Genomic DNA, 114978 nt, shown 5'->3' on the forward strand with positions numbered 1-114978 from the left:
CGGTCCAGGGTGGCGATGTGCGCGTCCAGCAGGTCGATGTCCGCGAGGATGACCGGCATCTCCCGCTCGATGGCGTCCAGCTCGGCATCCGTCGGCTCGTTCCAGTCGGCGAACGCGGTAACAGCTTCCTGAACAGTGACGATGTCGCTCATTGGGTCGTGTTCCTCTCAAGGGGTGAACGGCCCGAACAGCGGCCCCGGGTCTAGCCACCCGGGGCCGCGCGCCGTTGGAGACAGAACTTCCGGCTCCCCTCAGCGCTGCTCGTACGAGGACGAGCAGCGGAGGCAACCGGCCGCAGCAGTAGGACTGCGGAGGGATTGGGGATGCAGGTGCGCGGTCTTGCAGCCGCGCGGCCGTCACTTCAGGGGAGACGGCTCAGAAACCCACGTATTCGCGATGTCAAGGAACGACCAGCGCGGGGCTCGCGGCGTGCGGCCGAGGCCGCCTTCCGGCCGAGCTGTCCCGAACTGACCGGCCCGGAAGCAGCCCAAAGAAGGCCCCTTCCGTCTCGCTGTCCTAGGACTGCGAGCGGCCTGAGATGAAGATGACACGTAGTCCTAGGACTGTCAACAGTCCTAGGACTGTGCTTCACTTGTTCAGGTCGAGAGGAGTTCTGCGTGGCACCGAAGTGGCGCGAGCTGGCGGACAGGTTCGCGGAGCAGATCAAGGGCGGTCAGTACCCGCCGGGCGCCCAGTTGCCCCAGATCAGAGAGCTAGTCGAGGCCGGGGAAGGCTCCAAGGAGACTGTCCACAAGGCTTACAAGGCCCTGGAGGCTGAAGGCCTCGTGACGTCGACACGCGGACACGGCACCGTGGTGCGTCCGCGTGCTGCGCTCAAGCGGCTGGGCATCGCCCGGTACGACAAGGCGAAGTGGCGCGACGGTGACGAAGTCGCGTTCATCGCTGACCGCGTCGCTTCGGGACGCGCGTACAAGCGCAACGAGCAGACGCAGACCGTGAGCCGTGTCGAGGCAGACAGCCTCGTTGCGGAGGGGCTGGGTGTCCCAGTCGGCTCCGAGGTGTACGCACGCGCCCGCCTCGTGAAAGAAGGCGTGCAGCCGACTCACACCCTGACCAGCTACTACAAGCCGGAGCACGTCGAGGGGACACGCATCGTCGACCCCACCCCGGGCCCTGCCGGCCGCGGCGGCGGATACCGAGTCCTCTACGACGCCGGATACGAGATCGACCACATGAGAGAAGCCCTGTTCGCCCGCATCCCGACGGCGGACGAAGTACAGCTCCTACAACTCCCCGCCGGCGAGCCCGTAGTCGAGCTGCATCGGACCACGTACACGGCAGATGGCACGGTGGTTGAGTTCGCCGTGGGCGTCCATGCGGCTTCTCGCTTCGCGTGGGAGTACGACTTCAAGGTTCCCGACTCGGCAGAGGACAGGAAGGGGCAGGAATGATCTCGGCACAGGCATGGGCGGATGCTCGACTCCTGTGGGACTACCACTTCATGCACCACGACCCACGGCCGTGTTCAGTGGCCGTGGGGCTGGGCAGCCACGACCTCGGCGTGGCCGACGTGACAGCGGAGCTGTACCACCAGGGCATGGCGCCGGTCATCGTCTTCACGGGAGCCACCAGCCCCACGACCCGGGCACGCATGCCGCGCGGTGAGGCTGTCCACTACCGAGAGCGGGCATTGCAACTAGGGGTGCCCGATTCCGCCGTACTCCTGGAACCCCGTGCCACGAACACTGGCGAGAACATCAAGTTCACGAAGGCGGTGTTGGCGGAGGCCGACGTCAAGGTCTCGTCCGTCCTGCTCGTGAGCAAGCCGTACGAAGAGCGGCGCTCGTACGCCATGATGCGGAAGCTCTGGCCCGAGGTCGAAGTGATCTGCGCGTCCACACCGATGGGCTTGGAGGAGTACGCCGACTCCATCGGAGACGTTCGCATGGTGATCGACATGATCGTGGGCGCCCTGCAACGAGTGCTCGTCTTCCCGAGGCTGGGTCTGGCCATCGAGCAGGACGTACCAGACACCGTCGTAGCCGCCTTTGAGCGGCTGTGCGTCGAGGGCTTCACTAGCCGACTCATGCCGGCGGATGTTGCACCGCGTCCGACGGGTAGCGGTCTCGCGGACAAAGCCACAGGTCCGGGGTCTGGTGGCTGACATCAACAGGTGACATCAACACGGCGTACAACCGCGTACGGCAGCACACTCGCCACTCGACTGGGAGGCTCGTCAACCTGCTCCGTAGGCGAGCAGGCCCCACGAGCGGTGCACGCGCCCACGGATCAAAAGGTTGCAGGTTCGAATCCAGCCGAGTGCACAGCAGACCAGAGGCCCTGTGGAGCAATCCACAAGGCCTCTGGATTTGCCTTTACGGCAGCATTTGACGGCAACCGTTCGGAGGGCGGATTACTGTACGCGACCCCCGTCACCTCGATGGCTCCGAGGCATCCCAGTCCTTAGCGCGGCCTAGAAGAGCGGTTCACTTCCACGAATGGCCTATCGAAACCTCGCAAGAATCTTCCACAACGGCCAGGGTAGTCATATGGCGAGCGAATCAGCAGACCAAGGAAACACCCAGGGGAATGCCATGGAGGGCCCCCAACACTCCCTCCCCCAGAGTCGACTCCCTCGGTCACTCAAAACAATAGGCCTTTGTCTAGGCTTCCTGTTGAGCACAACAATTGGGGCAGTAATTGGAGCTGCAGTAGATTTTTTCGGACCACGTACAGTTGAGAAGATAATCAGCTCTAAGCCGGTATCGTTTTCAGCCGCGAGCACCGACCAGCGCGAAGGTTGGACCGCAGCCCTTCCCGGTCAGCCAGATATGCAGAATGCGCCGGGAGCCGGATCTAACTGTACTGAAACTTACGACTGGGCAAAGCGGCAAGGCGCAGCCGATGTCAATCAGTCAGAACTCCTGCTTGCCGCTCAAGGGCAGCGTAGTCGCGCTATAGCCATAACAAACATGCGCGCGAAAATAGTTCGCAAATACCCAATCCCGAAGGGAACCAGAGTTATGCGCCCTTCCGCCGGAGAGGGAGACGTCATAGCGATTGGGCTTGACCTGGATTCTCAAAACCCGATTGCTCAATCCATTGGAGACTCCGGCAACTTCCAGGGAGCATACTTCAACAAGAATTATGTCACTCTCGCCGAATATGAAATTGCCACTTTCAGAATCATTGCCAAGGCTCAAAAATACTGCTACGAATGGGAGCTTGTCGTCGACGTACTGGAGGACGGAAAAGAGGCAACGGTGATTGTCCGCGATGGGGCTCAACCATTCCGGACGACTGGACCATCCAACTCCTACAACAAGTACTACGAATGGGCATGGTACGCGACGCCACCCAATCTCATTACCACGTCTCCAGACTCCTAGACGAAGCCGATATTATCACCGTACACGCTAGCGGGGAGAGGGCAAGGTAGGACCACCCCCAGCGCGCGGAGGGCAGAGCGTCCTGCTCGTGGTCCTGTGTCTCATGCCGCTGTCGGCGGTGACCATGGCAAGTGTGCCGACTATGAAGGCCAATAACGAGGGGGCCTTATCGAGTTCCCTATGGGCCATGTGCGGGACGGTCCCGCGATAAGCAGAGGATGACCACGCCTGTGCAGGTCATACGAGGTTCGGACCCCGGCGCGCCGGTCTTGAAACCGTCGTGGCGCTGCATTCAGGAGACCGGCGCCTCACCGTTAGGTGGGTCTTCGCCTTGCGGCTGCTCGGAGTCAATCGGTAGGAGGACATCGAGCGATTCGAGAAGACGATCCGCATAACATTTGGCTGCAGATTCAACCCACCTAGAATTGACGGCTTTCCACCAGAAGGCGCTAAGAAACAGGCTGACCACGGAGACGAGAACGAATCCCACTTTCCATACAACTAGGGCATAAAATGATGCGATTGCAGCCCCTGCGGTTCCGAGAAAAACAGTCACGGATACGGTCAAGCCTATCTTCCGCATCCCAAGCATGTTCCGCCTGAATCCGTAGTGGCAATTTTCGAGATATACCAACCGGAATATATTAGTGTCGCGCGTGCGTGAGATCAAATACCTGACAGCTGTCTCATATGCCTCATCGGCTTTCTGAGGATTTCGGGATTCTTGCCTTCTGCTCGGCATCGGCACACCCAGCAACGAAGCGAGCTTCCCGTGCTGCCGAGCTAGCAATATCGAATTCGTCGAGCCATTATGCCGCAAAGCCTGGGTGGCAGGCGGTCCGCCCCAGGAGTGCCAGAGTGCCGGCTGTATTGCGCGGCCCTTATCCCTCACGAGCTGATCGATAAGAATCAATGTCCCGCCGGCGACCGCTAGCAGCCAAAGCCTGTTCCAATTGGCCAGCGACGGCACCAATACTACGCATAGCAGCGTGACGGGAAGAGCTGTTATGAAGGCAGGGGCTACGCGCGCGCGACGGCTATATCCGTCGAATAGTTGACCGAGGCCGGGTCCGGAAGTAGGCATCTTTATGCCTCACACTTCAATCGTCGCAATGCGATTTCCGGAATGATCGGAGATCCAAATATCCCCGTCGTCCCAAATCTTAACCTTGATTGAGCCGTTGTAGCGAGTCGATAGCACTCGATTCGCCACCCGCGCGTACTCATCCGATGCATCTGTTGAGGGCTTCTTCCCTACTGAACAGATAACGGTGTCAGGGCCCATGGCGCTGACTGCCTCCTCGTGATATCCGCTCATCCGTCCGTGGTGGGAAGCCTTCAACACATCACACAGCAAATCCTCCTTGGTGTAACGTGCCAGAATGGAGTTCCATGTCGCTTTCTCGGCATCACCTGGAAGGATGACGCTTCTGCCAGCGTGATCAAACTTCAGAACGTACGAGCAGTCGTTGTACTCCTCGCGTTCATTGCATGCAGAGATCAACTCCGGAGTCGGAGACAGTACCGAAATTCCATCCTCATCCCAATAGGATGCACTGTCACCCCGCTCCGCTTTGATAACTTTATGTTCTTGCGGGTCGCCGTTTGGCTTATCTGGGCCTACGCCAAGCCGTAGGCAGCTATATACCGCCCAATCTATGTATGCATATTTTCCGTGGTCGAAACTATCCTCAGTCAGTTCTTTAGTATGAGCCGTATCCCAGAAGTTGACGATATTTACGCGTTCTTGCCAGAAGAACCTATGAAGGCCACTCATGTGGTCCATGTCGGGGTGGGTCTGCACATAGCGGAATACGGACCTGCCAGGGAAATTCTCTTTATAGTAGTCGTATGGGTCTACCAAGAGTGACTGATAATGCTGTTCCCATGAACGGGTTCCTAGAGAAGCGAAATGTTTAAATGCGTATGTCGAGAGCCCCTTGTCTTCAGCGAGAGCCTCAACATCGCTTTCGGGTAGCGACTTGCTGTTGTTGATGTCTACCATCATGAGGCGTCCGCTGGGCAACTCGATGAACGTGCAGTCGCCGTGGCCTACGTTTAGGAAATGAAAAACTAGCGGCACAGAGCCCCCCCGGGTTTTGCGATCACTGCCGATTTTGATCTGAAACCAGACTGAGCATGTCGAAGGCCGACCGGTGGGGGGCTGCGGCCTTCGATCTCAGTACATATTGAGTCATGGTTACGACGTTGGGGAGTTCTTTGCACAACTTTCCCCGCATCGTGCGGTGGAAGCGGTGGCTCAACGTGGCTGTGGTCTCCGCGGCAGGGCCGCGAAGGTCGTCTCAAGGAAGTGCCCCCGCTGGGCGCTCCGTCCCCCAGGCCCCCGGCAGCAGGTCCTTCAAGCAAGCTCGCAGGTCACATACAGGGTGGGGAACCCGCCGTAAATCTGCCGTGCCGCATGAGACTGGCCGTCTCTGGGCCGTCGAAGGTCACCGGGTGCGTCGAGGTTGGTCAGGCTACGTCGATGCCCAGTTCACTGTCTGGTGGCAGAAGGTGCAGGGCTTGACGTTCGGGTCCGTGAGCGAGACACGCGCGTCGTGCTCGCTGATCCGATGGGGGTGCGCCCTCGATCAACGTGCAGTCGCCGACGTGGATGATGGCTGGCTCGGGCCCTTGGGGCGTGCGCTTCTGCTGGACGACGAACTGAGGTCGGGGCACGAGCTGCGCCACAGGGCCGAGGCCGGCGCCCCCCTGGGGAAGGCGCGGCCGCCGTGGGCGTGGAGCTTCCGCTCTGGCGAGCGCGGCATGGCGGCGTCGCGCTGGAGACGGAGGTAGATCGCCACTGCCTCGTTTTCCGCGATCTCCTTGTCCAGGTGCGTCAGGATCGCGCGGAGGCGCAGGAGACCCGATCGCAACTCGTTCGCACGTTCGACACTAGGCCTGCCTCGGCCCTCATGATCGACCGCGACAGTTTGTCCTGTGCCGACAGAGATTGATCATTGTCACCGAAGGTTGCTGATCTGTAGATGTCCGAGCCAAGGGGAGAGCTGGTGCATCCACGTTGACAGTGGGACCATCGCGAACCATGGCGGATGGGGCTTACCGGCGGTTGTTGGTGTCCACCCCCCTGGGGGTGTCTTACGAATGCGCGGAGGTGCCACACAGCGCTACGGCTGAGGAAGTTGGGGAGGCCGTCCTAGCGAAGGTGAATGGCGGGCCGAGCCTCATCCGGCCCAGCACGCCCATCGACCTGCGTGAAGAGGATGGGTCGGTCAGGAGGCTTCAACTCGGTGTCCCGCTCAGTGAGCAGGGTGTGCCAGACGGTGCAACATTGATACTGGTTACCCGTTCGGCGGCGGCCGGGGGCGGCTCCATCGAACTGGTGCTAGGGGCAATTCTCGGGGGTGCACTTGTCCCGTTTGTGCAGGCGATCAGTACCAAGGCCGGCGAGGACGCCTATGCTGCGGTGCGTCGACTGCTAGGACGGCGCGCTGGGGACCCTGCCGTGGGCGACGAGGACATCGTGCTAGGAGACCGTCAAAGGAGAGTTGTACTGCGAGTTCCCGCAGAAACCTTGCGCTTGCCACCCCCGGAAGTGGATCCTCCGCCTGTTGCGGACAGCTCGAACGGCCCATGGCTGGTCGTCACCTGGAATCCGACGACTCATCGGTGGCTTGAAGAGCGCGTCGATGCTGCGCCGCCTGGCACGGTTTTCGTCCAGCGGAGATGGTGGCGCCGTCTTCGTTCCTCGCGCACTGGTAGGTGATCAAGTTCGTGGGGCATGCCCTCCGGGCCAACTCGATCAAAGCCTGATGGCGCAAGGTTCGGTGGCACAGAACACTGTTGTCCACTAATGGCGAAGCATGAGCCCGTGCCATCGAGACGATGCGACGGTGACTTTCTGTGCCATGCCCCAGCAGCATGCGGAGGGCACAACGAGGGCACAACGACTTCACGCGTGCTCAACGGCAACCAACGCCAGCAAACGCCATTTAGCCTGGTCAGCGACGTAGCTTGACAGCCTCCGCAGATGATGCATGAAAGGGCGGCACCCCCGCACAGGGTGCCGCCCTTCTTGGTGCACCGGAACCGCCGCCCATCGGTACTGAGGGTCGGGGACGGACGACGGCTCCGGAGTCAGAGGGAGGTCAGCGGTGGTCGCTGCCCTCCGACTGCGAGGCCGCGCGCCCCGCCTCCAGCCGCGCCACCGGGATCCGGAACGGCGAGCAGGAGACGTAGTCCAGGCCGACCTCGTGGAAGAAGTGGACCGACTCCGGGTCGCCGCCGTGCTCACCGCAGACGCCGAGCTTGAGGTCGGGACGGGTCTTGCGGCCCGCCTCCGCGGCCAGCTTCACGAGGGAGCCGACGCCGTCCTTGTCGATCGTCTCGAACGGGGAGACACCGAAGATGCCCTTCTCCAGGTACGCCGTGAAGAACGAGGCCTCCACGTCGTCCCGGCTGAAGCCCCACACCGTCTGGGTGAGGTCGTTCGTGCCGAAGGAGAAGAACTCCGCCGCCTCGGCGATCTGACCGGCCGTGAGGGCAGCGCGCGGCAGCTCGATCATCGTGCCGATCGACAGCTTCAGCTGCACGCCCGTCGCCGCCTCGACCTCCGCGACGACCTGGTCGGCCTCCTCGCGGACGATCTCCAGCTCCTGGACCGTGCCGACGAGCGGGATCATGATCTCGGCGCGCGGGTCGCCCTTGGCGTTCTTGCGCTCGGCGGCGGCCTCGGCGATCGCGCGGACCTGCATCGTGAACAGGCCGGGGATGACGAGGCCCAGGCGCACGCCTCGCAGGCCCAGCATCGGGTTCTGCTCGTGCAGCCGGTGCACGGCCTGGAGCAGCCGCAGCTCGTTCTCGTGCGGCTCCTGACGGGACTCCGCCAGGGCGACACGGACCGACAGCTCGGTGATGTCGGGGAGGAACTCGTGCAGCGGCGGGTCGAGGAGACGGATCGTCACCGGCAGGCCGTCCATCGCCGAGAACAGCTCCACGAAGTCCTGCTTCTGCAGCGGGAGCAGCTCCTTGAGGGACTCCTCGCGCTCGGCCTCCGTGTCGGCCAGGATCAGGCGCTCGACCAGCTCACGGCGGTCGCCGAGGAACATGTGCTCGGTACGGCACAGCCCGATGCCCTGGGCGCCGAAGCGACGGGCGCGCAGCGCGTCCTCGGCGTTGTCCGCGTTGGCGCGCACCCGCAGGCGCCGCTTGCGGTCGGCGAACGCCATGATCCGGTGCACGGCCTCGACCAGCTCGTCGGCGTCGTTGGCGCCCGCGTGCATCCGGCCCTCGAAGTACTCCACGACGGGGGACGGGACGACGGGCACCTCGCCGAGGTACACCTTGCCGCTGGAGCCGTCGATGGAGATGAGGTCCCCCTCCTCCACCACATGCCCGCCGGGCACGGTCATCCGGCGCCGCTTGGTGTCGACCTCCAGCTCCTCGGCGCCGCACACACAGGTCTTGCCCATGCCGCGCGCGACCACAGCGGCGTGCGAGGTCTTGCCGCCACGCGACGTCAGGATGCCCTCGGCGGCGATCATGCCGTCCAGGTCGTCGGGGTTGGTCTCCCGGCGGACCAGGATGACCTTCTCACCGGAACGCGACCACTTCACGGCGGTGTACGAGTCGAAGACCGCCTTGCCGACCGCCGCACCCGGCGACGCCGCGATGCCCCGGCCGACCTGCTCGACCTTCGCGTGCTCGTCGAAGCGGGGGAACATCAGCTGGGCGAGCTGGGCGCCGTTGACGCGCTGGAGCGCCTCCGCCTCGTCGATCAGGCCCTGGTCCACCAGCTGGGTCGCGATCCGGAAGGCGGCGCCCGCCGTGCGCTTGCCGACGCGGGTCTGGAGCATCCACAGCTGACCGCGCTCGATGGTGAACTCGATGTCGCAGAGGTCCTTGTAGTGGTTCTCCAGCGTCTCCATGATCTGCATCAGCTGGTCGTACGACTTCTTGTCGATCGTCTCCAGCTCCGCCAGCGGGACGGTGTTGCGGATGCCCGCCACCACGTCCTCGCCCTGGGCGTTCTGGAGGTAGTCGCCGTACACGCCCTGGTGGCCGGAGGCGGGGTCACGGGTGAAGGCGACGCCGGTGCCGGAGTCCGGGCCGAGGTTGCCGAAGACCATGGAACAGATGTTGACGGCCGTGCCGAGGTCGCCCGGGATGCGCTCCTGGCGGCGGTACAGCTTGGCGCGGTCGCCGTTCCAGGAGTCGAAGACCGCCTTGATGGCGAGGTCCATCTGCTCGCGCGGGTCCTGCGGGAAGTCCCGGCCGGCCTCCTTCTTGACGATCTTCTTGAAGGCGGTGACCAGCTTCTTCAGGTCGGCGGCCTCGAGGTCGGTGTCGACCGTGACCTTCTTGGCCTCCTTGGCCTTGTCGAGGGCGTCCTCGAACAGCTCGCCGTCGACGCCGAGGACGGTCTTGCCGAACATCTGGATGAGGCGGCGGTAGGAGTCCCACGCGAAGCGGTCGTCGCCGGCCTGCTTGGCGAGGCCCTGCACGGACTTGTCGGAGAGCCCGATGTTCAGGACCGTGTCCATCATTCCGGGCATCGAGAACTTGGCGCCGGAACGGACCGAGACCAGCAGAGGGTTGTCGGCCTGGCCGAGCTTCTTGCCCATCTTCGTCTCGAGGGCGTCGAGGTGCGCACTCACCTCGTCACGCAGTGCCGCGGGCTCCTCGCCACTGTCGAGGTAGACCTTGCAGGCTTCCGTCGTGATCGTGAAGCCGGGGGGAACGGGGAGTCCCAGGTTGGTCATCTCGGCGAGGTTCGCGCCCTTGCCACCCAGGAGGTCCTTGAGGTCCTTGTTTCCCTCGGTGAAGTCGTAAACGAACTTCGCTACGTGGGGTTCTTTGTTTTCCGACACGGTCTCGACTCCCTCGAGGACGCGGTGGCTGCCCTGACGGCGAGGAACATACCCAGATCGAAGGCGCCTGGGTATGTCTACTCACGCGTCATGCGCCTGTAACCACCCGTCCGCCAGTGGATCGAAAGTCAAAGCTTGGCAAGCCGTAACGGGCGGATGTTTTCACTTCTTGAACGCAAGCGCGCCCACGGGTGCGGGTTTCCGCTCAGATGAGCGGCCATACCGCACGTCTGATTTCGATCGATGAACGATCAAGGGGTGGCACCGAGTGCCACCCCTTGGAGAAGTGCAGCCTCTCAAGATCCGCTCATCTGAGCGCAACCCTTATCAAGGGTGGCGAGAATCACGCTGCCACAGCCGACGGGATTTCACCATGCGGACGTGCGTCCGGGACGGAAACGTGCCCGTCACACAGCCGGTGCGAACGGCCCTCACACACCCAGCGCGACCAGCCGTTCCTCCACCCTCTCGGGCGCGTACAGATGCTCCACGACCAGCGCCCCGGCCCCCACCAGCCCGGCCCGCTCCCCCAGCCGCGAGGTCACGACGTCCAGATGAGCGGTGGAGCGCGGCAGCGCCCGCTGGTACAGCAACTCCCGTACGCCGGTGAGGAAGGGCGTCCCGGCCAGATCCCCGGCGATCATCAGCACCCCGGGGTTGAGCAGCGTCACGACGGTCGCCAGCACGTCCCCGACCTGCCGCCCGGCCTCCCGTGCCAGCGCGGCCGCCCCCGGATGCCCGGCCGCCAGCAAGTCCCGCACATCTGAGCCCGACGCCGCGGGAACCCCGGTCTCGGCCAGCCGCCGGGCCACGGCACCACCACTGGCGACGGCGGCCAGACAGCCGTACGAACCACACCGGCACAGCGCGTCGGCGCCCACCCGGATGTGCCCGAGGTCGCCCGCGCCGCCGTCGATGCCGCGATACACCGAGCCGTCCACCACGACCCCCGCACCGATCCCGGTCGATACCTTGACCAGCACGAACGCCGAGCAGCCCGGGTATCCGGTGCGCTGTTCGCCATACGCCATGAGGTTGGCGTCGTTGTCGACGAGGACCGGTACCGGCCCGGCCCCCGTGTGCTCGCCGAAGGCTCTGGCCAGGCGGCCCCGTATGTCGTAGCCGTCCCAGCCCGGCATGATCGGCGGCTGGACGACCCGGCCGGTCTCGCTGTCCACCGGCCCCGGCACCGCGAGCCCGATGCCGCCCACCTCGTCGGCCCGGCGCCCCGCCTTCTCCAGCAGCTCGGCGAACCAGCGCCCGAGCTCGCCCAGCACCGCGTCCGGCCCGTCCTCGATGACCAGTGTGCCGCCGTGCTCGGCGAGGATCTCGCCGGTCAGGGACAGCACGGCGGCGCGCGCGTGCCGGGTGTCCAGGTCGGCGGCGAGGACGACCGCGTGCTCGTCGTCGAACTCCAGGGTGATGGAGGGTCGTCCGCCCAGCGGGGAGCCCACGGGACCACCGGCGCCTTCCCGCAGCCAGCCCGCGCGGAAGAGACGGTCGAGGCGCTGGCCGACCGTGGCACGGGAGAGGCCGGTTGCCTGCTGGAGGGCGCCGCGCGTGGTGGCACGCCCACTGCGCACGAGTTCGAGCAGATCCCCCGCGCCGGCCTGACCGCCGCTCTTCGTCGTCGTGCCCGTACGTCCCGGCCGCCCAGTCATGCGCACCCCCTTGTGTTTCTCAACCCTGCATTACATATTGAGTTTTGCGTGTTAAATAGACGTAACCCTACGGTAGCCACGACCGAACCGGTCGGCCGGACGTCTTTCGGGGAGCCCCGAGTGGATCGCACTGCCCAGCTCACAGCCCGTCGCGCCGAGCGTGACATTGCATACGATCCGCCCCCCGTGGCGGATTCGCTGCACATCAGGGCCGCCCGGGTACTGGAGGCCAACTGGACCGGCACCTCGACGGTCCCCTCGCGCGGCCTGTATCCGCACCAGTGGTCCTGGGACTCGGCGTTCATCGCGATCGGCCTGCGGCACCTGTCACCGCTGCGGGCGCAGACGGAGCTGGAGACGCTGCTCGACGCCCAGTGGGGTGACGGGCGTATCCCGCACATCGTCTTCAACCCCTCCGTACCGCTCGACGCCTACTTCCCGAGCCCCGACTTCTGGCGCTCCTCGACCGCGGGGCGCGCTGCGGGCGCCCCGCGCACCGTACAGACCTCCGGCATCGTGCAGCCACCGGTGCACGCGCTGGCGGCCTGGCTGGTGCACCGCGCCGACCCGGGGCTGTCCCGGGCGCGCGGCTTCCTCACCCGGATGTATCCCCGCCTGGCCGCCTGGCACCGCTATCTGCTGCACCGGCGGGACCTGGGCGGGGGCGGCCTCGCGTCCGTCGTACACCCCTGGGAACAGGGTATGGACAACAGCCCCTGCTGGGACGCCCCGCTCGCCCGCATCAGCCCGGCCCCGGCCCGCTCCTTCCGGCGCGCCGACCTCGACCACGGGGCGGCCGAGGACCGGCCGACGGATCTGGACTACGGGCGGTATGTGCGGCTGGCGACGGAGTACCGGGACGGCGGGTACGCCGACGGTTGCGGTGACTTCGCGGTCGAGGACCCGGCGTTCAACGCCCTGCTCATCGCTTCCGAGCACGCGCTGGCCGAGATCGCCCGGGAGCTGGGCGCGACGGGCACGGCCCGGCACGCGCGCGCCGAGCGGCTGACGGCGGCGCTGATCGAGCGGATGTGGGACCCGGCGGAGGGGATGTTCTTCTGCCGTGACGTGCGGGGCGCAGGGCTGATCCCGGAACGCAGCGTCTCCGGCCTCATCCCCCTCCTCCTGCCCACCCTCCCGCCCGACATCGCCGCCACCCTGGTCCGCACGGCACACGGCCCGCACTTCGGCCTCGGCGACACGACCCGCCTCGCCCCGTCGTACGACCTCCTCGGCGAAGCCTTCGACCCGCACCGCTACTGGCGGGGCCCGGCCTGGTTCAACACGAACTGGCTGCTGGAGCGGGGGCTGCGCACACACGGCGAGCGGGAGCGGGCCGACGCCCTGCGCACGGCGGTGCTGGACCTCGCGGCCGGCTCCGACTTCGCCGAGTACGTCGACCCGTACACCGGCGAGGCCTGCGGTGCCACCGGCTTCGGCTGGACGGCCGCGCTCGCGCTCGACCTGCTGCACGACGAGCCCGCACGGGACGAGCCCCCCTGGGACGCACCCGCGCGGGACCCGCACGACACCACGAAATTCGCAGTCAATGAGCTCAAGGGAGGGGACCGGGGATGACGGACCGGCATCATCTGCTCGTGTACGGGGGGACGTTCGCCGCCGTGGGCGACGGCGGGGACATCAGCGGCGTGCGGGGCGTCGGCTCCCCGGACGGGTTATTCGTACGCGACGCCCGGCACCTGAGCCGCTGGCAGCTCACCGTCGACGGGGCGGTGCCCGAGGCGCTCACCCCGGTGGCCGACGGCGACACCACCCGCTGTGTCCTGGTCCCACGGGGCGGCCGCAACGAGCCTCCCGCCCACACCCTCTTCCGTGAACAGGCGGTCGGGGACGGCTCGTTCATCGAGTCCCTGCGTGTGACCAGCAACCGCCCGGTGCCGACGACGATCCGTCTGGCGGTCACCGCGGACGCCGACTTCACCGACCAGTTCGAGCTGCGCTCCGACCACCGCACGTACGCCAAGACCGGCGCCACCCGCTCGCGCCAAGTCCTCGACCACGGTGTGGAGTTCACGTACCAGCGAGGTGAATGGCGCTCGATCACGACCGTGACGGCCGACCCCGCCCCCGACGCCGTCGAGGAGACGGGAACCGGGGCCCGCCGCCTGGTCTGGACCCTGGAGCTCGACCCGTACGCCACGGCCGAGCTGACCCTCCGGGTGATGGCACGCCCGCACGGCGACAAACGCCCCCTGCGCGTACCCCGCTCCCCTGCCGCCCTGTCCGACCAACTCCTCTCCCTGGAGGGCGAGTTCGTGGAGGGCGTGGCCTTCCCCACCGGCTGGCCCGAGCTGGCCGCCGCCTGCGCCCGCGGCCTCGCCGACCTGGCCTCGCTCCAGGTCCCGGCCACGGGCCCCGACGGCGAGGAACTGCGCGTCCCGGCGGCCGGAGCCCCCTGGTTCCTGACCCTCCTGGGCCGAGACGCCCTCCTCACCTCCCTCTTCGCCCTCCCCTACCGCCCCCAACTGGCCGCAGCCACCCTCCCCGCGCTGGCCGCGACCCAGGCGACGGAGACCGGCATCGACGCGGTCTCCCAGCCCGGCAAGATCGTGCACGAGGTACGGCACGGCGAGCTGGCGCACTTCGGGCAGGTGCCGTACGGCCGTTACTACGGCTCGGTGGACGCCACGCCCCTGTTCCTGATCCTGCTGGGCGCATACGTCGAGCACACGGCCGACACGGCCCTGGCCCGCCGCCTCGAACCCCACGCCCGCGCGGCGATCGCCTGGATGCTGGACCACGGCGGCCTCACCTCCCGCGGCTACCTGGTCTACCGCGCCGACCAGGGCGGCCTCGCCAACCAGAACTGGAAGGACTCCCCCGGCGCCATCTGCTCGGCCGACGGTACCCGCCCCGCCGGGCCGGTGATGGCGGCGGGCGCCCAGGGCTACGCGTACGACGCCCTGCGCCGCACGGCATGGCTGTCCCGCACGGTGTGGCGGGACGAGACCTACGCGGCGCTCCTGGAACAGGCGGCGGCCGACCTCCGCGACCGCTTCCAACAGGACTTCTGGATGCCGGAGCACTCGTTCCCCGCCCTGGCGCTGGACGGCGAGGGCCGCCAGGTGGACGCCCTCGCCTCGGACGCGGGGCATCTGCTCTGGTCCGGCCTGCTGGACAAGGAGTACGGCGAACTGGTGGGCCGTCGCCTCCTCGAACCCGACTTCTTCTCGGGCTGGGGCGTACGCACCCTGGCCTCCGGCCAACCGGCCTACCACCCCCTCTCCTACCACCGGGGCTCGGTCTGGCCGCACGACAACGCCCTGATCACCCTGGGCCTGGCCCGCTACGGCCTGCACGACGAGGCCCGCACGGTGGCCCACGCCCTGGTCGACGCGGCGACGACAACCGGCCACCGCCTGCCGGAGGTCCTCGCCGGGTACGGCCGCGACACACACACGGAACCGGTGCCGTACCCGCACGCGTGCGTACGCGAATCCCGTTCGGCGGCGGCCCCGTTGGCGCTGCTGACCGCGGTGGGGGGCGCGTAGCGGGGCGGCTGAGGGGAGCTGTGGGGCAGTTGGCCTGGCGTTTGCCGAGCGTTTGCCGAGCGCTGGGGCGGTGGGGCTGAACACGGGCTGAGGGCCGGCCGTACGGATGGACGGCGGGCCCCCAGCCTCCCCAGCGAGGCCCGCCAACACCACTCCACCAGGGGCCTCGCACGGAAGGACCTTCGGGTGCCTGTCTTCACACGTCTACGTCAACAGCCCGGCAAGAACGACGACTTGGCCGACGAGACACCCGTGAGCGAGGACTCCACGGAGACACCGCCCACCACCCGCCCCGCGCTCCTCGCCCGCCTCCGCGCTTGGCGCACCGGACACCCCATCGCCACCCGCAACCTCCGCTGGACCCTCACCGCCCTCGCCGCCGTCCTCATCTACGTCTGCCTGCAGCTGCCGAACACCCTCGGCAACCTCAAGGCCAGGGAGTTCACCCGCCTCCCCGCGGAGGCCATCATCGGCGCCGCCGTACTGCTCAGCCTCCCCCGCCGCCCCCGGGTGATCGTCGCGGCGACATCCGGCGCCGCCCTGGGCGCCCTGACCGCCCTGAACGTCCTCGACATGGGCTACAACGAATTCCTGGGCCGGCACTTCAACATCGTCCTGGACTGGGAACTCCTCGACGACGCCCAGTCGTACCTGAAGGACTCCCTGGGCGGTACGACCACCACCCTCCTCACGATCGGCGTCATCCTCCTCGTCCTCGCCCTGATCGCCCTGGTGGCCCTGGCCACCGTCCGCATCGCCAACCTCCTGGCCCGCTACAAGACACCCGCGTCCAAGGGCGCCCTGATAGCCGGCACCGTCTGGATCACCTGCACGGCGTTCGGCCTCCAGATCGCCGGCGTACCGATCGCCGCGGACCACACCGCCGGCGTCATCAAGGTCCACGCACACCGGGCGATGGACACCCTCCGCGACGAGGCGGCCTTCGCGAGGGACGCGAAGTCCGACACGTTCGGCAACACACCACCCGCCCAGCTGGTACCGGATCTGCGCGGCAAGGACGTCCTGTTCACCTTCATCGAGAGCTACGGCCGCAGCGCACTGGAGGACCCGCAGATCGCCCCAGGCGTCACGAGCACCCTCGACACCAGCACCAGGGCCCTCGCCGAGGCCGGTTACCACGCGAAAAGCGGCTGGCTGACGTCGGCGACGTACGGCGGCAGCAGCTGGCTGGGCCACTCCACCACCCTCTCCGGCCTGTGGATCGACAACCAGCAGCGCTACCGCACCGTCATGGCCAGCGACCACCTCAGCCTCACCAAGGCCTTCCAGAAGACCGGCGACTGGGACACGGTCGGCGTCATGCCCGGCGTACAAAAAGCCTGGCCGGAACAGAAGTACTACGGCCTCGACAAGGTCTACAACGCCTTCCAACTCGGCTACAAAGGCCCGAAGTTCAGCTGGTCGACCATGCCGGACCAGTACGCCCTCGAAGCCTTCCAGCGCCAGGTCCACAGCAAAAAGCGCGACAAGCCGCTGATGGCGGAGATCATCCTGACCTCCAGCCACCAGCCCTGGGCACCGATCCCGAAGATGGTCGACTGGGACGCCCTGGGCGACGGCTCGCTCTTCAAGCCCATCCAGAAGTCCGGCACGAAGCCGTCGGACATCATCTCCGACTCCACCCGTTCCAAGCAGGAGTACGGCAAGTCGATCTCGTACTCCGTCACCAGCCTGACCCAATGGCTGGAGCGCTACGGCACGGACGACACGGTCCTCGTCTTCCTGGGCGACCACCAGCCCATGTCCCGCGTGAGCGGCACCAAGGCCAGCCGCGACGTGCCGATCTCGATCGTCGCCAAGGACCCGAAGATGCTGGACAAGATCGCCGCGTGGAACTGGACGGACGGCCTCCGGCCTGCCCCCAAGGCCCCCGTCTGGAAAATGAGCGCATTCCGGGACCGCTTCCTGACGGCATACGGCTCAACACCCAGCCCGTCGAGCTAGCCCCCAGCAGGCCCTCGCCCCCGCCGCCCCTACCCTTCCCGTCCCTGGGGGCTACCGCCCCCAGACCCCCGCTTCGGCCCTGAAGGGGCCTCGTCCTCAAACGCCGGACAGGCTGGATGATGCTGGCCGGCGCTGAGAGGTGAAGCCCCAGAAACTCAGCCCCTCCGGCGTTTGAGGAGCGGGGGTCCAGGGGGCAGAGCCCCCTGGCGGGGTCGAAGGGGCGGAGCCCCTTCAAGGACGGGAAGGGTAGGGGCGGCGGGGGCGAAAACCCCCTGTGGCACCCCCACTCAGCCCCCGGACGTATCCAGCTCCGCATCCTCACTCACACCCGCACAGTCGTACGGATCCTTCAGCCACCCGTCCGGCAGCACCACCCGGTTGTTGCCGGACGTACGGCCACGCGGCCCGTCCGCCCCGACGGGCCACGGCTGGTCGAGGTCCAACTCATCGAGGCCGGAACGGAGTTCCTCCAGCGACGACGTGATCGCCAGCCGCTTCCGCATCTCCGAGCCGACCGCGAAGCCCTTCAGATACCAGGCGACATGCTTACGGAAGTCGATGACGCCACGCGCCTCGTCCCCGATCCACTCACCGAGCAGCGCGGCATGCCGGACCATGACGTCGGCGACTTCACGCAGCGCAGGCCGCGCGATGTCGGCATGCCGCCCCTCGAAAGCAGCCACGAGGTCCGAGAACAGCCACGGCCGCCCCAGGCACCCCCGCCCGACGACCACCCCGTCGCACCCGGTCTCCCGCACCATCCGCACCGCGTCCTCGGCCGACCAGATGTCACCGTTGCCGAGCACGGGGATCTCCGGCACATGCTCCTTCAGCCGCGCGATGGCGTCCCAGTCGGCCGTGCCGCCGTAGTGCTGGGCGGCGGTACGGCCGTGCAGCGCGATGGCCGTGACACCCTCCTCGACGGCGATCCGACCCGCGTCGAGGTAGGTGATGTGATCGTCGTCGATGCCCTTGCGCATCTTCATCGTGACCGGCAGGTCACCCGCCCCGCTGACCGCCTCCCGCAGAATCGCGCGCAGCAGATTCCGCTTGAACGGCAGCGCGGACCCCCCACCCTTCCGGGTCACCTTCGGCACCGGACACCCGAAGTTCAGGTCGATGTGATCGGCCAGCCCCTCCTCCGCGATCATGCGGACGGCCTTGCCGACGGTGGCCGGGTCGACCCCGTACAGCTGGATCGAGCGCGGCTTCTCGGTCGCGTCGAAGTGGATCAGCTGCATGGTCTTCTCGTTGCGCTCGACCAGCGCCCGCGTTGTGATCATCTCGCTGACGAACAGCCCCTTGCCGCCACTGAACTCACGGCACAGCGTGCGGAAGGGCGCGTTGGTGATCCCGGCCATCGGGGCCAGGACGACGGGCGGCTGGACGGTGTGCGGGCCGATCTCCAGGGGAGCGGCGACGGGCGAGGCGGTCATGGGCATTCCCCCATTCTCACGTACCGGACGGACGGCGGCGAAATTCATTAGTTAGGCGTACTATTCAAGGATGCCGGAGCTCAGCCCTCGCCGCCGCCTGCTGGTCCTCGCGATCTGCTGCATGAGCCTGCTGATCGTGAGCCTCGACAACACGGTGCTCAACGTCGCCCTGCCCGCCCTCCAGCGCGACCTCGACGCGAGCACGTCGGGCCTGCAGTGGACCATCGACGCGTACACCCTCGTCCTCGCCTCGCTGCTGATGCTGGCCGGCTCCACCGCGGACCGTATCGGCCGCAAGCGCGTCTTCATGGCGGGCCTGGTCGTCTTCACCATCGGCTCGGCCCTGTGCTCCCTCGCACCCAACCTCGACGCCCTGATCGCGTTCCGGATGGTGCAGGCGGTGGGCGGCTCGATGCTCAACCCGGTCGCGATGTCGATCATCACCAACACCTTCACGGACCCGCGTGAGCGGGCTCGGGCGATCGGGGTGTGGGGCGCGGTGGTCGGCATCTCCATGGCGGCGGGGCCGCTGGTCGGCGGGCTGCTGGTGGAGTCGGTCGGCTGGCGGTCGATCTTCTGGATCAACCTGCCGGTCGGCCTCGCCGCCCTCCTCCTGACCCTCCGCCACGTCCCCGAGTCCCGCGCCGCGAAGCCACGCCGCCCCGACCCCGTAGGTCAGGTCCTGGTCATCGCCCTGTTCGGCTCGCTGACGTACGCGATCATCGAGGCGCCCACCGCACCGGCCGCCGAGCTCCTCCTCTTCGGCGGCATCGCCCTGGCCGCCCTCATCGCCCTCCTCGCCTACGAGCCCCGCCGCGCCGAGCCCCTCATCGACCTGCGGTTCTTCCATTCGGCGCCGTTCAGTGGGGCCACAGTGGTCGCCGTCAGCGCGTTCGCGGCACTCGGCGGCTTCCTCTTCCTGTCGACGCTGTATCTGCAGAACGTACGCGGGCTGGACGCGCTGCACGCCGGACTGTGGATGCTGCCGATGGCCGCCCTGTGCTTCGTCTGCGCGCCGGTCGCGGGACGGGTGGTCGGCAACCGCGGGCCTCGACTGCCGTTGCTGATCGCGGGGGTCTCGATGACGGCTTCCGGCACGCTGTTCGCGGCCGTTGAGGCGGAGACCCACAACGTCACCCTGGTCCTCGGTTACGCCCTCTTCGGCCTCGGCTTCGGCTTCGTCAACGCCCCGATCACCAACACGGCGGTCTCCGGCATGCCCCGCGCCCAGGCCGGCGTCGCCGCCGCCGTCGCCTCCACCAGCCGCCAACTGGGGCAGACCCTGGGCGTGGCGGTCGTCGGCGCGGTGCTGGCCTCGGGCGTGGGGGCGTCGTCGTACCGGACCGCGTTCGTCGCCGCCGCCCGCCCGGCGTGGTGGATCGTCGCCGCGTGCGGGTTGGCGGTGCTGGTCGTGGGGCTGGTGACCAGCGGGGCGTGGGCACGACGGACGGCTGAGCGGACGTCCGAGCGGCTGGAGTCGGCCGAGGTGCGCGACGCGCCGAGAGTCAGCGCGTAGGGCCTGGTCGGCAATGCCCCAGGTCGCCCTGCCCCAGCCGTCCTCGTCCCTGGTCGCCCTGGCTCCCTAGTCGTCCTCGTCCTCGAAACTCCACCGGAGGTCGACCTGCGCGGCGGGAGCAACGGCACGCACAGTGTCATGAGACGCCTGCTCGATCTTGTCGGCCCACGCGCCGAAGCGGGTCACGATGATCGGGTACTCGCTCCAGGCGGAGACCTGCCCCGGCCCCTCCACTCCCACCGTCACATCGCTCTCAAGATCGTGCTTGATGACGAACTCGGTCAGCGCCTGGGCGACACGCGCCGTCTCCTCGCCCGGCTGCAGACCGGAGACGTCGAGACTGAGGCCAACAGATATAGACATGCGCCCAAGCTATCGCCCGCCACTGACATCCCGGCCACAGTGCATCTCCGGGTCCGTCGGGTCCGTCGGATCAGGCCATCTCCCTCGCCAGCGCGGTTTCGTGAAGTCGCCTCAGCTTCTCCTTCGACTCCTCGTCCGCCGGGACATACGTCACCATCCGCGGCCCCACCTCCGGGCTCAGCCACAGATCCGTGTGGTCGACCACGACGCGCCCCACATGCCGGTTGAGGAACTCCTTGCGCTTGCTGCGGTGAGCCACCACCTCATGGCGGTCCCACGCCTCGCAGAACTCGGGGGACTCCGCACGCAGGCGCTTGAGGAGCATCTTCCAGGCAGGCTCGGCAAGGTGACCGGCCATGGCGGCGCGGAGGCGGGCGGCCATCAGGCGCTGGGTCTCCTCCAGGTGCACGATCGACGAACGCCACTCGTCGTGCGTGTACGAAAGGACCATGCAGTTGCGGTCCTCCGGCGGCACCGCGTCCAGGTCGCACAGCAGCAGCCCGTAGGTGCGGTTGTAGGCGAGGATGTCGTACCGGCTGTTCTGCAAGCAGGCCGGGTACGGCTCCAGTTGCTCCAGGACGGCACGCATCGCGGGCGTCACCGAAGGGCAGGTCGTCGCCGGTGTCGGATCGACCGCGCCGGCCAGCTGGAAGAGATGGGAACGCTCGCTGGGGTCGAGCATCAGCGTGCGGGCGAGGGCGTCGAGGACCTGGACGGAGACCTGGATGTCCCTGGCCTGCTCGAGCCACGTGTACCAGGTGACCCCGACCGCGGCGAGCTGGGCGACCTCCTCGCGGCGCAGGCCCGGTGTGCGGCGTCGGCGGCCGCGGGGCAGGCCGACCTGCTCGGGGGCGATGTGCTCGCGGCGGTGGCGCAGGAAGGCGGCGAGTTCGTGGCGCCGGATCTCCGACGCGGCTTGGGCGCGCGGCGCTGCGGTGACCGTCTCCTGGGCCATGGTCGTCATGCCTCCAGCCTGCCCCCGCCCGGACCCTGTTTCCAGGTGGTTCTTCTACCAGGATAAGAACACTCTGGTACCACTCTCCGAACCGCCGCAGTCTCATAACCGTGACCGAAACCATCACTGCGCACAAGGCCCGGACGACCGCGGCACCACCCACGCTCGGCGCCCTCGGCCTCTTCACCGTGCTGCTCGCCGCGGCACTCCCCCTCATCGACTTCTTCATCGTCAACGTCGCCCTGCCCACCATCGGCCACGACCTCGCGGCGAGCGAGACCACGCTCGAACTCGTCGTCGCCGGCTACGGGTTGGCGTACGCCGTCCTCCTCGTCCTCGGCGGGCGGCTCGGTGACCTGTTCGGGCGGCGTCGGCTCTTCCTGGGCGGTATGGCGGCGTTCGGGCTGACCTCGCTGGCGTGCGGCCTCGCGCCCAGCGCGTGGACCCTCGTCGTGGCGCGGGTCGCGCAGGGCGCGGCGTCGGCGGCGATGCTGCCGCAGGTGCTGGCCACCATTCAGGCGGCGACCAGCGGTCAGCGCCGGGCGAAGGCCATGGGGCTGTACGGCGCGACGGCAGGGCTGTCCATGGTGGCCGGGCAGATCCTCGGCGGAGTCCTGGTCGCGGCGGACATTGCCGGCACCGGCTGGCGCTCGGTGTTCCTGGTGAACGTGCCCGTCGTCCTCGTCGGCCTCTTCCTGGCCGCCCGGGCCGTCCCGGAGACCCGCTCCCAGCATCCCGAGCCGGTCGACGGACCCGGCACGGTCCTGCTCGCCGTCTCCCTCCTGACGCTCCTGGCCCCGCTCACCGAGGGCCGGGCGGCGGGCTGGCCGCTGTGGACGTGGCTGTCGCTGGCGGCGTTCCCGTTCGTGGCGGGGGCGTTCTACGCGGTGGAGCGCAGGGCGGACCGTCAGGGCCGTACGCCGCTGGTGCCGCCGAGCCTGTTCGAGCTCACCTCTCTGCGGCGCGGCCTGGTGATGATCGTGCCGTTCTCGATCGGGTTCAGCGGATTCATGTTCGTGATCGCGGTGGCGTTGCAGCAGGGCGCGGGCCGGGGGCCGGTCGCGGCGGGGTTGGCGCTGGCCCCCATGGCGGTGGTGTTCTTCTTCGTCTCGCTGGCCGGTCCGCGGCTGGTGGCCCGCTACGGTACCCGGGTCGTGACCGCCGGTGCGGCGATCCAGGCGGTGGGCGTGGCCCTGATGGCCCTGGCCGCCTGGCGCTCCTGGCCCGGCCTCGGCCTGGTCGAACTGCTCCCCGGGGCGGCGATCGCCGGCGCGGGCCAGGCCCTCCAACTCCCCGTCGTCTTCCGCATCGTCCTCTCCGAGGTGCCGACGGCACGGGCGGGCGTGGGCAGCGGGGTGATGATCACGACCCAGCAGTCGTCGCTGGCCCTGGGTGTGGCGACGCTGGGCACGCTGTTCCTCTCCCTGATCCCCACGATGGGCATGCGGGACGCCCTGGTCACAACCCTCCTGGTCCAGCTGGCCGGAGTGGCGCTGACGGGGCTGCTCAGCCTGCGTCTGCCGCGCACGATCGGCTGACGGACTTGCGGGGCCACCTGACCGACTTGTGAGGGTGTGGCCACAGGTTGGTCAACTCGCCGGGGAAGAGTCCCCGTTGATGTTGGTCTTGCTGCACACTCCTTGCTGCGCGCGGCCGCTCAGGGCCGCCGCGCACGCGGACTCGATGTCCTCGGACGCTGGAGGCGTCATGCTGGAGATCAACACGAGCAAGGTGAGCCGCTGGGACCACCACGGACGGGAGCACGTCGTACGGGTACAGCGCAAGGGCGCGCAACGCACGATCAGATGTGACACCTGCGGTTGGCGCCAGGGCGCGCAGTTCCTGCCCTGGCTGAAGGCGGAGGAACATCTGGCGGAGGCGCACCAGGCGACGGTGGACCCGACGGAGGCCGGAACCGGCCGATGACGCGGATCCGTCGGTACCGGCCCGAGGACCGTGAGGCCCTGGAGGACATCTGCGTCCGCACGGCCCACGAGGGCGGCGACAGCCGACCGCACTACAAGGACCCTGGCATCTTCCCGACGACCTTCGCGCTCCCGTACGTCGTCCTCAAACCGGACCTCGCGTTCGTCCTGGACGACGGAGCGGGCCGGGCGGTGGGCTACGTCGTCGGTGCCGCGGACACAGCCCGCTTCGTGGAGGACTTCCGCACCAAGTGGCTCCCGTCGGTGGGCAACCGCTACCTTGAGCCTTCCGGGCCGCCCAGCACACCGGACGAGGTGATCATCGGGCTCCTGCACCACCCGGAGCGCATGCTCGTCCCGGAGGTCGCCGCCTACCCGGCCCACCTGCACATAGACCTGCTCCCCGACTGGCAGGGCCAGGGCCACGGCCGCACCTTGATGCGCACCTTGTTGCAGGCCCTCCAGGACAGGGGAGTCCCGGCCGTCCACCTGTCCATGGTCACGGCCAACACCCCCGCCAGAGCCTTCTACGACCGCCTCGGCTTCCACGAGATCGCCGTACCCGACCCCGGCCCGGTCACCTACCTCGGACGCACGACGAAGGAGCTCGACACCCTGTAAGGGCGACGGCGACGGCGACGACTCAGCCGCGGACCCGCAGCCCGCGCACCAGCAGGTCCACGACCGCCTCCAACTCCCCCTCCACGCCGGGCCGTTCCCACTCCCGGGCGTAACCGGGGTCGTGGAAGCGGGCCGTGGCATGGAAGAGAGCACGGGCGGTGGTCGCGGGGTCGGCGGCCGTGAAGCTGCCCGCGTCGACGCCCGCCTGGACGATCCGGGTCAGCTGGCCGGTCAGGTCGGCGATGTGCTCACCGACCACCCCGCCGCTCTCGGCCGCCAACACCGAGAAGGTGGCGAACAGCTCGGGGTCGTCGCCCGCCTTGCGGCGCTTGGCGGCGAACAGGCCCTCGAACCAGGCGCGCAGCCGTGCCTCCGGGTCGAGGTCCTCGGCGTCGACGACCCCGGAGAGGGACTCGAACATACGGTCGAGCCACCTCTTCGTCACCGCCCCCCGCAGCTCCGCCTTCGTGCGGAAGTGCCGGTAGACGCTGCCATGGCTGACGCCGAGCGCGCGGGCCACGTCGACCACGGTGGCCTTGGCCGGGCCGTGGCGGCGCAGCACCTCCTCGGTGGTGGCGAGGATGCGCTCGGCGGTCAGGGTTTCGCTGGTCGGAGGCATGCCTAGACGGTACCCGGCACCGCGATCAGCGTTCGCTGTCGAGCATGGCCATCTGCGCGGGGGCGTACCGCTCGCCGGCCGCCGCGTCCGCCGGTACGGCGGCCTCGACGGTGGCGAGGTCGGCCGCGTCCAGGGTCACGTCCAGAGCGCCCAGTGCCTCCCCGAGCCGCTCACGGGTGCGGGCGCCGACCAGCGGCACGATGTCCTCGCCGCGGGACAGCACCCAGGCGATGGCGATCTGGGCGACGGAGACGCCCTTCTGCTCGGCGATCTTGCGCAGGGACTCGACGAGCGTGAGGTTGTGCTGGAGGTTGTCGCCCTGGAAACGGGGCGAGTGGGCACGGAAGTCGTTCGCCGCGTACTCCTGGCCGGGCGCGACATGGCCCGAGATCAGCCCGCGGGAGAGCACGCCGTACGCGGTGACGGCGATGCCCAGCTCGCGCAGGGTGGGCAGGATCTCCCGCTCGGGGCCGCGGGAGATGAGCGCGTACTCGATCTGGAGGTCGGCGATCGGGGCGGTGGCGGCGGCCCGGCGGATGGTGTCCGCGCCGACCTCGCTGAGCCCGATGTGGCGGACGTACCCCTTCTCGACCAGTTCCGCGATCGCGCCGACGGTCTCCTCGATCGGCACGTCCGGGTCGAGCCGGGCGGGGCGGTAGACGTCGATGTGGTCGACGCCGAGGCGCTGGAGGGAGTAGGCGGCGAAGGTCTTCACGGCGGCCGGGCTCCCGTCGAAGCCGTACCACTCGCCGCCAGGGCCGCGCTGGGCGCCGAACTTGACGCTGAGCAGCGCGTTCTCGCGCAAGGCGGCCGGGGCGGTGCGCAGGGCCTCGTTGATCAGCAGTTCGTTGTGGCCCATGCCGTAGAAGTCGCCGGTGTCGAGCAAGGTCACGCCGGCTTCCAGGGCGGCGTGAATGGTGGCGACGGACTCGGCGCGGTCCGTCTCGCCGTACATGCCGGACATGCCCATGCAGCCGAGGCCGAGGGCGGAGACCTGGGGGCCGGTGGTTCCGAGTGTGCGCGTGTGCATCGTCATGCCCCCCACTCTCACATGACAGCTGACAGATTTCAATATCTGTCATTCCATACTTGCCAGAGCGCCTAAGAATGGTCCAGACCTATTGACGAGAGGTCTGGACCACGAGCACTGTCATGCCTACGACACCTCACCGCACCCCACCGGGAGGCCCCCATGCTCCGCCGCGCCCTGCGCCTGCTCGCCACCGCACTGACGACCGCCTGTCTCACCCAGCTCCCCGCCGCCCCCACGGCCTCCGCCGCCGACACCTGTGCCGTGAAGTCGAAGCCGTCCGGCAAGGTCCTCCAGGGTTACTGGGAGAACTGGGACGGCGCCGCCAATGGCGTCCACCCGCCCTTCGGCTGGACCCCGATCACCGACTCCCGTATCGCCGCGCACGGCTACAACGTGATCAACGCGGCGTTCCCGGTGATCCGCTCCGACGGCACCGCGCTCTGGGAGGACGGCATGGACGCGGGCGTGAAGGTGGCCACGCCCGCGGAGATGTGCGCGGCGAAGGCGTCGGGCCGGACGATCCTGCTGTCGATCGGCGGCGCGGCGGCCGGCATCGACCTCAGCTCGACCGCCGTCGCGGACCGGTTCGTCGCGACGATCGTCCCGATCCTGAAGAAGTACAACTTCGACGGCATCGACATAGACATCGAGACGGGCCTGGTCGGCAGCGGCAACATCAACCAACTCTCCACGTCCCAGGCCAACTTGATCCGCATCATCGACGGCGTACTCGGCCAGATGCCGGCCGGCTTCGGCCTGACGATGGCTCCGGAGACGGCCTACGTCACCGGCGGCAGCGTGGTCTACGGCTCGATCTGGGGCGCCTATCTCCCTGTCATCAAGAAGTACGCCGACAACGGCCGCCTGTGGTGGCTGAACATGCAGTACTACAACGGCAGCATGTACGGCTGCTCCGGCGACTCCTACTCCGCCGGCACCGTCGAGGGCTTCGTCGCCCAGACCGACTGCCTCAACAAGGGCCTGGTCGTGCAGGGTACGACCGTCAAGGTGCCCTACGACAAGCAGGTACCGGGCCTGCCCGCGCAGCCGGGCGCGGGCGGCGGCCACATGTCACCGTCCCTCGTCGCCCAGGCCTGGCGGCACTACGGCACCTCGCTCAAGGGCCTGATGACCTGGTCGATCAACTGGGACGGCTCGAAGAACTGGACGTTCGGCGACAACGTGAAGTCCCTGCAAGGACGTTGAGCGACGGCGGCTTGATGGTCAACAACCTCGTACGCAACCGCCTCGCGCCGGACTTCGACTCCGACGCCTCCACCTGGTCGTCCAAGACCGGCATGCGTCCCGGGTGGCCGCCGGCCGACAGCCGGGCGCCGACGCCCTCATGGGCCAGGTCGCCCGGCGACTGCGCGACGAACTCCGCTCGAGGTGGGTCCAGAGCTAGCGGGCCGTGACCGCCAGCTTCGCCCCCAGCGCCACGAACGACCCGGCAAAGGACCGCCGCAGCCATGTCATCACCCGGGGCCGGGTGATGACGTGGCTGCGGACGGAGGCCGCGAGCACCCCGTACGCCGCGAAGACCACGAACGTCGCCAGCATGAACACCGCGCCGAGCGCCAGCATGCGCGGCAGGGCGTTCGCCTCGCCCGGGTCGACGAACTGGGGCAGGAACGCGAAGAAGAAGATCGTCAGCTTCGGGTTGAGGATGTTGATCAGTACGCCGCGCACGATCACACGTCCCGAGGACAGCGGTGCGCCACCCTCGTCCACCGCGATGGCCTCCTTGTCCTTGAGTGTCGCCCACGCCATGTACAAGAGGTAGGCGACACCGGCGTACTTGAGGATCTGGAACGCCGTCGCGCTCGCGTGCAGCAGGGCGGCGACTCCGGTGACGGTGGCCAGCATGTGCGGCACGATCCCGAGCGTGCACGCGAAGGCGGCGACGACACTCGCACGACGGCCCCGGGACAGCCCGGCGGCCAGGGTGTAGACGACGCCGGTGCCGGGGGTGGCGACCACGACGAGGGTGGTGAGGAGGAACGCGATACTCATGCGGGCCACCCTGTCCTCGCCGTGGTCAGGGGTACAGGGCCAATCGCCTCCCGCACAACAGGACCAATCAGCGGCCGCCGCTCCGTTCGACACGGTTCACGTCCGCTCGGACAATGGAGATGTCGGCGTGCGGTCACCCCGGCGGCGCCTGCCGTCGGCCCCGCAGTACTTCTGCGCCGCCCGAGGAGGCGCGCCATGGCCGTCCGTATTGCCACCTTCAACGCCGAGAACCTCTTCCGCCGCCCGCAGGTCTTCGGAATGACGGACCACAAGGAGCGGCAGGAAGTCCTGGAGGACTACGCCGAGTTGGTCTCCCTTCTGGAGAAGGAGAGCTACGCGGCCGACGAGGACCGGATCGCCGAGCTCATCAGGAAGCACGGCATCTACAAGGGCGACAAGGACAGCACACGGCAGTTCGTTGTCAACGAGACCCGCGGCCAGCACACCCTGTTCAACCCCCGGCCCGAGCGGAACTCCACCGCCATCGACATCAAGGCGAAAGGCCGCGCGGCGTGGACCGGCTGGGTGGAACTCGTCCGCGACAACCTCGACTGGGCCGCCGTGCACAACACCGGCCGGGTCGTCGCCGAGGTCGACGCCGACGTCCTGCTCACCGTGGAGGTCGAGGACCGGCTCACCCTGGAGCGCTTCAACACCCAGGTCCTGGGCAAGGCGCTGGGCAGGCGACCGTACCCCTACAGCATGCTGATCGACGGGAACGACCCCCGCGGCATCGACATCGGGATCCTCAGCCGCCACCCGATCACGACCGTCCGGTCCCACGTCTTCGACACCAACCCGGCACGCGCCGACAGGCGCCTGTTCAGCCGTGACTGCCCGGAGTTCGAGGTCGAGTTGGACGACACGCCGCTCGTGGTCCTCGGCAACCACCTGAAGAGCAAGGCCGACGACAACCCGGACCTGCGCCTCGCCCAGGCGAAGCGCGTCGCGGAGATCTACCGGGCCGCGCAGGAACGCACCCCGCACGTCGTCGTCGCCGGGGACCTCAACGACAACCCCGACAGTGAAGCCATCGCGGTACTGCGGGACACCGACCTCCGCGACGTGATGGACCACCCCGCCTATCGCGGAAAGTTCTCCGGCACGCACGGGACATGCAAGAACGAGGGGGACAAGATCGACTACCTCATGTTGCCGCCCCCGATGTGGCCGAAAGTGCAGCAGGTCGGCCTCGAAACCCGCGGAATCTCCGCGAAGGGCATCGACCACTTCGACACGGTGAAGACCAGGGCCGACGCAGCCTCCGACCACGCGGCGCTCTACGCCGACCTGGACCTCTAAAACGCAGGTTCCCCGCCACCCCCTCAGGGGCGCGGGGAACTGCGCGACAAGCCACAGACAACGCGCACCCGGCAACGAACACAAGCCGGGCAGACGCTGAACCGACTAGCAGCCGACGAGGCGGCTCGCCAGGTAGCCCTCGATCTGGTCCAGGGAAATACGCTCCTGCTTCATCGAGTCACGCTCACGCACGGTCACGGCGTTGTCGTCCAGCGTGTCGAAGTCGACCGTCACGCAGTACGGCGTACCGATCTCGTCCTGGCGACGGTAACGGCGACCGATCGCACCCGCGTCGTCGAAGTCGATGTTCCAGTTCTGCCGCAGCGCCTGGGCGAGCCCCTTGGCCTTCGGGGACAGCTCGGGGTTCCGCGAAAGGGGAAGCACGGCGACCTTCACCGGCGCCAGACGGTGGTCGAGGCGCAGCACCGTGCGCTTCTCCATCTTGCCCTTGGCGTTCGGCGCCTCGTCCTCGACGTACGCGTCCAGCAGGAACGCCAGCATCGCGCGCCCGACACCGGCCGCCGGCTCGATGACGTACGGCGTCCAGCGCTCGCCGGCCTCCTGGTCGAAGTAGGAGAGGTCCTGGCCGGAGGCCTTGGAGTGCGCGCCGAGGTCGTAGTCGGTGCGGTTGGCCACGCCCTCCAGCTCGCCCCACTCGTTGCCGCCGAACTGGAAGCGGTACTCGATGTCAGCGGTGCGCTTGGAGTAGTGGGAGAGCTTCTCCTTGGGGTGCTCGTACCACCGCATGTTCTCCTCGCGCAGGCCCAGGCCGGTGTACCAGTTCCAGCGCTGCTCCATCCAGTACTCCTGCCACTTCTCGTCCTCGCCCGGCTTGACGAAGAACTCCATCTCCATCTGCTCGAACTCGCGGGTGCGGAAGATGAAGTTGCCGGGCGTGATCTCGTTGCGGAAGGACTTGCCCATCTGCGCGATGCCGAACGGCGGCTTGCGGCGCGAAGTGGTCTGCACCTGGGCGAAGTTGGTGAAGATGCCCTGGGCGGTCTCCGGGCGCAGGTAGGCGATCGAGCCGCTGTCCTGCGTCGGGCCGAGGTGGGTGGAGAGCAGACCCGAGAACTGCTTGGGCTCGGTGAACTGGCCCTTGTTGCCGCAGTTCGGGCAGTTGATGTCCGCGAGGCCGTTCTCGGGGAGGTGGCCCTTCTTGGCCTCGTAGGCCTCTTCCAAGTGGTCGGCGCGGAACCGCTTGTGGCAGGAGGTGCACTCGGTCAGCGGGTCCGTGAAGGTGGCGACGTGACCGGAGGCGACCCAGACCTCGGGGGCCAGGATCACGGACGAGTCGATACCGACCACGTCCTCGCGCGACGTCACCATGTAACGCCACCACTGACGCTTCAGGTTCTCCTTGAGCTCGACACCCAGCGGTCCGTAGTCCCAGGCGGCGCGCTGGCCGCCGTAGATCTCACTGCAGGGGAATACGAAGCCACGGCGCTTGCTCAGGCTGACGATGGTGTCGATCTTGTCGGCGGCCACGGTGCTCTCTTCATTACGACGACGGGCGACGAAGCGAGGCGCTTCACAGCGAATGCTTCAGGGTACCGGCGGGGGCTCCCCCTCAACCAAATCGGTAGCGCTCTGTGGACGGCCGCTCACGCTTGTTGACAATGGTTTCCAACTTTGCTGAAAATGACTGTCATGAACGTACGACGACACCACATATCCGGGGTTGCCCTCGCGGCCGTGACCGCCCTCGGTCTCGGCTCTCTCTCGGCCTGCTCCACGGACAGCGCGGCCGCCGGCAACACGGACAAGTTCGACGTCGTCGCGTCGTTCTACCCGATGGCCTTCCTCGCCGAGCAGATAGGCGGCGGCCATGTGAACGTCACCACCCTGACCGAGCCCGGCCAGGAGCCGCACGACCTGGAGATCAGCAGCCAGCAGCGGGCGCAGCTCGAGGAGTCCGACGCGGCGCTCTATCTCAAGGGCCTCCAGCCGTCCGTGGACGAGGCCATCGCGCAGTCGGGCCTCAAGACGAAGATCGACGCAGCCGGCCTGACCTCCCTGGAGGAGCACGGCAACGAGGTCGGCGGCCACGCGGCCGAGCACGACGACGAGCACGGCCATGAGGAAGAGGGCGGCAAGGACCCCCACATCTGGCTCGACCCGGTGAAGTACGCCGAGGTCGCCGAGGGGGTCGGCAAGGCCTTCGAGAAGGCCGACCCGGACCACGCGGCCGACTACAAGAAGAACACCGCGGCCCTGGTGAAGAAGCTCGGCGACCTGAACACGCAGTACGAGACCGGCCTGAAGAACAGCAAGTCCAAGGTCTTCATCACCACGCACGCCGCCTTCGGCTACCTCGCCGAGCGCTACGGACTGACCGAGGAGGCCATCAGCGGCCTCGACCCCGAGTCCGAGCCCAGCGCCGCGCGCGTGAAGGAACTTGAGAAGATGGCCAAGGCCGACGGCGTCACCACCGTCTTCTACGAGACGCTCGTCAGCGACAAGACCGCGAAGACCATCGCCAAGGACGCGAACCTCGACACCGACGTCCTCGACCCGCTCGAGGGCATCACGGACAAGTCCAAGGGCGACGACTACTTCCAGGTGATGGAGTCCAACCTCAAGGCGCTGCAGACCGCCCTGGGAGCCAAGTGATCGTTACGGAGGACCTCGTGAGCGAGCCCGTCATTTCGCTGCGCGGCGTACACGCCGAGCTGGGCTCGCGCCCGGTCCTGCGCGGCATCGACCTCACCGTGCACCGCGGTGAGGTCGTCGCGCTGCTCGGCGCCAACGGCTCCGGCAAGTCGACCGCCGTGCGCAGCATCATCGGACAGGTACCGGCCGCCGCCGGTGAGATCGAACTGTTCGGCACCGCGCGGGCACGGTTCCGCGACTGGGCGCGGGTGGGGTACGTCCCGCAGCGCACGACCGCCGCGGGCGGCGTCCCGGCCACGATCACCGAGGTCGTCTCCTCGGGCCGCCTGTCCCGCACCCGCTTCGGCGTCCTGCGCAAGGCCGACCACGCGGCCGTACGGCGCGCCCTGGAGCTGGTCGGGATGGCCGACCGCGCCAAGGACTCGGTGAACGCCCTCTCCGGCGGCCAGCACCAGCGCGTGCTGATCGCCCGCGCCCTGGCCTCCGAACCCGAACTGCTGATCATGGACGAGCCGATGGCCGGCGTCGACCTGGCCAGCCAGGAAGTCCTGGCCCGCACGCTCAGGGAACAGGTCGCGGCCGGTGCGACGGTCCTGCTCGTCCTGCACGAACTGGGCCCCCTGGAGCCCCTGATCGACCGGGCGGTCGTGCTGCGCGACGGCTGTGTCCTGCACGACGGCCCGCCCCCGAAGGCGGTCGGCCAGCACGCGCTGCCCGGCCACGACCACGTCCACCCGCACGCGGCTCACGACGCCGAACCGATCCGGACGGGACTGCTGAGCTGATGGAGATCCTGAACTACGCCTTCATGCAGCGGGCCCTGCTCGCCGCCGTCCTGGTCGGCATCACGGCCCCCGCGATCGGCATCTACCTGGTCCAGCGCCGCCAGGCCCTGATGGGCGACGGAATCGGCCATGTCGCGATGACCGGCGTCGGCCTGGGCTTCCTGCTGTCCTGGTCCCCGGTGTGGATGGCGACGATCGTCTCGATCGTCGGCGCGGTGCTGATGGAGCTGATCCGCTGGTACGGCCGCACCCGCGGCGACATCGCCCTCGCGATGCTCTTCTACGGCGGTATGGCCGGCGGCGTGATGTTCATCAACCTCGCGCCCACGGGATCGAACGCGAACCTCACGTCGTACCTCTTCGGCTCCCTGTCGACCGTGAGCGAGTCGGACGTCACGGCGATCTGTCTGCTCGCGGCGTTCGTGGTGCTGGTCACGCTCGGCCTGCGCCGCCAGCTGTTCGCGGTGAGCCAGGACGAGGAGTTCGCGAGGGTCACCGGCCTTCCGGTACGCGCCCTGAACCTGCTGACCGCGGTCACCGCGGCGGTGACGGTGACGGTCGCGATGCGCGTGGTCGGCCTGCTGCTGGTCAGCGCGCTCATGGTCGTCCCCGTGGCGGCGGCCCAGCAGCTGAGCCGCAGCTTCGCGGCGACGTTCGCGATCGCCGTCGCCATCGGCGTCACGGTGACGATCGGCGGCACCGTGACCTCGTACTACCAGGACGTGCCGCCCGGCGCGACGATCGTGCTGCTGACCATCGGCGCGTTCATCGCGCTGACGGCGCTGGCAACCCCGCTGGCCCGCCGCCGGGCCCGCGCCCTGGCCGCGGCGCAACCCTCCGGCGACCCCGCGGAGTGCGCGATTCCGGCCAGCAGGGGGACCGACGGCAAGGTCGGCGTCTGAACGCTGACAGTCCGGGCTGGCACAATGGCCCGGCAAGGCGCAGACGTGAGGAGGCAAACCGGTGACGACGGCAGGACCGCCCGTGAAGGGCCGAGCCACCCGGCAGCGGGCCGCCGTGGCGGCGGCCCTTGACGAGGTCGACGAGTTCCGCAGTGCGCAGGATCTCCACGACATGCTCAAGCACAAGGGCGACTCGGTCGGGCTCACCACGGTCTACCGCACCCTGCAGTCCCTCGCCGACGCGGGCGAGGTCGACGTCCTGCGCACCTCCGACGGCGAGTCGGTCTACCGCCGCTGCTCGACCGGCGAACACCACCACCACCTGGTCTGCCGCGTCTGCGGCAAGGCCGTCGAGGTCGAGGGCCCGGCGGTGGAGAAGTGGGCGGACGCCATCGCCGCCGAGCACGGCTATGTGAACGTGGCGCACACGGTGGAGATCTTCGGCACGTGCGCGGAGTGCGCCGCAGGTTGAGCCGCTGAACAGTGCGGGTCAGTGGGGGTGACCGTCCCCTGGGGGCCTGCGGCCCCCAGACCCCCGCTTCGGCCCTGAAGGGGCCTCGTCCTCAAACGCCGGACGGGCTCGAATGCCTGGACCGGCGTCGAGAGGTGAAGCGTCCTGGTGAAATCAGCCCCTCCGGCGTTTGAGGAGCGGGGGTCCAGGGGGCGGAGCCCCCTGGAGGACGGGACGGGTAGGGGCGGCGGGGGCGAATCCGATCCCGCCGCACCCCCAATGAGCCGTCAGTCCTCCGTCCGGCCCTCCATGGCCAGCAGTTCCTCGTTCGGGATCGCCCCGCCGAACCGCCGGTCGCGCGACGCGAACTCCACGCACGCGCGCCACAGGTCACGGCGGTCGAAGTCCGGCCACAGGACGTCCTGGAAGACCATCTCGGCGTAAGCGCTCTGCCAGAGAAGGTAGTTGGAGGTGCGCTGCTCACCGCTCGGGCGCAGGAACAGGTCCACGTCCGGCATGTCCGGGTAGTACATGTACTTCGCGAAGGTCTTCTCGTTGACCTTGGACGGGTCGAGCCGCCCCGCCTTCACGTCCGCCGCGAGGGCCTGCGCCGCGTCCGCGATCTCGGCCCGCCCGCCGTAGTTCATGCAGAAGTACAGCGTCAGCTTGTCGTTGCCCTTGGTCTGCTCCTGGGCGATCTGGAGCTCCTTGGCGACCGACTTCCACAGCTTGGGCATCCGGCCGACCCACCGCACCCGGATCCCCAGCTCGTCGAGCTGGTCGCGGGTCTTGCGGATGAAGTCGCGGTTGAAGTTCATCAGGAAGCGCACCTCGTCCGGCGACCGCTTCCAGTTCTCGGTGGAGAAGGCGTACAGGGAGATCGCCCCCACGCCCATCTCGACCGCGCCCTGGAGGACGTCCAGCACCCGCTCGGCGCCGACCTTGTGCCCCTCGGTGCGCGGCAGCCCGCGCTCCTTCGCCCAGCGGCCGTTCCCGTCCATGACGATCGCCACATGGTTGGGGACGAGCTCGCCGGGGAGCTTCGGCGCGCGGGCACCGGACGGATGCGGCTCCGGCGCCTTGTACTCCCGACGCTGCCGCCCCAGGATCCCGCGTACGACCATGTGCCTCTCGTCTCCCTTGCTTCTACTTTTCGACGTACCGAAGTGAGCGCAACCCGCGCTCCAGGTGCCAGTGCAGATAGGCGGACACCAACCCGCTGCCCTCCCGGACGTACCGCGGCTCGCAGGCGTCCGCGGTCTCCCAGTCTCCCGTAAGCAACGCGGCGAGCAGTTCCAGGGTCTGCGGCGACGGTACGACGCTACCGGGGACCCGGCAGTCGACGCAGACCGAGCCTCCGGAGGCCATCGAGAAGAAGCGGTTCGGCCCCGGCATCCCGCACTTCGCACAGTCGCTGAAGCTCGGGGCGTAGCCATTGACGGCGAGCGACCGCAGCAGGAAGGCGTCGAGAACAAGGTGCGGGGCGTGCTCGCCGCGGGAGAGGGTGCGCAGGGCGCCGACGAGGAGCAGATACTGCTGCACGGCCGGCTCGCCCTCATGATCGGTGAACCGCTCGGCGGTCTCCAGCATGGCCGTCCCGGCCGTGTAGCGCGCGTAGTCGGTGACGATCCCGCCGCCGTACGGTGCGATGGTCTCGCTCTGCGTACACAGCGGCAGCCCGCGCCCGATCAGCTCGCTCCCCCGCGCGAAGAACTGCACGTCGACATGGGAGAACGGTTCGAGCCGCGCCCCGAACTTCGACTTCGTACGCCGCACACCCCGAGCCACGGCCCGCACGCGTCCGTGCCCGCGCGTGAGCAGCGTGATGATCCGGTCTGCTTCCCCGAGCTTCTGGGTGCGCAGCACGATGCCGTCGTCGCGGAACAGACTCATGGGGTCATTGTCTCGTACGGCTGGCGTCAGGGGGTGCGGTCAGGGTGGCTGATGGTGTCCCAGGGGGCGATGTTCCAAGGGCTGGAACGATTCGCCGGGTCCAGCAGGGACCGCAGATGCTCGTCGGCCACCGCCTGCGGGGCCGGGAGATCGTCCTCCCCCATGCCGCGCAGCCCGTCCCGCCACACCTGCCGTCCGAGCAGATAGTGATCGGCGTACTCCCGCCACGAGCCGTACGTCCCCGCCACCGACGGCACGATGTTCTTCAGCGCGGTCCAGGCGTCGGACTCGCCGATCAGCCCGCAGGCGAAGCCACGGCGGGCGATGTCGACGTACAGGGCGGCGTCCCAGGCGAGCGGCGAGACACCGGTGAGCCGGTACGCCCGGGCCCGGTAGCCGCTGCGGGACAGGTCGTCGAGCCGGCCGACCAGCTGCTCACGCGAGGTGATCTCCCACTGGTCGGCCAGCCAGCGCCGGGCGCTGTCGTCGTCGATCCGCGTGAACGGGTACAGCGTGGTGCGCGAGGCGTCACGGTCCCGGTTCACCGGCGCGCTCAGCGACACCATCCACAGCTGGTGCGTGGTGAGCGGCACGGGGTAGCGGCGGGACGCCTTCGCGCCGCGTCTCCTCCATCTCCACAAAGCCATGCCGCCGCACCCTACGTGCCCGCCGCGACGTCAAGGAACCTCACCCCGGCTGCGTGCGTTCGCGTACGCCGTCGCCGCGCGCAGCCGCTCGGCGGCGCTGGCCGTACGTACGGTCGTCGGCTCGGCGTCCCATTCCTTGCCGCCGCCGTATGGTCTGAGTTGGACGTACGGTCCCTCGTGACCCATGACGATGCCGATTCTCCCCGAACGAGTGTCGACGACATACGCTCCGATCGGTGGCTTCATCGCAGCACCGCCGCGAGGCGCTGCGCGGTCTCGACCGAACACCGGCCCAATTCGACGAGCGGGCAAGGGGCTTCACGCGCAAGACTCGCCGGATCGATCCGGAGTGTCGGGAGCGTAATTCCTGCCTTCTCCAGCGCCGCCCGCAATTCCTTCACTGCTTCCTCCGCTTCTTCGACGCAGCGCGCCGAGTGTCGTGCCGTCACGTGACTCCCCTCCTATTTGGGTTTCACCCTTTTCATCTCCATGGTGACCTGCGGCGCCTACACTCGGCAGGAGTCTGTGCTCTACAAGTGCGGGGAAGTGCAAGGGGGTTGGCCATGGCCAATGGTTCGCGGCTGGCAGCGTGGGAGTTCTTCGGAGCGGAGCTGAAGCGGCGGCGGGAGGATGCCGGTATCACTCAGGTGGAGTTGGGTGCGCGGGTATTTGTCTCCGGCGGTTACATCGGCCAGTTCGAACAGGCGATCCGAAAACCACAATTGGACGTGGCTCAGCGGATTGATGAGGCCCTGCAAACCGACGGTATTTTCGAGCGGATGTGGCGGAAGCTCATCAAGGAAGAGCGGTACGCGGACTATTTCGCGCACGCAGCGGAGCTGGAGCGGCTGGCCACGAAGATCTCCGACTGGGAGCCCTCCGTCATCCCCGGGCTCCTGCAAACACCGGCATACACGAGAGCGCTCGTGGTGGCGACACACCCGCTCGCGACTGACGAGTTCATCGACGACCGGGTCGCTGCCCGCGTCGAGCGGTCTCATATCGTCAAGGACGCTACAAGGCCGGAGTATTGGGCGATCGTGCATGAGACAGTGCTCCGCGTCCCGGTGGGTGGACCGGAGGTCGCGGCTGACGCGCTGGAGCACATGGCTGCTGTGGCCCGCGAGCGCAAGGTGGTCTTGCAGGTGCTTCCGTTCTCGGCGGGGCCACCGGCGAACAACGGCTCGCTGCGCCTCATGGAGTTCGAGGACGCTCCTCCAACCGCCTATACAGAGACCTCGTTTTCGGGAAGCCTCCTGGACGACCCGGCAGTGGTGAAGCGAGCGAGCCGAGCCTACGATCTGCTCAGGGGAGCCGCACTGTCGCCGGAGGCGTCCCTCACCCTGATCCAATCGGCGGCTGAGGACTTCAGACGATGCACGAGTACGCCCTGAGCAACGCGAGCTGGCGCAAGAGCACGTACAGCAACGGCGATGGCGGCAACTGCATCGAGGTCGCCGACGGAGTCCCCGGCGTCGTGCCCGTCCGAGACTCCAAGCTCGCCTCGGACAGTCCCGTGCTCCTCATCCCCGCCCCCGCCTGGAACGGCTTCCTCGACGCGCTCAGGTAGCCGTCGGCGTCAGCAGGATCTTGCCTCGGGTGCCGCCTGCTTCCAGGAGGGCGTGGGCGCGTGGTGCGTTCTCGAACGGGAGGACGTGGGCGACGCGCAGCGTCAGCTTGCCCGCCTCGACGTGGCGGGCCAGGGCGTCGAGCATGGTGCCGTCCGTCTGGACGCCGTAGATCTCCACGTCGACCGACCGCTCGGCCTCCGGTACCGCGAACGGCGTGAGGGAGATGAAGCGGCCGCCGTCCCGTAGCGCCTCGATCGTCGACGGGCGGCCCGCCGCGTCGATGACGGCGTCGAAGGAACGGGCCGGGGGCGCGTCGGTGTCCGAGAAGACCTCGGCGGCGCCGAGTTCCTTCACTGTGGGCGCGTCGGACGCGCGGGCGAGGCCCGCCGGACGCCAGCCGCGCAGGGCGGCCAGCTGGACGAGGTGACCGCCGACCGCGCCCGCGGCGCCGCTGACCAGGAGACGTCCCTGGAAGTCGGTGCCCAGCCGGTCGAGTGCCTGCTCGGCGGTGAGGGCGGCCAGCGGCATCGCCGCGGCGTCCTCCAGCGGCACGTTACCGGGGGCGCCGGCCGCGAGGGTCTCGTCCAGGACGACGTACTCAGCGCTCACCCCGGCCCCGGTGGCCAGTTGGGAGCGTGCGGCGATCACCCGGTCACCGGCCCGGAAGCGAGTGGCGCCAGGGCCCGTCTCGACGACCGTTCCGGAGACGTCCCAGCCGACGACGGCCGGCAGCACCGGGGAGGGTATGTCGCCGCGGCGGACGGCCAGGTCGACCGGGTTCACGGCGACCGCCGCCACCCGGACGAGGATCTCCCCGGGGCCCGGCCGAGGCTCGTCCAGGTCGGCCACGGTCAGGACCTCGGGCGGTCCGTAGCGGTCGATGATCACGGCTTTCATGCGAACTCCTTGCGGGCGGACTCGTTGCGGGCGGGCTCCTTGCGGGACCTGCCCAGTCGGCGCATGGCCGGCTTCTCCACCGCCGCGTACAGCAGCCATGCCACGCCGAGCGTCAGCAGCATCTGCGCGAGCAGCACGCCGATGCCGGCGGCGGTCCCGAAGTACCGGTCGGGGCCGAGGATGTCTCGGACGACGTTCAGCAGGATGAGATGAACCATGTAGAAGGCGAAGGACACTTCGCCGAGCCAGACCATCGCCCGGCTGCGCAGCACCGAGGGCCGCCCCGAGGTGTCCATGAGGGCGACCGCCGGGATCAGCAGGGCCATCGGGACGACGAAGACCGCGTCGAGGGCGTAGAGCCACGGGACGTACAGGGACAGGGCGTACGCCGCCACGCAGGCGAGCGCGGCGGGCAGCGGCTTGACCGTGAACCGGCGGCCGGTGAGGACGATGCGCGCCATCAGCATGCCGAGCACGAAGTCCAGGGCGCGCACCGGCGGCAGCATGTACACGCTCCAGTACTGCCAGACGGACGCCGGGGACCCCTCGGGCATCGGCGGGTTCGCGGGCAGCAGCAGATACGCCAGTGCCGGTACGGCGATCACCGCGGCGGCGACACCGGCGGCCCAGCGCCACAGGTGCGCCGCCGGGATCCGCTTGATCCAGCGCAGGAACAGCGGGAAGCACAGGTAGAAGAAGAGCTCGCAGGCGAGGGACCAGCTGGGCGGGTTCACGCCGAGGAAGACCGTGAACTCCGGGATCCAGGCGTGCACCAGGGCGAGGTTCGGTACTGCCTGCCACCACTGGGTGGCGGATCCGGAGAGCAGGGCCAGGGCCAGGACCCAGGTGACGAGGTGGTTCGGGTAGATCTTGAAGAACCGGCGGCGCCAGAAGTGCCGGGGCCGGTCGCCCTCGCGGGCCGACCAGGTCAGCACGAAGCCGCTGAGGATGAAGAAGAAGCTCACCCCGGCCCAGCCGGCGTTGCTGGACAGCCACCGGTAGCCGTCGGAGACGTCTTCGGAGGCGAAGGGGTTGAGGGCGGGCAGGGCGAGTGAGGAGTGGTAGCAGAAGACCAGCAGGGCGGCGATGAAACGCAGCCCGGTCAGGGAAGGGAGCCTGCCGTGCACAGCCTGTTGCGGCCGGGGGGCACGCTCCGTGGATATCGCGGCGGATTCGGCGGATTCAGCGGATATGGACAAGGTGTCTCTCCGGAGGAAGACGGGAAGTGGGCAGGCCCGGTGCGGCCGGAGGGGCCGGATGCGCTCGCTCCGGCCGCACGGGCGACTGCCGGTCGGGGTCAGTCCCGGTCGAGGAACTCGGTGATCAGCTGGACCAGTTCGGCGGTCTTCTCGAAGACGACCATGTGGCCGCTCTCCAGCTCGGCGTACTCGCTGCCCTTGACGGCCTGGTGGATCTCGCGCGAGTGCTCCACGGGGATCAGCAGGTCCCGGCTGGAGCCGACGACGAGCGTGCGGGCGCCGATGGCGGGCAGCAGTTCGGTGATGTCGACGCGGTGGTCGAGCTCGATCTGACGCAGGGTGCCGGCCTCCGCGGTGATCCCGGCGACGGTGGCCTTGACGCCGTCGCTGCCGAAGCCGGCGAGGAACGGCGGCGAGAAGATCAGCAGTGCGCTGTAGGCGGCGAAGGCATCCGCGTCGATGTCCGGCAGCCGCCGCCACAGGTCGACGGCGAGCTGCTGGCGCGGATCGTCGTTGCGGGCCCAGCCGTTGATGACGATCAGCCGGCGGACCAGCTCGGGGTACTTGGCCGCCGCGGCGGCCGCGACGACCGCGCCGAGCGAGAACCCGACGATGTCGAACGGCTCGTCGGTCACCGCCCGGGCCGCGCCGATGACCTGGTCGACCAGCTCGTCCAGGCTCAGCTCGTCGGCGTGCAGGGGCGTCTTGCCGCTGCCCGAGTAGTCGGGGGTGATGACGGTGCGGCCCTCGGTGAAGTGCTCACGGAGGTGGCCCCAGTTGGTCTCGCCGTCCGCGGCCGTGCCGTGCACGAACAGCAGTCCGGGTCCGCTGCCCTGGGAGGTGTAGTGGACGGGGGTGCCATTGACGTCGATCGTGGGCACGGGAATCTCCTAACTTGCGGGTGGTGGGGGGAACTCGGGGGTTGTGAGGAACATGGGGCCCGTGGGGGTCCATGGGGCCCGTGGGGGTACGCGGGAGGACTCAGCGCAGGGCCGGGGCCGGGCTCGGCTCCTCGTCCCGTGGTGTGGTCCGGGCGGCCGGCGGCCTGGCCCAGCGGCGCATCACCGGGCGCTCGACGCACACCAGGAGGAGCCAGCCGGCCAGGAGGGTGGCGCAGAAGAAGCCGAGGAGGACTAGGACACCGGGGAGCGGGCTGAAGAGCCGCTCGTCCATCAGCGTCGTACGGACGGAGTACATGACCACGTACTGGGCGAGGTAGAAGCCGAAGGAGACCTCGCCGAGCCACTGCATCGTGCGGCCGCGCAGCACCGTCGGGGCGCCCTCCACGTCGGCGCGGGCCACCGCGCAGATCAGCAGGGCGATGGGGACGACCGTCATCAGGTTGAGGCCGTAGAGGAACGGCACCACCATCGCGGCGGCGTAGCCGACCAGGCACAGCAGGGAGGCCGCGATGATCCCGATGCGGGGTGCGGCTCCGGCCGCCACGAGCCGGGCCAGGATCATGCCGAGGACGAACTCGAACATCCGCACCGGCGGGAAGTTGTAGCCGAACCAGAACTCCCACAGGGAGATGCCGAAGCCTTCCGGGGTCGGCGGGTGCTGCGGCATCAGGAAGTCGGTGACCAGCTGTACGGCCAGCATCCCGGCGACCATGGCGGCAGCCCAGATCCACAGCGCGCTCTCCTTGATCCGCTGCACCGGCCGCAGCAGGAGCGGGAACAGCAGGTAGAAGAGCAGCTCGCTGCAGAGCGACCAGCTCGGCGGGTTCACGCTGATGAAGGTGTCGTGCTGCGGGAACCACGAGTGGATCAGGAACAGGTTCGGCAGCCACGCGGACACCGGCGTCATCGCCCCGGCGAACAGGACCATGGCGAGCGCCCACATGACGACGTGGTTGGGGAAGATCTTCAGCAGGCGCCGGCGCCAGAAGCCCGTGAGCGTGTCACCGGGCCGGGCCGACCAGGTCAGCACGAAGCCGCTGAGGACGAAGAAGAACGACACCCCCATCCAGCCGGCCTTGCTGAACAGCCAGCGGAAGCCCTCCTCCCAACTCTCGTCGGCGAACGGGTTCATGGGCGGGTCGCTGAAGGTCGCGTGGAAGAAGAAGACCAGCGCGGCGGCTATGAAACGCAGCCCGGTCAGTGAGGGAAGCTTGGTCCGGTAGCTCCCCAGGGCGCCGTCGGTGGCGACAGCGGGGGACGACGAGGTCATGGATGCCTGTTCCCTTCAGGAGGCGGCGGTCAGCTGCTGCGGGGTCGGGGAGGATTCGGCCGGGTCCGCGGTCTTCCTGCGGGGGCGGGCCCAGCGGCGCATGGCGGGGCGTTCGACGCACACCAGGAGCAGCCAGCCGAGGGCCAGCGATCCGGCGAACTCGGCCGCCACGACGGCGACACCGGCCGGCGTCGCGACGGTCCGGTTGTCCATCAGCGTCGTACGCACGAACGAGAGCACGATCTGCTGGGCGAGGTAGAAGCCGAAGGAGACCTCGCCGAGCCACTGCATCGTGCGGCCGCGCAGCACCGTCGGGGTGCCGTCCGCGTCGGCGTGCGCCACCGCGCAGATCAGCAGGGAGATCGGTACGACGGTCATCAGGTTGAGGCCGTAGAGGAACGGCACCACCATCGCCGCGGCGTAACCGGCCACGCAGAGCACGGCCGCCGGGACGATCCCGACCCGCGGAAAGGCGCCGGCGAGCACCAGCCGGGCCAGGATCATGCCGAGGACGAACTCGAACATCCGCACCGGCGGGAAGTTGTAGCCGAACCAGAACTGCCAGACCGTCACGTCGGTGCCGGGTGCCGGGGGGCTGCTGGGCGCGAGGAAGTCGGTGACCAGCTGCACGGCCAGCATGCCGGCGACCATGACCGCCGCCCACAGCCACAGGCCGCGCTCCTTGATCCGCAGAACCGGCCGCAGCAGGAACGGGAACAGCAGATAGAAGAGCAGTTCGCTGCAGAGCGACCAGGCGGGGGCGTTGAGGCTCAGATGGACGGTGGGGTCGGGGAACCAGGAGTGGATCAGGAAGAGGTTCGGCAGCCACACCTTGGCCGAGATCGCCGTCCCGGCGAACAGGATCATGGCCAGGGCCCAGGTGGCGACGTGGTTGGGGAAGATCTTCACCAGGCGCCGGCGCCAGAAGCCGGTGACGGTGTCGCCGGGGCGGGCCGACCAGGTCAGGACGAAGCCGCTGAGGACGAAGAAGAACGACACCCCCATCCAGCCGGCCTTGCTGAACAGCCAGCGGAAGCCGTCGGCTGTGTCCGGGTCGGCGAAGGGGTTCATCGATATGAAGATCAGTGAGGCGTGGAAGAAGAAGACCAGGGCGGCGGCGATGAAGCGCAGCCCGGTCAGCGAAGGAAGCTTGGGCCTGGTGGAGGGCGCGAGGCTGCTCGACATGGCGGTGGCTTTCTCGTGAGAAAGGTCCGGGGTCGGGAGGTCCAGGGTCGGGACGTCCGGGGTCGGGAGGTCTGGGTCTGGACGTCCGGGGTCGGGAGGTCCGGTTCAGGCGGTCGGCGCGGCGGTGGTCCCGGAGTCGGCGGGCTGCCGGTCCGAAGTGCCGCCCTGCGCCGGGTCGTTGACGGCTTTGCGCCGGCGCCGGCCGCTGTGCACCGTCTGGGCGATGAGCAGGGCACCGAGGGCGGTGAACGCCGCGGCGCCGACCGTGACCGAGCGGATGCCGAGGCCCTGGTCGATGATCTGGCCGCCGGCCCAGGAGCCGAGGGCGGCGCCGAGTCCGAAGGCGGACATGTTGGCGGTCAGGGACAGCGTCGGCGCGTCCGCGGCGGCGGAGAGCACCTTGGCCTGGAGGCCGGGGATGAGGGCGAAGGTCGCCATGGAGAAGAGGATCAGGAAGGCGGCCGCGCCGACCGGTGAGGGGGCGGCGACCCAGTACAGGAGGCAGACGGCGGCGAGGGCCCAGGACAGGCCGAGCACCGCCGCGTCGACGGACCGGTCGGCGCACCTGCCGCCGATGGTGTTGCCGACGATGGAGCCCAGGCCGTAGGCGACGAGCACCGCAGGGACCCACGCGGACGGGAAGTCCCCGACGTCGGTGAGCAGCGGCACCATGTAGGTGATCAGCGTGAACATGCCGGCCGAGCACAGGACGGTGGCCAGGACGGTCCCCACCACCTGCCATTTGCGGAACACACGCAGCTCGTGTGCCGCGGACGATCCGCTGGTGCCGCCGCCGTCCGGGATGACCAGCAGGATCAGGACGGTGGCGAGCAGCGCGAGGACGGCGACGCTGCCGAACGTGGCCCGCCAGTTCAGTTGTTGGGCCACCAGGGTGCCGAGCGGAACCCCGAGCACGGTCGCGAGGTTGATGCCCAGCTGGGTGCCGGCGATCGCCGACCCCTCCTTGCCCTCGTCGGCCATGTCGCCCGCGATGACGACGCACACGGCGAGGAAGGTGCCGTGGATGACGGCGGTGAGCATGCGGCCCACGACCAGCAGCCCGAAGGTGGGGGCGAGGCTGGAGACGACGTTTCCGGCGACCGAGACCAGCAGCAGACCTACGAGCAGGTGCTTGCGCCGGACCCGGGTGGTGGCCGCGGTGACCAGCGGCCCGCCGACCACCACGGTCAGGGCGTAGACGGTCACCAGGAGCCCCGCGGTGGGGATGGTCACCGACAGGTCCCGGGACAGGTCGCCCAGCATGCCGCTCGGCGCGAGCTCGGCGGTGCCGACGCAGAAGATGGCCAGGATCAGGACAGCCATACGGGACCGCATGCAGTGCCTCTCGTGTGCGACGGGCAGCCCTTTTTCCGGACTGAAGATTATTTTATTGGCTCGCTGTCCACTATACAAGCAGCTTTGCCGATGGAGCTACACAGGCGCCGTGCAGACGCGCCGTCAGGCGTTGGGCACCGGACGCCGGATCAGCACGGCGACCAGCACCGCCGTGGCCAGCACGGCCGAGACCAGCGGGAGCAGGCCGACCGGCTGTCCGAGGAGCATCGCGCCGAGGGCCGACCCGCCCGCGATGCCGATCTGGAAGCCGGTGACGTAGACGGAGGACGCCCGGTCGGCGTCCGCGCCCGCCAGCCGCATCACCCCCGTCTGGAAGACGGGCCCCGCGGCGGCGAACGCCCCGCCCCACACGGCGACGGCGACGGCGGCCACGGCACAGCGCACGGCCGTCGGGACCGGGGCGAAGGCGAGGGCCAGGAGACCGACCCCCGCCGCGAAGGCGGCCATGGTCACGACCGCGGAGCGTTGTGGAGAGCTGTCGTTGTGACGGCCGATGAGATACGTCCCCACCGCCCCCGCGCCGCCGAAGACGGCCAGCAGGACGACCACCGCCCCCGACCCGCCCGTGACGTCGGTGACGATGACGGCGAAGTACGTGTAGCTGAGGAAGTGCGCGACGACCAGCACCACGGCGACGGCGCACAGCGTCAGGACCGCGCTCCAGTCGACCACCGACCGATCCGCCGCCGACCTATCGACGGGGGACCGCTCCGCCGCCGACCGGTCCACCGTCCCGGGCGGGGCTCCCGCCGGGCCGTCGTGGAGCGACGCGTTCGTCGTCGGCCGCGGTCGCAGGGCCCACACCAGTGCGAGGGTCACCGCCACCGTGGCCGCCGCCAGCAGCAGGGCGGTGGCCCGCCACCCGATGAACTCCCCGACGAACGTCGTGCCCGGGCTGCCCACGATCGCCGCGAGCGAGGAGCCGCCGAACACCACGGCGGTCGCGGTCCCCACCCGCTCCCGGGGCACCAGGGTGGCGGCCGCCGGAGCGATCAGCGACCAGAGCACCCCGTGGGTCAGCGCCGCGGCGACCCTGCTGACCGCCATCATGGCGAACCCCGTGGCGGCCGCCGCGAGCAACTCGGCGACGACCAGGACCAGTAGGGAGACCACCAGGGCCGTACCGCGGGACACGCGTGCGGCGAGGGCGACGGTCGGGATGGTGACGACGGCGGCGACGACGGCGTATCCGCTGATGAGCAGTCCGACCCGGCCGGCGCCGACGTCCAGGTCGGCGGCGATGTCGTGGATGAGTCCGACCGGGAAGACCTCGAAGGTGACGTAGACGAAGGTGGCCGCGGCGAGCACGGCGAGGCGGGCTGCGGTCGGTGCGTCGATCCTGGCCGGCGCGGCCGGCGGGGCCTCCGCGCTCACCGGCGCGCCCCGGCCGCGGTGTCCCGGGAGGCCGCGCGCGCCGGAGCACCCGTCACGTCCCGCAGGGCCGGATCGACCTGGACGAGGACCTTGGGCCGAGCGCGCCCGCCGTCCGCGAGGCGGGCGAAGGCGGCGTCCAGGTCGTCGAGCGGGAAGACGCCGTCGACGAGGGCGTCCAGGTCCACCGCGCCCGATTCCACCAGCGCGACGAGCCGGTCCCAGTAGCCGATTCCGGACAGCACGCCGTGCACCGTGACGTCCCGGATGACCAGGCCCGCCGCGTCGAATGCGTCGACCGCGTGGTGGGGCGTGCCGAGCTGGGCCACCCGCCCGCCGGACGCGACCAGGCGGACGGCGGAGCGGACCGCCGCCACGCTGCCGGACGCCTCGATCACGGCGTCGTACGCCTCCGCGTCCGCGTCGCCGGGCGCGGCCTCGGCGCGCAGGCCGAGGCGGTGTGCCAGTTCGCGGGCGGTGGGCTGGGGGTCGAAGACGACGGTGGGGGCGCCCAGGTGCTGGGCGACCTGTGCCGCCGCGAGCCCCAGGGTGCCCGCGCCGAGGACCGCGACCCGGTCGCGGGAGGTCACGGCGAGCCGGTCCACCGCGTGGACCGCGGCGGCGGTCGGCTCCAGCAGCGCGCCGGCGGCGTCGGACAGGGTGTCGGGGATCCGGGTCAGGGTGCTCACGGGTACGGTGATCAGCTGCGCTCCGGCGCCTGGAAGCGGGCCGAGGACGCCGATCTCGCTGCGGTTCGGGCAGTACCTGATACGGCCCGCGCGGCAGTGCGGGCAGCGGCCGCAGGTACGGAAGTTGTGTCCCGCGACGCGTTGCCCGGCCAGGGCGGGGTCGGCGCCGGGGCCCAGGCGGGTCACCGTGCCGATCCACTCGTGGCCCGGGACGAAGGGGTAGCTCTTCAGGCCGTCGTGGAGGTAGTTGCTGCTGCCGTCGTAAAACCCGAGGTCCGTGCCGCACAGGCCGAGCAGGGCCACCCGGACCAGTACCTCGTCCGGGCCCGGCTCGGGCGGGGCGACCTCGGTGACCGTCACCGTGCGGGGGCCGGTGAGCAGGATGGCTTTCATCGTTCGTCCTTGGCGTGGCTGAGCCCGATCGCGGTACGGCACAGTGCGATGTCCGTCCTGAGTCGGGTCGGTGAGTGGGCGTAGTCGTTCTCGACGAGCACCGAGCGGGCGCCCGAGCGCCGCAGCAGGCCGGGCAGGGCGTCGAAGGCCGTGCCCGGCACCGGGGTGCCGCCGTCGGTGGCGTGTGCGGGTTCCTTGACGTGCAGGTCCGGCAGGAGCAGCCCGGCGGCCCCGACGAGGTCGGCGAAGCGCGAGGGGTCCTCACCGGCGTCCAGGAGGTTGCCGGTGTCCAGGACCAGGCGCAGGGCCGGGTGGTCCACGCGGCGGGCGAGGACGAGGGAGTCGGCGGGGCCGAGGGGTGACTCGTAGGCGAGGGTCAGGTCCGCCGCCGCGACCCGCTCGCACAGCACGCGCAGCGCGTCGGCGGTACCGTCCCGCAGCCCCTCGCTGGTCGGCAGGCTGCGCCGGAAGCCGGGGACGTGCAGGACGCGTGCCCCCAGCCTCCGCGCGCACTCCAGGGCTCGCTCCAGCAGGGTGACGGCCGACGGGTTCGCCGTGCCGTGCTCCTCGGCCAGGCCGATGTCGTTGACGTGGTTCACCGCGAGGACGGGCACCGGGACGTCCCTGGCGATCGCCTCGGCCTCACGCAGTTCCACGGGGTCGCTCAGCAGCGGCCCGCGATGCGCCCCACCGAAGTCCAGATGCAGTTGATCGGCCCCTTCCGCGAGAGCGACCCGGGCCGCCACCCGCCGGTCGGTACTGATCCGCCACTGGGGGGCGGCCACGGCGGTGGCGGTCGGGACCTGTTCCTCGTCGGATACGCCGGTCAGGCCCTGCCCCCTGTCAGAAACGGCGGTCATCTCCACCACCCCCTGTAAGAAACGGCGGTCATCGCCCCCCACCCCCTATCCGGATCGCGGTCTTCAGCACCCGTCGCCCGTCGGCCACCCTCCCGGCGGAGGACAGCACGGAGTTGACGAGGTCGGCGGCGCCCGGCAGGTCCACCTCGTGGGTCAGTACGGCGTCCCCCGGCGGCTCCTCCTGACGGGTCAGGAGGAGCTCGACCGCCTGTCGCAGATGGGCGCCCGACACCCCGCGGTGCCCGTACAGGAGCAGGGGGCCGGACGGGCGGTCGAAGGGGTGCACGCGGGGCGGTCGGGGCTCGCCCCCGCAGTTGTCGGCGCGCAGGGCCGCCACGTCGAGCTCGCCGGCGGACAGCGCGACCGGACCCGGCGGCAGGCCCGCGTGCACGTCGACCAGGAGCGTGCCCCGCACATGGCGGTCCACCGCGGTCAACGCCTGGCGGGTGCCGGTGCGTGGCGTGGCGATCACGACGCCGACCGGTGCGGGCAGTTCGGCGAGCAGGTCGGGCAGGCCGGGGTCGTGCGGGTCGACCGCGTCCGTGCCGTGCCCCACCAACAGGGTGCGCAGTCCGGGGAGTTCACGCCGCCAGGCGTCTTGGGCGAGCCGTCCCACGATGCCGTCGCCCCACACGGCCAGGGACGCCGGTCGCGTCGTGCCGAGGGCGATCTCGAGGCCGTAGAGCACCGAGGCGAGCGGCTCGGCGAGGGCGGCCACCCCCGGGCGGTCCGCGCCCTCGGGCACCGGCAGGACCAGGCTGCCGCGGACGGCCGTGGCGGGGATGCGGGTGCGTTCCGCCCACAGGCCCGGCAGGTTGTGCCCGAGCAGGAACGAGGGGTCGCCGGGGTGAGTGGGGTTGACGGTGACCAGGGAGCCGGTGGGCAGGCCGCTGTCGCCGGGCTCGACGACCCGGGCCACGCCCTCGTGTCCCAGGACGCGGCTCGGGTCGTCCCGCAGCCCGCGCAGGATCTGCCAGTCGGTGCCGCAGATGCCGACGGTCACGGGTGCCAGCAGGACGTCCCCGGGTTCGAGCCGGGGCGTGGGTACCTCGGTGACCTCGACGCGGGTACGGCCCCGGGCGTCGGCCGGGAGGCGCACCAGCGCACGGTGGGCCGCGCCGCTCACGGCACGATCCCCGGCAGCCAGCGGTCGACGCGTTCCGCGCCGCGCAGCGGGTCGACCGTGCCGGGAGCGCAGAACACCAGCCGGTCGGCGAGCCAGGCCGGGTCGCGGCCCCGGTCGGCGTAGGAGGTGGCGAGGCCGAGTTGGCGGCGGAGTTCGTCGGCGTAGTGCGCGCCGAGTCCCTCGACGACGCCTCCACCGAGGCCGAGCAGGTCGAGGTGCGGGTCGAGGCACCACAGGGTCCGCAGCATGTGCGCCACCGGTTCGACGCACAGCTCCAACAGCCGTCGCGCCAGGGGGTCGTCCGCCGCGAGCGCCTCGGGGAGCCACTCCGAGACCGCCGGCCCCGTGTCGAGGCCCAGCTGTCGGGCGACGCGGGCGATGCCGGGCCCGGAGGAGATCGAGGCGAGGTGGTCCGGTGCCCCGCATTCGCACAGCAGCCCCGCCCCTTGGAGCTCGGGGCCGGTGGTCATGGCCGGGAGGTGGCCGATCTCGCCTTGAAGGCCCCGCTCGTCGACCGGGATCCGCATCCGCTCCATGTCGGCCACACGCAGCGCGATGCCGCTGCTGACGGTCAGATAGCCGACGCGCCGGACGCCGGGCCGGGCGTGCGTGGCGGCGAAGTCCACCAGGGCGGCCGTGACGTCGTTGACCAACTGCCAGGTGACATCGGGCCGGTGCGCCCGCAGCGCGGCGCCCATGTCGTACGGCGTCGTCTCCGACCCCCACAGCGGCGCCGATCCATAGACCGTGCCGGTGAGATGGTCGATGGCCGCGCCGAAGGAGATGGCCGCGCGAGCACCGGGCGGCGCCGCCCGGCACAACAACTCGACCATGTCCTCACGCAGCCGCGCGACCGACCGTCCAGGATGGTTGAGCCGACTCGGCGAGCGCAGACGCTCGACGGCCGCCCCCACTCCCCCGCCCCGCAGCCGCACCCAGGTCCCCCCGACATCCGCGACAAAGCCAGCCACCGCCTGCGATGCGCCATGGTCCGCCGCCCGGGTCCCAGCACCGACCGCCGCGCGGGCCCCCGTGCCGACCGCCGCGCGGGGCCCCGCGCCAACCACCGCTCGAGACTCCGCGTCGGTCACCGCCTGAGGTCCCGTACCGGCCACCACCTGAGGCCCCGCACCGGCCACCGGCGAAGACCCGGAACCGGTCACCGCCCGGCGTCCGGTGCCGGTCGCCATCCGAGGCCCCGCGCCAACCACCGCCTGGGATCCCGTACCAGCCACCGCCCGAGACTCCGCGTCGGTCACCGCCTGAGGCCCCGCACCGGCCACCGGCGAAGACCCGGAACCGGTCACCGCCCGGCGTCCGATGCCGGTCGCCATCCGAGGCCCCGCGCCAACCACCGCCTGAGACCCCGTACCAGCCACCGCCCGAGACTCCGCGCCAACCACCGACGAAGACCCGGCACCGGTCACCACCCGGCGTCCGATGCCGGTCGCCATCCGAGGCCCCGCGCCAACCACCGCCTGAGACCCCGTACCAGCCACCGCCCGAGACTCCGCACCGGCCACCGACGAAGACCCGGCACCGGTCACCACCCGGCGTCCGATGCCGGTCGCCGTCCGAGGCCCCGCGCCGACCACCGCCTGAGACCCCGCGCCGGTCACCGCCTGAGATCCGGTCCCGATTGCGACCTGAGGTCCGGTGCCGGTCGCCGTCCGAGTGCCCGCGCCGCTCGCCGTCTGAGGTCCCGTACCGGTCACCGCCCGAGACCCCGTACCGGTCACCGCCTGAGACCCCGCGTCGGCCACCACCTGCGACCCGTCACCAACCGTCGCTCGCGACCCGCCACCGACCGTCGCCCCGGCCCCGCTCCCGACCACCGCCCCGGCCCCGCTCCCATCCGCTGCCCCAAGCAGCTCGGGCGAAGTCCGCTGCGGTTCGGCGGCGCGATGAACGGGGGCGGGGCTGCGTCCATCAGCGGCTCCGTCGCGGGGCGCTACAAGCCTCGTCGGCGCCGCAGGCGAACGGCGAGACATCGCGGCACTTCCAGCGGAGCGCTCCGCGTCGGTCATCGCTGCTCTCCGGTCGGGGCGGGCGCGGTCAGGTGGACTTCGCCGGGGGCGGTGGGCATCGTGGCGACCTGGAAGCCTCGGAAGTCGGCGTATCGTTCCGCCACCTCGTCGAACGCGTCGAGGGCGCCGATGACCACGGTGCGGGCGCCGCTCGCCAGGGCCGCCCGCACTCCGGCGGTGGAGTCCTCGAAGACGATCGTGTCCGCCGGCTCGACGCCGAGCACGGCGGCGGCGTGCAGATAGCCCTCGGGGTGGGGCTTGCCATGGACCACGTCGTCGGCGCTCACCATGACCTCCGGCAGCGGCAGCCCCGCGGCGGCGAGCCTGACCTCGGCCAGCTTGCGGCCGGCCGACGTGACGACGGCCCAGGAACCCCGCGGCAGCGCCGCGAGGAGCGTGCCGGCACCGGGTATCTCGGTGATCCCGGTGGTCTCCGACTCCTCGTGCGCGACGAGCCGTCGGGTCTCCGCCGCCGCGAGGTCCGGGTCGGGGACGAAGTGGCCGACCGTCTCGCGGGTGGGGCGGCCGTGCGCGAACGCGAGGACCTCGGCGAGGTCGGTTCCGTGCCGTGCGCAAAAGCCCGCCCAGGTGGACTCGACAAGGGCCGTCGAGTCCACCAGCGTGCCGTCCATGTCGAACAGCAGCGCCGCCGCGCGCAGTTGCGGCAGGAGGTTGTCGGGGGTCGCCGGCGGGGCGGCCGGCTGTGCCTTGGGCATCTGTGGGTTCCTGACTATCGGAGGGAGCGGCCCAGGGGGCGGGACTGGGACACCGGCAGCCCGTCGGCGACCGGCGACCAGGTCGCGTCCTCGTGCACGACCAGGGCCTGGCCCGCGTACGGCACACCGCGCGTGCGGGCGAGTTCACCGGCCAGCCCGGCGAACGCGGCCGGGGGCATGTAGCCGCTGTAGTCGAAGTCCCGAGAGCGGCGGGCGCGGATGCCCGGGCTGTCGACCATGCCCGCGGGCAGCGCCTCGACGAACGTCACCTCGTCCGCGTCGATCTCCTGGGAGACGGACCGGATCAGCGAGCTGGCCGCGGCCTTGGTGGCGGCGTACCCGGAGCGGTTCGGGCCGGCGTTGTAGACCACCTCGGACGAGATGTGCAGGAACAGCCCGGGCGCGGCGGCCCGCAGCGACGGCAGCGCCGCCTTCAGCGTCCAGGCCAGGCCGTGCACGTTGATGGCGAACTGGTCCAGCCAGTCGGCCTCGTCGGTCTCCAGGAACGGCTCGCGCCGGGAGGTGAAGTAGATCGCCGAGTAGCAGACCAGGGAGGTCTCGGCGGGCAGGTGGGTCCGCAGCGCCTCCTTGGCCTGTTCGGGGTCCCGGAAGTCGAGCCGGTGCCATACGAGGCGGTCGGCGCCGGGACCGTCCGGCCTGCTGCGGCTGAAGACGTGGGTCTCGATGCCGTGCGCGGCCCAGGCGTCGGCGACACCGCGTCCGATGCCGGTCGATCCGCCGACCACGACCGCCGTCGGGGCACCGCGGTGCGTACGGCTCACGCGCCGACCTGCTCGGGCACGAGCGAACCGGCCGAGGGGATGTGTCCCTGGGCGTGGTCGCGCAGCAGACGCGTGGCGTCGCGCAGTTCCGCGGGCGTGACGTCGTTGACGAAGTGGTGCCGTCCGATGCCGATCGGCAGGGGCAGCCGCTGCTGGCCGTCGCGGTGGCGCACGGTGTCGAGCAGGGCGTCGTCGAGCAGGGCCGGGTCGTCCAGGACGTCGTTCCACAGGGGCAGTCCGAGCGCCCGGATCACGTCGTAGATCCGCCGGGCCTGCGCCTCGGCGACGTCGCCGCGCAGGGTGGCCAGCGCGGTCGTCAGGGCCATGTCGATGACCACGGCCTCGCCGTGCAGCAGCTCGGGCAGCGCGTGCATCTCCAGGGTCGGGCTGAAGGTGTGGCCGTAGTCCACGCAGCGCTCCAGCGCGGACTCCCAGAGGTTGGGCTGGAGTTCCTCCAGCATGAGGTGGATGGACTCGGCGATGATGGCGTCCGCGGCCCGGGAGAGGTCCTCGGTCGTTCCCTGGAGCCGGTCGGCGCGGACGGCCCCGCCCCGCGACTCCAGCAGGACGAACAGGTCCTCGGAGCGGATCAGGGCCATCTTCAGGATCTCGGCGAGGCCGTTGCTGATGTGCCGCAGGGACAGGCTGCGCAGGAAGGACCGGTCCAGGAAGGTGGCCGTGGCCGGCGCGTAGGTACCCAGACGGTTCTTGCCGCGCTCGTAGTTGACCCCGGTCTTGACGCCGACACCGGCGTCGACGAGGCCGATCAGCGTCGTGGGGATGCGGATGTACGGCGTTCCGCGCCGGTAGAGGCTCGCCGCGAAGCCGACGACATCGGTCAGCACCCCGCCGCCGACGGCGAGCACCGGCTCCCGGCGGCGGTCGATCCCGAAGTCGTTCATCGCGTCGACGACCCGCGAGACCGCGTCCCACTGCTTGACCGCCTCGTCGGCGCGCAGGGGTACGACCGTCGCGTCGATCCCGTGGGCGGTGAACCAGGCACGCATGGCGCCGCCGTAGAGCGCGTCGACGTTCTGGTCGATGACGACGAGCCGCCGGTCGCCCGGGTGCAGCGGGGCGTCGGGGCATCCGGTCAGCAGGGCGGTGTTGCCGGGTTCGAACAGGCCGTTGGAGCTGACGACGTGGTAACGCACTTGACGGACGGCCTCGACCGTCCAGAACGGGCTGCCCCCCACAGCCTGGCGAAGCCCCTGAGTGAAGACGGTTCCGCTGCGCATATCCCCTCCAGCGTGAGCTGCCATATTACGAGCGCGAAGAACTTTTCATCGGCTCGATGTCCACTATAGTAGCAGCAGAGACAGTGACTGTGTCATTTGTGTTACTCTCACAGCAGGGGGCGATGTGAGAAGCGGGCGCGCGTAGGCAGAGGGTGCTCGTCGATGACTGCGCCCTTCTTGCTCATATAGAGGAACCCCCGAGTCGCCGAGGCCTACGGAGGTCGGACGCATGGCTACGCTGGCAGAACGCTTGAACTCCTGGTTTGCCGATGCAGCCACCGCGGATACCGTCGGCCGTCTGCGCGAGCCGTCCACATCCGAGGTCGCCCAGGCCATCTCGAACGACCCGAGCCACGATGTGACGATCTCCCGGAGCTATCTCACCGCCCTGCGCAACGGCTCGCAGACCAACCCGACGGTCAGCGTGCTCTCCGCGATCGTCAAGTACTTCCAGTCCCGGGACATGACCCTGCCGGTGTCGGTGAGCGCGCTCATCAACGAGGAGCCGCCCGCCCGCCCCGCGGAGCCGCAAGAGGAATGGGCGGCGGCACTCGCCGACCGGCAGGTGCAGTCGATCGCGATGCGGGCCGGCCAGCTGACCCCCGAACTGCGTGAGCAACTGCTGTCGATCATGGACGTGCTGGACGACTCCAAGAAGTCGCCCGCCTCCGGGGACGACAAGGCGTAGGGCCCCTGCGCGTCCATCGGCCGGGGTCCCGAGGGCACCTCAGGCCGATGCGGAACAGGTCCGCATCGCGCGCAGTTCGTCGGAGAGCCGGATGAGGGTGCCGAGATCCTCCTCGTAGTCGTGGCCGTCGATGCTGCGGCGGCTGCGCGGGGCGAGGACGAAGACCGCCTCCGTCGGCGGACCGCCCTCACGCGCCTCGCGGTCGCCGTGCAGATGCAGGGCGTGGGCGATGAGGCGCGCGGACGCTCTGGGGTCGTCCTGCGGCACGGCTGTCGACATCTCCTCGGCCGCCAGCCGGAGATAGGGGCCGAGCCGGGTCAGACCGTCGCGGCACTCGACATAACGCCGGTAAACGGCGGGGGAATTCGCGAGAAAAGCATCTCGGCGGCGGCTGCGATGGTCCAGGACGAGCTCGGGATGGACTTCCACCAACCGGCGCCACAGCTCCTCGAGTCCACGGAACTGACTGCGCTGCTCCAGCCTCTCTCGAACGATCTGCGCCACGCTGACGAAAAAGGGCAGCCCGAGCCCCACGCATACCACAATGGCGGCGACCTGACCGAAGAAAAAGACGTCGGTATAGGAGATCATCCGACCCGGCTCCCGCAGCGTCGGCAGATTCACCCAGAGAAATCGGAAAATACAGGTGAAAGCCAGGCCGGTCAGACCGACGGCGATGATGTTCAGCGACAGCCGCCGCAGCGAACGCCCTCGTCGGGCATGGCGCCCGGCCAGGTAGGCACTGGCCGCGTATCCGAAGAACAGGTAGAAATTGCCGAAGTTGTAGAAGGTGCGTACACGCCAGTCCACGAGATAGTCGGACGTCAGCAGGTGATTGCGTAACTGGGTCGGCAGAATCACCGTCATGGCGAGCATCCCCGCCAGACAGACGAGGCAGGCGCCGATCTCCCAGGGCCATGGCGGCGCCCAGCGCCTCAGCGGGCTTTCCCGGAGGAAGCCGACCATGAGGCTGAGGCCGATCAGGACCTCCACATTGTATGTGATCTTGGAGAAGCCCACGAAGGTGAAGCTGTCGACGAGGCTCAGGACGAACGGCTGAGCCAGCACGTTCCCCGCGCCCATCAGCAGCAACGCCAGGCACAGATGCAGCCGCATGGGGTCCCGGAAGCGCCGCCGGATGAGCGCGGGCACGGTCCACACCGCACCGGCGAGAAGCGTGACGATGGCGATGAGATTGAGCGCGCTCACACCGCTCCGTCGGTGAGGACGAGGCTGTTGTAGACCGAGGGCCGCCAGGGCTCGTCGAGTCCGTGGCTGCGTACGCGCCGGCTCATCGAAATGGCCTGGTACATGATCGTCGACGCGATGATCTCGGCGTCGCGCTCGTCCCGGTCGGAATAGCAGGTCCGCTCCACCGTGCCCGGCGGCCGCTCGCCCTGGAGGTCGAACGCGATGATGTGTCCCACCTCGTGAAGAATGATGTGCGCTTGGTGCGCCTTGGTGGTCTTCGCCTGATAGACGATGACGTCCTCGTGGTCACGGGATATCAGCACCCCGAACGGCCCGTCGGCCGACAGATCCCACTCCATAAGCCTGATCGGCCTGCCCCGCATTTCACCGAGCTCATCACACAGCGCGGTGACGCTGAGCGGCAATTTGGGCGTGAGCCGGCGCATCAAATGTCGGCTGTGCGTGCGTAATTGAGCATCACGCAGCCGGTTTTCCCGCGCCCCCCGAGACCGCTCCGAAGTACGCCTGCCCCGTTTGCCCCACACCTGTTGAACCTCCCCCGTGCGACTGCGTCGACTCGAACCCGTGCGTCGCACAAGCGAGTCCCCGCTGATTGGTCACGGGACAAATCTACGACACCCGTAGCCGCACCTCATCGAAAAGAGATTCACATCACCGTCCTGTAACGAGAGCTTCACGCACCGCGGTGGAACCACCGCGGGGTGAGCCTCGCGGGCGATGGCGGTACTGCGTGGCAGGCGTACCGTCACATCCCCGAAGTGACCGTCGGCTGCGGCTCGGGGCCCGCCTGTCGTTCCGACTCCGCCCACAGCTTGGCGAACTGGGTGACGCGGTCCTCGATGTGGTCCGGCTCGGCGCTCAGCCAGGTACGGTCCGGGTTGGACTCCTGGTCCGGCTTGGTCTCGAAGCAGAGTTCGCCGTCGAAGATGATGAAGTCGTCCACCTTGGGGCTCGACTCCATCAGTGATCGCACCGCTATGCGCGCTTCGATGCCACGCCTGCGGTGGCGCTCGCAGAGTGCTCTGAGCTCCGGCGTGACCTCGTCCGCGTCCCGCACGACGAACAGGCGCCGGATCTCCACGCCCCGCCGCTTGATCGCCTTCTCCTGCGCGGCGAGATACCGCTCGGCGGACCCGTTGGTCCAGAACTCCCGGTCCACCGAGGTGCTGGTGGCGTCGAGGGTCATCTTGACGCAGTCGGTGATGTCGATCAGCCACTCGTTGTTCTCGCCGGGGCAGTCCGCGCTGCCGCTGCCGAGCCCTTCCATCGTCTTGGCGAGCCGGCCCAGCTCCTTTTCGGCGAAGGCCTGCACGATGTCGCCGCCCCGCTCACGGACCTTGGTGTACCCGAGCACGAGCCGGGTCACCTCGTCGGAGCGCAGCACCGAACCGTCGACCTGGCTGAACAGCGTCGTCGCGGCGAGGATCTCGTTGAAGCGTGTGTCGACCTTCTCGAACCGCTCCCCGAAGTCGATCAGGAACTGCACGATCAGCGCCGCGCTGCCGATGACGATGGACGCCACCCACTGCCAGATGTTCCCGTCGTCCTGGTCCAGGATGCTGGTCAGCAGGAAGGCCCCGCCCGCCGCCGAGGCGGTGATCAGGATCCGCCAGAACATCTTGGGCATGCGCGGCTCCGGGCGCGGTGCGTGGCCTCCGTTGTGGTTCCCTGCTCCTAAGGGCGCTCCGCTCATGTCATGTCCCCCGTGTCTGTATGTGGTTGGTTCCGCCCTCAGCGCGGGCTGAGCGCCTGGTGCGGCGTCGTTACGGCCTGGAGGGCCAGTCGATCTCTGATGCGCCGGCTGAGCTTCTCCCACTGGCGGGAGAACCCCGGTTTCTCTTCCAGCACGTCCCACAGGTGCCCCAGCGCGGGGTCCACGTGTGCGCGCGGCATCCACAGATGCAGTAGATGCACCACGACCGGATGGAGCGCCTCGACCACCGAGGGCCCGTCCGTCGCACCGATCCGGCTGTTGTCCAGCATCTGCTGAACAGTCGTCAAAAGCCAGTCGTGCAGGGCGAGATCCTCACACAGACCGGCTGCGGCGGCGGCCGGGACGTCCTGCGGCAGCCGTAACTCCATGGTCCGCAGTCCGCCCTCGGCCACGGTGAAGTTCGTCAGGGACGCGCGCTCGCCCTCGGGCTGCCGCCGAGCGACCCAACGCAGGTGTGTGGGCCGGGACTTGAAGGGCACCCTGCGGTCGAGCAGCGCGTGCCGGCGGAGCGCGGTCAGCAGGCCCTCGGCGATCGTCCCGAGGTCGAGCTCACCGCGCCCGGCACCCCGCAACACGCCCTCTGCCGTGGCCTGTTGGGGCAGCTTGCCGAACGGTTCGACCAGGCCCGGCCGGACGAGGTACTGCCCCCAGGGGCGCCGGATGTCGGGGCCGGCGGCCGGGACGCTGAAGTACGCGGTCGACTGCAACAGACGGCCCTCGGTCAGCGCCGCGCGGGCGACGACCGTACCGACGGCCCGCACCTTGCTGCCGTTGGAGGTGGGCAGCCGACAGTCCACCCCGGTCAGTACCTCGGGGGAAAGGGCGTACATGGTGGGCCGCTCGGAGACCCGGACGTGGTCGTCGGCGCGCAGCCTGAGCAGCTGGGCGGCGGCCCGGCCGTCCAGCGCCTGGAAGGACGGCAGCAGACAGGTACGCACCTCGCCGCAGGCGAGGACCGAACGCGCCGACTGTCCCAGGGCCGCCGCCATCTCAGGTCCCCTCGGCCTCGGAGGAGTCGCCGGGCTCCTCGTAGAAGACGTATGTGGCGCGCTGTGCGACGGCGGCCGGTACCGCCATCCCCTCGCCGCCGGACCGGTCGGCGACCTGCCGCAGCGCCCCGGCGTCGACGTCTATCTGGTCCAGGATGAGCCGCACGGCGTCCTCGACGGCGAGGAACCGGTTCGGCATGAGCGTGCAGGTGCGGTACGCGCTGAAGGCCGCCGTCGTGTCGGTGAGCTTGATCAGCGGCGGCAGCCGGTCCCAGTCGTGCGGGAACTCCTCGCTCTTCCAGTCCTGCGGCACCAGCACGGGCTCACCGAGGTGCCGTAACAGCCCCAGCCGGGCCAGTTGCCAAACGGCGGCCAGGAAAGGGCAGGACCACAGCCGCCAGCCGTCCTTCTCGGACCACAGCTCCACGTCCATGAAGACCGAGTGGTTGCGGGCCGCGGTCTCCTGGGGCGGCTGCCAGCCCTTGACCTCGCCCAGGGCGCTGCGGGACATCGTGGGCGTGCGCTGGCCGTTGGCGAGCCAGCCGGTCTGGCTGACGGGCGGACGGGAGCCGTAGCTGCCCGGCGGCGGCGACTCGACGAGGCGGTGCATGACCGATTCCGCGAGTTCGATGCGGTCGGCGACCGCGCAGGCCGACTCGCGGGCGAGGTAGTCGATGACGAGGCCGGCCTTCTCGGCCTCCTTCAGCACCATCGGGATCAGCTCGGCCGGGGTGGAGAAGCGGGTGAAGTAGTCGTCGATCAGGAAGCAGGTGCTGATGCGTGGCCGCTTGCTGCGGCGGGCGGCGGAGGCGCGCACGGCGTCCACCCAGATCCGTACCTCGGCGAAGTGCTCGCGCAGCCGGTCGGGCCCGGCCTCGAAGTCCTCCATGTAGAGGTGGCCCAGCTCCAGGGAGAGATGGGACAGCGGCACGGACTTGGTGACGGGCTCGGCGGTGGTCTCCCGGAAGACGGCTTCGGTCATGCCTCCTCCCAGTACTTGTCGTCGGTCAGCCGTGCGGCCAGCCGGCTCAGCGCCTGCCAGGTCTCCTGGTTGGCGATCTGGCTGTCGAGCACGTCCTCGTCGGTGATGAGCTGCTCGCGCCACTGCAGGACCGGTTCGAGGGGCACGGAGCCGAGGACCTGGCTGTAGCCGATACCGGCGGTGGAGGCGAGCTGCTTGAGGTCGCCGTCGGTCTTGCGCATCCATGCCGACTGGGTGGGCGAGACCTGGGACCACAGCGGCGATTCGGGGTCGGGTACGGCGGCCCGTACGAAGCGGATGGCGCCGCGCAGTGCCTCCTCGTCGTGACCGCGGTCGACGCCGCCGGCGACGATGCCGCGCCGGCCGAAGACCAGGCTCGCGGCGGCCGCCACATGCTGGCGGGTCCAGCGGTGGAAGACCAGCCAGCGGGCCGTGACCTCGCTCATCTCGGGCTGTGCGGTGGCCTCCAGGGCCATGTCGACGGCGTAGGAGCGGCCGGCGCTGAGGTCGACGACGACCAGGTCGAACTCGTAGTACAGCTTCATCAGCAGGTCGACGCACCGGCGCAGGTTGTCGTCGGTGGTGGCGAACTCGCCGCCGCTGACGTCACCGGGCATCAGCACGAGCCGGCCGCAGCCGGGCGGCGGGTCGCGCAGCACCTGGTGCTCGGTCCTGGCCCAGACGTCGATCCGTTCCGGCTCGCTGACCTCGCCTATCAGATAGGCGTGCAGGCCGCGTTCCTCGGTGGCCTCGCGGGCGTCGGCCACGTCGAAGACGGCCACCGCGGTGGGCGAGCCGAAGTCGAAGTCCAGGTAGCAGACGTCGTCCCCGGCCAGCGCCCGGTGGTAGGCGAGGTTGGCACTGGTCACGGAGCGGCCCGTGCCTCCCTTGTCGGAGGCGGCGAAGATCAGCACGGTTCACACTCCCCGGTCCGCGGCTTCGCGGGCGCGGGCGAGCGAGTCGAGCTGTCCCAGCACGTCGAGCGTCAACGCGTAGGCCGTACCCGGCTGTTCGTCCACGAGGCTGCGGGCGCGGCGCAACTTGACCTCGATGTTCCTGAGTTCCATCCCGTGCCGGCCGGCGTCCGTGGGCGCGGGTTCCATCTGTTCGTTGCCCAGGAGGTGGGCGGACTCGCTGAGCAACGCCCTTGCCAGCTCGGTGAGTTCGAGGCTGCGGATCGGTGGCTGGCGGTACATCTCGTGGGCCTGGACCATGACCTCGGTGACCCGCTCGGTGATGCTCCAGGACACCGGTACGCGGCGCTTGTGGATCTCCGCGTCGGGATAGGCGGCGTGGATGTTGTCCCACAGGCCGACGCCCTCGCCGTCGCGGATGCGGCGCCGCCACATGTGGTCGAAGATGTCCTCGGCGAGTCTGAGCAGCCGGTCGTGCGAGGCGAGGTTGCGCGACAGCGTACACAGCTGGACGGTTCGCTTCAGCAGCTGGGCCGAGAAGTCGGTCATGGACCACGTCATGAGCGGGCCGACCCGCTCACTGCCCTGCAACGGCAGCTTGACGCCCATGTTGTGCAGTTCGTGGATCACGGGGTCGTCGACCGTCATCCGGCTGGTGATACGGCCGCGCTCGGCGAGGCGCTCCATGACGCCGACGGTGCGGGTCAGGTCGTCGTCGGTGGCCCGGCGCCGCATCAGGTCGTGCACGAGGATGGCGGCGACGGAGAGGGAGAAGTACTCGGACTCCAGCTTCTGTCCCGTCGTACGCCAGGGCAGGTCCTCCAGGGGCCAGCGGTCGGCGTCGAAGCGGGCGATACGGGACCAGTACTGCTGGGTGAGCTCCCACCGCAGCCGGAGCGCCTCGGCGAGCTTCTGCTGTTCGGCGTTGAGCAGTCCGAGGGTGAGGGTGCGGTCGGAGAACAGGTCCTGGATACCGTCGAGGGCGACCACCGTGAAGTACAGATACGGCACCGCGTTGGCGACGCCCTCGGGCTGCGGCCCGATGGGTTCGTCGGTCTCGATCTCGGGGGCGTCCTTCACCAGGCTCCACGCCCAGCCGCATTCGAAGAGCTGGTTCTCGTCCTTGAGCCCTTCCTCGACGTCGATACCGAGGCTCACGCTCTCGACGATCGCGGCGCGCAGTGGACGGAAACGGTTCTGGAACTTGTTGAGCACCTGCCGCTGCGACTGCCGTCCCTGACCGAGGAGTTCGATGAGGGTACGGCCCTGGGAGGAGTCCGTGTCGAAGACGTTGACCGTGAAGGAGCGCAGCAGGCTCACCATGGCTGCCGTGAGTCTGCTGCTGGTGGCCGCGCGCAGCTCGGCGATCGTCTCCTTGATGTCGCTGCGCCGGGTCCTGGTCTCGTAGACCTTGAGGAAGCCGAGCGTGGCGAGGCACAGGGTGATCGACATGGAGAACGAGTCGGTCACGCCGAGTTGGCGCTGCTCCTCGCTGAGCTCCTTGGTCTTGTCGGCCGACCCGAAGTAGTAACCCCCGGCGAAGGTGGGCCTCTTGTCCTCGCCGGTGTGGGTCCGCATGAACTCGGCCGCGGCCGTGACGATGTTGGCCGGGATGTCCAGGCGTCCGCCGGCCTTCTTCAGGACCTGCTGGACGTCGTCCTGTGTGGTGTCCGGGTCGTCCAGCCGGAAGGCGGGGATCTCGGTGGCCGGGTACAGCAGGCAGAGCAGCCGCTCGGCGTCGGCAACACTGCTCACTCCGCCCCATTCGCCCCAGTCCCACTCTCCCCCGTCGAAAGAGTGGCGAGCGATCGCCTGCCAGATGTCCAGCAGATGCTGGCGTGGCTTGATCTGCATCCCATGCCCCTCACACAGGCCACAATGCCATCAATTGAGGAATATCGCTTTTCTGTTGTGAAGATTCACGGATCAGTCGATCGGAATCGCCGCATCCGAATTTCGACGCCAGCCGTAGGCGACGATCATTCCCTTATAGCCTTTGCGTACCCGCGCCGAGGACTTGAGCGGCATGACCTTGAAGTCCCTGGCGAACCGCTCCAGGCTCGCGTACACATCAGACTCTCCCACGTCACACGCGGGGAAGAAATGCTCACCCGCGTGATAACCCTTTGAATGGGCCATGAAGGCGGCGGCAAAGGGGGCGTCCGGGGCCAGGGCCCGCATGAAACGCTCCACACCCAGTGCGAACTCGCCGGGGGAGGTGGTCATCGACTCGGCGACGAAGAACATGGTCCCCACGGACCACCGTCCCTCGTGCTCCTTGAGTTCGAAGATGTCGCCCTGCTCGACCTTGACGACCTCGCGGAACCTTTCACGCGGGTCCACGCCAAGGGAGTTGTAGGCCTTCTTCCGGCACAGGGCGGTCCAGAACTTGTCCCAGTTCTTCTCGTAGGAGCGCACCTGGCCCTTGAGGTACTTCACATTCGGGGACGAGCGCTCGAAGAGGGTGATCTCGTCGCACCAGGGCAGCATGGCCAGTGCGGGATAGAGATTCACGCCCGCGCCCACATCGATACCGGAAACCGACCCGACGCCCTGCTTCCGGAAGTGATCGCCGAAATGATCCCGGATGATCTGCAGGATCTCCGCGTCCTCTGGCTGTAAGTCGCGGTAATTGCGATCAAGGTAGGCGATCGAGTCGAATGCCTCGTCCCACGGCACATCGGCATTCTTCACCTGGACGCCCTGCGACGATCTCTGGGTCATTCCACCAACGGTACCAAAAGGAGGCGCACTGGGAGCGCGTTGGGGCATACATATCATGCGGTCTTGAAGACCCGGATCGCGCTGCTCAAGATGGGCGGACCTCTACTGAGCACCTGAAACGGCAGGCAACAGGTACTCACCCGCACGAGTGACTCCATTCCATCACACAGGGGGCGGATGATGGCGCTACCGGAGGAACGTTTCCCTTTCCCGGGGAGCCACACTGACCAGGCGTTCTTCGCGGACCGCGCCGACCGGCCACTGACCATGCGAGGGGTCACCGAGACCGACCTGCCCGAACTCCTCCGCGTGGACAGGGAGGTCTTCCCGGACGATCCGTACCCCTACTTCGTCCTGCGCCAGCACTTCGACGTGCACGGCGACCGCATCCTCGTCCTCGACGACGGGGAGTGCCTGCATGGCTATGTCCTCTTCGTGACCACCTCGGACGGCTATGTGTGCTGGGTCCTGAGCCTGGCCGTCAGCGCCGACCAGCGGGGCCGTGGGCTGGGCAAGCGGCTGATGCTGGAGGTGCTGCGGCAGTTGCGCAGGGAGCGGGTGCACGAGGTGCGGCTGACCGTGGAGCCGACGAACGCGGCGGCGATCCAGCTGTACCGGACGCTGGGGTTCTCGCCCGAGGGGGGAGTGCACAGGGACTACCTGGGCCCCGAGGAGGATCGGCTCATCATGACGCTGGGGTTGGGTCCGGCGTAGTACGTGCCGGGGGGTAATCCCCAGTAGAGGTCCGGGAGTTACCAGGATGTGACGAACCGTCAATCCCCGCCAGGCTGCTGTGCATGAAGCAGATCACCAAGAGCGCCGCCCTGATCGCCGCCGCCTCCGGAGTCGTCTTCGGGCTCGTCACCCCGCTGACCGCGTCCGCCACCGGTACGCCCGCGCCGCTGAGATGGACCAAGTGCGAGGGCAGTGGCCTGGATTCACGGCAGGAGTGCGCGACCGTCTCCGTACCGATGGACTACGCCGACCCCGGCGGCCCGAAGATCGACATCGCCGTCTCCCGAATCCCCAGCGAGAAGCCGTCGGCCCGCCGGGGCACCCTGCTGATCATCGCGGGCGGGCCCGGGGGGACGAGCCTCGGCGAACCCTCGGACAAGGGGCAGCGGCTGCCGCGGGAGGTACGGGAGGCCTACGACCTGATCGGGTTCGCCCCGCGCGGCAACGCGCCTTCAGCGCCGGTCAGTTGTGACCTTCAGGAAGGCGACCTCGCCCTGACGAAGTCGCGCCCGTGGCCCGCCCCCGACGGGTCCGTCACCGAGAACATGGCCTACGCCCGGCGCGTCTCGGACGCCTGCGCGCGCAATGGCGGCGAGCTGATGAAGCACATCAGCACCAAGAACAACGCCCGCGACATCGACCGCATCCGGGCCGCGCTCGGCGAACGCAAGCTGTCGGCGTGGGGCGACTCGTACGGCACGTACGTCGGTACGGCGTACCTCGAGCTGTTCCCGCACCGCACCGACCGCATCGTGCTGGACAGCAACGACGACGCCGACCCGGTGCGGGCGGAGCGCGCCTGGCTGCAGGCGTTCGAGGCGGGCGTCGAGGACAACTTCCCCGAGTTCGCCAAGTGGGCGTCGGCGCCCGGCAATCGGTACCGGCTCGCCCACACCGCCGCCGAGGTGCGCCCGCTCTTCCTCCGCCTCGCCGCCCGTCTGGACCGCGAGCCGATCCCCTGGCCCGGCGCCAACCCGGCGGAGCTGAACGGCAACGTACTGCGCCAGACCATGCTGGACAGCCTCTACGACCCCGACGACTACCCGCTCCTGGCCGAGCTGATGCTGGCCGCGCAGAAGGGCGAGGTGCCGCCCGCGCCCCAGCTGCCGCCGTTGCCCGCGCTGCAGAACGGCGCCGCGGTCGGATCCGCCACCATCTGCAACGACGGTGCCTGGCCCAGGTCGGCGGCCGAGTACGAGAAGGGCGTCGCCGCGAGCCGGGCGAAGTATCCGCTGACCGCGGGCATGCCGAGGAACGCGATGATGTGCGCCGCCTGGCCGTGGCAGCCGAAGGAGGCGCCGGTGCGGGCCACCGAGCACGGCCCGTCCAACGTCCTCCTCGTCCAGAACGAGCGGGACGTGGCCACGCCACTGAGCGGCGCCCTGAAGCTGCGCGAAGACCTCGGCAGGCGGGCCGTCATGGTCACCGTGAATTCCACCGGCCATGGCGCCTACCTGGAAAACGGCAACGCGTGCGGTGACACCACCGTGTCCCGCTTCCTGGCGACCGGGGAACGGCCGGCCCGGGATCTCTACTGCGACTGAGCACACCTGCGGTAGTGGCGGGCCAGCGCGTGGAAGGCTTCCTTCGGTTCCCAGTGCCAGTCCGATGCCGGGTCGTCGGGGCGGTCCTTGATCGGCTTGGTGATGGCGTAGCTCGCCAGATCGAGGTCGTAGCGAGGGTTGTCGGGGCGGTGGGGGGCGTCCGGGGTGACGAACTCGAAGGCCATCGCCGCGTACAGGCCCATCGACTCGAAGACCTCCAGCAGATCGACCATGTAGGCGGCCTGTGTGCGCTCGCTGCGCACCAGGTCGCCCTTGATCTCGTTGGGCTCCTTGGTGTGGTCGACGATGTTCCAGCCCATGCCGCCGGCCTCGGGGGCACCGACGTACGCGCACGTGCCGAACTCGGTGATGGCCAGGGGCTTGCCCCAGCGCAGGTAGTGGCGCAACTCCCGTATGTAGTCGGCTGGTTGGCGATGGGACGAGTAGTAGTCGATACCGACGATGTCGAAGAGGCTCCAGTCGACCGGTTCGAACTCCTCGTCCTGTGCGGCGGCGTAGCTGAGGCGGCCGTGGAAGACGGAGCGGCCGACGGTCGCCGCCTTGGTGGTGAAGCGAGCGAGGCGGCGCTGCATCTTCTCCATGTCGACCGTGCCCTTCAGGAGGTTCTCGACCCGGTCCAGGACCGTCTCCCCCGGCACGATCCCCGGCACGAACAGCCAGAACTCGCAGCCCACGCTGAAGTCGACGCTCGCGCCCTGCCGGCGCAGCCGCTCCGCGAACCGGCCGCACTCGGCGATGCTCTCCAGGATGTCCCGCTCCGGTATGTCCCCCAGGGTCGGCTGGAGCCAGACGTGCAGCCCGCGTTCGGCGGCCTCGGCGGCCGTAGCGGTGAGGCGCTCGACGCCGTCGCCGGTGACGTCGAGGGTGCCGGCGTGCAGCTCGTCGCGGATCACCCGGACGTCCTCGCGCATCCGGGCGGCACTCCACGCGGTGCCGGGTGTCTCACCCTCCCCGACGGTGTAGACGACGCCCCGGTGCTTCAGTCCCCTGCCCTTCAGTCCCCTGCGCTCCGGCGCCGGCCCGGTCGCCGCTGCCTGCCCCGCCGGCACCACCGCCCCCGCCAGCCCGATGGCAGCCGCCCCCGCCAGAAACCGTGCCCTGCTGATCCCCTTGGTCTTCTCCATACGGCCACTGTGGCGAGCGCGGCCCGTCCGCACCGTCCGCCGAAGGTCTACGGCGCTGCAACCAAGGGATGAGACAGGGCGTCGATCACTGAAGAGATCGTCGAAGGCCAACGAGCGAAGGAGAGCAAGATCTTAAGCTCCGCTTCCACCCCCAAGCCCCCGGTGACCCGACGCACGCTGCTGACAGCCGGCACCGCCGCCACCGCGGCCGCCCTGCTCCCGGGCGCCCCCGCCCACGCCACCCCCGGCGACGACGGCGTCACCGCCCGCCTCCGGGCGCTGGAGGAACAACACGGCGCCCGTCTGGGCGTGTTCGCACACAACCTCGCCACGAAGCAGACCGTCCGCCACCGCGCCGACGAACGGTTCCCGATCTGCTCCCTCTTCAAGACCCTGGCGGCCGCGGCCGTGCTGCGCGACCTGGACCGGGACGGCGAGGTCCTCGCCAAGCGCATCCACTACACGGCGGCCGACCTCGTCGAGAACTCCAAGGAGACCGAGAAGCACCTCGCCACCGGCATGACCGTCGCCGAACTCGCCGACGTGGCCATCCGGTTCAGCGACAACACGGCCGGAAACCTCCTCCTGCGCGAACTCGGCGGCCCCACCGCCGTCACCCGCTTCGCCCGCTCCCTCGGCGACCCGGTGACCCGCCTGGACCGCTGGGAGACGGAGCTGAACTCGGCGGAGCCGTGGCGCACCACGGACACCACGAGCCCGCGCGCAATCGGCCGGACGTACGCCCGCCTGGTCCTCGGCAACGCCCTGAACCGCCCCGACCGCGACCTCCTCACTTACTGGCTGCTGAACAACACCACCAGCGGCAACCGCCTCCGCGCCGGCCTGCCCAAGACATGGGCGATCGCGGACAAGACAGGCGGCGGCTTCTACGGCACGAACAACAACGTGGGGATCGCCTGGACGGAGAACGGCACCCCGCTCGTCCTGGCGGTCCAGACGACGAAGCCGGAGCAGGACGCGGCGCCGGACCACGCCCTGATCGTCGAGACGGCGGCGCTCCTGGCGGAAACGCTCAGCTGAAGCGCCGCACGTAACGCCGCTGCCACGGCGTCTCCACGGCGTGCCGGTCGTAGCCCCGCCGCACGAAGTCCACGGCCTCCTCGGCCGGTACGCCGTCCAGCACCGCCAGACACGCCAGCGCCGTCCCCGTACGACCGCGACCCCCGCCGCACGCGATCTCCACGCGTTCGACGGCGGCCCGCTCCCAGGCTTCGGCGAGGGCGGTGCGGGCGGCCGCGCGGTCGGACGGCAGGCGGAAGTCCGGCCAGCGGAGCCAGTGGGCTTCCCAGCGGGCTTCGGGGGGTGGCTTGCCGAGGAGATAGATGCCGTACGACGGGGTCGGCGCCCCCGGTTCGAGGGGGCGGCGCAGGCCCCGGCCCCGGATCAGTCGCCCGGACGGCAGCCGGAGCACGCCCGGTGCCCGCTCGTCCCAGCGTTTCTCGCTGTCCGCCACACTCTCCACACGCCTATTCGAACCCGGCCCCGCACCCCGGGCAACCGAATCCGCCGCACCGGTGGTCTGGAGGGCGAGGGAGGGTGCTTGATGCAGGCCGAACAAGAGGCCCAGTTCCAGGAATTCGTCAGGGCACGGTGGTCCCACCTGGTGCGGACCGCGTATCTGCTCACCGGCGACGCGCACCATGCCGAGGACCTGACGCAGACGGCGCTGGCGAAGGCGTACCGCTCATGGCGGCGGGTGGCACGCGCCGACCATCCGGAGGCGTATGTCCGGCGCATGCTGGTCAGCTGCAACAGCGACCGGTTCCGCAAGCGGCGGGTCGCCGAGTCGTTGACCGCGGCGCCGCCGGAGACGGCGGGGCGCGAGGCGGGCTACGCGGGCGTGGACGAGCGGGGCGCGCTGCTCGGCGCGCTCGCCCAACTGCCGCCCAAGCAGCGGGCGGTGGTCGTCATGCGCTATTGGGAGGACCTGTCCGAGGGGGAAGTGGCCGAGGTGCTCGGCTGCTCCGTCGGCACGGTCAAGAGCCAGGCGTCCAAAGGGCTGGCGAAGTTGCGTACGTATCCGGGGCTCGCTCGGATGACGCCGTCCGGGCAAGGAGGCAGCAGGTGAACGACGACGAGCAGCGCCAGGGAGCACAGGGCGAGCCGGACTTCGAGGAGCAGTTGCGGGAACTGCTCGCCGAGGACGCCTACACGATCCAGCCGTCGCCGGCGCCGTATCCGGCGATCCGGCGCCGGGGCGTGGTCGAGCGGCGGCGCCGGGTGGCGGCGGCCGGGGCGGTGCTGGTGACGCTGGCGGCGATGCCGGTGGGGGCGTACGCGCTGAGCGGTGGGGGTTCGGGCGGGGGCGTGGCGACAACGCCGACGCCCTCGGTCAGTGCCACGCGGGTCCCGTCGCCGACGCCGTCCCCGACACCGAGTGGGCCCGCGCGGCCGGCCACGGACGGGCAGCTCCTCGACGGGATCACCTTCGAGCGGGCGGCGGACGGGCTGGAGAAGTGCCTGGCCTACCAGCGGTCGGGAGCCATGGCGGGCGACACGGACCCGGGCACGCCGCAGGACTACGGGATCGTCCTGGCCATGCGCAGTACCGGCGACTCCAACACGCCCGGCGACGGCATGTACGTCGTCGCCGTGCGGGAGAAGCCGGAGGAGATCTACCTGATCTGCAACATCAAGAACGGCGAGACCCAGGGCATCACCGGCTTCGGCAACGACGCCGACGTCATCCCGGACGAGGGCCCGGTGCTCATCGACCCCAACGGCGGCAAGCTCTACCAGCAGTCGCTCCTCGACCGGGGCAACTGGAAGCTTCCGTTCCGATGGGCTGTGATCGGCAGCGTCCGACCGTCGGTGGCCAAGGTGACGGTGTCCTACGGCGACTCCAGCGCCGAAGCCGTCCTCGACCACGGCCGGTTCGTGGCGTCCGGCGTGCTGAACCAGCAGGTCACCCTCGCACCGCACGTCAAGGGCTACGACGCCGACGGCAAGCTGGTCTACGACTCCGACGAGGACAAGTACTACCAGCGGACCCTGCCGTAGCACCGACGCAGTACCGGGCCAGGACAGGGATCCGCGGCACCGACGGGGCCGGGGGCGCCGCACAGGGGACGGCGCCCCCGGCCCGCCGTCACGACGCCTGCGGCTCGCCGGCCGGCACCACTCCGTTGACCGCGGCCGCCAGGCTGAACGGCGCCGCCCGGTTCCTCAGCGGCCTGGTCACCTGCTTCGCCACGCACGACGGCATCCCTGCCGTCACGTCCGCCGCCTGGCGCCGGTACGCGCTGGGCGACATGCCGACCAGCTCGGTGAAGCGCGTGCTGAAGGTGCCCAGCGACGAGCAGCCGACCTCGAAACAGACCTCGGTGACACTCAGGTCGCCCCGGCGCAGCAGCGCCATCGCCCGCTCGATACGACGGGTCATCAGGTAGCCGTACGGCGACTCGCCATAGGCGGTCTTGAACTCGCGGCTGAGGTGCCCGGCCGACATGTGCACGCCGCGCGCGAGCGCCTCGACGTCCAGCGGCTGCGCGTACTCCCGGTCCATCCGGTCGCGGACGCGGCGCAGCGCGACGAGGGTGCGCAGGCGCTGTTCCTCAGGCATCGAGTGGCTGGATCGCACACCCGCATCTTCCCCGGCCGCCTCCCACCTCGTCCACTCCCGCGCCTGACGGGAGCGGGACGAGAGGAGCGCCATCACCGGTGTCGAGGTGAGACACATCGCGGCTCAGCCGCCGACGTAGGCCGCAAGGTGCTCACCGGTGAGGGTGGAGCGCTCGGCGACGAGGTCGGCGGGGGTGCCCTCGAAGACGACCCGGCCGCCGTCGTGGCCGGCGCCGGGGCCGAGGTCGATGATCCAGTCGGCGTGCGCCATGACGGCCTGGTGGTGCTCGATGACGATGACCGACTTGCCGGAGTCGACCAGCCGGTCCAGCAGGCCGAGCAGCTGCTCGACGTCGGCGAGGTGGAGGCCGGTCGTCGGCTCGTCGAGGACGTACACACCGCCCTTGTCGGCCATGTGCACGGCCAGCTTCAGCCGCTGCCGCTCACCGCCGGACAGCGTGGTCAGCGGCTGGCCGAGGGTGAGATAGCCGAGCCCGACGTCCGCCATCCGCTCGACGATCTTGTGCGCGGCCGGAATCCGCGCCTCGCCCGCGCGGAAGAACTCCTCGGCCTCGGTCACCGACATCGCGAGCACCTCGCTGATGTCCCGGCCGCCGAGGTGGTACTCCAGCACCGAGGCGTCGAACCGCTTGCCCTCGCAGTCCTCGCAGGTGGTGGCGACGCTCTGCATGATCGCCAGGTCGGTGTAGATGACGCCGGCGCCGTTGCAGGTGGGGCAGGCACCCTCGGAGTTGGCACTGAACAGCGCCGGCTTCACGCCGTTGACCTTGGCGAACGCCTTGCGGATCGGGTCGAGCAGTCCGGTGTACGTCGCCGGGTTGCTGCGCCTGGAGCCGCGGATCGCGGTCTGGTCGACCGAGACGACGCCCTCCGGTGCCGGGATGGAACCGTGGACGAGCGAGCTCTTGCCGGAGCCGGCGACGCCGGTGACGACGCAGAGCACGCCGAGCGGGATGTCGACATCGACGTTCTGCAGGTTGTTCGCCGTCGCCCCACGGATCGCGAGCGTGCCGGTGGCCTTGCGGACGGTCTCCTTCAGCGCCGCCCGGTCACCGAGATGACGCCCGGTGACGGTGTCACTCGCCCGCAGCCCCTCCAAGGTCCCCTCGAAGCAGACGGTGCCGCCCGCCGTGCCGGCGCCGGGTCCGAGGTCGACGACGTGGTCGGCGATGGCGATCGTCTCCGGCTTGTGCTCCACGACCAGCACGGTGTTGCCCTTGTCGCGCAGGCGCAGGAGCAGGTTGTTCATCCGCTGGATGTCGTGCGGGTGCAGCCCGATGGTGGGCTCGTCGAAGACGTACGTCACATCCGTGAGCGACGACCCGAGGTGGCGGATCATCTTGGTGCGCTGCGCCTCGCCACCGGAGAGGGTGCCGGAGGCCCGGTCGAGGGAGAGATAGCCGAGGCCTATCTCCACGAACGAGTCCAGGCTGTGCTGGAGCTTGGCGAGCAGCGGCGCCACCGAAGGCTCCTCGAGCCCCCGGACCCATTCCGCCAGGTCGCGGATCTCCATCGAGCAGGCGTCGGCGATGTTGACCTTGCCGATCTTCGAGGAGCGGGCCAGCTCGCTGAGGCGGGTGCCGTCGCAGTCGGGGCACTGGGTGAAGGTGACCGCCCGGTCCACGAAGGCCCGGATGTGCGGCTGCATCGACTCGCGGTCCTTGGCGAGGAAGGTCTTCTGGATCTTCGGGATCAGCCCCTCGTAGGTGAGGTTGACGCCGTTGATCTTCACCTTGGTCGGCTCGCGGTAGAGGAAGTCGTGCCGCTCCTTCTTGGTGTACTCCCGGATCGGCTTCTCCTTGTCGAAGAACCCGGATTCCGTGATGACCCGTACGACCCACCCGTCCCCGGTGTAGGTGGGGATGGTGAACGGGTCCTCGGACAGCGACTTCGCATCGTCGAAGAGCTGGGTGAGGTCGATGTCGGAGACCGTTCCCCGGCCCTCGCAGTGCGTGCACATGCCGCCGGTGCGGCTGAAGCTCACCTTCTCGGTCTTGGTCTTGTCGGCACCGCGGTCCACCGTGAACCCGCCGCTCGCCGAGACCGAGGCGACGTTGAAGGAGTACGCGCCGGGCGGGCCGATGTGCGGCTTGCCGAGTCGGCTGAAGAGGATGCGCAGCATCGCGTTGGCGTCGGTGGCGGTGCCGACGGTCGAGCGCGGGTCGGACCCCATCCGCTGCTGGTCGACGGTGATGGCCGTGGTCAGCCCGTCCAGTACGTCGACCTCGGGCCGCGCCAGGTTCGGCATGAACCCTTGCAGGAAGGCGCTGTACGTCTCGTTGATCAGCCGCTGCGACTCGGCGGCGATCGTGTCGAAGACGAGCGAGCTCTTGCCCGACCCGGAGACCCCGGTGAACACCGTCAGCCGGCGCTTCGGGATCTCGATGCTGACGTCCTTGAGGTTGTTCTCGCGAGCGCCGTGCACACGGATCAGGTCGTGGCTGTCGGCAACGTGCGGCGCGGTCATCGTGTGGTCTCCATCTACAGCTCGGTCGGGAACGTCGCCGGTAGGGGCGCGGGGCGGGGTGGGCTCAGCCCCGGGCCTGGATGCGGATCAGGTTGCCCGCGGGGTCGCGGAAGGCGCAGTCGCGGATGCCGTACGGCTGGTCGGTGGGCTCCTGGACGACCTCGGCGCCGCTCGCCTGCACCTTCTCGAAGGTGTCGTCGACGTTCGCGGTGGCCAGCAGGATCCAGCCGTAGGTTCCCTTGGCCATCATCTCGGCGATCGTGCGGCGCTCGTCCTCGGTGATGCCGGGGTCGGCGGCCGGCGGCGCCAGGAGGATGGACGTGCCGGGCTGGCCGGCGGGGCCGACCGTGATCCAGCGCATCTTGCCCTGTCCGACATCGGTGCGGACCTCGAAGCCGAGGGCGTCGCGGTAGAAGGCCAGGGAGGCCTCCGGGTCGTCGTGCGGAAGAAAGCTGGCGTGAATCGAGATGTCCATGCCCGTCACGCTAGCGGCGGCATCGAGGCACCGCTTCTCGATTCCTGACCGCCGCCGCCGACACCACCGATTCCCTCGCCCCCGCCGCCCCTACCCTTCCCGTCCTCCAGGGGCTCCGCCCCTTCGACCCCGCCAGGGGGCTCCGCCCCCTGGACCCCCGCTCCTCAAACGCCGGAGGGGCTGATTTCAGGTGACCTCACCCCTCGACGCCGGTCCAGGCATTTCAGCCCGTCCGGCGTTTGAGGACGAGGCCCGTTCAGGGCCGAAGCGGGGGTCTGGGGGCGGCAGCCCCCAGGGACGGGACGGGTAGGGGCGGCGGGGGCGAGGAACTGGACCGGCAGCCGTCAGCCGACCCCCCGTGACTCCTGCGCAGCCCGCGCAGCGATCCCCCTGAAGTGCACGGCCATCGCACGCTGCGCCCCCTCCACGTCCCGGGCCCGCAGAGCGGTGACGATGTCGCGGTGCCGGCGCGCGGTGAGCTCGGGCGAGGGGTCGTCGGGTCGGCCACGGGCCCCGGACACCCGCCGGAACACCGTCCAGAACGCGGCGAGGAGCTGCGGCACGAGGTCGTTGCCGAGAGAGGCGTACAGCAACTCATGGAACTCCCGGTCCAGCTCCGGAAAGGCCCGTCCCGACCGCCCCGCCACCTCCATCCGGGACACGACCGCCTCCAGCCGGTCCAACTCCCCCTCGGTGACCGTCGCCGCCACCCGCCGGATCAACCCCTCCTCCAGCACCTCCCGCACCTGAAGGATTTCGGCGAGCGCCCCGGAGTCGTCGTGATCCTGATCCTGCCGGGCGAGCGTGCGAAACGTCAGCCCGTCGATCAGCGGCGTGAGCGAGGCCTGGCCGACATACGTCCCGTAGCCGTGCCTGATCTCCACGATGTCGAGGGCCTGGAGCGCCTTCAGCGCCTCGCGCACGGAGTTGCGGCTGACGCCGAGGTCGTCCATGAGCTCGGCCTCGGTGGGCAGGAGGGCGCCGGCCTGGAGCCTGCGGTCGATGATCAGCTGCATGACCTGGCGCTGGATCCGGCTGTTCCTGGACTCCTCCGACGTACGACTGTTCCTGGGCTGCCCGGGCATGCGGCGCATGGTACGCGCACCTGGACGTCCCACGTCCCATGTCTGTGGGACAACGGCCTGACAGGGGGTCAACTCGCGCCATTTCACAGTGCCATTGGTCCGACCTGTGGCAGATGCGCCATTCGTGTGAGATCCCTTGACCGCCCCCACCACCCCACCTATGGTCGCGCTGACCGGGAGGACGTAGGACGTCGTATCTCCTCACCGGCGCAGAGCACGAACCCATCGCCGGAGCACACACCCATCCGCTGGAGGACCCGTGCGCGACGTGACCCACGACGTGCCGGCGCTGCACCGCCGGTCGTTCCTGAAGTACACCGGCGCGCTGGGCGCGGCCGCCGCCGTCTCCGCGTCGCTGTCGGCCTGTTCGTCGGGGCCGGAGTCCACCAACGAGACCGGCGGGGGCGGTGGCCAGAACCGGACACTGACTGCGGTCATCGGCTACGGCAACGACGGCAGCTGGGACCCGACCCAGACCGCCTCCGCCTTCTGCATGGCCGCCAACAACCACATCTACGAGGGCCTCCTCGACACCGACCCGATCTCCCGCGAGCCGTACGCCGCGCTCGCCACCCAGGTCCCGGCCGACCCGAACGCCACGTCCTGGAAGTTCACCCTGCGCGCGGGCGCCAAGTTCCACGACGGGAAGCCGGTGACGGCCGACGACGTGGTCTTCGTGTTCGACCGGATCCTCGACCCGAAGACGCAGACCCTCGCCAAGGGGTTCTTCGCCGGCTGGCTGAAGGAAGTGCGGAAGATCGACGCGCAGAACGTCGAGCTGGTGCTCAAGTTCCCCTTCCCCGACGGGATTTCGCGACTCACCCTCGCCAAGATCATGCCGAAGCACGTCTTCTCCCAGCCGGGCGCCTGGGAGGACGCCATCAAGGGCAAGGCGATCGGCTCGGGGCCGTACCGGCAGACCGCGCACCACCCGAAGTCCAACACCACCTTCGAGGCGTATCCCGACTACAACGGCCCCCGCAAGCCGGCCTTCAAGAAGATGAACTGGCTGACGATCGTGGACGCCGCGCCGCGCGTGGCCAGGATCTCGGGTGCAAGCGCCGGCGCGCAGATCTCCGACAACATTCCGTACGCCAACATCCAGCAGCTGGAGAGCGGCGGGCTGACCGTCGCGGGCGGCGCCGGGATGAACAACCTCTTCCTGATGTTCAACACCAAGCACAAGCCCTTCGACGACGTACGGGTCCGCCAGGCGCTGCACTACGCCATCGACACCGGGAAGATGATCGAGGTCGCCCTCAAGGGGCACGGGAAGCCGTCGAGCTCCTTCCTCAACGAGGCCAACCCCAGCTACCGGCGCGCGAAGAACGTCTACGACTACGACCCCGACAAGGCGAAGGCGCTGCTGAAGGAGGCCGGGGTCAACGGGCTGGAGATCGAGATCCTGGCCGTCAACGTGAGCTGGATCGTGGACTGTCTGCCGACCATCAAGGCGTCCTGGGACGCGATCGGTGTGAAGACGACCCTCTCCCCGCAGGAGACGACGGCCGTCTTCACCAAGATGGACCAGAAGCAGGACTACCAGGTGGTGGCCGCCGCCTCGAACCCCAACCAGTTCGGCCTCGACGCCGACCTGATCATGCATTACAACTACGGCCCCGAGAACCTGTGGATGCAGTACACGCAGTGGGCCGACAACTCCGTCGCCAAGGCGCTCTTCAAGGACATGGACCGGGCCACCCAGGAGTCGGACACCGAGAAGAAGAAGACGATGATCCAGGACTACATCGACATCGTCGCCGAACAGGCCGTGCTCTACCCGGTCGTCCACAACGAGCTGATGACGGCCTGGAACCCGAAGCAGCTCGCCGGCATAAGGGCACAGCCGTATCCCGGCATCAACCTCCTCCAGGCCAAGTGGGCCTAGCCACACCGGGAGTCCCTGAGTGGTCACCGTCGTCCGGATCCTCGCCCGTCGCGTCGCGCTGCTCGTGCCGCTGATGCTCGGCATCGTGCTGTTCGTGTTCCTGGTCATGCGGTTCTCGGACGTCGACCCGGCGTCCGCGTTCTTCCAGGGCGCCAACCCCACCGCCCAGCAGTTGCACGACTTCCGCGAGGAGAACGGCCTGCTGGATCCCCTCCCCGTCCGCTACGTCGCCTTCATCGGCGACCTGCTCCACGGCGACATGGGCATCAGCGCCCTGACCCGGGCGCCGGTCGTCGACCAGGTCATGACGGCGCTGCCGCTCACCCTCCAGCTCACCTTCCTGGGCCTCGGCATCGCGGTCGTACTGTCTCTGCTCGGCGGCGTGACGGCGGCCATCTACCGTGACCGTCTGCCCGACCAGATCATCCGGGTCGTGTCACTGACGGGGGTGGCCGCACCCGGCTTCTGGCTGGCGCTGCTGATGATCCAGTACCTGGCCGTCGACCTCGGCTGGTTCCCGACCGGCGGCTACATCAACCCGGCGGACTCCCTCACCGGGTGGCTGAAGACCATGACCCTGCCCGCCTTCGCGCTGTCGCTGCCGGTGGCGGCGCAGCTGACGCGGATCGTGCGCACGGCGGTGGTGGAGGAGCTGGACAAGGACTACGTCCGCACGGCGATCGGCAGCGGGTTGCCGCCGCGGGTGGTCGTGGGCCGGAACGTGCTCAGGAACGCCCTGATCAATCCGCTGACCGTCCTCGGCCTTCGTGTCGGCTATCTCCTCGGCGGCGCGGTCGTCATCGAGACGATCTTCTCCCTCCCGGGGATGGGGAAGCTGATGATCGACGCCGTGAAGAACGGTGACCCGGCGGTCGTCCAGGGCGTCGTCCTCACGACTGCGACCGGCTTCGTGGTCGTCAATCTCGTCATCGACATCCTGTATCTGCTGGTCAACCCGCGCCTGCGGGAGGCGACATGACGTTCAACCGCAAGCGTCTGGCCGAGGTGCTGTCCCGGCCCGGCATCCGGCTGCGCGGCTGGCGCCGGCTGCCACTGCTGTCGAAGGTCGCGGTCTGCTTCCTGGCGGTCGTGGTCCTGACGGCGCTGCTCGCCCCGGTCCTCGCCCTGCACGACCCGCTCGACCAGCAGCCGCCCGTCGACGGCACCGGGCACCCGTCCGCCGACCACTGGATGGGCCAGGACAGCCTCGGCCGGGACATCCTCAGCCGGCTGATGTACGGCGCCCGCTGGTCGCTGGCGATCGGGCTCGGCGCGACCGGGCTCGCGCTGGTCGTCGGCGCACTGCTCGGCGCTGTCGCGGCGACTTCCCGCAAGGCGGTCGACGAGACGCTGATGCGCTGCCTGGACGTGGTGATGGCGTTCCCGGGCATCGCGCTGGCCGCCGTGCTCGTGGCCGTGTTCGGCGGCGGGATCACCGTCCTGATCTGCGCGATCGCCTTCCTCTTCACGCCGCCGGTGGCGCGGGTGGTGCGGGCGAACGTCCTCGATCAGTACGGCGAGGACTATGTGACGGCGGAACGGGTGATCGGGGCACGGACGCCCCACATCGTGCTGAGGCACGTGGCGATCAACTGCGCCGCCCCGGTGCTGGTGTTCTGCACGGTCCAGGTGGCGGAGGCGATCGTCTTCGAGGCGTCGCTGTCCTTCATCGGCGCGGGCGTGCGGCCACCGGATCCCTCCTGGGGCAGTGTCATCGCGGACGGCAAGAACATGGTGCTGACCGGCGGCTGGTGGGCGACCGTCTTCCCCGGCCTGCTGATGCTGGTGACGGTGCTCTCCCTGAACATCCTCTCCGAGGGCGTGTCGGACGCCTGGGCGGCGCCCTCGGCGCGCGAGGTCGACGTACGGGACGACGACGACCGGCTGGAGGCGCCGGAGCCGGGCAGCGGTGAGGTGCTGCAACTGCCCGGACTGGAGGAGGCGGCGGCGCGCCTGCGGTCACGGGCGCGACCGCTCCCCCAGGGGCGGCAACCCGTCCTGGCCGTGGAGCACCTGGCGATCGGCTTCGAGGGCCGGCACGGCGGCGTGGACATCGTCGACGGCATCAGCTTCGAGGTGCAGCCCGGTGAGGTGCTGGGCCTGGTCGGCGAGTCGGGCTGCGGCAAGTCGCTGACAGCGCTCGCGGTGATGGGTCTGGAGCCGAAGGGCACCCGGGTTCGCGGCCATGTCCGTTTCAACCAGCGGCAGTTGGTGGGCGAGCCGATGCGTGTACGCCGCAAGCTGCTGGGCCATGAGATGGCGATGATCTACCAGGACGCCCTGTCGTCCCTGAACCCGGCGATGACGATCCGCGCCCAGCTGGGGCAGGTCGTACGCCGCGGAGGCCGCCGTACCCCCCACGAACTCCTGACGATGGTCGGCCTCGACCCGGAACGCACCCTGCGCAGCTACCCGCACGAACTCTCCGGCGGCCAGCGTCAGCGCGTCCTGATCGCCATGGCCCTGTCCCGCGACCCGAAGCTGATCGTCGCCGACGAGCCGACGACCGCGCTGGACGTCACCGTGCAGGCGCAGATCATAGAGCTGCTGCTCAGGCTGCGGGAGGAGCTGGGCTTCGCCCTGATCCTGGTCTCGCACGACCTCGCGCTGATCGCGGACGTCACCGACCGGGTGGTCGTGATGTACGGCGGCCAGATCGTGGAGACCGGAGTGACCGCAGATCTGGTGGAGGCGCCCGCGCACCACTACACGCGGGGCCTGCTGGGCAGCGTGCTCTCGCTGGAATCGGCGCAACAGCGGATGACGCAGATCAAGGGCGTGGTCCCCTCCCCCGCCGACTTCCCGGCGGGCTGCCGGTTCGCGGACCGGTGCCCGCTGGCGAGCGAGGTGTGCCGGACCACGGCCCCCGACCTGACGGGGACACCGACGCACACGGCGGCCTGCCATCACCCGGCGATTCTGCTGGCGCCGACGGATCGCGAAGAGAGCGGGGTCGTGCAGTGAACGCGCTGGTGGAGCTGTCGGACGCGCACGTCGTGCACAAGGCGCGCAGCGGCGGGCTGTTCACGCGGGACAAGGTGTACGCCCTGACCGGCGCCGATCTCACCATCGCGCCCGGTGAGACGGTGGGCGTGGTCGGTGAGTCGGGGTGCGGGAAGTCGACGCTGGCGAAGGTGCTGGTGGGAGTGCAGCGGCCGACGTCGGGCACGGTGTCCTTCGGCGGGCGCGACCTGTGGGCCATGACCCCGGCCGAGCGCAGGACGGCGGTCGGCGCCGGCACGGGCATGATCTTCCAGGACCCGTCGACGGCGTTGAACCGTCGCCTGCCGGTCCGGCAGATACTGCGGGACCCGCTGGACGTGCACGGCCGGGGGACGAAGGCCCAACGCGAGGAACGGGTACGGGAGTTGATGTCCCTGGTGGGATTGCCCCGCGCGCTCACCGACGCCCTGCCCGGCCAGCTGTCGGGCGGTCAGCGCCAACGCGTCGCGATCGCCCGGGCATTGGCCCTGGACCCCGACCTGGTGGTGGCGGACGAGCCGACGAGCGCGCTGGACGTCTCCGTACGGGCCCAGATCCTCAACCTCCTCCTGGACCTGAAGGAGCGGCTGGGCCTGGCCCTGGTCTTCGTCTCCCACGACATCCAGACGGTACGGCGGATGAGTGACCGCGTGATCACGATGTACCTGGGCCGGATCGTCGAGGAGTCCCCGGCGGCCCAGGTCACCGACGGCTCCCGGCACCCGTACACCCGCGCCCTGTTCTCCGCGACCCCCGGTCTGCTGGACCCCATCGATCCGATCCCGCTGGTGGGCCCGGTCCCGTCGGCGACACGGCCGCCGAGCGGGTGCCCCTTCCGGACGCGGTGCTGGAAGGCGGACGAGGTGTGCGCGGCTGAGATGCCGGGGTTCTCGGCCATGTCGAGCCCGTCGCACCGTTACAGGTGTCACCATCCAGTGGAGGAGGGCGAGGCCACCCGCGACCTCGTACGGCAAAGTCACCTTTCCAAGGAGCCTTGATGACCATCCCCACCCCGCTCACCGGTGTCGTCCCGCCCGTCTGCACGCCCCTGACACCGGACCGCGAGGTGGACGTCCCGTCACTGCTCAGGCTGGTCGACCACCTGGTGGAGGGCGGGGTGCACGGCCTGTTCGTGCTCGGTTCGACGTCGGAGGCGGCATATCTGACGGACCGGCAGCGCAGGTTGGTGGTGGAGGCGGTGGCAGGGCACGTGGGGGGTCGACTCCCCGTGCTGGCGGGCGTGATCGACATGACGACGCCGAGGATGCTGGACCACGTACGGGAGGTCACGGCGGCGGGCGCGGACGCGGTGGTGGCGACGGCCCCGTTCTACGCCCGCACGCACCCCGCCGAGATCGCCCGCCACTACCGCCTGCTCGCGGCGGCCTCCCCGGTCCCGGTCATCGCCTACGACATCCCGGCCGCCGTCCACACCAAACTCCCCGCCGACGTGATCCTGGACCTCGCCGCCGAGGGCGTCCTGGCGGGCCTGAAGGACTCCAGCGGCGACCTTGCCGGGTTCCGCCAGGTCGTCACCGGCGCCCGCGGCCGCCCCGGCATCGACGGCTTCAGCGTGCTGACCGGCTCGGAGCTCATCATCGACGCGGCCCTCGCGATCGGGGCCGACGGCGCGGTGCCGGGTCTCGCCAACGTCGATCCGCAGGGCTACGTCCATCTCGACCGCCTGTGCCGGTCCGGTGACTGGGAGCGGGCCCGGGTCGAGCAGGAACGCCTGTGCGCCCTGTTCGGCATGGTGACCGTCGGGGACCCGGGACGGATGGGCGGCAGCTCGTCGGCGCTGGGCGCGTTCAAGGCGGCGCTGTATCTGCGGGGGGTCATCGAATGCCCGGCGACGGCGGAGCCTCAGGTGCCGTTGTCGGCGGAGGAGGTGGAGCGGGTGGGCAAGTTCCTGGCGACGGCCGGCCTGCTCTAGGCAGCCCGGCCGTCGCCTCCCCGTATTCCCCCGTTCCCCCTATTCCCCCCGTTTCCCCCGTTTCCCCGTTCCCCCGTCGGGCCTGGTTGTCAGGCGGGCCTGGCTGTCAGGCGGCCCAGCTGCCGGTGGACTTCGCGTCCGAGCGGAACTCGAAGGCGAACAAGGCGCCGTCCCGTACGTTCGTCGCGATCACGTTCCACTGCCCGGCGCGGGCGAGCTTGTAGTCCGCCTGGCACTCCAGACGGCCGCCGGTCTCGAAGCAGACCTTCACATACCGGTTGGTGTTGGGCTTGATGTTGATGTCGGCGCACGCGCTCGAAGTACTGAAGACATCGCCCGCCGGGAGCCAGTACGTCCCGGCCGGCTTGAGGTAGCTGTTCGCGTTGCCGTAGCAGGACGCCGGCGCGACATCACGTGCCTGGGCCGCCGGAGCGAGGCCGATCGCGCCGCCCGCCAGCACGGCGGAGATCGCGGTCGCGGCGATGCGCTGACGTATGGGCATGGTGTGTCCCCCTGTGATCGAGAGTCGGATGGGTGGGTGTGCTCCGGCCGGGCAACACCGAGCCTGCTGGGGCGGACCGTACGGCAGCAAGAGCCGTCGCTGTCCCGGACAGTCCACTCCCTGTCCGGCCTGGTCAGCCCCTGTGTCCGGGTCTTGTCCGGGTCTCGTCCGGATCTTCCCCGGAGCATCACGACGCTGGCGGGAAACGGGATTGTGCGACCTCGATCACGGAACCGACGATGTGCGGCATGCAGACCACTGGGGAGCCGGATCCTCAACGGGCCCGTGACACGGCCGAGTTCACCGCCGCCATGCGTGGCCTCAAGGAACGGTCGGGGCTGACGTACCGCCAGTTGGAGGAGCGCGCCGACGAACAGGGCGAGGTGTTGCCCCGCAGCACCCTCGCCGACGTCCTGCGGGGCCGGACCCTGCCGCGGCCGGAACTGCTGACCGCATTCGTGCGGGCCTGCGGGGACGGCGAGCGGGCGGCGGCGTGGCTGGAGGCCCGGGAGACCGTCGCCCGAAGGGGAGCCGCCGAAACGGCGAGCGGAACAGCGGCCGATACGGGGAGCGAAACGGCGAGCGAGGGCCCGAGGCGGGGCATCCGCCTCGGCGAGCGGGTACTCGGGGCGCGGGTCTTCGGGGTCCCGGTCCTGTTGCCGGCGTCGGCGGGCCTGGTGGCGCTGGTGGCCGTCACCGTCTGGGCGCTGGTCCCCTCCGGGAACGACAGCGATACTCGGCAGTCCCAGCTGCCTAGAAGCCGTACGCAGATCCGTCCCGTCCTGGCGGACGGCCTGTGCCTGACGGACGGTTACGGCGCTCGGTACGAGTCGCTCGTCGCCGTGCAGCGGCCGTGCGACGAGGTCGCGCCGCAGGAGACCACGCTCGTGCCGCTCGGCGGGAACACCTTCAGGATCCGCTGGTACCACCCCGACCACGGCCCCGGCTGCCTGACCGCCCTGGCCGAAGGGCCGGGCGTCGGGCTGCTGGAGCCGTGGGACGACTGCGATCGGACGACCCCGTTCCGCATCGAGCCGTCCGGGTCGGACGGAGGCGGCCGCTACTCGCTCCGAGTCGACGGCCGCGGCTGCGTGGCCATCAAGGACGCGCAGACCTCCGAAGGAGCCGAGGCGGTGGTGGAACCGTGCCGGCCGAAGGACAGCCAGGTCTTCGTCATCCAGCCGGCGCCCTGAGCGCTCCCTGGAGCTGCGCTCCCTGGAGCTCGGCGACCGGCAGCCGCCGGAACTCGATCGTCTCGTACGGCCCCGTCTCCCCCGTCTCGTACAGGATCCCGACCGCGCGCCGGCCGAGCGGCACCAGGTCGGAGTAGGCCGCCCGCTGCCGAGACAGCGTCAGCGCCTTGGTGAAGGTCGCTCCGCCGTCCGTACTGCGCCACACGGCCATCGACTGGCGGGCGGTCGGGACGGACGGGCCCGAGAACAGCAACAGGGCTTTGTTGCCAGGGAGTTGGAGGACGCTGCCCTCCACCACCGGGACTTCGTTCAGCGTGGGCTGGACGCTGTACGGGCGGTCCAGGGTCTCGGCGCCGTCACTCGAAACACTGTCGAGGCGGTTGCCGGCGCTCGTGCCGTGCTGGTCGCGGGAGTTGAAGTACAGCCTGCCGTCGGGAAGTTCGGCGGCCGTGGACTCGTTGGCGTTGCTTTCGCCGTCGTACGAGTCGTCCACGAAGCCCAGCTGCCAGGTGCGCCCGCCGTCGTCGCTGTAGATGGCGTGGGCGCCGTAGTACTTCGGCTCCTGCCCGGTGTCGGCGGACCCGGGCGCGGGGGCCACCGAGTGGTTCGACGGGACCACCAGCCGTCCCGCGTGCGGGCCCCGCCGGAGCGCGATCGCGTGGCCGGGGCCCGTCGCGTACCAGCGCCAGTTCGGCGGCTTCACCTGCGTGGTGATGTCACGGGGGGAAGTGAAGTGGCGGCCGTCGTCGAGGCTCCGCTGGACGAACACCCGGCGGCTCTCCGCGGGCGTCGCCTCGCCCCGCATTATCTGCGCCTCCGTCACATCGCCGCTGTTGTAGGAGGTGACCAGCACGATCGCGCCGGTGTGCGGATCCACCACCGGGGCGGGGTTGCCCCGTGTGTCCCCTTCCCCGGGGGCGACCACCGCCGGCGGGCCCCAGGTGCAGCCGCCGTCGGTGGAGCGTCTGAGGACGACATCGATGTCACCGGTGTCGCCCGCACCGTCGTGCCGGCCCTCGGCGAAGGCCAGCACCGTGCCCCGCGCGGTCGTGATCGTCGCCGGGATGCGGTACGTGTCGTAGCCGCCCTCGCCCGAGCGGTACGGGACGGAGGACGTGCAGCCGGGGTCCGCCGAGGCGTTGCCTGCCATGGCGAGAGGGGAGGTCACGAGTACCGCGGTGACCAGGGTGACCAGGAAGGTACGACTGAAGGTGCGGCTCAGGAGGGTCATCGAGCTCCCTTGACGGAGTGTCAGACATTGACCTGTCCGTCACAGGCTTCCCGGAGTCACCATCCCCGACTCGTACGCCACGATGACCAACTGCGCCCGGTCCCGCGCCCCCAGCTTCCCCATGATGCGGCTGACGTGGGTCTTCGCCGTGAGCGGGCTGAGCCCCAACGCCTCCGCCACTTCCGTGTTGTTGAGGCCGCGCGCGACCAGTGCCAGCACCTCGCGCTCACGTTCGGACAGGCATTCGGGCCCGCCCGCGGTGGGGGCGGAGGGGCTGCGCAGGAACCGCTCGATCAGCCGTGCCGTGGGCCCCGGCGACAGCAGGGACTCGCCCGCCGCCACCGTGCGGATGGCGTCGAGGAGTTCGGCCGGGCGGGTGTCCTTGACGAGGAATCCGGAGGCGCCGGCGCGCAGCGCGTCCACGATGTTCTCGTCGGTGTCGTAGGTGGTGAGGACCAGCACCCGCACCCCGGCCAGGTCCTCGTCGGCCGCGATGAGGCGGGTCGCCTCGATGCCGTCGAGGTCGGGCATGCGGATGTCCATCACGACGAGGTCGGGGCGTGAGCTGCGGACCAGTTCCGCGGCCTCCCGGCCGGTGGCCGCCTGGCCGACGACCGCCATGTCCGGGGCGGACTCGACCAGCATGGCGAACGCCTCGCGGACCAGTGTCTGGTCGTCCGCGAGCAGGACGCGGATCATCGGGCTCCCTCCCGGTCACTCCCGATGGGCAGTACTGCGCTCACCTCGAAGCCCCCCTTCTCGCGCGGTCCGGCGTCGAGTGTGCCACCCACACTGCGGGCCCGCTCCCGCATGCCGACCAGGCCGTAGCCGGGGCTGTGCGCGGCGGGCGTGGCGGGGCAGGGGCCGTCGTCGGTGACGGACACGCGCAGGGCGCCCTGCTCCTCGTACAGCTCGACTCGTACGGCCGGTTCGGGACCCGCGTGCCGGACCACGTTCGTCAGCGCCTCCTGCACGATCCGATACGCGGCCGCCCCCACCGCGGGCGGCGCCCGACGCACCCGTACCTCCGACACGACCCGCGCCCCCGCCAGCCGCGCCGTCTCCACCAGGTCCGGCACCCCGTCGAGCCCGGGCAGCGGGCCGCGCGCCTCGCCGGCGGCGCCCTGTTCGCGCAGCACGTCCAGCGTCGTACGTACCTCACCGCGCGCTGTGCGGCAGGTCTCGGCGATGTCGTCGAGCGCCTTCGCGATCGTCTCGCGGTCCAGCCGCTCGGGATCGGCGGAGAGCACATGCGCGGCCACCGACGTCTGCACACCGATGAGGGTGATGCTGTGGGCGAGCAGGTCGTGCAGGTCGCGGGCGATCCGCAGGCGCTCCTCGGCGACCCGGCGGCGGGCCTCCTCCTCGCGGGTGCGTTCGGCGCGCTCGGCGCGTTCGACGATGGCGGCGACGTACTGGCGGTAGTAGCGGACGTCGATGCCGACGAAGATGACGGCGAGGACCCAGCCGTAGATGCGCAGCAGTTCGGCGGCCTGCTTGTCCTCGCCGAAGGTGAGCATCGCGGTCAGGGAGAGGGTGAGGCCCGCGGCGGTGACCACGAGGGTGCGGAGGGGGCGTTGGGTGACGGTGACCGTGTACAGCGCGATGAACGAGGCGGGGACGGGCGCGCTGTGGTTGTTGTCGAGAGCGTGGTAGGGCAGGACGAGCGCCACCTCCGCCGCGAACACGAGCAGTGGCCTGCGCCGCCGCCACACCAGCGGCGCATGGGCGGCGACCAGGAGCGTCCAGCCGAGGGCGTCGGGCCGGCGGCCGTCGTCGGTGGACAGGGCCAGGCACACGGCCACGACGGCGGCCGCCACCGCGAGCAGAGCGTCGTTGCGGGTGCCGTGCGGGGCGGTGCGGGGGTCACGGTTGATCGCGGCCATGATCCGCTCGCCGATACGGGGGCGCGCCGCTGGGGTGGTTGCCTGCACGGGGTCATCCTCCGTCAGGGGGCGCCCCTCCGGGAGGGAGGGGCGCCGGTCGGTCAGTGGGCGGCGGCGGGTACCCGCTCCGGTTCCTTCGGCGGTACGGGCCGTTCGGGCTCGCGGGACAGGACGCCCGGCCACCACACCTTCCGTCCCAGGGCCACGCTCGCGCTGGTGACCAGGTAGGTGCGGACGAGGAAGGTGTCCAGCAGCACGCCGACCGCGATGACGAAGCCCAGCTCGACGAGCTGCACCATCGGCATGTTGGTGAGCACCGCGAAGGTGGCGGCGAGGACGAGCCCGGCGGAGGCGATGACGCCGCCCGTCGTGCGCAGCGCGGTGAGCGCGGCCGACGCCGGTTCGGCGCCCTTCAGGGACTCCTCGCGCATCCGGTGCATCAGGAAGATGCCGTAGTCGACGCCGAGCGCCACCAGGAACACGAAGGACAGCAGTCCAAGGCCCGGATCCGTGCCCTCGAAGCCGAAGACCGGTTCGAAGACGAGCCCGCCGATGCCGAGCGCCGCGCCCCACACCGCGACCACGGCCGCCACCAGGATCAGCGGCGCGACGAGCGAGCGCAGCAGGGCGACGAGGATCAGCAGCACGGACAGCAGCACGATCGGCACGACGACCATGCGGTCGCGGGCGTTGGTGTCCTTCAGGTCGATCTGCTGGGCGCTGGGCCCGCCGACGTAGGAGCCGTCGAGCTTGTCGCGCAGGGCCTCGATGGTGGCGCTCTCCCCGGCGGACTGGGGCGGTGCGGCGGCGAGGACGGAGATCTCGGTCCAGCCGTCCGCGGTACGTCCTTCCTGCGCGCTGTCGACGCCCCGGGTGCCGCGGACCGCCGTGAGCGTCCCGGCGGCGCGGTCCTGCGGGGTGATGACGCTGATGGGCTGGGTGCCACGCTCGGGGTAGGCCTCGGCGAGTGTCTCCATGGCGGCGACCGCGTCGGGCTTGCTGGTGAAGGAGTCCTCCTGCTTGAGGCTGCCGGGGAGGTTCAGCACGCCGAGCGCGAGGGCGCCGAGCAGGACCGCGCCGCCCGCGAGGACGGTCAGGGGCCGGCGTCCGGCGGAGCTGCCCATCGCGGTGAACAGGGAGCGGCGGGCCTTGGGTGTGCTGCCGTAGCGCGGTACGAGCGGCCAGAACACGCGCCGCCCGAGCAGGACGAGGATCGCGGGCAGCAGCGTCAGCATGGCGACGAGCGCGCACAGTACGCCGACGGTGCCGAGCGGGCCCATGCCGCGGCTGGAGTTGAGGTCGGCGGCGAGCAGGCACAGCAGCCCTGCGGCGACGGTGCCGGAGGAGGCGAGCACGGCCGGACCGCAGCCCTTGAGCGCGGCGACCATGGCGTCGTACGGCCGCTCGATGCGCCGTAGTTCCTCGCGGTACCGGGAGACGAGCAGCAGTGCGTAGTCGGTCCCCGCCCCGAACACGAGGATCGTCATGATGCCCGAGCTCTGGCCGGAGACGGACGTGCCGAACCCCTGGTTGAGGCCGTAGGCGACGCCCATCGACAGATAGTCGGCCATGCCGGCGACAGCGAGCGGCACGAGCCACAGGAACGGGCTGCGGTAGATGAGGATCAGCAGCAGCGCCACGACGCCCGCGGTGGTGTAGAGCAGCGGTCCGTCGAGCGAGTTGTAGACCTCGCTCGCATCGGTGGCGAGCGCTCCGGCACCACCGACGTCGACACCGAGTCCGCCGTCGCCGTGGGCGATGCCCCGTACGGAGTTGACCAGTTCGTCGCGGGCCTTCTCGTCCTGGCCCGGCTCGGTGCTGGCCACCGGGTACATCAGGGTGGTGCCGTCCTGCGAGGGAATGCCCTGGGGTTCGGCGGTGAGCCGGTGGGCGCTCGCGATCCGGTCGATCTGGTCGGCGGCGGTGGCCTTGTCGGCGGCGGTCAGCCCGCCGTCGCGGTGGTAGACGACGACCAGCTCCGTGGCCTCACCACCGGGCAACCGGTCCTGGATCTTCGCGACCTGCGTGGAGTCGGCGCTCGCCGGCAGGTAGTCGATGGCACGGTCGCGCTGGACGTCCGCCAGCTTCGACGCGAACGGCGAGGCGATCGCGAGCACGGCGATCCACAGCCCGAGCACGAGCCAGGGCACGGCACGCCTTCGCCGCGCAGTTGTCCTTACGGCCCCCATCTGACGGGTCTCCCTCCGGTCCGGGTGTCTGGGTCGCTTCCAGACTCCCGGCGGGAAGGGGGCGGTTCGTCGGGCCGGAGGGCGAGTTCGGGGGTACTGCCCAGGGCGGCGGGGCGCCCGGAGTACTCCCCGGGGAGTACTGCGGTCGAGGGCGACGGCGAGCCGAGGCGTTTTTGAGCGCACTCTGTTGGCTCGTTTTCGCTCGACAGCGGCATACCTATTTCACGATCATGATGCCCGGCTCCGATGGGACAACGGGGACGGCCGCGGACCAGCCGCAACCAGACGTCCAGAGCCATGAGCAGCGCCGCGATCCGGCGCCGGTCAGGCGGTCGGGCCAGATACGGAACGTCGTCACATGTGCCAGGGGGAAACATGCAGCGAACAGCTGCGGAGCTGATAACGTCCGGACATTTCGCGTCTACGGAGCCGGGGGTGGACGTGCCGACGCGAAGCGGGGCGGAGGCCGTTCTGGTGCGTGTCTCCGAGCTTCTGCCCGGGGTTTCACCGCGGACCGAAGGTATCGACTGGGAGCACGTCGCCCGGCTGGCCGCCGTGGACGAGCGCCTGCCGCCGATCCTGGTGCGGCGCTCCGACCTGACGGTGGTCGACGGCCGGCATCGCCTGCTGGCGGCCCGGGCCCGGGGCGGGCAGACGATCGCGGTCGAGTTCTTCGAAGGCTCCGACGACGACGCGTTCCTGCGTGCCGTCCGAGCCAACGTGACGCACGGCCTGCCGCTCTCGCTGAAGGACCGACGAGCCGCCGTCGCCCGGGTCGTCGCCTCTCATCCTCACATGTCCGACCGGGCCATCGCGAAGGCCTCGGGTCTGAGCGCGAAGGCGGTGGCGAGCATCCGCGCGTGTTCAACCGCGGCGGGGCAGCAGTTGAACAGCCGCCTCGGGCAGGACGGACGCACCCGTCCGCTGAACGCTGCCGAGGGGCGGTGGCGGGCCGCGCGCATGATGGCGCAGAATCCGAACGCGTCCCTGCGCGAAGTGGCCCGGGTCGCGGGCATCTCACCGGCGACCGCCAGCGATGTGAAGAAGCGCGTCCAGGCGGGCCTTCCGCCGGCCGCCGTCCACCTGTCGGCGGGCGAGGACGCGGTGACGCCCGCACCGCTCGGCGAAGCGCCCGCCGCGCACATCGGCCTGTGGTCCGTTCCGGCTGCCTCGCCGGAGCGGCAGGAGTGCGGGCGCCCGCCACAGCCGCCTTCCGACCTGGTGCTCGCAAAGCTCCGGCGCGACCCCTCGCTGCGGCTTCGGGAAGACGGGCGCAACCTGTTGCGGCTCCTCCAGCACAACGCCGTGGCCGAATGGTCGGGGCTGAGCGGTGCCGTACCCCCGCACTGCGAGGAGCTCGTGGGACGGCTGGCACGCCAGTACGCCGAGCAGTGGCTGAAGTTCGCCCAGCGCCTGGAGCAGCGCGAGGGCATCGTCGCACCGCAGCGGGCGACGTCTTAATCGCCTACCTGCGCCTACCTTAAACGCCTTCGGACAGCAATGTTTCTTGTGCGCGCAACTTGAACACTTCCAGGTATCGGGTCCTGTTGATACGTTGAAAAAGTCGTCGCATGCGACTGAATCAGGCAGACCTAGATACCGGGAATTCTCGCATGATTAACTCAGATTTTTCTGTCAGTGACGAAGACGTACAGAACTTCCGGGAGCACGGCTTCCTGAAGCTCAATAAGATCTTCTCGGACGATCTCATCGAGCACATGAAGAAGCTCAGCACGTCGGAGATCGCCCCGCCGTCCGACAACTACGGTTCGGGCTTCAGCAAGCTGAAGTACGACGTGGGCAACGACGACCCGACGATCCTCGGCCTCATGAGCGACCCGACCTTCTCGGCCGCCATGGCCAAACTGACCGAGCAGCAGCTGTTCTTCACCCAGGGCCTCGGTTTCGAGCTGGAGAAGAACAAGAGCACTGGGTTCCCCTGGCATGTGGGGACCCAGAGCTTCGGCTTCCAGCGCCGCGAGGACGCGGGCTACACGATCTGGACGCCGCTGTGCGACATCGTCGCCGACGGCCAGCGCGGCGGCATGAAGTACGTCTCCAAGCAGCTCCTTTCGGGCGAGTTCGTGTACCAGCACATCAACCTGCTGCCCGAGTACATGAAGAGTGAGGCCGAGTCCGGCCGCGATCTCACCTACGCCGACTTCAGTGACCTCAAGAACAGCCTGATCAACTCGCCCCAGACGAAGAGTCTGCTGGACCACTTCGCCGTGGAGGACTCCTTCGAGCCGGGCGACGCCCTCATCTTCGACAAGTACGTCCTGCACCGCAGCGTCAAGCTCGAAGAGGGCCCGATCCCGTCGCGGCTGGCCTACGCCCTGCGCTTCTGCTCGATCGACGCCCGGTACGACAAGAGCCGCGTCGAGGCCCTGGCCTATCCGCGGGTCACCTTCAACTACGACGTCGGCAGCGAGTTCAACGAGAAGGTCGCGTCCGAGGACGGTGAGCAGGTCTACGCCAGCTCGTACTTCGACGGCACCCGCGAGGCCCGCACCCTGGACGCGGTGCGCGCTCCGCAGAACGGCTGACCCACGGTGGTGAGCACCACGCGTGGTCCCCGGGTCGGGCTGCGTCCGGCCGCAGCACAGGATCACGGGCAGCTTGCGGACATCGCGCGGGAGGCCTACGGGAAATACCTGGGCTTGGTCGACGAGCCGCCGGCCCCGCTTCTCCTCGACTACCGGAAAGTCGCGGCATCGGGCCGGTGCCATGTCGCCGCGACGGCGGATGGAATTCTCGGCATGGTGACGGTGGAGCCGGCCGATCCATATCTCGTGCTGCGTAATCTCGCAGTACGCCCGTCCGCCCAGGGCCAGGGAATCGGCAGAAATCTGGTTTCCCTTGTCGAGGATATGGCGCGGTCCGCGGGTATGCGGGGCGTGCGGCTGTGGACCCGCGCGGAGATGACGGACAACATTGCGTTCTACCAGGGTCTGCAATACGTCGTCACGCATTCCGAGCAGAACGAGCACGCGCACCGCGTTTTCCTCTGCAAGGACCTGGAAACCTAAAATCTTGATGGAAAAGGAAAAAAGTGGCTGCTGATTCCACGGTCATCGCGACCCGGCTTTCCAAAACGTTCGTCGCAGAGGTGAAGGAGCTGCCGCTCACCCCCGAGGTGATCGAGGAGCAAGGACGCGCGATCTACGAGACGTACCTGGAGCACAAGGTCCTGGTCTTCCGGTCACAAGACATAGCGGCCAGCACTTTCGCCAAGTTCGGCACGATCTTCGGTCGGCCCGAGGAACACCACGTCCTTAAACTCCGTCACCCCGAAGAGCCGACTCTCACGCTCCTGTCGAACCAGAACGAGCCGGGCCGGAACAAGGAAATGAAGACCTCCGGCCAGGGGTGGCACTCGGACTACTCCTACAAACTCGTACCCGGCAGCGCGACGATGCTGCACGGTCTGGAAATCCCGGCGGACGGCGGCGACACCCTCTTCGCCGACGCCGAGGCCGCCTTCGACGCGCTCCCCGAGGAGCGCAAGGCGTACCTGCGGACGCTTCGCGTGCGCCACCAGTACCGCTGGTCGCCGGACCGCGAGGACCCCTGGGCGCGGTGGAAGTACATCGGCCCGGAGGAGCGCAAGCAGACCCCGGAGATCACCCACCCGCTCGTGCGCCGCCACCCGGACACCGGTCGCGAGAGCCTCTTCATCCAGCCCCGCATCATCGGCAGCGTGGTCGCGATCGACGGGATGGAGGAGGCGGAGAGCACCGCGCTGATCGAGGAGCTCATCGCCCACATCACCAGCGCGCCCTACGTCTACCGGCACAAGTGGAGTCCGCTGGACGTCGTGGTCTGGGACAACAGGTGCGTCCTGCACTCGGCGACGACCAAGGACCTCGACGAGCGCCATGTGCGGCGGCTGCTGCGCCTGACCACCCACGGTCAGCCGGTGACCCCCTCGCTTCCGGAAGTCGGCCACAGCAGGCTCTCCCCCCGGGCATGACCGCGGCCCCACCCGTAGCCGCACGTGCCCGGAGCCCCCTCCCTCGCTCCGGGCACGTGCCCGGCTGCGCCCGTACACCCGCGGTCCCGACCGCCCGAGCCCATTCGTGAGCGAGAACCACCATGCCCTCCGGTATCCCCATTCGTAGCGCCGCCAACGACCTCTACTCCCACATGCTCGAGATCCTTGAGCGCCTGGTGGGATTCGACACCACCAGCCACAAGTCGAACCTCGAACTGATCGGCTACATCCGGGACTTGCTCGCCGGCAACGGCATCACGAGCGAGCTCCACTGGAACGAGGAACGCACCAAGGCCAACTTGGTGGCGACCGCGGGCGCCGGAGACAGCGGTGAACGCGGCGTCGTGTGGTCCGCGCACACAGACGTCGTTCCGGTCGACGGCCAGTCGTGGTCGGCCGACCCCTTCACGCTGCGCGTCACCGAGAGCGTCGCCATCGGCCGCGGAACCGCGGACATGAAGGGCTTCATCGCCTGCTGCCTGGCCATCCTGTCCCGGGTCGACCAGGACCGCCTCGCCACGCCCCTCACCCTCATGCTCACGTACGAGGAGGAAGTGGGCTGCGTCGGAGCGCGTCGGCTCGTCGAAGAGATGCGTACCTGGGAGGGCCGGGTCAAGGGCTGCATCGTCGGTGAACCGACCGGGCTGGCCGTGGTGGTGGGCCACAAGGGCAAGCAGAACCACCGGATCACCTTCAAGGGCGAACCCAAACACGCCGCGCTCGCCCCGCTGATGCCGAACCCGATCGCCGCCGCCGCCGCGGTCATCGGCCACGCCCAGTCCCTCAACGAGACGTTCCGGTCCGAAGGACCCCACGACGACCGGTTCGACATCGGCCACTCGTGGATCAACGTGGGGCGCGTCGACGGTGGGGTGAAGCCCAACATCGTTCCCGAGGACTGCGTCGTGGAGTTCGAGGTCAGGAACATCCCCGGGCACGAGTGCGACGGTATCGCCACCGAGATCGGACGCTTCGCCACCGCAGACGTGCTGACGGACATGCGGACCAGGTCCGCCCTCGCCGAAGTCCGCCCCGAACAGCTCTCCGACACCCCGTCCTTCGCCATCGATCCGGCGCACGAGTTCGTCACCTTCGTGCGGGAGGCGTTCGGTACGAAGGACGCCCCCCGGTTCGTCCCCTTCGGGACCGAGGCCGGACTCATCTGGGGCCGTGCGGGGATCCCCACGGTCGTCTGCGGTCCCGGTGCCATCACCGAGGCGCACACCGCCGACGAGTTCGTCTCCCTGGACCAGCTCAAGCAGTGCCTCCAGTACCTGCAGTCGCTCCCGCTCACCTGAGGACCCATGCCGCAGACCGCGGTCACCGGCCCGGTCGGCCCTCGATCACGAATGTACGGACGCGGCGGTTGCCATGTTCGATAAGGAGAACCGAGTGAAGAGCGACGGCTCGCTGGACACGGAGACGAGACCGGAGCCCGTCGAACAGCGCCCCCGGCTCGGCAGGCAGTTCGGGAAGCTGTGGACCGCCACGTCCGCCTCGGCCGTCGGCGAAGGGGTGTCGCTGGCCGCCGCGCCCCTCATGGCCAGCACCCTGACCGACGACCCGCGGCTGATCGCGGGCGTGAGCATGGCCCTGACGCTGCCGTACGCACTGTTCGGCATACCGGCGGGCGTCCTCGTCGACCGGGTCGACCGGCGCCGGGCCATGGCCCGCATCGACCTCTTCCGCGGCCTGCTGATCTCCGCCTTCGTCGCGTCGGTCGCGCTGGGCTTCGGCAGCCTCTGGGCGCTGTACGTGTGTTTCTTCCTGATCGGAACCTGCGAGACCTTCTTCCGTAACGCCGCCCAGATCCTCGTGCCGTCCGTCGTGTCCGAGGAGCACCTCGTCGCGGCGAACGGGCGGATCATGGGGTCGGAGACGGTCGGCAGCCAGTTCCTCGGGCCCCTCATCGGTTCGTCGCTCTTCGTACTCGCCCCCGCTGTCCCGTTCGGCGTGAACGCGGCCACGTTCTTCGCCTCCGCGATCCTGCTCACCCGCCTGCAGCTCCCGGCGGGCGACGCCCTGCCCCAGCCCACCGCGGAACGCCCCCGGCTGCTCGCCGACATGGCCACCGGCGTGCGCTGGCTGTTCAAGCACCGGCTGCTGCGCAACCTGTCGCTGACGGCCGGAGCGATCAACCTCGTCTACACCGGCGCGCTGGCCGTGCTCGTCATCTACGCACACCGCGAACTGGGGCTCTCCGACGTCGGTTACGGCGTGCTGGTCGCCTGCCAGGCCGTGGGCGCGATCAGCGCCGCGAAACTGTCGCCCCCACTGGTCCGGCGGATCGGCAACGGGTGGGCACTCGTGAGCGTGGTCGTGGCGATCGGGTGCAGCAATCTGATCATCTGGCTCGTCCCCAACGCCTGGGCCGTCGGCCTCGCCCTCGCTCTGGGCGCATGCGCCAGCGTGACCTGGAACATCGTCACCGTGGTGCTGCGGCAGACACTCGTCCCCAAGGACCTCCAGGGCCGGGTCAACAGCATCTACCGGCTCCTCGCCTGGGGTGCGCTGCCGATCGGCGCCGGTCTGGCCGGCGTGATCTCCAAGAGCCACGGCACCCCTGCCGTGTACGCGCTCGGTGTGGGCCTCATGGCCGTCGTCGCCGTCCGCCTCTCCTTCGGTGCCCGCAAGTGGTTCGCCCACGCCTGAGCCGTCGACCTACCGAAAGTGAACCTCCCCATGAAGCTCTCCGCCCCGTGCGCCCCCCGGTCGGGACTCGGCACCGAGTACCTCGACCTGCTGAAGCAGCGGCAAGCCGACCCCGCCGAGCTGACCCAGCACGTGATCGCCGACGAACTCGTCACGGTGGCGTACAAGGGCCGGTTCCTCGCCTCCCCCGTCTTCCTCTCCGCCGAGGAACGCCGTTCGGTCGCGGGCGACCTGTACCAGATCCACCGGCTGCTGACCGAGCTGCCCGAGCGGCTCTTCGGCGGTGACACCGCGGCTCTGGCCCGGGCGGTCGGGATGACCGAGATCCAGGCCGACGTCGTCAGGCGCGCGGCGGCCGCGGGCCAGCCGCTGCTGCCGCTCGCCCGCTCCGACCTCTACCGCGGCGCCGACGGCTTCAAGCTGCTGGAGCTCAACATCACCAGCGCCCTGGGCGGTTTCGAGAACGCCGGCATCAACCGGGCCATGCTCATGCACCCGGCCCTCGCCGACTTCGTCACGCAGCATGGGCTTGCCTACGCGGACACCTTCGGCGGCATCGTCGAGATGCTGTACGCGGAGTGCGCCGCGCACATGGACCGCGAGAGCCGCCCCGTCGTCGCCCTCGTCGACTGGCCCGAGAGCTTCAAGTCCTACGAGCCCCGCCTGAAGGTCATGGCGGCACTGTTCGACGAGGCCGGGATCGACGCCGTCCCCTGTCATGTCGGTCAGATCACCGACCGCGACGGCCGCCTCGAGGTGGCGGGCCGCACCATCGACGTGTTGTACCGCTTCTTCCTCGTCGAGGAGATCGAGACCGCCGCCGACGCAGAGTTCGTCGAGCCGCTGCTGCGCGCCTTCGAAGAGGGCAGGGTCGGCATGTTCAGCCGCTTCGACTCGGAGCTGTACGGAAACAAGGGTGCGCTCGCCATGCTGTCGGACGACCGCAACCGCTCCGCCTTCACCGCCGAGGAGCAGGCCTGCATCGACCGGTTCCTGCCGTGGACCCGGCACGTACGGGCCACGGCCACGGACGCCGCGGGCGAAGAGGTCGACCTCGTGAAGTACGCCGTGGCGCACCAGGAGGACCTGATCCTCAAGCCGACCCTGCTGCACGGCGGCAGCGGCATCGTGCCCGGCTGGACCGTCGGCGCCGAGGAGTGGCTGGCCGCGCTCACGGCGGCGATGGACGGGCCGTACGTGGTCCAGGAGCGGATCCGGCCCGTCCCGGAGATCTTCCCCGCGGACGACGGCGTGGGCACCCAGGAACTCTTCCTCAACTGGGGCGTGTTCCTCATCGACCCGCAGGTCACCGGAACAGACGGCTACAACGGCTGCCTGGTCCGGGGCAGTACCGACCCCGAAGTGGGTGTCGTGAGCATGACCGGTGGGGCCCGGGTCGCCTGCTCCTTCTACGAGACCGGCGAAGCCGTCACGTCGGCCTGACCCGCGAAAGACCGAGAAGGACGTACTGATGAAGATCGCAGTGGTCGACGGCCATTCGACGGGCCGTGCCCTCGTCTCCGCACTCCGTGCCCGGGGCAGCGTCTGCGTGCACGTGCAATCCTCCCCGCAGATGGCGGAGTTCTTCACCCGCGGCTTCCGCGCCGACGACTTCGAAGTCCTGCTGGACGGCAGCGGCGACCTCGTCCCGCTCGCCCGGCAGCTCGCCGGACTGGGCGTGGACCGGGTCGTGGCGGGCACCGAGTCGGGCGTGATGATCGCCGACACCCTCAGCCACCTCATGGAACTGCCGGGCAACCGATACGAGACGCTCGCGGCCCGGCGCGACAAGAAGCTGATGGCCGAAACGGCGGCCGCCGCGGGAGTGGCCGTGCCACGCGGAACGGAGGTGGCCGACGCGGACGAGGCCGCGGTGTGGTTCGCGGCGAGTGGCCTGACCGCGGCCGTGGTCAAGCCGCTGAACAGCGCCGGCACCGACAACGTGCGGTTCTGCGGGACCGAGGAGGAGGTGCGCGACGCGTGCAAGTCCGTCCTCGCCTCCGACAACCTCTTCGGACAGCCCAATGCCACGGTCCTGGTCCAAGAACGGGTGCACGGCGTCGAGTACTACGCCAACACCGTCTCGCACGACGGAGTCCACCGCTTCGCCGAACTGTGGCGTTACACCAAGCGGACCGGCAGCGGTGGCCGTCCCGTCTACGACTACGAGGAGCCGGTGCCGGTCGGCTCCGCCGAGGCGGCGGTCCTGCGCGGCTTCGTCACCGAAACCCTCGACGCCCTGGGCGTCGTGTCCGGGGCGGCCCACACCGAAGTGATGATGACCGAGCGAGGCCCGGTCCTCATAGAGTCCGGCGCCCGGCTCGGCGGCGGCACCGCGCCGGAGGTGGTGGAGCGCTACGCGGGCACGTCACAGACCGGCCTGCTGGCCGACACCCTGATGGACCCGGCACGGCTGGCCTCCTTCGACGAGGCGTCCGTCAAGGGGGCCGGGGCGCTGCGCAACGTCGCCCTCATCAACCCCACGGCGGGCATCGTCAAGTCGCTGGACTGGACCGAGCGTCTGCGGGCGCTGCCCACCCTGCTCCACCTCTCGCACGGGGCCGTCGTAGGCCAGTACCTCCCCGACACCACCGACCTGATCAATTCGCCCGGATACGTCTTCCTGGCCGCCGAGGACCCGCGGGACATCGAGCGCGACTACCGCGCCCTGCGCGCCATGGAGGAAGAAGGCCTCTACACCCGCTGACCGATGAATCGCCGACCCAACAGGTCGGGCAGAGAAAGGAACCAGTAGTGCCGCCCGTACCCGGCATAAGCCATGACCACCTCCTCGTGCTGCTCATGCAGATCGGTGCCCTGCTGATCCTCGCGACCGGCCTCGGAAGGCTGGCGCTGCGCCTCGGCCTGCCCGCAGTGGTCGGCGAGTTGCTCGCCGGCATCCTCGTAGGGCCCTCCCTGCTGGGGAACGCCGCCCCCGACCTGTCCAACTGGCTGCTGCCCAGGAACCCGGAGCAGATGCACCTCCTCGGCGCGATCTCGCAGCTGGGCGTGCTGCTCCTGGTCGGCCTGACCGGTGCTCACATCGACCTCGGCCTGCTGAGCCGCAAGCGCGTGGCTATCGGCTGGGTCAGCGCGGGCAGCGTGCTCCTTCCGTTGGCGCTCGGCATCGGGCTGGGCTTCCTGCTCCCGGCATCGGTGATGGGCGAGGACGGTGATCGGCCCACCTTCGCCCTCTTCATCGGCGTGGCCATCGCGGTCAGCGCGCTCCCGGTGATCGCGAAAACCCTGATGGACATGAAGCTCCTGCACCGTAACGTCGGCCAGGTCATCATCGGAGCGGCCGCGGTGAGCGACATCCTGGGCTGGCTGCTGCTGTCGATCGTCTCGGCCATGGCGACGGCGGGCTTCCGGCTCGGCGTGGTGGCCGAGTCCGTCGGCTACCTGCTGATCGTGCTGGCCGTGACGGTGTTCCTCGCCCGGCCGCTGATAGGCCGGCTGCTGCGCCCGATCGAGCGTTCCACGAACCCGGGAGAGCTGGGCATCGCGGCCGTCGTCGTGCTGATCGTGCTGTCCGCGGCCGGGACGCATGCCCTGAAGATGGAGCCCATCCTCGGAGCGTTCCTGTGCGGCATCATCATCGGCTCCCTGGGGCCGGGAAGCCGCCGCTTCCTGGAAGCCCTGCGGCCGTTCGTCATGGCGATCCTCGCGCCGCTGTTCCTCGCGACCGCGGGACTCCAGGTCGACCTGTCCGCGCTGAAGGACCCCTCGGTGCTCGGAGCCGGGCTGATCACCCTGGCGGTCGCCGTCGGAGCGAAGCTCGTGGGCGGCTACGCCGGAGCCCGGCTGGGCAAGCTGAACCACGACGAGTCCCTGGCCATCGGAGCGGGCCTGAACGCGCGGGGCGTCGTGGAGATCGTCCTGGCCTCGGTCGGCCTGAGCATCGGCGTGCTCAACACCGCTTCGTACACCATCGTCGTCCTCGTCGCGGTGGTCACGTCGGTCATGGCGCCGCCGCTCCTGCGCCGCACCACGAGCCGCATCGCCCAAACGACCACCGAGATCGAACGCGAACGCGACTACGCCGCCGCGCAGCCGGTCGCGAAGTGACCACGCGGACGCATCTAGCAGGCCCGGCAAGGAGTTTCACCCCATGACCGTGCGAGAGCTGTCGCATGTCGAGCTGTACACGAAGGACAAGATCCCTCCGGTCCACCACCTCGTCTCGGCCCTCGGCTACGAGCGGACGGCGGACTGCGTCGAAGTGGACCGGAGCTCCGTACTGCTGGAGCGCGGTGGCGTTCGCCTGGTGGTCACGTCGGGCTGTGCGACGCGCGGCTTCGTGTCGCGGTACGGGGAGGGCATAGCGGACATCGCCGTCCTGTGCGACGACGTGGCCACGATCCGGGACGCCGCGCTGGCTGCCGGTGCCACGGTCACGTACTCGGCCCAGGGCGACCCGGTCGTCGCCGGCATCGGCGAGGTCGTCCACACGCTGCTGCCCCTGGCCGGGCACGACCCCCGCGCCCTGCCGGCCGGGCGCGCATGGGTCCCGTTCCCCGGGCGGACCCAGCCTGCGGGACGCGGGGACGCGCTGGACTGCTTCGTCCTGCACCTGGATCCCGACGTGCTGGAACGCTACGCGCAATTCTGTACGGACGTCTTGGGCTTCGCCCGCCCGGCTCCCGCGGAGTTCACCGCCGGGGGCCGGACGGTCACCGGCCTCGCGGTGTACGGCACTTCGGGGCAGGTGGCGTTCGCCCTCGTCGCCAGGGCCGGCGCATTGCCGCAGTGGCCGGACGTCCTCGACGAAGGTCACGCCGTGCCCACGGGCCCGGACCGGGCCCTCCTCCGGACCGGCTCGTTGAATCGCCGCTGACGGGCAGCGGACTGACCGGTCGGCCGGTGGCGGTGCCGCCGACGGGCCGGGAATGCGTCGGCGGCACCGGCCCGTCACACCACCCAGTGCGGGCGGCGGTCGGCCGACGGGGTGCGCAGCCCACGCCCCATGGCTGCGGCCATGCGTTGTACGGCCTCGCGCAGGATGTCGGGCGGCATCGTGTACGGGATGCGCAGGCGGTTCTCGAAGACGCCTGGATCGGTGGTGAAGCAGGCCCCGCCCTCGATCCGCACGCCGTGCTCCAGGGTCCGCTCGGCGAGAGTGGTCGCGACGGGTTCGCCGAGGTCGACCCAGAGCGACAGCCCGCCCGGCGGCAACTGCCACCGCCACCGGGGGAAGTGCTCCGTCAACGCCCCGGCCAACGCTCCCCGTTGCTCGCGTACTCGCGCCAGATGGCTCGGCAGCAGGTCCTCCGCACCGCTGAGCAGCTCATGGGCCAGGAGCTGATCCAGCACGGAGCCGCCCAGGTCGGTGGCGATTCGCTGGGCCGCGAGCTCCGTAACGAGCCGCGCGGGCGCGCGCAGCCAGCCGATGCGCAGACCGCCCCAGTGGGTCTTGCTCATCGAGCCGATGGTGATGACCCGGCCGGGCCCGCCCGGCGCCGCGTGGGAGGCGAAGGGCCGCGGGGCGGGCAGGTCGAGGGCCAGATCGGCTGTGGTCTCGTCGATCACCAGCCAGCTGTCGGCGGGCCGGGCGGCGCACAGCACACGGACCCGATCCTCGTCGGGCATCAGCAGACCCGTCGGGTTGTGGAAGTCCGGCATGAGGAAGGCCAGTTGGGGCACCGTCTGACGCAGCGTGGCCTCGATGGCCTCGACGTCCCAGCCGTGGTCCGAGACGGGCACGGACACGGTGCGCAGGCGTGCGCGGCGCATGGCTTCCAGAGCGTTCGGATAGGACGGGTTCTCCACCATCACGCGGTCGCCCGGCGCGGCCAGGAGCCCGAGGACCAGAGTGAGCGCGTGCTGCGCCCCGGACGTGATGAGGATTTGCTCGGGGACCGTCGCGAGCCCGCGCCGGGTGAACCTGTCGGCGACCGCGGCCCGTAGCTCCGGCAACCCGTACGGGTGGTAGCCGGCGGCGCGGGTATGCACGGCCAGCTGCGGTGCGACCCTGCCGAGGGCGTCGGCCAGCACGTGCGAGGGCAGGCCGGGGGCCGCCCTGGCGAGGTCGATGGTGGTGTCGGAGGGCGGGAGCGCCCGGCTGACCTTGTGGGGCAGAACCTCTTTGGGCAGGGCGGTCCAGGTCCCGGAGCCCTGCCGACTGTGGGCGTACCCGCCGGCGCGGAGCAGGTCGTAGGACGCGGTGACGGTGGGCCTGCTGAGGTTGAGGGCCGTGGCCAGTGCCCGCTCGGCGGGCAGCCTGATGTGCAACGCGACCTGGCCGTCGAGGATCAGCGCACTGATCGCTTCGGACAGCTGGCGGTACGCAGGCCGTGCCCCTGTGAGGTCGGGCAGCAGGGCGGCCAGCTGGCGCCCGCTGAGGGCTCGTGCGGCGTGGTTCATCGGGCCACTTGGCACAGATTGGCCAATGTGTTCATACCAATCTCCCCGAATTGGCTATCCAATTGCCGCCGCCGACTCTACAGACTCGCCGTCAGGTGCAGGGAGCACTCCAGGACACCAGAGGAGCAACCATGGGAAACGCCACCGCGCGGCGGCCACAGCGGGACGCGCGCGCGGACGGTCGTCCGCTGCCTCCCCTCACCTACGTGCCCCTCGGCGAGCGTCCGCTCCGGCGCCTGGTTCAGCTGCTCGCCGGGCTGACCCTGTACGGCTTCAGCCTGTCGTTGCTGGTCCGGGGGGCGCTGGGCGTCAACCCATGGAGCGTGCTGTACGAGGGACTGCAGCGGCATTCGTCGTTGAGCTTCGGCACCATCAGCGCTGTCGTGGGGGTGGTGGTCCTGCTGGCGTGGCTACCGCTCCGGCAGCGGCCGACGCTCGGCACCTTCGCCAACGTCGCCGTGCTCGCTTGCTCGTCGGACCTGGGCCTCTCGCTCATACCCCAGGACCTGGGGCTGCCGGCCCGGATCGGCCTGCTGCTGACGGGCATCCTCCTCAACGGATTCTCCGTCGCCGTCTATGTCGGCGCGCGCTTCGGCCCGGGTCCCCGGGACGGGCTGATGACCGGGGCCGCGTCGGTGACGGGGCGCTCCATACGGCTCGTCCGCACGACGCTGGAGGTCGCCGTCCTCGCCGTGGGCTGGACCCTCGGCGGGACCGTGGGCATCGGCACCGTCCTCTACGCACTGCTGGTCGGGCCGGTCACGCAGTTCTTCCTGCCGCGCTTCACCTACCGCCGCGCGACCGAACCGGCCCACCGCCGGCAGGCCGCGGGCGGGGCCATGAAGTGACGGGCCGGCGTCCGCACGAGGCCGGGTCCTGAGTACAGGCACTCAGGACCCGGCCCTGTCTTCCAGGAATGCTGGCACCCATGTCGGACCCCGCCCCCTCCCCCGCACCGCCCACCGGCCTCCCGCAGTTCCGCGGTGAGAACGTGCCGCCCCCGCACACCGGCCGCCGGCGGCTGCCCGTCGCCGGGGACATCGCCCTGGCCGTCGGACTGCTCGTCCTCGATGCCATCGGGGCCCTCGCGGCCTTCCTGCTCGGCATCGACGTCAGCGGCGACTGGAAACCGTTCGATCCGGGCGCGGACAACTCCGACGTCACTCTCACGATCAACTGGCTCTACGTGGGCACCGCAGCCGGCGTCATACTGCTGACCGCCGCACTGCTGTGCCTGCTCCGCGCCGTCGTCAGCGCCTGCCTTCAGGTGCTCGCCGGCGTCGCCGTACTGTTCCTGGCCGTGAGCGGCACGCAGTACGACCAAGAGCGCGGCACCCGGGCCTACGACGGCGTGCGTGCCGCCGCTGCCAGCAGCCGGGTCACGTCGTCGCCGCAGATGGTGAGGGCGGCGCCGACCGTCGCGAGGACATCGCGCTCGGCGGGCGTGTAGGGACCGTCGGCCAGCGCGATACGCGCCCCCTGGAGCAGGATCGACTCCCGCCCGGCCGGTGCGAGGTGCGGGGCCAGCGGGTCCAGCGCCTCGTGCAGCTCTATGGCCAGCCCGGCACCGCAGGGCTCGGAGAAGACCCGCCCGGTGTCGGCCGCCAGCGCCTCGACCAGGGCGTCCAGCTGTTCCTCCGTGCAGTCGTCGAACCCGGCCGCGCGCACCGTGGCCGCCGCGGCCTCCAGGGACGGACGGGCGCAGGTGCCGCCCGCGGCCAGTACCGCGAGGGCGACGGTGTGTACGGCGTCGCGGAGCATCGCGGAGAAGCGGGTGGTGGTCGGGTGGTCCAGGACATCGGTGCCGAAGTGGCGACGGCAGGCCGCGCACTCCACGACGGGACCGGTCTCGCCACGCGGCAGGACGGGCACGCCGAGGAAGGTGAAGCGGCGATGCCCGCTCAGCCGCTGGTAGTTGCGGTCGCCCCCACACCCTGGGCAGAAGAACTCGCCGTCACCGACGGCCGACCACGCGGTGCGGGTGCCCAGGATGCGCGCAAGCCTGGCGGCACGGCCGTCTTGTCCCCGTCCTGGCAGCACGTCGCACCTCCGTAACGCCGCGGCAACATCGCCGCGCTTGCGTGATGTTAGCCACATCACGGACGCGGAGTCAGCACCCTGGACGAGACCTTCCCGTGACCTGCACAGCCCAATGGCCGAAAATGGACGGGCCCCGCCCACCGGAACATGGCAGGCGGGACCTTTGAGCGCCGGGGCACGCCACGCCCTAAAGGGGCGCGGGGAACTGCGCGACCAGCCACAACGGCGCCGCACTCACCCACTCTCCAGTGGACCTACGGCGAGAAGGAATGGCCCACCCCGCGGAGCGAACCGTCAGCGAGCAGCCCGGTTGACAGCGGACACGACCGCCTTCAGCGAGGCCCGCGTCGTGTTGGCGTCGATGCCGATCCCCCACAGCACCTTGCCGTCGATCGCACACTCGATGTACGACGCGGCCTGCGCGGACGCACCCTCACTCATCGTGTGCTCCTGGTAGTCCAGCAGCCGTACGTCGATGCCGATGGACTGCAGGGCGTCGAAGAAGGCCGAGATCGGACCGTTGCCGGAGCCGGTCAGGACCGTGTCCTGACCATCGACCGTGGCCTCCACCTTCAGCGTGTCCACGCCGTCGGTGTCGGTGGTCGACTGGTTGTTCTTGACCTGGATCCGACCCCAGGGGTTCTCCGGGTTCGGCAGGTACTCGTCCTGGAAGACCGCCCAGATGTCACCGCCGGTGACCTCGCCGCCCTCGGCGTCCGTCTTGGCCTGGATGAGCTTGGAGAACTCGATCTGCATCCGGCGCGGCAGGTCCAGCTTGTGGTCGTTCTTCAGGACGTACGCGATACCGCCCTTGCCGGACTGCGAGTTGACGCGAATGACCGCCTCGTACGACCGTCCGACGTCCTTGGGGTCGATCGGCAGGTACGGCACCGCCCACTCGATGTCGTCCACCGTCACACCCTTGGCGGCCGCCTCGGCCTCCATGGCGTCGAAGCCCTTCTTGATGGCGTCCTGGTGGGAGCCGGAGAAGGACGTGTAGACCAGGTCGCCCACGTACGGGTGGCGCGGGTGGACCTCCATCTGGTTGCAGTACTCCCACGTACGACGGATCTCGTCGATGTCGGAGAAGTCGATCTGCGGGTCGACGCCCTGCGAGAACAGGTTCATGCCCAGGGTGACCAGGTCGACGTTGCCGGTGCGCTCGCCCTGCCCGAACAGGCAGCCCTCGACGCGGTCGGCGCCGGCCATCAGCGCCAGCTCGGCGGCGGCGACGGCCGTACCGCGGTCGTTGTGCGGGTGGACGGAGACGCAGACGTACTCACGGCGCGACAGGTTGCGGCTCATCCACTCGAAGCGGTCCGCGTGCGTGGACGGCGTCGAACGCTCCACCGTGGCGGGCAGGTTGAGGATGATCTCGCGGCCCGGACCCGGCTGGTAGACGTCCATCACCGCCTCGCAGACCTCCAGCGCGAAGTCCAGCTCGGTGTCGGTGAAGATCTCGGGGCTGTACTGGTAGCCGAACTCCGTCTCCGGGCCCAGCAGCTTCTCGGCGTACTCCATCACCAGGCGGGTGCCGTCGACGGCGATCTGCTTGATGTCGTCCTTGGAGCCGCGGAAGACCACCCGGCGGAAGACGGGGGCCGTGGCGTTGTACAGATGGACGGTGGCCCGCTTGGCGCCCTTCAGGGACTCCACCGTGCGCTCGATCAGGTCCTCGCGGGCCTGGGTCAGTACGGAGATCGTCACATCGTCCGGGATCGCGCCCGGCTCCTCGATGATCGAGCGTACGAAGTCGAAGTCGGTCTGCCCCGAGGCCGGGAAGCCGACCTCGATCTCCTTGTAGCCCATCTTGACCAGCTGGTCGAACATCCGGCGCTTGCGCTCGGGCGACATCGGGTCGATCAGGGCCTGGTTGCCGTCGCGCAGGTCGGTGGAGAGCCAGCGGGGGGCGACGGTGATCCGGTTGTTCGGCCAGGTGCGGTCGGCGATGTCGACCTGCTCGTACTGGCCGTACTTGTGGATCGGCATGCGGCTGGGCTGCTGGCGGTTCGCCATGATGCGGGGGCTCCTCAGGATGTCCGGAAGGACGGCCGACGACGCAACGCCAAGCTCCGCGGGGAGGGAGTCGACCTGGACTACAGGCCCTCGCCGCGGCAGCTAAGAAGAAGCAGCCCGAAACGCATGATGCTCCGCATGCTAGCCGAGCCACTCCCCGTGCGGGGCGTCGTATCAGTATGCGGGACCCGGAGGGCGAATAGGACAAAAAGTGCGCCATACCACTTCGTCACGGAGCGTGCAGCTCCCTGTCCGCATATTTCACCAATCATGGTTGCGGGTAGTGACAGCCGCATAACCCAGTGCAAGGGTGCCGGGCATGACGACGAACGGGGGCTTCGAGCCCGTCTTCTGCACCGTCGTACCGCCACATGTCCTCGACAAGCTGGCACGGAACGACGACCCCGCACTCTCCGGTCCCGCCCAGCGGACCCTGATGCGCGACAGCGAGCTGCGCGGCAGGCGCCGCGTCACGACCGAGTTCGCCCTCGCGGCCGCCCCGACGGCGAAGGCACCGTCGGACCAGCCGCTGCGCACCATCTACGACGCCGAGCACAAGACCGCCCTGCCCGGCACCAAGGTCCGCGGCGAGGGCCAGGACCCCGGCCAGGACGCCACGGTCAACCGCGCCTTCTCCGGCCTCGGCGCGACCTTCGAGCTCTTCCTCAAGGCCTACCAGCGCCACTCCATCGACGGCGACGGCCTGCCCCTGGACGCCACCGTCCACTACGACGAGAACTACAACAACGCCTTCTGGAACGGCGAGCAGATGGTGTTCGGCGACGGTGACGGCGAGATCTTCCTCGACTTCACCATCCCCATCGACGTCATCGGCCACGAGCTCACCCACGGCGTCACCCAGTACACGGCCAACCTCACCTACTACGGCCAGCCCGGCGCGCTGAACGAGTCGATGTCGGACGTCTTCGGCGCCCTCATCAAGCAGTACACGCTCGGCCAGACCGCCGCCGAGGCCGACTGGCTGATCGGCGCGGGCCTGCTCGCGCCCAGCGTCACCGGCAAGGCCCTGCGCTCCATGAAGGAGCCGGGCAGCGCGTACGACGACGACGTCCTCGGCAAGGACCCGCAGCCCGCGACCATGGACGACTACGTCCGCACCGGCCGCGACAACGGCGGCGTCCACATCAACTCCGGCATCCCCAACCACGCCTTCTACCTGGCCGCCACCGCGCTCGGCGGCCACGCCTGGGAGAAGGCGGGCCAGATCTGGTACGACGTCCTGACCGGCGGCGAGCTCTCGGACCGGGCCCTGTTCGCCGACTTCGCGGCGCTGACCGTCAAGGCCGCGCGCGAGCGCTTCGGCGACGGCGGCGAGGAGCTCCAGGCCGTGTCGAAGGCGTGGGAGCAGGTCGGGGTGCGGATCCTCTGAGTCCGTACTAGACAGGAACCCATGCGTATTCAGGTACGGCGCACGGGCGGATTCGCGGGCATCGAGCGGCTTGCCGAGGTGGACACCTCGGGGCGGCCCGACGCCCAGGAGTGGCAGGCCCTGGCCGAGCGCGCGGTCGCGTCCGGCCGGGGCACGCCCCCCATCGGAGTTCCGGACGGCTTCAGCTACCAGATCACCGTGGACGGCAACACGGTGTACTGCTCGGACCCCCGGCTCACGGACGAGCAGCGCAAGCTGATCAGCCGGGTGCTGAAGGAAGGGGCGTAACTGGTTGTTCCCGCCAGCCCGTTGACTTCCGTTACCGCCGGTACGGATGATCCGGCGCATGGCGACTGATGCGCGCGGCGCGACGAACCCGATACCCCAGTTCCCGGCCGGCTTCCTGTGGGGCGTCTCGACCTCCGCCCACCAGATCGAGGGGGCGGTCGACGAGCGCGAGGCATCCGTGTGGGACACCTTCACGGCCGAGCCGGGACGGGTGAAGGACGGCTCCACGGCCGCGGTGGCCTGCGACCACTACCACCGCCACGGCGAGGACGTGGCCCTGCTGGCCGACCTGGGCGTGGACGCGTACCGCTTCTCGATCTCCTGGCCGCGGGTGCGCCGGGAGGGCGGCCTGGACTTCTACGACCGCCTGGTGGACGAGCTGTGCGAGGCGGGCGTGCGCCCGGTCCCGACCCTCTTCCACTGGGACCTCCCGGTGGCCCTTCAGGAGAAGGGCGGCTGGCTGGAGCGGGACACGGCGTCGCGTTTCGCCGAGTACGTGTCCGTCGTCGCCGACCGCCTCGGCGACCGCGTGCACAAGTGGATCACCCTCAACGAGCCCGCCGAACACACCCTGTTCGGGCACGCCCTGGGCGCCCACGCCCCCGGCAAGCAGCTCATGTTCGACGCCCTCCCGGTCGCCCATCACCAGCTGCTCGCCCACGGCCTGGCGGTACGGGCCCTGCGCGCGGCCGGCGCCACGGACATCGGAATCGCCAACTCGCACGGGCCGACGTGGCCGGCGTCGCGGGAGGCGGCGGACGTGGAGGCCGCGGACTTCTACGACGTCCTGCTCAACCGGCTGTTCGCCGAACCGCTGCTGCTGGGCGAATACCCGGCGGGGCTGGGCGAGTTGATGCCGGGCGACGTCTCGGCCGACCTCAAGGTGATCGCCGAACCGATCGACTGGTACGGCATCAACTACTACGCGCCGACGCGGGTGGGCGCACCGCAGGGCACGGACATCGAGTTCGGCGGCCTGACGATCCCTGCTGAACTCCCCTTCTCCGTAAGACAGATCGAGGATGTCCCGGTCACGGACTTCGGCTGGCCGGTGGTGCCGGAGGGCCTGACGGAGCTGCTCACCGGTTTCCGTGAGCGCTACGGCGACCGGCTCCCCCCTGTCGTCATCACGGAGAACGGCTGCTCGTACGAGGGGACCGACGACCAGGACCGGATCACCTACCTGGACGGTCATGTGCGGGCCCTGCACAAGGCGATCGAGGCGGGCGTCGACGTACGCGGCTATTTCGTCTGGTCGCTGCTGGACAACTTCGAGTGGGCGGAGGGATACGCCCGCCGGTTCGGGCTGGTGCACGTGGACTTCGAGGATTCCGCAGCCCTCACCAGGACCCCCAAGGCGTCGTACGCCTGGTACCGGGAACTGCTCCGGGCCCAGAGGTGACCACGGCCCTCGCGGAGCCGGTCGACCGGGTCGGCAAGGGCTGGACGGCGGCGCTGTCGCTGGCCAACGTGGCGATCTGGGTGGGCTGGTACGGCCCCCTGCAGATCCTCCTCGCCCAGCAGGCGGAGGACTTCGCGCCCGGCACGGGGATGTCGAAGGAGATGCTGCTGGCCTGGGTGACGGGCGTGGGCGCGGCCGTGTCCTTGCTGGCCAACCCGTTCTTCGGCGCCCTGTCGGACCGCACCACGGCCCGCTGGGGCCGCCGTACCCCGTGGATCGTCGCCGGCGCGGCGGGCGGCGCGCTGTCGCTGCTACTGCTCGCCGAGGCGGACGGGCTGTGGACCATGGCGGTCGGCTGGTGCCTGGTCCAGCTGACCCTGAACGCGGCCTTCGCGGCGGTGACGGCGGCCGTGCCGGACCGGGTGCCGCGGCTCCAACGGGGCGTGGTGGGCGGCTGGTTGGGCGCGGCGCAGATCCTCGGGGCGGTCGTCGGCACGGGGCTGGCGACGGCGGTCGGCGGGATCGCGGCGGGGTACGTGGCGTGCGCGGTGTTCACGGCGGCGGGGGTGCTGCCGTACGTGCTGCGGTACCGCGACCTGCGGCTCGGGGCCGCGGACCGTCCGGCGTGGTCCTGGGGTGCCTTCGCGCGCGGCTTCTGGCTGAGCCCGCGCCGCTACCCGGACTTCGGCTGGGCCTGGCTGACCCGCTTCCTGATCAACCTCAGCAACGCGCTGGTGCTTCTCTATCTGCTGTATTACCTGCGGGACCGCCTCCACCACGAGGACCCCGAGCAGGGCGTTCTGATCCTGACCGCCGTGGACAGCGTGGCGCTGCTGGCCACGGTCGTGGTGGGCGGGGTCTGGTCGGACCGCGTGGGCCGCCGCAAGCCCTTCGTGAGGTGGTCCGGGGTGATGATGGCCGCGGCCACGGCCCTGCTGGCCATCTGGCAGACCTGGGCGGGCGCGATCGTCGTGGCGGCCTTGCTGGGCGTGGCCCTGGGGGTGTTCATGTCGGTCGACTTCGCACTGATGACGGACGTCCTGCCCACGGCCCGGGACCGGGGCAAGGACCTGGGCGTCATCAACGTGGCCAACGCCCTGCCCCAGGTCGCGGCGCCCGCCCTCGCCGCGCCGATCGTCACCCACCTGGGCGGCTACCGGATGCTGTACCTGGTGGCGGCGGTGGTGGGGCTGGCCGGGGCGGTCCTGGTGGGGCGGATCAGGGGTGTGGACTAGGGGCGGGGCGGGCGGCGATCAGCTCAGCATTCGCGGCCCCACCGTGCGCTGTGCAGGGTGACGGGGCCCTCGAAGGTCACCATGTTGGTGTCGTTCGGGTAGTGCAGGCAGCCCTTGAAGTTGCCGCCGTTCTCCGGCGTGGTGGTGAGGTTGTACCAGATGTGGTCGGCACCCGGCTGGCGCACACCGTTGTTGACGATGGTCACCCCCTTTTCCGAGCGCAGGTCGTACAGATTCCCCTTCGACTTCCACGTCGGCTTGCCCGACGCCGTGTCGTTGTTCCACACGCAGACGTATTCCCTCGGGCAGTCCGCCGGGGCGGCCGCCGCCGGCGGCGCCGCAGCCACACCCATGGCGCCCATCATCAGCACTGCCGCCACACCCATGCCGGCCTTCGCGCGCAACCGTGTCTTCATCATGTCGCCCCTCCGTTTTCGGTCACTCGGGGCAGCCGTGGTCAATTCGGCCGCCCCCGAGTGACCCAGCATCGCGCGTGGTTCGGGGCGCCGGTCCCTGACATCTGTCAGGCAACCGGAGGCCGGTCACAGCGCTCCGGCCTCCCGGGCCGCGTAGACCGACGGGTACAGCGGGCGGTAGCCCAGTTCCCGGCGGATTCGGACCGTGGAGGTGATCACGTGCCACGGGTCGGGGTCCGTGCGGTCGTACAGTTCGGCCGGGACGTCGACGCCGCCCAGCTGGTGCAACTCGACCGCCGTGACGGGGGCGTCGTCGGCGATGTTGTAGACGCGGCCCGCGATGCCCGGCGCGTGCAGGATGCGCAGCAGCGCCTGGGCGACGTCCGCGTGATGGCCCATCTGGAGCCGTTGGGTGGCCGCCCAGTTCCGGGCCCACATCAGGGACTGGGAGAGGTGCGGATCGCCCTCGCCGTAGACGAAGGGGAGCCGGCCCACGCGCACGTCCAGGCCCTCCAGCGCGAGCAGCTCCCGCTCGGCCCGCGCCTTCGACTCGGGGTAGGCGCCCCACATCGACCCGCCGGGCCGGATCTCGTCGTCCTCGGTCAGCGGGCGGCCCCGTCCGGTGCCGTACACCAGTCCCGTGCTGACCTGCACGAACCTCCTCACACCGGCCGACCGCGCGGCGCGGCCCAGCTCGACGGCCGCGTCCCGGTTGACCGCCCACGCCTCCTCGTCCGGCACCCCGCGGAAGGCCGCCGCGACGTTCACGACCGCGTCGGCCCCGGCGACCGCCTTGCCGAGCGCCTCCGCGTCCCGCAGGTCGCCGACTACGACCTCGGCGCCCCGTTCGGCGTACGGCTCGCCCCGCGCCGCGTCCCGGACCAGCACCCTGACCTTCTCCCCCGCCCTGGCCTGCGCCAGCAGCCTTGGCACGAAGCGCCGCCCGACCTGTCCTGTCGTACCCGTCACCAACGTCAGCATGTCCTGCTCCTCTCGTCACCGACCACCCTCGGACGGGGCCGGGGAGAGCGGGAGAGACCCGTTGATCAGGGGATCGGCAGTCCCTGGATAAGGGGGGCGGGTTGCCGCAGGCTGGAGAGGTGAACCGAGCCGAACTCGCCGACTTCCTGCGCCGTGGCCGTGCCCGGCTGACCCCGTCGGACGTGGGCCTGACGCCGGGCGCCCGGCGTCGCACGCCCGGTCTGCGCCGCGAGGAGGTGGCGCAGCTGGCGGGCATGTCGGTGGACTACTACACCCGCCTCGAACAGTCCCGGGGCCCGCGCCCGTCCCGCCAGATGCTGACGGCGCTGGCCCGCGCGCTGCGCCTGACCGACGTCGAACAGGACCACCTCTTCCACCTGACCGGCGAGGAACCCCCGCGGCGCGAGACGGCCTCGGCGCATGTCCGCCCCGGGCTGCTGCTGATCCTGGACCGGCTGCACGACACCCCGGCGCAGGTGGTGAACGACTGCGGCGAGGTGCTGGCCCAGAACGCGATGGCCAAGGCACTGGTCGGCGACGTGATGTCCCGCCCACGGCGCGAGCGCAACCTGACCCGTCTCTTCTTCCTGGACCCGGCCGCGCGCACGCTCTTCCCACCGGAGGACCTCGCGGGCCACGCCCGCGCCCACGTGGCCACCCTGCGCGCGGTGGCCGCGGCCCGCCCCGACGACCCGGAACCGGCCGCGCTGGTCGCCGAACTCCGGGCGTCGAGCGAGGAGTTCGCCAGCCTGTGGGACGAGCACGAGGTGTCCCAGCGCAACCGGGCGACGAAACGCTTCGTGCACCCGCTGGTCGGTCTCCTGGAACTGGACTGCGAGGTCATGGTCAGCCACGAACACCACCACCTCCTGGTCGTCCACACGGCCCGCCCGGGCACGGAGGCCTACGAGCGCCTCCAACTCCTGCGCGTGGTGGGCCTGCAGGACATGTCCCCCAGCAAGCCCTGACGATTCAGTTCCGGGGGCAGCCCGCGTCCTCGGGTGTCCCGGCAAGCCCTGACCACACCGGCTCCGCCGTCTGTCGCCGCTCGGCCCTACTTGGCTGGTCGGGGGGACGTGGGCCATCTCCGGGGCGACGTCCCAGACTGATTCGAGTCGTTCAAAGGGCACCGCCCCGATCGCCCAGGGCCAGCCGTGACCGGCTGATGTCCATGTGCAGCGGCCCAACCCCTGCTCGCCGGCCTCTCACCCGTCTCAGTTCGTCAAAAAGGGGCCACACCGCTTTTTCTTTCGGTGAGCACCGTTCTGGCGCCGGTTGGCCACCGCTGCGTAGGTCGGCCCCTCACAGAGCTGCGCCCCCGGGGGGCCTCTCCCGTGGCCGCAGAAGCCCGCGACGAAGGCTCAGAAGCCCAGCTTGCGCAGCTGCCGCGGGTCCCGTTGCCAGTCCTTCGCGACCTTCACATGCAGGTCCAGGAAGACCGGCGTCCCGAGCAGCGCCTCGATCTGCCGCCGGGACTTGATCCCGACCTCCTTCAGGCGCTTGCCCTTCGGGCCGATGATGATGCCCTTCTGACTGGGCCGCTCGATGTAGACGAAGGCGTGGATGTCGAGGAGGGGCTTGTCCGCGGGGCGGTCCTCGCGGGGGAGCATCTCCTCGACGACGACGGCGATGGAGTGGGGGAGTTCGTCGCGGACACCCTCCAGCGCGGCCTCGCGGATCAGTTCCGCGATCATCACCTGCTCCGGCTCGTCGGTGAGGTCACCCTCGGGGTAGAGGGCGGGCCCCTCCGGCAGGAGCGGGACGAGCAGGTCGGCCAGCAGGTCCACCTGCTTGTCGCCGACCGCCGACACCGGCACGATCTCCGCCCACTCGAACCCGAGCTCCTTGCCGAGCTGGTCGATCGCGATGAGCTGCTCGGCGAGCGTCTTGCTGTCCACGAGGTCGGTCTTCGTGACGATCGCGATCTTCGGCGTCTTCTTGATGGACGCCAGTTCCTTCGCGATGAAGCGGTCACCGGGGCCCAGCTTCTCGTTCGCCGGAAGGCAGAAGCCGATCACGTCGACCTCGGCCCAGGTCGTCCGTACGACGTCGTTGAGCCGCTGGCCGAGCAGCGTGCGCGGCTTGTGCAGCCCGGGGGTGTCGACAAGGATCAGCTGCGCGTCGGGGCGGTGCACGATGCCCCGCACCGTGTGCCGCGTCGTCTGCGGCTGGTTGGCGGTGATCGCCACCTTCTGCCCGACCAGAGCGTTCGTGAGGGTGGACTTGCCCGCGTTGGGGCGGCCCACGAAGCAGGCGAAGCCGGCGCGGTGGGTGGCCTCGGGCGACTGCTCGGATGACTGGGTTCGAACGCTCATGAGGCCCATTCTCCCTGATCCACAAGCACCCGCCGCACCACGGGCACCCCACCCACCGTCCCGTGAGATTTCGGAAACCCCGGCGCAATGAAACCTCGCCGAAACACACCCGTACGCGTCCGGAAACGCATGCCGGTGAATCTCTGACGAGCCCCCACCTCGATGGAGACGACCGTGACCCTCGCCGCCGCGCAGGCAGACACCGGCGACACCGCCTGGCTGCTCGCCGCCACCGCCCTCGTCCTGCTGATGACCCCGGGCCTGGCCCTCTTCTACGGCGGCATGGTCCGCACGAAGAGCGTCCTCAACATGCTGATGATGAGCTTCGTGTCGATCGCGCTCGTCACGATCGTCTGGCTGGCCTGCGGTTACTCCCTCGCCTTCGGCGACGACGCGTTCGCCGGTCTCATCGGCGGGCTCGACCACGCGGGTATGGCCGGCCTCGGACCGGACAGCGTCCAGGGGACCGTCCCCACCCTCCTGTTCGCCACCTTCCAGCTCACCTTCGCGATCATCACGGCGGCCCTGATCAGCGGCGCGATCGCGGACCGCGCGAAGTTCGGAGCGTGGTTGGTGTTCGTGCCCGTGTGGGCGCTGCTCGTATACGTTCCCGTCGCCCACTGGACCTGGGGCCCGGGCGGCTGGATCCTCGAGCGCCTCGGTGCTCTCGACTTCGCCGGCGGCCTCCCCGTCGAGATCACCTCCGGCGCCTCCGGCCTCGCCCTCGCCCTGGTCCTGGGCCCGCGCCTCGGGTTCAAGAAGGACGCCATGCGGCCGCACAACCTGCCGATGGTGATGCTCGGTGCCGGTCTCCTCTGGTTCGGCTGGTTCGGGTTCAACGCAGGCTCGGCCCTCGGCGCCAACGGCCTCGCTGCCGCCGCCTTCCTCAACACCCTCGCCGCCGGCTGCACCGGTCTGCTCGGCTGGCTCTTCGTCGAGCAGAAGCGCGACGGTCACCCGACGACGCTGGGCGCGGCCTCCGGCGCGGTCGCGGGCCTCGTCGCCATCACACCCTCCTGCGGCTCGGTCTCCCTGCTCGGCGCGCTCGTCGTCGGCCTCGCCGCCGGTGTGGTCTGCTCCTACGCCGTCGGCTGGAAGTTCAAGTTCAACTACGACGACTCCCTGGACGTCGTCGGTGTCCACCTCGTCGGCGGCATCATCGGCACCCTGCTGATCGGCGTCTTCGCGACGGCCACGATGACCGGCGGGGCCGAGGGGCTCCTCTACGGCGGCGGACTCACGCAGCTCGGCAAGCAGGCGGTGGCCGTCGTCGCCGTGGCCGCGTACGCCTTCCTCGTCACCTACGGCATCGGCAAGGTCATCGACAAGGTCATGGGCTTGCGGGCGAGCGAGGAGCAGGAGCACACCGGCCTGGACCTTACGGTGCACGCCGAGACCGCTTACGATCACGGGGTCCTGGGGCACGGCGCCCCGGTCGGCTCGTCCCTCTCCTCCTCCCTCCCCGCCGCGCAGAAGGTCAAGAAGCAGGCATGAAGCTCATCACCGCCATCGTCAAGCCGTACCGGCTCGACGAGGTCAAGACCGCCCTCCAGGAAATCGGTGTGCACGGTCTGACCGTCACCGAGGCGAGTGGCTACGGCCGTCAGCGCGGCCACACCGAGGTGTACCGCGGCGCCGAGTACCAGGTCGACCTGGTGCCCAAGGTCCGCATCGAGGTCGTCGTCGACGACGCGGCGTCCGACGACGTCATCGACGCCATCGTGAAGGCCGCCCAGACCGGCAAGATCGGCGACGGCAAGGTCTGGGCGCTGCCGGTCGAGACGGTCGTACGCGTGCGGACGGGCGAGCGCGGCCCCGACGCGCTGTAAGC

Annotated in this window: 105 protein-coding genes (1 of these 105 only partly in view); 49 read left to right on the top strand and 56 right to left on the bottom strand. The window is 69.7% G+C overall.

Annotated features, from left to right (window positions below):
• Positions 1–152: the 5' portion of a DUF6284 family protein gene (locus EHO50_RS03570; RefSeq protein WP_128428310.1), read on the bottom strand. 112 nt of this gene lie to the left of the window's left edge; only the first 152 of its 264 coding nucleotides appear in the window; the start codon lies at positions 150–152; the stop codon falls past the left edge of the window.
• 465 nt (positions 153–617) lie between these two features.
• On the opposite strand from EHO50_RS03570, the gene EHO50_RS03575 reads away from it, so the two are divergent.
• The 3 genes from EHO50_RS03575 to EHO50_RS03585 all read left to right on the top strand — a co-directional run bounded on the left by EHO50_RS03575 (position 618) and on the right by EHO50_RS03585 (position 3350).
• The gene (locus EHO50_RS03575) at positions 618–1412 is read left to right on the top strand and encodes a GntR family transcriptional regulator (RefSeq protein WP_128428311.1); all 795 of its coding nucleotides are present in this window, start codon (positions 618–620) and stop codon (positions 1410–1412) included.
• Positions 1409–2125, top strand: coding sequence for a YdcF family protein (locus EHO50_RS03580; protein ID WP_128428312.1), 717 nt, complete (start codon positions 1409–1411; stop codon positions 2123–2125). The genes EHO50_RS03575 and EHO50_RS03580 overlap by 4 nt, the downstream gene beginning before the upstream one ends.
• A 511-nt stretch (positions 2126–2636) precedes the next feature.
• The gene (locus EHO50_RS03585) at positions 2637–3350 is read left to right on the top strand and encodes a hypothetical protein (protein ID WP_128428313.1); all 714 of its coding nucleotides are present in this window, start codon (positions 2637–2639) and stop codon (positions 3348–3350) included.
• A gap of 1093 nt (positions 3351–4443) precedes the next feature.
• Here the strand turns inward: EHO50_RS03585 and EHO50_RS03590 are convergent.
• The 4 genes from EHO50_RS03590 to EHO50_RS03605 all read right to left on the bottom strand — a co-directional run bounded on the left by EHO50_RS03590 (position 4444) and on the right by EHO50_RS03605 (position 11841).
• Positions 4444–5358, bottom strand: a complete 915-nt coding sequence (locus tag EHO50_RS03590; RefSeq protein WP_128428314.1) for a ComEC/Rec2 family competence protein — start codon at positions 5356–5358, stop codon at positions 4444–4446.
• Between the two features lie 464 nt (positions 5359–5822).
• Positions 5823–6041 (bottom strand): DUF6233 domain-containing protein, encoded by a 219-nt coding sequence (locus EHO50_RS45770; RefSeq protein ID WP_342786894.1) that lies wholly within the window; start codon positions 6039–6041, stop codon positions 5823–5825.
• Between the two features lie 1418 nt (positions 6042–7459).
• The gene (ppdK, locus tag EHO50_RS03600; RefSeq protein ID WP_128428315.1) at positions 7460–10180 is read right to left on the bottom strand and encodes a pyruvate, phosphate dikinase; all 2721 of its coding nucleotides are present in this window, start codon (positions 10178–10180) and stop codon (positions 7460–7462) included.
• Between the two features lie 431 nt (positions 10181–10611).
• Positions 10612–11841: an ROK family protein gene (locus EHO50_RS03605; protein WP_181449544.1), complete on the bottom strand. Its 1230-nt coding sequence runs from the start codon at positions 11839–11841 to the stop codon at positions 10612–10614.
• Positions 11842–11961: 120 nt separating this feature from the next.
• Here EHO50_RS03605 and EHO50_RS03610 point away from each other — a divergent pair, with 120 nt between their 5' ends.
• The 3 genes from EHO50_RS03610 (at position 11962) to EHO50_RS03620 (ending at position 17318) form a co-directional block, all read left to right on the top strand.
• Positions 11962–13419, top strand: a complete 1458-nt coding sequence (locus EHO50_RS03610; RefSeq protein WP_128428317.1) for an MGH1-like glycoside hydrolase domain-containing protein — start codon at positions 11962–11964, stop codon at positions 13417–13419.
• Complete coding sequence (locus EHO50_RS03615; RefSeq protein ID WP_128428318.1) at positions 13416–15353, top strand: amylo-alpha-1,6-glucosidase; 1938 nt, start codon at positions 13416–13418, stop codon at positions 15351–15353. The genes EHO50_RS03610 and EHO50_RS03615 overlap by 4 nt, the downstream gene beginning before the upstream one ends.
• Positions 15354–15539: 186 nt before the next feature.
• A complete protein-coding gene (locus EHO50_RS03620; protein WP_128428319.1) occupies positions 15540–17318 on the top strand; it encodes an alkaline phosphatase family protein in 1779 nt (592 codons plus the stop codon).
• Between the two features lie 287 nt (positions 17319–17605).
• On the opposite strand, the gene dusB is transcribed toward EHO50_RS03620, so the two are convergent.
• Positions 17606–18754, bottom strand: a complete 1149-nt coding sequence (gene dusB, locus EHO50_RS03625; protein ID WP_425472123.1) for a tRNA dihydrouridine synthase DusB — start codon at positions 18752–18754, stop codon at positions 17606–17608.
• A 70-nt stretch (positions 18755–18824) separates the two neighbouring features.
• On the opposite strand from dusB, the gene EHO50_RS03630 reads away from it, so the two are divergent.
• A complete protein-coding gene (locus EHO50_RS03630) occupies positions 18825–20270 on the top strand; it encodes an MFS transporter (RefSeq protein WP_128428321.1) in 1446 nt (481 codons plus the stop codon).
• A 66-nt stretch (positions 20271–20336) separates the two neighbouring features.
• Here the strand turns inward: EHO50_RS03630 and EHO50_RS03635 are convergent, their stop codons facing one another.
• Entirely contained in the window at positions 20337–20633 is a 297-nt protein-coding gene (locus tag EHO50_RS03635; protein ID WP_128428322.1) for a hypothetical protein, read from the bottom strand.
• 70 nt (positions 20634–20703) lie between these two features.
• Entirely contained in the window at positions 20704–21597 is an 894-nt protein-coding gene (locus EHO50_RS03640; protein ID WP_164904737.1) for a helix-turn-helix transcriptional regulator, read from the bottom strand.
• Positions 21598–21698: 101 nt separating this feature from the next.
• Here EHO50_RS03640 and EHO50_RS03645 point away from each other — a divergent pair, with 101 nt between their 5' ends.
• From EHO50_RS03645 to EHO50_RS03655, 3 genes are all read left to right on the top strand, one after another.
• On the top strand, positions 21699–23126 hold the full coding sequence (locus tag EHO50_RS03645; protein WP_128428323.1) for an MFS transporter: 1428 nt from the start codon (positions 21699–21701) through the stop codon (positions 23124–23126).
• 169 nt (positions 23127–23295) lie between these two features.
• The gene (locus EHO50_RS03650; protein ID WP_128428324.1) at positions 23296–23514 is read left to right on the top strand and encodes a hypothetical protein; all 219 of its coding nucleotides are present in this window, start codon (positions 23296–23298) and stop codon (positions 23512–23514) included.
• Complete coding sequence (locus EHO50_RS03655) at positions 23511–24134, top strand: GNAT family N-acetyltransferase (protein ID WP_128428325.1); 624 nt, start codon at positions 23511–23513, stop codon at positions 24132–24134. The genes EHO50_RS03650 and EHO50_RS03655 overlap by 4 nt, the downstream gene beginning before the upstream one ends.
• A 22-nt stretch (positions 24135–24156) precedes the next feature.
• On the opposite strand, the gene EHO50_RS03660 is transcribed toward EHO50_RS03655, so the two are convergent.
• Both EHO50_RS03660 and EHO50_RS03665 read right to left on the bottom strand, forming a co-directional pair.
• Positions 24157–24753, bottom strand: coding sequence for a TetR/AcrR family transcriptional regulator (locus tag EHO50_RS03660; RefSeq protein WP_128428326.1), 597 nt, complete (start codon positions 24751–24753; stop codon positions 24157–24159).
• 25 nt (positions 24754–24778) lie between these two features.
• Complete coding sequence (locus EHO50_RS03665) at positions 24779–25789, bottom strand: aldo/keto reductase (RefSeq protein ID WP_128428327.1); 1011 nt, start codon at positions 25787–25789, stop codon at positions 24779–24781.
• A gap of 156 nt (positions 25790–25945) precedes the next feature.
• Between EHO50_RS03665 and EHO50_RS03670 the strand changes: the two genes are divergently transcribed.
• Positions 25946–26992 (top strand): chitinase, encoded by a 1047-nt coding sequence (locus EHO50_RS03670; protein ID WP_128428328.1) that lies wholly within the window; start codon positions 25946–25948, stop codon positions 26990–26992.
• 195 nt (positions 26993–27187) lie between these two features.
• Here EHO50_RS03670 and EHO50_RS03680 read toward each other — a convergent pair whose 3' ends face one another.
• Positions 27188–27799, bottom strand: a complete 612-nt coding sequence (locus EHO50_RS03680) for a LysE family translocator (protein ID WP_128428329.1) — start codon at positions 27797–27799, stop codon at positions 27188–27190.
• Between the two features lie 195 nt (positions 27800–27994).
• Here EHO50_RS03680 and EHO50_RS03685 point away from each other — a divergent pair, with 195 nt between their 5' ends.
• Positions 27995–29101: an endonuclease/exonuclease/phosphatase family protein gene (locus EHO50_RS03685; RefSeq protein WP_128428330.1), complete on the top strand. Its 1107-nt coding sequence runs from the start codon at positions 27995–27997 to the stop codon at positions 29099–29101.
• Positions 29102–29206: 105 nt separating this feature from the next.
• Here EHO50_RS03685 and EHO50_RS03690 read toward each other — a convergent pair whose 3' ends face one another.
• Positions 29207–30589, bottom strand: coding sequence for a glycine--tRNA ligase (locus EHO50_RS03690; RefSeq protein WP_128428331.1), 1383 nt, complete (start codon positions 30587–30589; stop codon positions 29207–29209).
• A 162-nt stretch (positions 30590–30751) separates the two neighbouring features.
• Between EHO50_RS03690 and EHO50_RS03695 the strand changes: the two genes are divergently transcribed.
• From EHO50_RS03695 to EHO50_RS03710, 4 genes are all read left to right on the top strand, one after another.
• Positions 30752–31714, top strand: a complete 963-nt coding sequence (locus EHO50_RS03695) for a metal ABC transporter substrate-binding protein (RefSeq protein WP_128428332.1) — start codon at positions 30752–30754, stop codon at positions 31712–31714.
• Between the two features lie 17 nt (positions 31715–31731).
• The gene (locus tag EHO50_RS03700) at positions 31732–32499 is read left to right on the top strand and encodes a metal ABC transporter ATP-binding protein (protein WP_425472124.1); all 768 of its coding nucleotides are present in this window, start codon (positions 31732–31734) and stop codon (positions 32497–32499) included.
• Positions 32499–33401: a metal ABC transporter permease gene (locus tag EHO50_RS03705; RefSeq protein ID WP_128428333.1), complete on the top strand. Its 903-nt coding sequence runs from the start codon at positions 32499–32501 to the stop codon at positions 33399–33401. The genes EHO50_RS03700 and EHO50_RS03705 overlap by 1 nt, the downstream gene beginning before the upstream one ends.
• A 61-nt stretch (positions 33402–33462) precedes the next feature.
• Entirely contained in the window at positions 33463–33873 is a 411-nt protein-coding gene (locus tag EHO50_RS03710; RefSeq protein WP_128428334.1) for a Fur family transcriptional regulator, read from the top strand.
• Between the two features lie 266 nt (positions 33874–34139).
• Here the strand turns inward: EHO50_RS03710 and EHO50_RS03715 are convergent, their stop codons facing one another.
• Genes EHO50_RS03715 through EHO50_RS03735 form a run of 5 tightly spaced genes read right to left on the bottom strand, consistent with a single transcriptional unit; the run spans position 34140 to position 36841 of the window.
• A complete protein-coding gene (locus EHO50_RS03715; protein ID WP_128428335.1) occupies positions 34140–34976 on the bottom strand; it encodes an isoprenyl transferase in 837 nt (278 codons plus the stop codon).
• Positions 34977–34998: 22 nt separating this feature from the next.
• Positions 34999–35745 carry a DNA repair protein RecO gene (gene recO / locus EHO50_RS03720; RefSeq protein WP_128428336.1) on the bottom strand — a complete coding sequence of 249 codons (747 nt, stop codon included), beginning with the start codon at positions 35743–35745 and terminating at the stop codon, positions 34999–35001.
• A gap of 26 nt (positions 35746–35771) precedes the next feature.
• Complete coding sequence (locus EHO50_RS03725; protein ID WP_128428337.1) at positions 35772–36392, bottom strand: DUF1266 domain-containing protein; 621 nt, start codon at positions 36390–36392, stop codon at positions 35772–35774.
• Positions 36393–36422: 30 nt separating this feature from the next.
• On the bottom strand, positions 36423–36638 hold the full coding sequence (locus EHO50_RS03730) for a hypothetical protein (RefSeq protein WP_128428338.1): 216 nt from the start codon (positions 36636–36638) through the stop codon (positions 36423–36425).
• Positions 36635–36841 carry a hypothetical protein gene (locus tag EHO50_RS03735; protein ID WP_079052616.1) on the bottom strand — a complete coding sequence of 69 codons (207 nt, stop codon included), beginning with the start codon at positions 36839–36841 and terminating at the stop codon, positions 36635–36637. Before EHO50_RS03735 ends, EHO50_RS03730 begins: the two co-directional genes overlap by 4 nt.
• A 114-nt stretch (positions 36842–36955) precedes the next feature.
• On the opposite strand from EHO50_RS03735, the gene EHO50_RS03740 reads away from it, so the two are divergent.
• Positions 36956–37786 (top strand): helix-turn-helix domain-containing protein, encoded by an 831-nt coding sequence (locus EHO50_RS03740; RefSeq protein ID WP_128428339.1) that lies wholly within the window; start codon positions 36956–36958, stop codon positions 37784–37786.
• Positions 37768–37962: a DUF397 domain-containing protein gene (locus EHO50_RS03745; protein ID WP_128428340.1), complete on the top strand. Its 195-nt coding sequence runs from the start codon at positions 37768–37770 to the stop codon at positions 37960–37962. Before EHO50_RS03740 ends, EHO50_RS03745 begins: the two co-directional genes overlap by 19 nt.
• Here EHO50_RS03745 and EHO50_RS03750 read toward each other — a convergent pair.
• The 14 genes from EHO50_RS03750 to EHO50_RS03815 all read right to left on the bottom strand — a co-directional run bounded on the left by EHO50_RS03750 (position 37955) and on the right by EHO50_RS03815 (position 53974).
• A complete protein-coding gene (locus EHO50_RS03750) occupies positions 37955–38860 on the bottom strand; it encodes an NADP-dependent oxidoreductase (RefSeq protein WP_164904738.1) in 906 nt (301 codons plus the stop codon). The two genes, EHO50_RS03745 and EHO50_RS03750, sit on opposite strands and share 8 nt — an antisense overlap.
• Positions 38857–40059 carry an acyltransferase family protein gene (locus EHO50_RS03755; protein WP_164904739.1) on the bottom strand — a complete coding sequence of 401 codons (1203 nt, stop codon included), beginning with the start codon at positions 40057–40059 and terminating at the stop codon, positions 38857–38859. The genes EHO50_RS03750 and EHO50_RS03755 overlap by 4 nt, the downstream gene beginning before the upstream one ends.
• Positions 40060–40157: 98 nt before the next feature.
• Positions 40158–40940 (bottom strand): alpha/beta fold hydrolase, encoded by a 783-nt coding sequence (locus EHO50_RS03760; protein WP_128428343.1) that lies wholly within the window; start codon positions 40938–40940, stop codon positions 40158–40160.
• A gap of 100 nt (positions 40941–41040) precedes the next feature.
• The gene (locus tag EHO50_RS03765; RefSeq protein WP_128428344.1) at positions 41041–42231 is read right to left on the bottom strand and encodes an acyltransferase family protein; all 1191 of its coding nucleotides are present in this window, start codon (positions 42229–42231) and stop codon (positions 41041–41043) included.
• Between the two features lie 15 nt (positions 42232–42246).
• Entirely contained in the window at positions 42247–43416 is a 1170-nt protein-coding gene (locus EHO50_RS03770; protein ID WP_128428345.1) for an acyltransferase family protein, read from the bottom strand.
• A gap of 105 nt (positions 43417–43521) precedes the next feature.
• Positions 43522–44739 carry an MFS transporter gene (locus EHO50_RS03775; protein WP_164904740.1) on the bottom strand — a complete coding sequence of 406 codons (1218 nt, stop codon included), beginning with the start codon at positions 44737–44739 and terminating at the stop codon, positions 43522–43524.
• Positions 44740–44874: 135 nt separating this feature from the next.
• On the bottom strand, positions 44875–46146 hold the full coding sequence (locus tag EHO50_RS03780) for an MFS transporter (protein ID WP_128428347.1): 1272 nt from the start codon (positions 46144–46146) through the stop codon (positions 44875–44877).
• Complete coding sequence (locus EHO50_RS03785) at positions 46143–47225, bottom strand: zinc-dependent alcohol dehydrogenase (RefSeq protein WP_128428348.1); 1083 nt, start codon at positions 47223–47225, stop codon at positions 46143–46145. The genes EHO50_RS03780 and EHO50_RS03785 overlap by 4 nt, the downstream gene beginning before the upstream one ends.
• The gene (locus EHO50_RS03790) at positions 47222–48085 is read right to left on the bottom strand and encodes a sugar phosphate isomerase/epimerase family protein (protein WP_128428349.1); all 864 of its coding nucleotides are present in this window, start codon (positions 48083–48085) and stop codon (positions 47222–47224) included. Before EHO50_RS03790 ends, EHO50_RS03785 begins: the two co-directional genes overlap by 4 nt.
• 28 nt (positions 48086–48113) lie before the next feature.
• On the bottom strand, positions 48114–49211 hold the full coding sequence (locus EHO50_RS03795; protein WP_128428350.1) for an alcohol dehydrogenase catalytic domain-containing protein: 1098 nt from the start codon (positions 49209–49211) through the stop codon (positions 48114–48116).
• Positions 49208–50182, bottom strand: a complete 975-nt coding sequence (locus tag EHO50_RS03800) for an ROK family protein (protein ID WP_128428351.1) — start codon at positions 50180–50182, stop codon at positions 49208–49210. The genes EHO50_RS03795 and EHO50_RS03800 overlap by 4 nt, the downstream gene beginning before the upstream one ends.
• Positions 50183–51234: 1052 nt before the next feature.
• Positions 51235–51954 carry an HAD-IA family hydrolase gene (locus EHO50_RS03805; protein ID WP_246101003.1) on the bottom strand — a complete coding sequence of 240 codons (720 nt, stop codon included), beginning with the start codon at positions 51952–51954 and terminating at the stop codon, positions 51235–51237.
• Between the two features lie 14 nt (positions 51955–51968).
• The gene (locus EHO50_RS03810; protein ID WP_128428352.1) at positions 51969–52736 is read right to left on the bottom strand and encodes an SDR family NAD(P)-dependent oxidoreductase; all 768 of its coding nucleotides are present in this window, start codon (positions 52734–52736) and stop codon (positions 51969–51971) included.
• Positions 52733–53974 carry a sedoheptulose 7-phosphate cyclase gene (locus EHO50_RS03815; protein WP_128428353.1) on the bottom strand — a complete coding sequence of 414 codons (1242 nt, stop codon included), beginning with the start codon at positions 53972–53974 and terminating at the stop codon, positions 52733–52735. The genes EHO50_RS03810 and EHO50_RS03815 overlap by 4 nt, the downstream gene beginning before the upstream one ends.
• Before the next feature lie 229 nt (positions 53975–54203).
• On the opposite strand from EHO50_RS03815, the gene EHO50_RS03820 reads away from it, so the two are divergent.
• On the top strand, positions 54204–54662 hold the full coding sequence (locus tag EHO50_RS03820; protein WP_128428354.1) for a hypothetical protein: 459 nt from the start codon (positions 54204–54206) through the stop codon (positions 54660–54662).
• Between the two features lie 39 nt (positions 54663–54701).
• On the opposite strand, the gene EHO50_RS03825 is transcribed toward EHO50_RS03820, so the two are convergent.
• From EHO50_RS03825 to EHO50_RS03860, 8 genes are all read right to left on the bottom strand, one after another.
• Entirely contained in the window at positions 54702–55871 is a 1170-nt protein-coding gene (locus EHO50_RS03825; RefSeq protein WP_128428355.1) for an MAB_1171c family putative transporter, read from the bottom strand.
• On the bottom strand, positions 55868–56299 hold the full coding sequence (locus EHO50_RS03830) for a hypothetical protein (protein WP_246101004.1): 432 nt from the start codon (positions 56297–56299) through the stop codon (positions 55868–55870). The genes EHO50_RS03825 and EHO50_RS03830 overlap by 4 nt, the downstream gene beginning before the upstream one ends.
• 320 nt (positions 56300–56619) lie before the next feature.
• On the bottom strand, positions 56620–57501 hold the full coding sequence (locus tag EHO50_RS03835) for a DUF6879 family protein (RefSeq protein WP_246101005.1): 882 nt from the start codon (positions 57499–57501) through the stop codon (positions 56620–56622).
• Between the two features lie 104 nt (positions 57502–57605).
• Complete coding sequence (locus tag EHO50_RS03840) at positions 57606–58577, bottom strand: SCO2521 family protein (protein WP_128428358.1); 972 nt, start codon at positions 58575–58577, stop codon at positions 57606–57608.
• 1 nt (position 58578) lies between these two features.
• Positions 58579–59559 (bottom strand): SCO2522 family protein, encoded by a 981-nt coding sequence (locus EHO50_RS03845; RefSeq protein WP_128428359.1) that lies wholly within the window; start codon positions 59557–59559, stop codon positions 58579–58581.
• Complete coding sequence (locus EHO50_RS03850) at positions 59556–60473, bottom strand: SCO2523 family variant P-loop protein (protein ID WP_128428360.1); 918 nt, start codon at positions 60471–60473, stop codon at positions 59556–59558. The genes EHO50_RS03845 and EHO50_RS03850 overlap by 4 nt, the downstream gene beginning before the upstream one ends.
• A gap of 3 nt (positions 60474–60476) precedes the next feature.
• A complete protein-coding gene (locus EHO50_RS03855; protein ID WP_128428361.1) occupies positions 60477–62327 on the bottom strand; it encodes an SCO2524 family protein in 1851 nt (616 codons plus the stop codon).
• Between the two features lie 72 nt (positions 62328–62399).
• The gene (locus EHO50_RS03860) at positions 62400–63197 is read right to left on the bottom strand and encodes an SCO2525 family SAM-dependent methyltransferase (protein WP_128428362.1); all 798 of its coding nucleotides are present in this window, start codon (positions 63195–63197) and stop codon (positions 62400–62402) included.
• Positions 63198–63374: 177 nt separating this feature from the next.
• Here EHO50_RS03860 and EHO50_RS03865 point away from each other — a divergent pair, with 177 nt between their 5' ends.
• On the top strand, positions 63375–63911 hold the full coding sequence (locus EHO50_RS03865) for a GNAT family N-acetyltransferase (RefSeq protein ID WP_246101006.1): 537 nt from the start codon (positions 63375–63377) through the stop codon (positions 63909–63911).
• Positions 63912–63994: 83 nt separating this feature from the next.
• Complete coding sequence (locus EHO50_RS03870; RefSeq protein WP_128428363.1) at positions 63995–65476, top strand: alpha/beta hydrolase; 1482 nt, start codon at positions 63995–63997, stop codon at positions 65474–65476.
• On the opposite strand, the gene EHO50_RS03875 is transcribed toward EHO50_RS03870, so the two are convergent.
• Positions 65464–66621, bottom strand: coding sequence for a glycoside hydrolase family 113 protein (locus EHO50_RS03875; RefSeq protein WP_128428364.1), 1158 nt, complete (start codon positions 66619–66621; stop codon positions 65464–65466). The two genes, EHO50_RS03870 and EHO50_RS03875, sit on opposite strands and share 13 nt — an antisense overlap.
• Positions 66622–66783: 162 nt before the next feature.
• Between EHO50_RS03875 and bla the strand changes: the two genes are divergently transcribed.
• Complete coding sequence (gene bla, locus EHO50_RS03880; RefSeq protein WP_128428365.1) at positions 66784–67662, top strand: class A beta-lactamase; 879 nt, start codon at positions 66784–66786, stop codon at positions 67660–67662.
• Here bla and EHO50_RS03885 read toward each other — a convergent pair.
• A complete protein-coding gene (locus EHO50_RS03885) occupies positions 67655–68104 on the bottom strand; it encodes a phosphatase domain-containing protein (RefSeq protein ID WP_246101007.1) in 450 nt (149 codons plus the stop codon). The genes bla and EHO50_RS03885 overlap by 8 nt on opposite strands.
• Before the next feature lie 81 nt (positions 68105–68185).
• Here EHO50_RS03885 and EHO50_RS03890 point away from each other — a divergent pair, with 81 nt between their 5' ends.
• Positions 68186–68710 (top strand): SigE family RNA polymerase sigma factor, encoded by a 525-nt coding sequence (locus EHO50_RS03890; protein ID WP_128428366.1) that lies wholly within the window; start codon positions 68186–68188, stop codon positions 68708–68710.
• Positions 68707–69642 (top strand): hypothetical protein, encoded by a 936-nt coding sequence (locus tag EHO50_RS03895; RefSeq protein WP_128428367.1) that lies wholly within the window; start codon positions 68707–68709, stop codon positions 69640–69642. The genes EHO50_RS03890 and EHO50_RS03895 overlap by 4 nt, the downstream gene beginning before the upstream one ends.
• 88 nt (positions 69643–69730) lie before the next feature.
• On the opposite strand, the gene EHO50_RS03900 is transcribed toward EHO50_RS03895, so the two are convergent.
• From EHO50_RS03900 to EHO50_RS03915, 4 genes are all read right to left on the bottom strand, one after another.
• Complete coding sequence (locus tag EHO50_RS03900; protein WP_128428368.1) at positions 69731–70204, bottom strand: helix-turn-helix transcriptional regulator; 474 nt, start codon at positions 70202–70204, stop codon at positions 69731–69733.
• Between the two features lie 123 nt (positions 70205–70327).
• Positions 70328–72691, bottom strand: coding sequence for an ATP-binding cassette domain-containing protein (locus tag EHO50_RS03905; protein WP_128428369.1), 2364 nt, complete (start codon positions 72689–72691; stop codon positions 70328–70330).
• A 64-nt stretch (positions 72692–72755) separates the two neighbouring features.
• Positions 72756–73166, bottom strand: a complete 411-nt coding sequence (locus EHO50_RS03910; RefSeq protein ID WP_128428370.1) for a VOC family protein — start codon at positions 73164–73166, stop codon at positions 72756–72758.
• Between the two features lie 344 nt (positions 73167–73510).
• Complete coding sequence (locus EHO50_RS03915) at positions 73511–74251, bottom strand: FadR/GntR family transcriptional regulator (protein WP_128428371.1); 741 nt, start codon at positions 74249–74251, stop codon at positions 73511–73513.
• Between the two features lie 259 nt (positions 74252–74510).
• Here EHO50_RS03915 and EHO50_RS03920 point away from each other — a divergent pair, with 259 nt between their 5' ends.
• The 5 genes from EHO50_RS03920 to EHO50_RS03940 are packed head-to-tail and all read left to right on the top strand — an operon-like array spanning position 74511 to position 81054.
• Positions 74511–76139, top strand: a complete 1629-nt coding sequence (locus EHO50_RS03920; RefSeq protein WP_128428372.1) for an ABC transporter substrate-binding protein — start codon at positions 74511–74513, stop codon at positions 76137–76139.
• 19 nt (positions 76140–76158) lie between these two features.
• Positions 76159–77118: an ABC transporter permease gene (locus EHO50_RS03925; protein WP_128428373.1), complete on the top strand. Its 960-nt coding sequence runs from the start codon at positions 76159–76161 to the stop codon at positions 77116–77118.
• Positions 77115–79103, top strand: coding sequence for a dipeptide/oligopeptide/nickel ABC transporter permease/ATP-binding protein (locus EHO50_RS03930; protein WP_128428374.1), 1989 nt, complete (start codon positions 77115–77117; stop codon positions 79101–79103). Before EHO50_RS03925 ends, EHO50_RS03930 begins: the two co-directional genes overlap by 4 nt.
• On the top strand, positions 79100–80119 hold the full coding sequence (locus tag EHO50_RS03935; RefSeq protein WP_128428375.1) for an oligopeptide/dipeptide ABC transporter ATP-binding protein: 1020 nt from the start codon (positions 79100–79102) through the stop codon (positions 80117–80119). The genes EHO50_RS03930 and EHO50_RS03935 overlap by 4 nt, the downstream gene beginning before the upstream one ends.
• Positions 80119–81054 (top strand): dihydrodipicolinate synthase family protein, encoded by a 936-nt coding sequence (locus EHO50_RS03940; protein WP_128428376.1) that lies wholly within the window; start codon positions 80119–80121, stop codon positions 81052–81054. Before EHO50_RS03935 ends, EHO50_RS03940 begins: the two co-directional genes overlap by 1 nt.
• Positions 81055–81160: 106 nt before the next feature.
• Here EHO50_RS03940 and EHO50_RS03945 read toward each other — a convergent pair whose 3' ends face one another.
• Complete coding sequence (locus EHO50_RS03945) at positions 81161–81556, bottom strand: hypothetical protein (RefSeq protein WP_128428377.1); 396 nt, start codon at positions 81554–81556, stop codon at positions 81161–81163.
• 248 nt (positions 81557–81804) lie between these two features.
• On the opposite strand from EHO50_RS03945, the gene EHO50_RS03950 reads away from it, so the two are divergent.
• Complete coding sequence (locus EHO50_RS03950) at positions 81805–82749, top strand: helix-turn-helix domain-containing protein (RefSeq protein ID WP_164904741.1); 945 nt, start codon at positions 81805–81807, stop codon at positions 82747–82749.
• Here the strand turns inward: EHO50_RS03950 and EHO50_RS03955 are convergent.
• The 4 genes from EHO50_RS03955 to EHO50_RS03970 are packed head-to-tail and all read right to left on the bottom strand — an operon-like array spanning position 82730 to position 88055.
• Entirely contained in the window at positions 82730–83980 is a 1251-nt protein-coding gene (locus tag EHO50_RS03955) for a sialidase family protein (RefSeq protein WP_128428379.1), read from the bottom strand. The two genes, EHO50_RS03950 and EHO50_RS03955, sit on opposite strands and share 20 nt — an antisense overlap.
• Before the next feature lie 39 nt (positions 83981–84019).
• Positions 84020–84679 (bottom strand): response regulator, encoded by a 660-nt coding sequence (locus EHO50_RS03960; protein ID WP_128428380.1) that lies wholly within the window; start codon positions 84677–84679, stop codon positions 84020–84022.
• Entirely contained in the window at positions 84676–85914 is a 1239-nt protein-coding gene (locus EHO50_RS03965) for a sensor histidine kinase (RefSeq protein ID WP_425472125.1), read from the bottom strand. Before EHO50_RS03965 ends, EHO50_RS03960 begins: the two co-directional genes overlap by 4 nt.
• Before the next feature lie 53 nt (positions 85915–85967).
• On the bottom strand, positions 85968–88055 hold the full coding sequence (locus tag EHO50_RS03970) for an MMPL family transporter (RefSeq protein WP_128428381.1): 2088 nt from the start codon (positions 88053–88055) through the stop codon (positions 85968–85970).
• Positions 88056–88496: 441 nt separating this feature from the next.
• On the opposite strand from EHO50_RS03970, the gene EHO50_RS03975 reads away from it, so the two are divergent.
• The 10 genes from EHO50_RS03975 to EHO50_RS04020 all read left to right on the top strand — a co-directional run bounded on the left by EHO50_RS03975 (position 88497) and on the right by EHO50_RS04020 (position 99538).
• Complete coding sequence (locus tag EHO50_RS03975) at positions 88497–89516, top strand: ParB/RepB/Spo0J family partition protein (protein ID WP_246101008.1); 1020 nt, start codon at positions 88497–88499, stop codon at positions 89514–89516.
• 152 nt (positions 89517–89668) lie between these two features.
• Positions 89669–90601 carry a phytanoyl-CoA dioxygenase family protein gene (locus EHO50_RS03980; protein ID WP_128428383.1) on the top strand — a complete coding sequence of 311 codons (933 nt, stop codon included), beginning with the start codon at positions 89669–89671 and terminating at the stop codon, positions 90599–90601.
• Positions 90602–90610: 9 nt separating this feature from the next.
• A complete protein-coding gene (locus EHO50_RS03985; protein WP_164904743.1) occupies positions 90611–91084 on the top strand; it encodes a GNAT family N-acetyltransferase in 474 nt (157 codons plus the stop codon).
• Between the two features lie 23 nt (positions 91085–91107).
• Entirely contained in the window at positions 91108–92028 is a 921-nt protein-coding gene (locus EHO50_RS03990) for a TauD/TfdA dioxygenase family protein (RefSeq protein ID WP_128428385.1), read from the top strand.
• A gap of 122 nt (positions 92029–92150) precedes the next feature.
• Positions 92151–93347: an acetylornithine deacetylase gene (argE, locus tag EHO50_RS03995; protein WP_128428386.1), complete on the top strand. Its 1197-nt coding sequence runs from the start codon at positions 92151–92153 to the stop codon at positions 93345–93347.
• A gap of 94 nt (positions 93348–93441) precedes the next feature.
• Positions 93442–94701: an MFS transporter gene (locus EHO50_RS04000; protein ID WP_246101009.1), complete on the top strand. Its 1260-nt coding sequence runs from the start codon at positions 93442–93444 to the stop codon at positions 94699–94701.
• Between the two features lie 30 nt (positions 94702–94731).
• Positions 94732–96144, top strand: coding sequence for a hypothetical protein (locus tag EHO50_RS04005; protein ID WP_128428388.1), 1413 nt, complete (start codon positions 94732–94734; stop codon positions 96142–96144).
• A 28-nt stretch (positions 96145–96172) separates the two neighbouring features.
• Positions 96173–97408 (top strand): hypothetical protein, encoded by a 1236-nt coding sequence (locus EHO50_RS04010; RefSeq protein ID WP_128428389.1) that lies wholly within the window; start codon positions 96173–96175, stop codon positions 97406–97408.
• A gap of 47 nt (positions 97409–97455) precedes the next feature.
• Entirely contained in the window at positions 97456–98769 is a 1314-nt protein-coding gene (locus EHO50_RS04015) for a cation:proton antiporter (RefSeq protein ID WP_220096414.1), read from the top strand.
• A gap of 43 nt (positions 98770–98812) precedes the next feature.
• On the top strand, positions 98813–99538 hold the full coding sequence (locus EHO50_RS04020) for a VOC family protein (RefSeq protein WP_128428390.1): 726 nt from the start codon (positions 98813–98815) through the stop codon (positions 99536–99538).
• 74 nt (positions 99539–99612) lie between these two features.
• Here the strand turns inward: EHO50_RS04020 and yczR are convergent, their stop codons facing one another.
• Positions 99613–101064 (bottom strand): MocR-like transcription factor YczR, encoded by a 1452-nt coding sequence (yczR, locus tag EHO50_RS04025; RefSeq protein ID WP_128428391.1) that lies wholly within the window; start codon positions 101062–101064, stop codon positions 99613–99615.
• Positions 101065–101195: 131 nt separating this feature from the next.
• Here yczR and yczE point away from each other — a divergent pair, with 131 nt between their 5' ends.
• The gene (gene yczE / locus EHO50_RS04030) at positions 101196–101912 is read left to right on the top strand and encodes a membrane protein YczE (RefSeq protein ID WP_128428392.1); all 717 of its coding nucleotides are present in this window, start codon (positions 101196–101198) and stop codon (positions 101910–101912) included.
• Between the two features lie 80 nt (positions 101913–101992).
• On the top strand, positions 101993–102514 hold the full coding sequence (locus EHO50_RS04035) for a DUF6234 family protein (protein WP_128428393.1): 522 nt from the start codon (positions 101993–101995) through the stop codon (positions 102512–102514).
• On the opposite strand, the gene EHO50_RS04040 is transcribed toward EHO50_RS04035, so the two are convergent.
• Positions 102406–103104: a TerB family tellurite resistance protein gene (locus EHO50_RS04040; RefSeq protein WP_128428394.1), complete on the bottom strand. Its 699-nt coding sequence runs from the start codon at positions 103102–103104 to the stop codon at positions 102406–102408. The genes EHO50_RS04035 and EHO50_RS04040 overlap by 109 nt on opposite strands.
• A 294-nt stretch (positions 103105–103398) precedes the next feature.
• Positions 103399–105120, bottom strand: coding sequence for a 2-isopropylmalate synthase (leuA, locus tag EHO50_RS04045; protein WP_128428395.1), 1722 nt, complete (start codon positions 105118–105120; stop codon positions 103399–103401).
• A gap of 319 nt (positions 105121–105439) precedes the next feature.
• Between leuA and EHO50_RS04055 the strand changes: the two genes are divergently transcribed.
• The 4 genes from EHO50_RS04055 to EHO50_RS04070 are packed head-to-tail and all read left to right on the top strand — an operon-like array spanning position 105440 to position 109435.
• Positions 105440–106510, top strand: coding sequence for a M4 family metallopeptidase (locus tag EHO50_RS04055; protein WP_128428396.1), 1071 nt, complete (start codon positions 105440–105442; stop codon positions 106508–106510).
• A 21-nt stretch (positions 106511–106531) separates the two neighbouring features.
• On the top strand, positions 106532–106798 hold the full coding sequence (locus EHO50_RS04060) for a protealysin inhibitor emfourin (protein WP_128428397.1): 267 nt from the start codon (positions 106532–106534) through the stop codon (positions 106796–106798).
• 58 nt (positions 106799–106856) lie between these two features.
• On the top strand, positions 106857–108200 hold the full coding sequence (locus tag EHO50_RS04065; protein ID WP_128428398.1) for a GH1 family beta-glucosidase: 1344 nt from the start codon (positions 106857–106859) through the stop codon (positions 108198–108200).
• Positions 108197–109435, top strand: a complete 1239-nt coding sequence (locus EHO50_RS04070; RefSeq protein WP_128428399.1) for an MFS transporter — start codon at positions 108197–108199, stop codon at positions 109433–109435. Before EHO50_RS04065 ends, EHO50_RS04070 begins: the two co-directional genes overlap by 4 nt.
• A gap of 23 nt (positions 109436–109458) precedes the next feature.
• Here the strand turns inward: EHO50_RS04070 and EHO50_RS04075 are convergent, their stop codons facing one another.
• Together EHO50_RS04075 and EHO50_RS04080 are read right to left on the bottom strand one after the other, a co-directional pair.
• A complete protein-coding gene (locus EHO50_RS04075) occupies positions 109459–109854 on the bottom strand; it encodes a peptidase inhibitor family I36 protein (RefSeq protein ID WP_164904744.1) in 396 nt (131 codons plus the stop codon).
• Positions 109855–109977: 123 nt separating this feature from the next.
• Complete coding sequence (locus tag EHO50_RS04080) at positions 109978–110832, bottom strand: NAD-dependent epimerase/dehydratase family protein (RefSeq protein ID WP_128428401.1); 855 nt, start codon at positions 110830–110832, stop codon at positions 109978–109980.
• Between the two features lie 119 nt (positions 110833–110951).
• Between EHO50_RS04080 and EHO50_RS04085 the strand changes: the two genes are divergently transcribed.
• Entirely contained in the window at positions 110952–111800 is an 849-nt protein-coding gene (locus tag EHO50_RS04085) for a helix-turn-helix transcriptional regulator (RefSeq protein ID WP_128428402.1), read from the top strand.
• A gap of 393 nt (positions 111801–112193) precedes the next feature.
• Here EHO50_RS04085 and era read toward each other — a convergent pair whose 3' ends face one another.
• Positions 112194–113156 (bottom strand): GTPase Era, encoded by a 963-nt coding sequence (gene era, locus EHO50_RS04095; protein ID WP_181449545.1) that lies wholly within the window; start codon positions 113154–113156, stop codon positions 112194–112196.
• Between the two features lie 153 nt (positions 113157–113309).
• Between era and EHO50_RS04100 the strand changes: the two genes are divergently transcribed.
• Together EHO50_RS04100 and EHO50_RS04105 are read left to right on the top strand one after the other, a co-directional pair.
• Positions 113310–114641: an ammonium transporter gene (locus EHO50_RS04100; RefSeq protein ID WP_181449546.1), complete on the top strand. Its 1332-nt coding sequence runs from the start codon at positions 113310–113312 to the stop codon at positions 114639–114641.
• Positions 114638–114976, top strand: a complete 339-nt coding sequence (locus EHO50_RS04105) for a P-II family nitrogen regulator (protein WP_128428404.1) — start codon at positions 114638–114640, stop codon at positions 114974–114976. The genes EHO50_RS04100 and EHO50_RS04105 overlap by 4 nt, the downstream gene beginning before the upstream one ends.
• Positions 114977–114978: the final 2 nt, after the last annotated feature.

The organism is Streptomyces cyaneus (assembly GCF_004028635.1).
In the GTDB taxonomy this organism is placed as follows: domain Bacteria; phylum Actinomycetota; class Actinomycetes; order Streptomycetales; family Streptomycetaceae; genus Streptomyces; species Streptomyces cyaneus.

What these genes read in the sequence shown, in the direction of transcription:
- EHO50_RS03580 (WP_128428312.1), top strand. Translation starts at nt 1,409, where the DNA reads ATGATCTCGGCACAGGCATGGGCGGATGCTCGACTCCTGTGGGACTAC.
- EHO50_RS03590 (WP_128428314.1), bottom strand. Translation starts at nt 5,358, where the DNA reads ATGATGGTAGACATCAACAACAGCAAGTCGCTACCCGAAAGCGATGTT.
- EHO50_RS03605 (WP_181449544.1), bottom strand. Translation starts at nt 11,841, where the DNA reads ATGACTGGGCGGCCGGGACGTACGGGCACGACGACGAAGAGCGGCGGT.
- EHO50_RS03615 (WP_128428318.1), top strand. Translation starts at nt 13,416, where the DNA reads ATGACGGACCGGCATCATCTGCTCGTGTACGGGGGGACGTTCGCCGCC.
- dusB (WP_425472123.1), bottom strand. Translation starts at nt 18,754, where the DNA reads ATGACCGCCTCGCCCGTCGCCGCTCCCCTGGAGATCGGCCCGCACACC.
- EHO50_RS03630 (WP_128428321.1), top strand. Translation starts at nt 18,825, where the DNA reads ATGCCGGAGCTCAGCCCTCGCCGCCGCCTGCTGGTCCTCGCGATCTGC.
- EHO50_RS03635 (WP_128428322.1), bottom strand. Translation starts at nt 20,633, where the DNA reads ATGTCTATATCTGTTGGCCTCAGTCTCGACGTCTCCGGTCTGCAGCCG.
- EHO50_RS03640 (WP_164904737.1), bottom strand. Translation starts at nt 21,597, where the DNA reads ATGACGACCATGGCCCAGGAGACGGTCACCGCAGCGCCGCGCGCCCAA.
- EHO50_RS03650 (WP_128428324.1), top strand. Translation starts at nt 23,296, where the DNA reads ATGCTGGAGATCAACACGAGCAAGGTGAGCCGCTGGGACCACCACGGA.
- EHO50_RS03655 (WP_128428325.1), top strand. Translation starts at nt 23,511, where the DNA reads ATGACGCGGATCCGTCGGTACCGGCCCGAGGACCGTGAGGCCCTGGAG.
- EHO50_RS03660 (WP_128428326.1), bottom strand. Translation starts at nt 24,753, where the DNA reads ATGCCTCCGACCAGCGAAACCCTGACCGCCGAGCGCATCCTCGCCACC.
- EHO50_RS03665 (WP_128428327.1), bottom strand. Translation starts at nt 25,789, where the DNA reads ATGACGATGCACACGCGCACACTCGGAACCACCGGCCCCCAGGTCTCC.
- EHO50_RS03670 (WP_128428328.1), top strand. Translation starts at nt 25,946, where the DNA reads ATGCTCCGCCGCGCCCTGCGCCTGCTCGCCACCGCACTGACGACCGCC.
- EHO50_RS03680 (WP_128428329.1), bottom strand. Translation starts at nt 27,799, where the DNA reads ATGAGTATCGCGTTCCTCCTCACCACCCTCGTCGTGGTCGCCACCCCC.
- EHO50_RS03685 (WP_128428330.1), top strand. Translation starts at nt 27,995, where the DNA reads ATGGCCGTCCGTATTGCCACCTTCAACGCCGAGAACCTCTTCCGCCGC.
- EHO50_RS03695 (WP_128428332.1), top strand. Translation starts at nt 30,752, where the DNA reads ATGAACGTACGACGACACCACATATCCGGGGTTGCCCTCGCGGCCGTG.
- EHO50_RS03705 (WP_128428333.1), top strand. Translation starts at nt 32,499, where the DNA reads ATGGAGATCCTGAACTACGCCTTCATGCAGCGGGCCCTGCTCGCCGCC.
- EHO50_RS03715 (WP_128428335.1), bottom strand. Translation starts at nt 34,976, where the DNA reads ATGGTCGTACGCGGGATCCTGGGGCGGCAGCGTCGGGAGTACAAGGCG.
- recO (WP_128428336.1), bottom strand. Translation starts at nt 35,745, where the DNA reads ATGAGTCTGTTCCGCGACGACGGCATCGTGCTGCGCACCCAGAAGCTC.
- EHO50_RS03725 (WP_128428337.1), bottom strand. Translation starts at nt 36,392, where the DNA reads ATGGCTTTGTGGAGATGGAGGAGACGCGGCGCGAAGGCGTCCCGCCGC.
- EHO50_RS03730 (WP_128428338.1), bottom strand. Translation starts at nt 36,638, where the DNA reads ATGAAGCCACCGATCGGAGCGTATGTCGTCGACACTCGTTCGGGGAGA.
- EHO50_RS03740 (WP_128428339.1), top strand. Translation starts at nt 36,956, where the DNA reads ATGGCCAATGGTTCGCGGCTGGCAGCGTGGGAGTTCTTCGGAGCGGAG.
- EHO50_RS03745 (WP_128428340.1), top strand. Translation starts at nt 37,768, where the DNA reads ATGCACGAGTACGCCCTGAGCAACGCGAGCTGGCGCAAGAGCACGTAC.
- EHO50_RS03750 (WP_164904738.1), bottom strand. Translation starts at nt 38,860, where the DNA reads ATGAAAGCCGTGATCATCGACCGCTACGGACCGCCCGAGGTCCTGACC.
- EHO50_RS03765 (WP_128428344.1), bottom strand. Translation starts at nt 42,231, where the DNA reads ATGACCTCGTCGTCCCCCGCTGTCGCCACCGACGGCGCCCTGGGGAGC.
- EHO50_RS03770 (WP_128428345.1), bottom strand. Translation starts at nt 43,416, where the DNA reads ATGTCGAGCAGCCTCGCGCCCTCCACCAGGCCCAAGCTTCCTTCGCTG.
- EHO50_RS03775 (WP_164904740.1), bottom strand. Translation starts at nt 44,739, where the DNA reads ATGGCTGTCCTGATCCTGGCCATCTTCTGCGTCGGCACCGCCGAGCTC.
- EHO50_RS03785 (WP_128428348.1), bottom strand. Translation starts at nt 47,225, where the DNA reads ATGAAAGCCATCCTGCTCACCGGCCCCCGCACGGTGACGGTCACCGAG.
- EHO50_RS03790 (WP_128428349.1), bottom strand. Translation starts at nt 48,085, where the DNA reads ATGACCGCCGTTTCTGACAGGGGGCAGGGCCTGACCGGCGTATCCGAC.
- EHO50_RS03805 (WP_246101003.1), bottom strand. Translation starts at nt 51,954, where the DNA reads ATGCCCAAGGCACAGCCGGCCGCCCCGCCGGCGACCCCCGACAACCTC.
- EHO50_RS03815 (WP_128428353.1), bottom strand. Translation starts at nt 53,974, where the DNA reads ATGCGCAGCGGAACCGTCTTCACTCAGGGGCTTCGCCAGGCTGTGGGG.
- EHO50_RS03820 (WP_128428354.1), top strand. Translation starts at nt 54,204, where the DNA reads ATGGCTACGCTGGCAGAACGCTTGAACTCCTGGTTTGCCGATGCAGCC.
- EHO50_RS03830 (WP_246101004.1), bottom strand. Translation starts at nt 56,299, where the DNA reads ATGCGCCGGCTCACGCCCAAATTGCCGCTCAGCGTCACCGCGCTGTGT.
- EHO50_RS03835 (WP_246101005.1), bottom strand. Translation starts at nt 57,501, where the DNA reads ATGCCCAAGATGTTCTGGCGGATCCTGATCACCGCCTCGGCGGCGGGC.
- EHO50_RS03840 (WP_128428358.1), bottom strand. Translation starts at nt 58,577, where the DNA reads ATGGCGGCGGCCCTGGGACAGTCGGCGCGTTCGGTCCTCGCCTGCGGC.
- EHO50_RS03845 (WP_128428359.1), bottom strand. Translation starts at nt 59,559, where the DNA reads ATGACCGAAGCCGTCTTCCGGGAGACCACCGCCGAGCCCGTCACCAAG.
- EHO50_RS03855 (WP_128428361.1), bottom strand. Translation starts at nt 62,327, where the DNA reads ATGCAGATCAAGCCACGCCAGCATCTGCTGGACATCTGGCAGGCGATC.
- EHO50_RS03860 (WP_128428362.1), bottom strand. Translation starts at nt 63,197, where the DNA reads ATGACCCAGAGATCGTCGCAGGGCGTCCAGGTGAAGAATGCCGATGTG.
- EHO50_RS03865 (WP_246101006.1), top strand. Translation starts at nt 63,375, where the DNA reads ATGATGGCGCTACCGGAGGAACGTTTCCCTTTCCCGGGGAGCCACACT.
- EHO50_RS03870 (WP_128428363.1), top strand. Translation starts at nt 63,995, where the DNA reads ATGAAGCAGATCACCAAGAGCGCCGCCCTGATCGCCGCCGCCTCCGGA.
- EHO50_RS03875 (WP_128428364.1), bottom strand. Translation starts at nt 66,621, where the DNA reads ATGGAGAAGACCAAGGGGATCAGCAGGGCACGGTTTCTGGCGGGGGCG.
- EHO50_RS03890 (WP_128428366.1), top strand. Translation starts at nt 68,186, where the DNA reads ATGCAGGCCGAACAAGAGGCCCAGTTCCAGGAATTCGTCAGGGCACGG.
- EHO50_RS03900 (WP_128428368.1), bottom strand. Translation starts at nt 70,204, where the DNA reads ATGCCTGAGGAACAGCGCCTGCGCACCCTCGTCGCGCTGCGCCGCGTC.
- EHO50_RS03905 (WP_128428369.1), bottom strand. Translation starts at nt 72,691, where the DNA reads ATGACCGCGCCGCACGTTGCCGACAGCCACGACCTGATCCGTGTGCAC.
- EHO50_RS03910 (WP_128428370.1), bottom strand. Translation starts at nt 73,166, where the DNA reads ATGGACATCTCGATTCACGCCAGCTTTCTTCCGCACGACGACCCGGAG.
- EHO50_RS03915 (WP_128428371.1), bottom strand. Translation starts at nt 74,251, where the DNA reads ATGCCCGGGCAGCCCAGGAACAGTCGTACGTCGGAGGAGTCCAGGAAC.
- EHO50_RS03930 (WP_128428374.1), top strand. Translation starts at nt 77,115, where the DNA reads ATGACGTTCAACCGCAAGCGTCTGGCCGAGGTGCTGTCCCGGCCCGGC.
- EHO50_RS03940 (WP_128428376.1), top strand. Translation starts at nt 80,119, where the DNA reads ATGACCATCCCCACCCCGCTCACCGGTGTCGTCCCGCCCGTCTGCACG.
- EHO50_RS03945 (WP_128428377.1), bottom strand. Translation starts at nt 81,556, where the DNA reads ATGCCCATACGTCAGCGCATCGCCGCGACCGCGATCTCCGCCGTGCTG.
- EHO50_RS03950 (WP_164904741.1), top strand. Translation starts at nt 81,805, where the DNA reads ATGCAGACCACTGGGGAGCCGGATCCTCAACGGGCCCGTGACACGGCC.
- EHO50_RS03955 (WP_128428379.1), bottom strand. Translation starts at nt 83,980, where the DNA reads ATGACCCTCCTGAGCCGCACCTTCAGTCGTACCTTCCTGGTCACCCTG.
- EHO50_RS03960 (WP_128428380.1), bottom strand. Translation starts at nt 84,679, where the DNA reads ATGATCCGCGTCCTGCTCGCGGACGACCAGACACTGGTCCGCGAGGCG.
- EHO50_RS03970 (WP_128428381.1), bottom strand. Translation starts at nt 88,055, where the DNA reads ATGGGGGCCGTAAGGACAACTGCGCGGCGAAGGCGTGCCGTGCCCTGG.
- EHO50_RS03980 (WP_128428383.1), top strand. Translation starts at nt 89,669, where the DNA reads ATGATTAACTCAGATTTTTCTGTCAGTGACGAAGACGTACAGAACTTC.
- argE (WP_128428386.1), top strand. Translation starts at nt 92,151, where the DNA reads ATGCCCTCCGGTATCCCCATTCGTAGCGCCGCCAACGACCTCTACTCC.
- EHO50_RS04005 (WP_128428388.1), top strand. Translation starts at nt 94,732, where the DNA reads ATGAAGCTCTCCGCCCCGTGCGCCCCCCGGTCGGGACTCGGCACCGAG.
- EHO50_RS04010 (WP_128428389.1), top strand. Translation starts at nt 96,173, where the DNA reads ATGAAGATCGCAGTGGTCGACGGCCATTCGACGGGCCGTGCCCTCGTC.
- EHO50_RS04020 (WP_128428390.1), top strand. Translation starts at nt 98,813, where the DNA reads ATGACCGTGCGAGAGCTGTCGCATGTCGAGCTGTACACGAAGGACAAG.
- yczR (WP_128428391.1), bottom strand. Translation starts at nt 101,064, where the DNA reads ATGAACCACGCCGCACGAGCCCTCAGCGGGCGCCAGCTGGCCGCCCTG.
- yczE (WP_128428392.1), top strand. Translation starts at nt 101,196, where the DNA reads ATGGGAAACGCCACCGCGCGGCGGCCACAGCGGGACGCGCGCGCGGAC.
- EHO50_RS04035 (WP_128428393.1), top strand. Translation starts at nt 101,993, where the DNA reads ATGTCGGACCCCGCCCCCTCCCCCGCACCGCCCACCGGCCTCCCGCAG.
- leuA (WP_128428395.1), bottom strand. Translation starts at nt 105,120, where the DNA reads ATGGCGAACCGCCAGCAGCCCAGCCGCATGCCGATCCACAAGTACGGC.
- EHO50_RS04055 (WP_128428396.1), top strand. Translation starts at nt 105,440, where the DNA reads ATGACGACGAACGGGGGCTTCGAGCCCGTCTTCTGCACCGTCGTACCG.
- EHO50_RS04060 (WP_128428397.1), top strand. Translation starts at nt 106,532, where the DNA reads ATGCGTATTCAGGTACGGCGCACGGGCGGATTCGCGGGCATCGAGCGG.
- EHO50_RS04065 (WP_128428398.1), top strand. Translation starts at nt 106,857, where the DNA reads ATGGCGACTGATGCGCGCGGCGCGACGAACCCGATACCCCAGTTCCCG.
- EHO50_RS04075 (WP_164904744.1), bottom strand. Translation starts at nt 109,854, where the DNA reads ATGATGAAGACACGGTTGCGCGCGAAGGCCGGCATGGGTGTGGCGGCA.
- EHO50_RS04080 (WP_128428401.1), bottom strand. Translation starts at nt 110,832, where the DNA reads ATGCTGACGTTGGTGACGGGTACGACAGGACAGGTCGGGCGGCGCTTC.
- era (WP_181449545.1), bottom strand. Translation starts at nt 113,156, where the DNA reads ATGGGCCTCATGAGCGTTCGAACCCAGTCATCCGAGCAGTCGCCCGAG.
- EHO50_RS04100 (WP_181449546.1), top strand. Translation starts at nt 113,310, where the DNA reads ATGGAGACGACCGTGACCCTCGCCGCCGCGCAGGCAGACACCGGCGAC.
- EHO50_RS04105 (WP_128428404.1), top strand. Translation starts at nt 114,638, where the DNA reads ATGAAGCTCATCACCGCCATCGTCAAGCCGTACCGGCTCGACGAGGTC.